Source organism: Aeromonas sp. 602396, from assembly GCF_049173735.1.
In the GTDB taxonomy this organism is placed as follows: domain Bacteria; phylum Pseudomonadota; class Gammaproteobacteria; order Enterobacterales; family Aeromonadaceae; genus Aeromonas; species Aeromonas veronii_A.
Genome location: NZ_JAAKSD010000012.1, coordinates 1 through 115,343, shown reverse-complemented (window position 1 = coordinate 115,343; position 115,343 = coordinate 1). Strand labels below are relative to the sequence as shown.

General features: G+C 59.4%; 99 protein-coding genes and 4 tRNA genes. 63 read left to right on the top strand and 40 right to left on the bottom strand.

Annotated elements, in window-relative coordinates; genetic code table 11:
• Nucleotides 1-109 precede the first annotated feature (109 nt).
• The 18 genes from mraZ to mutT all read left to right on the top strand — a co-directional run bounded on the left by mraZ (nucleotide 110) and on the right by mutT (nucleotide 21,304).
• Nucleotides 110-568 (top strand): division/cell wall cluster transcriptional repressor MraZ, encoded by a 459-nt coding sequence (gene mraZ, locus G5229_RS14840; RefSeq protein WP_013723406.1) that lies wholly within the window; start codon nucleotides 110-112, stop codon nucleotides 566-568.
• Complete coding sequence (gene rsmH / locus G5229_RS14835; protein ID WP_421206666.1) at nucleotides 569-1,507, top strand: 16S rRNA (cytosine(1402)-N(4))-methyltransferase RsmH; 939 nt, start codon at nucleotides 569-571, stop codon at nucleotides 1,505-1,507.
• A gap of 3 nt (nucleotides 1,508-1,510) precedes the next feature.
• Entirely contained in the window at nucleotides 1,511-1,825 is a 315-nt protein-coding gene (ftsL, locus tag G5229_RS14830; RefSeq protein WP_216952213.1) for a cell division protein FtsL, read from the top strand.
• Entirely contained in the window at nucleotides 1,822-3,576 is a 1,755-nt protein-coding gene (locus tag G5229_RS14825) for a penicillin-binding transpeptidase domain-containing protein (protein ID WP_216952212.1), read from the top strand. Before ftsL ends, G5229_RS14825 begins: the two co-directional genes overlap by 4 nt.
• Entirely contained in the window at nucleotides 3,560-5,041 is a 1,482-nt protein-coding gene (gene murE, locus G5229_RS14820) for a UDP-N-acetylmuramoyl-L-alanyl-D-glutamate--2,6-diaminopimelate ligase (RefSeq protein ID WP_216952211.1), read from the top strand. The genes G5229_RS14825 and murE overlap by 17 nt, the downstream gene beginning before the upstream one ends.
• Nucleotides 5,038-6,393, top strand: coding sequence for a UDP-N-acetylmuramoyl-tripeptide--D-alanyl-D-alanine ligase (locus G5229_RS14815; protein WP_421206669.1), 1,356 nt, complete (start codon nucleotides 5,038-5,040; stop codon nucleotides 6,391-6,393). Before murE ends, G5229_RS14815 begins: the two co-directional genes overlap by 4 nt.
• Nucleotides 6,387-7,469 (top strand): phospho-N-acetylmuramoyl-pentapeptide-transferase, encoded by a 1,083-nt coding sequence (gene mraY / locus G5229_RS14810; RefSeq protein WP_421206671.1) that lies wholly within the window; start codon nucleotides 6,387-6,389, stop codon nucleotides 7,467-7,469. The genes G5229_RS14815 and mraY overlap by 7 nt, the downstream gene beginning before the upstream one ends.
• Before the next feature lie 4 nt (nucleotides 7,470-7,473).
• Nucleotides 7,474-8,757, top strand: a complete 1,284-nt coding sequence (gene murD / locus G5229_RS14805; protein WP_216979978.1) for a UDP-N-acetylmuramoyl-L-alanine--D-glutamate ligase — start codon at nucleotides 7,474-7,476, stop codon at nucleotides 8,755-8,757.
• Nucleotides 8,754-9,935, top strand: a complete 1,182-nt coding sequence (gene ftsW / locus G5229_RS14800; RefSeq protein ID WP_005341699.1) for a cell division protein FtsW — start codon at nucleotides 8,754-8,756, stop codon at nucleotides 9,933-9,935. Before murD ends, ftsW begins: the two co-directional genes overlap by 4 nt.
• Nucleotides 9,935-11,017, top strand: a complete 1,083-nt coding sequence (gene murG / locus G5229_RS14795; protein ID WP_216952208.1) for an undecaprenyldiphospho-muramoylpentapeptide beta-N-acetylglucosaminyltransferase — start codon at nucleotides 9,935-9,937, stop codon at nucleotides 11,015-11,017. The genes ftsW and murG overlap by 1 nt, the downstream gene beginning before the upstream one ends.
• Nucleotides 11,018-11,128: 111 nt before the next feature.
• Nucleotides 11,129-12,583, top strand: a complete 1,455-nt coding sequence (gene murC / locus G5229_RS14790; RefSeq protein WP_216952207.1) for a UDP-N-acetylmuramate--L-alanine ligase — start codon at nucleotides 11,129-11,131, stop codon at nucleotides 12,581-12,583.
• Between the two features lie 97 nt (nucleotides 12,584-12,680).
• A complete protein-coding gene (locus G5229_RS14785) occupies nucleotides 12,681-13,433 on the top strand; it encodes a cell division protein FtsQ/DivIB (RefSeq protein WP_216952206.1) in 753 nt (250 codons plus the stop codon).
• Complete coding sequence (gene ftsA, locus G5229_RS14780) at nucleotides 13,414-14,673, top strand: cell division protein FtsA (RefSeq protein ID WP_005336148.1); 1,260 nt, start codon at nucleotides 13,414-13,416, stop codon at nucleotides 14,671-14,673. The genes G5229_RS14785 and ftsA overlap by 20 nt, the downstream gene beginning before the upstream one ends.
• Before the next feature lie 39 nt (nucleotides 14,674-14,712).
• Nucleotides 14,713-15,864: a cell division protein FtsZ gene (gene ftsZ / locus G5229_RS14775; protein ID WP_005336147.1), complete on the top strand. Its 1,152-nt coding sequence runs from the start codon at nucleotides 14,713-14,715 to the stop codon at nucleotides 15,862-15,864.
• Between the two features lie 99 nt (nucleotides 15,865-15,963).
• Nucleotides 15,964-16,887 carry a UDP-3-O-acyl-N-acetylglucosamine deacetylase gene (lpxC, locus tag G5229_RS14770; protein ID WP_005336146.1) on the top strand — a complete coding sequence of 308 codons (924 nt, stop codon included), beginning with the start codon at nucleotides 15,964-15,966 and terminating at the stop codon, nucleotides 16,885-16,887.
• Nucleotides 16,888-17,027: 140 nt separating this feature from the next.
• Nucleotides 17,028-17,933 (top strand): peptidoglycan DD-metalloendopeptidase family protein, encoded by a 906-nt coding sequence (locus tag G5229_RS14765; RefSeq protein ID WP_257124209.1) that lies wholly within the window; start codon nucleotides 17,028-17,030, stop codon nucleotides 17,931-17,933.
• Between the two features lie 60 nt (nucleotides 17,934-17,993).
• Nucleotides 17,994-20,714: a preprotein translocase subunit SecA gene (gene secA, locus G5229_RS14760; protein WP_421209460.1), complete on the top strand. Its 2,721-nt coding sequence runs from the start codon at nucleotides 17,994-17,996 to the stop codon at nucleotides 20,712-20,714.
• 185 nt (nucleotides 20,715-20,899) lie between these two features.
• On the top strand, nucleotides 20,900-21,304 hold the full coding sequence (gene mutT / locus G5229_RS14755; protein ID WP_257124211.1) for an 8-oxo-dGTP diphosphatase MutT: 405 nt from the start codon (nucleotides 20,900-20,902) through the stop codon (nucleotides 21,302-21,304).
• 75 nt (nucleotides 21,305-21,379) lie between these two features.
• Here the strand turns inward: mutT and yacG are convergent, their stop codons facing one another.
• The 9 genes from yacG to G5229_RS14710 form a co-directional block, all read right to left on the bottom strand.
• Nucleotides 21,380-21,574: a DNA gyrase inhibitor YacG gene (gene yacG, locus G5229_RS14750; RefSeq protein ID WP_216952204.1), complete on the bottom strand. Its 195-nt coding sequence runs from the start codon at nucleotides 21,572-21,574 to the stop codon at nucleotides 21,380-21,382.
• 9 nt (nucleotides 21,575-21,583) lie between these two features.
• Nucleotides 21,584-22,306: a cell division protein ZapD gene (gene zapD / locus G5229_RS14745; RefSeq protein ID WP_216952203.1), complete on the bottom strand. Its 723-nt coding sequence runs from the start codon at nucleotides 22,304-22,306 to the stop codon at nucleotides 21,584-21,586.
• 37 nt (nucleotides 22,307-22,343) lie between these two features.
• Entirely contained in the window at nucleotides 22,344-22,958 is a 615-nt protein-coding gene (coaE, locus tag G5229_RS14740; RefSeq protein ID WP_421209458.1) for a dephospho-CoA kinase, read from the bottom strand.
• A 14-nt stretch (nucleotides 22,959-22,972) separates the two neighbouring features.
• On the bottom strand, nucleotides 22,973-23,845 hold the full coding sequence (locus G5229_RS14735; RefSeq protein ID WP_216952201.1) for a prepilin peptidase: 873 nt from the start codon (nucleotides 23,843-23,845) through the stop codon (nucleotides 22,973-22,975).
• 60 nt (nucleotides 23,846-23,905) lie between these two features.
• A complete protein-coding gene (locus tag G5229_RS14730) occupies nucleotides 23,906-25,147 on the bottom strand; it encodes a type II secretion system F family protein (protein WP_227341827.1) in 1,242 nt (413 codons plus the stop codon).
• A 129-nt stretch (nucleotides 25,148-25,276) separates the two neighbouring features.
• Nucleotides 25,277-26,983 carry a PilB family type IVa pilus assembly ATPase TapB gene (tapB, locus tag G5229_RS14725; RefSeq protein WP_416034850.1) on the bottom strand — a complete coding sequence of 569 codons (1,707 nt, stop codon included), beginning with the start codon at nucleotides 26,981-26,983 and terminating at the stop codon, nucleotides 25,277-25,279.
• Nucleotides 26,983-27,432, bottom strand: coding sequence for a pilin (locus G5229_RS14720; protein WP_421209455.1), 450 nt, complete (start codon nucleotides 27,430-27,432; stop codon nucleotides 26,983-26,985). Before G5229_RS14720 ends, tapB begins: the two co-directional genes overlap by 1 nt.
• A gap of 314 nt (nucleotides 27,433-27,746) precedes the next feature.
• Nucleotides 27,747-28,622 carry a carboxylating nicotinate-nucleotide diphosphorylase gene (gene nadC, locus G5229_RS14715; RefSeq protein WP_421209454.1) on the bottom strand — a complete coding sequence of 292 codons (876 nt, stop codon included), beginning with the start codon at nucleotides 28,620-28,622 and terminating at the stop codon, nucleotides 27,747-27,749.
• 3 nt (nucleotides 28,623-28,625) lie between these two features.
• Nucleotides 28,626-29,096: a retropepsin-like aspartic protease family protein gene (locus G5229_RS14710; protein WP_421209452.1), complete on the bottom strand. Its 471-nt coding sequence runs from the start codon at nucleotides 29,094-29,096 to the stop codon at nucleotides 28,626-28,628.
• 130 nt (nucleotides 29,097-29,226) lie between these two features.
• Here G5229_RS14710 and ampD point away from each other — a divergent pair, with 130 nt between their 5' ends.
• The 5 genes from ampD (at nucleotide 29,227) to lpdA (ending at nucleotide 37,170) form a co-directional block, all read left to right on the top strand.
• Nucleotides 29,227-29,802: a 1,6-anhydro-N-acetylmuramyl-L-alanine amidase AmpD gene (ampD, locus tag G5229_RS14705; protein WP_421209450.1), complete on the top strand. Its 576-nt coding sequence runs from the start codon at nucleotides 29,227-29,229 to the stop codon at nucleotides 29,800-29,802.
• Between the two features lie 278 nt (nucleotides 29,803-30,080).
• Nucleotides 30,081-30,845 (top strand): pyruvate dehydrogenase complex transcriptional repressor PdhR, encoded by a 765-nt coding sequence (pdhR, locus tag G5229_RS14700; protein WP_005336127.1) that lies wholly within the window; start codon nucleotides 30,081-30,083, stop codon nucleotides 30,843-30,845.
• 79 nt (nucleotides 30,846-30,924) lie between these two features.
• Nucleotides 30,925-33,585, top strand: coding sequence for a pyruvate dehydrogenase (acetyl-transferring), homodimeric type (aceE, locus tag G5229_RS14695; protein WP_421209448.1), 2,661 nt, complete (start codon nucleotides 30,925-30,927; stop codon nucleotides 33,583-33,585).
• A gap of 119 nt (nucleotides 33,586-33,704) precedes the next feature.
• Nucleotides 33,705-35,594, top strand: coding sequence for a pyruvate dehydrogenase complex dihydrolipoyllysine-residue acetyltransferase (gene aceF, locus G5229_RS14690; RefSeq protein WP_335812138.1), 1,890 nt, complete (start codon nucleotides 33,705-33,707; stop codon nucleotides 35,592-35,594).
• A gap of 148 nt (nucleotides 35,595-35,742) precedes the next feature.
• On the top strand, nucleotides 35,743-37,170 hold the full coding sequence (lpdA, locus tag G5229_RS14685; protein WP_005341659.1) for a dihydrolipoyl dehydrogenase: 1,428 nt from the start codon (nucleotides 35,743-35,745) through the stop codon (nucleotides 37,168-37,170).
• Between the two features lie 69 nt (nucleotides 37,171-37,239).
• On the opposite strand, the gene G5229_RS14680 is transcribed toward lpdA, so the two are convergent.
• Both G5229_RS14680 and G5229_RS14675 read right to left on the bottom strand, forming a co-directional pair.
• Entirely contained in the window at nucleotides 37,240-37,422 is a 183-nt protein-coding gene (locus G5229_RS14680; RefSeq protein ID WP_421209446.1) for a hypothetical protein, read from the bottom strand.
• Between the two features lie 143 nt (nucleotides 37,423-37,565).
• Nucleotides 37,566-39,476 carry a methyl-accepting chemotaxis protein gene (locus tag G5229_RS14675; RefSeq protein ID WP_421209444.1) on the bottom strand — a complete coding sequence of 637 codons (1,911 nt, stop codon included), beginning with the start codon at nucleotides 39,474-39,476 and terminating at the stop codon, nucleotides 37,566-37,568.
• 234 nt (nucleotides 39,477-39,710) lie between these two features.
• On the opposite strand from G5229_RS14675, the gene G5229_RS14670 reads away from it, so the two are divergent.
• The 5 genes from G5229_RS14670 to G5229_RS14650 all read left to right on the top strand — a co-directional run bounded on the left by G5229_RS14670 (nucleotide 39,711) and on the right by G5229_RS14650 (nucleotide 49,354).
• Entirely contained in the window at nucleotides 39,711-41,966 is a 2,256-nt protein-coding gene (locus G5229_RS14670) for a patatin-like phospholipase family protein (protein WP_421209483.1), read from the top strand.
• A 229-nt stretch (nucleotides 41,967-42,195) separates the two neighbouring features.
• Complete coding sequence (gene acnB / locus G5229_RS14665; protein ID WP_139433417.1) at nucleotides 42,196-44,793, top strand: bifunctional aconitate hydratase 2/2-methylisocitrate dehydratase; 2,598 nt, start codon at nucleotides 42,196-42,198, stop codon at nucleotides 44,791-44,793.
• 280 nt (nucleotides 44,794-45,073) lie between these two features.
• Nucleotides 45,074-46,660 carry an EAL domain-containing protein gene (locus G5229_RS14660; RefSeq protein WP_005355079.1) on the top strand — a complete coding sequence of 529 codons (1,587 nt, stop codon included), beginning with the start codon at nucleotides 45,074-45,076 and terminating at the stop codon, nucleotides 46,658-46,660.
• 162 nt (nucleotides 46,661-46,822) lie between these two features.
• The gene (locus G5229_RS14655) at nucleotides 46,823-48,217 is read left to right on the top strand and encodes a D-arabinono-1,4-lactone oxidase (protein WP_421209441.1); all 1,395 of its coding nucleotides are present in this window, start codon (nucleotides 46,823-46,825) and stop codon (nucleotides 48,215-48,217) included.
• Nucleotides 48,218-48,226: 9 nt separating this feature from the next.
• A complete protein-coding gene (locus G5229_RS14650) occupies nucleotides 48,227-49,354 on the top strand; it encodes a CobW family GTP-binding protein (protein ID WP_258721559.1) in 1,128 nt (375 codons plus the stop codon).
• On the opposite strand, the gene G5229_RS14645 is transcribed toward G5229_RS14650, so the two are convergent.
• A complete protein-coding gene (locus tag G5229_RS14645) occupies nucleotides 49,339-52,446 on the bottom strand; it encodes an efflux RND transporter permease subunit (RefSeq protein ID WP_421209439.1) in 3,108 nt (1,035 codons plus the stop codon). The two genes, G5229_RS14650 and G5229_RS14645, sit on opposite strands and share 16 nt — an antisense overlap.
• Complete coding sequence (locus G5229_RS14640) at nucleotides 52,443-53,543, bottom strand: efflux RND transporter periplasmic adaptor subunit (RefSeq protein WP_421209437.1); 1,101 nt, start codon at nucleotides 53,541-53,543, stop codon at nucleotides 52,443-52,445. Before G5229_RS14640 ends, G5229_RS14645 begins: the two co-directional genes overlap by 4 nt.
• 90 nt (nucleotides 53,544-53,633) lie before the next feature.
• On the opposite strand from G5229_RS14640, the gene G5229_RS14635 reads away from it, so the two are divergent.
• Together G5229_RS14635 and mdtD are read left to right on the top strand one after the other, a co-directional pair.
• Complete coding sequence (locus G5229_RS14635) at nucleotides 53,634-54,242, top strand: TetR/AcrR family transcriptional regulator (RefSeq protein ID WP_158113360.1); 609 nt, start codon at nucleotides 53,634-53,636, stop codon at nucleotides 54,240-54,242.
• 11 nt (nucleotides 54,243-54,253) lie between these two features.
• Nucleotides 54,254-55,657, top strand: coding sequence for a multidrug transporter subunit MdtD (mdtD, locus tag G5229_RS14630; RefSeq protein WP_158113361.1), 1,404 nt, complete (start codon nucleotides 54,254-54,256; stop codon nucleotides 55,655-55,657).
• On the opposite strand, the gene G5229_RS14625 is transcribed toward mdtD, so the two are convergent.
• The 3 genes from G5229_RS14625 to folB all read right to left on the bottom strand — a co-directional run bounded on the left by G5229_RS14625 (nucleotide 55,629) and on the right by folB (nucleotide 57,124).
• Nucleotides 55,629-56,117 carry a YbaK/EbsC family protein gene (locus G5229_RS14625; protein ID WP_158113362.1) on the bottom strand — a complete coding sequence of 163 codons (489 nt, stop codon included), beginning with the start codon at nucleotides 56,115-56,117 and terminating at the stop codon, nucleotides 55,629-55,631. The two genes, mdtD and G5229_RS14625, sit on opposite strands and share 29 nt — an antisense overlap.
• Nucleotides 56,118-56,243: 126 nt before the next feature.
• Nucleotides 56,244-56,753 (bottom strand): 2-amino-4-hydroxy-6-hydroxymethyldihydropteridine diphosphokinase, encoded by a 510-nt coding sequence (gene folK, locus G5229_RS14620; protein WP_107684303.1) that lies wholly within the window; start codon nucleotides 56,751-56,753, stop codon nucleotides 56,244-56,246.
• A complete protein-coding gene (folB, locus tag G5229_RS14615) occupies nucleotides 56,753-57,124 on the bottom strand; it encodes a dihydroneopterin aldolase (RefSeq protein ID WP_270905374.1) in 372 nt (123 codons plus the stop codon). Before folB ends, folK begins: the two co-directional genes overlap by 1 nt.
• A gap of 157 nt (nucleotides 57,125-57,281) precedes the next feature.
• Between folB and plsY the strand changes: the two genes are divergently transcribed.
• The 6 genes from plsY (at nucleotide 57,282) to G5229_RS14585 (ending at nucleotide 59,637) form a co-directional block, all read left to right on the top strand.
• Nucleotides 57,282-57,944 (top strand): glycerol-3-phosphate 1-O-acyltransferase PlsY, encoded by a 663-nt coding sequence (plsY, locus tag G5229_RS14610; protein WP_421209435.1) that lies wholly within the window; start codon nucleotides 57,282-57,284, stop codon nucleotides 57,942-57,944.
• A gap of 47 nt (nucleotides 57,945-57,991) precedes the next feature.
• Nucleotides 57,992-58,067: transfer RNA gene (locus G5229_RS14605), tRNA-Phe, on the top strand.
• Between the two features lie 52 nt (nucleotides 58,068-58,119).
• Nucleotides 58,120-58,195, top strand: a tRNA-Thr gene (locus tag G5229_RS14600).
• A 3-nt stretch (nucleotides 58,196-58,198) separates the two neighbouring features.
• A tRNA-Phe gene (locus G5229_RS14595) sits at nucleotides 58,199-58,274 on the top strand.
• A gap of 8 nt (nucleotides 58,275-58,282) precedes the next feature.
• Nucleotides 58,283-58,358: transfer RNA gene (locus G5229_RS14590), tRNA-Asn, on the top strand.
• 106 nt (nucleotides 58,359-58,464) lie between these two features.
• Nucleotides 58,465-59,637: a nucleoside recognition domain-containing protein gene (locus G5229_RS14585; RefSeq protein ID WP_421209433.1), complete on the top strand. Its 1,173-nt coding sequence runs from the start codon at nucleotides 58,465-58,467 to the stop codon at nucleotides 59,635-59,637.
• Nucleotides 59,638-59,713: 76 nt separating this feature from the next.
• Here the strand turns inward: G5229_RS14585 and G5229_RS14580 are convergent, their stop codons facing one another.
• Nucleotides 59,714-60,406, bottom strand: a complete 693-nt coding sequence (locus G5229_RS14580; protein WP_158113363.1) for a B3/4 domain-containing protein — start codon at nucleotides 60,404-60,406, stop codon at nucleotides 59,714-59,716.
• Nucleotides 60,407-60,848: 442 nt separating this feature from the next.
• Between G5229_RS14580 and G5229_RS14575 the strand changes: the two genes are divergently transcribed.
• Entirely contained in the window at nucleotides 60,849-61,304 is a 456-nt protein-coding gene (locus G5229_RS14575) for a hypothetical protein (protein WP_421209431.1), read from the top strand.
• A 112-nt stretch (nucleotides 61,305-61,416) separates the two neighbouring features.
• Here the strand turns inward: G5229_RS14575 and G5229_RS14570 are convergent, their stop codons facing one another.
• From G5229_RS14570 to argC, 8 genes are all read right to left on the bottom strand, one after another.
• Nucleotides 61,417-61,980, bottom strand: coding sequence for a hypothetical protein (locus G5229_RS14570; protein WP_421209429.1), 564 nt, complete (start codon nucleotides 61,978-61,980; stop codon nucleotides 61,417-61,419).
• Between the two features lie 44 nt (nucleotides 61,981-62,024).
• Entirely contained in the window at nucleotides 62,025-63,092 is a 1,068-nt protein-coding gene (locus G5229_RS14565; protein WP_421209427.1) for a hypothetical protein, read from the bottom strand.
• 66 nt (nucleotides 63,093-63,158) lie between these two features.
• Nucleotides 63,159-63,527 (bottom strand): hypothetical protein, encoded by a 369-nt coding sequence (locus G5229_RS14560; protein WP_421209425.1) that lies wholly within the window; start codon nucleotides 63,525-63,527, stop codon nucleotides 63,159-63,161.
• A 231-nt stretch (nucleotides 63,528-63,758) separates the two neighbouring features.
• Nucleotides 63,759-65,144, bottom strand: a complete 1,386-nt coding sequence (gene argH, locus G5229_RS14555; protein WP_103252246.1) for an argininosuccinate lyase — start codon at nucleotides 65,142-65,144, stop codon at nucleotides 63,759-63,761.
• A gap of 210 nt (nucleotides 65,145-65,354) precedes the next feature.
• Nucleotides 65,355-66,590, bottom strand: a complete 1,236-nt coding sequence (locus G5229_RS14550) for an argininosuccinate synthase (protein ID WP_033115910.1) — start codon at nucleotides 66,588-66,590, stop codon at nucleotides 65,355-65,357.
• Between the two features lie 84 nt (nucleotides 66,591-66,674).
• Nucleotides 66,675-67,586 (bottom strand): ornithine carbamoyltransferase, encoded by a 912-nt coding sequence (locus G5229_RS14545; protein WP_421209422.1) that lies wholly within the window; start codon nucleotides 67,584-67,586, stop codon nucleotides 66,675-66,677.
• 25 nt (nucleotides 67,587-67,611) lie between these two features.
• Nucleotides 67,612-68,391, bottom strand: coding sequence for an acetylglutamate kinase (argB, locus tag G5229_RS14540; protein WP_033115912.1), 780 nt, complete (start codon nucleotides 68,389-68,391; stop codon nucleotides 67,612-67,614).
• 22 nt (nucleotides 68,392-68,413) lie between these two features.
• Nucleotides 68,414-69,421: an N-acetyl-gamma-glutamyl-phosphate reductase gene (gene argC, locus G5229_RS14535; protein ID WP_421209420.1), complete on the bottom strand. Its 1,008-nt coding sequence runs from the start codon at nucleotides 69,419-69,421 to the stop codon at nucleotides 68,414-68,416.
• 271 nt (nucleotides 69,422-69,692) lie between these two features.
• Between argC and argE the strand changes: the two genes are divergently transcribed.
• From argE to G5229_RS14505, 6 genes are all read left to right on the top strand, one after another.
• The gene (gene argE / locus G5229_RS14530) at nucleotides 69,693-70,838 is read left to right on the top strand and encodes an acetylornithine deacetylase (protein ID WP_421209418.1); all 1,146 of its coding nucleotides are present in this window, start codon (nucleotides 69,693-69,695) and stop codon (nucleotides 70,836-70,838) included.
• Between the two features lie 231 nt (nucleotides 70,839-71,069).
• Nucleotides 71,070-73,703: a phosphoenolpyruvate carboxylase gene (gene ppc, locus G5229_RS14525; RefSeq protein ID WP_115522987.1), complete on the top strand. Its 2,634-nt coding sequence runs from the start codon at nucleotides 71,070-71,072 to the stop codon at nucleotides 73,701-73,703.
• Nucleotides 73,704-74,054: 351 nt separating this feature from the next.
• Nucleotides 74,055-74,519 (top strand): Cys-tRNA(Pro) deacylase, encoded by a 465-nt coding sequence (gene ybaK, locus G5229_RS14520; protein WP_139463594.1) that lies wholly within the window; start codon nucleotides 74,055-74,057, stop codon nucleotides 74,517-74,519.
• Nucleotides 74,520-74,655: 136 nt separating this feature from the next.
• Nucleotides 74,656-75,549: a hypothetical protein gene (locus tag G5229_RS14515; protein ID WP_421209416.1), complete on the top strand. Its 894-nt coding sequence runs from the start codon at nucleotides 74,656-74,658 to the stop codon at nucleotides 75,547-75,549.
• 67 nt (nucleotides 75,550-75,616) lie between these two features.
• Nucleotides 75,617-76,408: a substrate-binding periplasmic protein gene (locus G5229_RS14510; RefSeq protein WP_421172485.1), complete on the top strand. Its 792-nt coding sequence runs from the start codon at nucleotides 75,617-75,619 to the stop codon at nucleotides 76,406-76,408.
• A 112-nt stretch (nucleotides 76,409-76,520) separates the two neighbouring features.
• Nucleotides 76,521-77,405, top strand: coding sequence for a hypothetical protein (locus tag G5229_RS14505; RefSeq protein ID WP_421209414.1), 885 nt, complete (start codon nucleotides 76,521-76,523; stop codon nucleotides 77,403-77,405).
• Here the strand turns inward: G5229_RS14505 and G5229_RS14500 are convergent.
• Nucleotides 77,399-78,283, bottom strand: coding sequence for a LysR family transcriptional regulator (locus G5229_RS14500; protein ID WP_216952181.1), 885 nt, complete (start codon nucleotides 78,281-78,283; stop codon nucleotides 77,399-77,401). The two genes, G5229_RS14505 and G5229_RS14500, sit on opposite strands and share 7 nt — an antisense overlap.
• 134 nt (nucleotides 78,284-78,417) lie before the next feature.
• Here G5229_RS14500 and G5229_RS14495 point away from each other — a divergent pair, with 134 nt between their 5' ends.
• The 5 genes from G5229_RS14495 to dhaR all read left to right on the top strand — a co-directional run bounded on the left by G5229_RS14495 (nucleotide 78,418) and on the right by dhaR (nucleotide 83,625).
• Nucleotides 78,418-78,819 (top strand): CidA/LrgA family protein, encoded by a 402-nt coding sequence (locus G5229_RS14495; RefSeq protein ID WP_113740422.1) that lies wholly within the window; start codon nucleotides 78,418-78,420, stop codon nucleotides 78,817-78,819.
• A complete protein-coding gene (locus G5229_RS14490; protein WP_042081343.1) occupies nucleotides 78,812-79,501 on the top strand; it encodes an LrgB family protein in 690 nt (229 codons plus the stop codon). Before G5229_RS14495 ends, G5229_RS14490 begins: the two co-directional genes overlap by 8 nt.
• A gap of 74 nt (nucleotides 79,502-79,575) precedes the next feature.
• Complete coding sequence (locus tag G5229_RS14485) at nucleotides 79,576-80,475, top strand: hypothetical protein (RefSeq protein WP_421209412.1); 900 nt, start codon at nucleotides 79,576-79,578, stop codon at nucleotides 80,473-80,475.
• A 277-nt stretch (nucleotides 80,476-80,752) separates the two neighbouring features.
• A complete protein-coding gene (locus tag G5229_RS14480; protein ID WP_421209410.1) occupies nucleotides 80,753-81,613 on the top strand; it encodes a patatin-like phospholipase family protein in 861 nt (286 codons plus the stop codon).
• 110 nt (nucleotides 81,614-81,723) lie between these two features.
• Complete coding sequence (gene dhaR / locus G5229_RS14475; RefSeq protein WP_421209408.1) at nucleotides 81,724-83,625, top strand: dihydroxyacetone kinase operon transcriptional regulator DhaR; 1,902 nt, start codon at nucleotides 81,724-81,726, stop codon at nucleotides 83,623-83,625.
• A 93-nt stretch (nucleotides 83,626-83,718) separates the two neighbouring features.
• Here dhaR and G5229_RS14470 read toward each other — a convergent pair whose 3' ends face one another.
• From G5229_RS14470 to G5229_RS14435, 8 genes are all read right to left on the bottom strand, one after another.
• Nucleotides 83,719-84,801 (bottom strand): glycerol dehydrogenase, encoded by a 1,083-nt coding sequence (locus G5229_RS14470; RefSeq protein ID WP_421209406.1) that lies wholly within the window; start codon nucleotides 84,799-84,801, stop codon nucleotides 83,719-83,721.
• A gap of 131 nt (nucleotides 84,802-84,932) precedes the next feature.
• Entirely contained in the window at nucleotides 84,933-85,649 is a 717-nt protein-coding gene (dhaM, locus tag G5229_RS14465) for a dihydroxyacetone kinase phosphoryl donor subunit DhaM (protein WP_421209404.1), read from the bottom strand.
• A 1-nt stretch (nucleotide 85,650) separates the two neighbouring features.
• Nucleotides 85,651-86,280 carry a dihydroxyacetone kinase subunit DhaL gene (gene dhaL / locus G5229_RS14460; protein ID WP_021231630.1) on the bottom strand — a complete coding sequence of 210 codons (630 nt, stop codon included), beginning with the start codon at nucleotides 86,278-86,280 and terminating at the stop codon, nucleotides 85,651-85,653.
• A 15-nt stretch (nucleotides 86,281-86,295) separates the two neighbouring features.
• Nucleotides 86,296-87,366 carry a dihydroxyacetone kinase subunit DhaK gene (gene dhaK, locus G5229_RS14455; protein WP_043851621.1) on the bottom strand — a complete coding sequence of 357 codons (1,071 nt, stop codon included), beginning with the start codon at nucleotides 87,364-87,366 and terminating at the stop codon, nucleotides 86,296-86,298.
• 238 nt (nucleotides 87,367-87,604) lie between these two features.
• The gene (locus tag G5229_RS14450; RefSeq protein ID WP_421209401.1) at nucleotides 87,605-88,963 is read right to left on the bottom strand and encodes an NCS2 family permease; all 1,359 of its coding nucleotides are present in this window, start codon (nucleotides 88,961-88,963) and stop codon (nucleotides 87,605-87,607) included.
• A 305-nt stretch (nucleotides 88,964-89,268) separates the two neighbouring features.
• Nucleotides 89,269-89,481 (bottom strand): transcription antiterminator/RNA stability regulator CspE, encoded by a 213-nt coding sequence (gene cspE, locus G5229_RS14445; protein ID WP_005316548.1) that lies wholly within the window; start codon nucleotides 89,479-89,481, stop codon nucleotides 89,269-89,271.
• 596 nt (nucleotides 89,482-90,077) lie between these two features.
• Complete coding sequence (gene yjbD, locus G5229_RS14440; RefSeq protein ID WP_421209399.1) at nucleotides 90,078-90,362, bottom strand: DUF3811 domain-containing protein; 285 nt, start codon at nucleotides 90,360-90,362, stop codon at nucleotides 90,078-90,080.
• Nucleotides 90,363-90,508: 146 nt separating this feature from the next.
• The gene (locus G5229_RS14435; protein ID WP_245097308.1) at nucleotides 90,509-91,411 is read right to left on the bottom strand and encodes a cation diffusion facilitator family transporter; all 903 of its coding nucleotides are present in this window, start codon (nucleotides 91,409-91,411) and stop codon (nucleotides 90,509-90,511) included.
• Nucleotides 91,412-91,872: 461 nt separating this feature from the next.
• Here G5229_RS14435 and G5229_RS14430 point away from each other — a divergent pair, with 461 nt between their 5' ends.
• Complete coding sequence (locus G5229_RS14430; RefSeq protein ID WP_019445191.1) at nucleotides 91,873-91,998, top strand: hypothetical protein; 126 nt, start codon at nucleotides 91,873-91,875, stop codon at nucleotides 91,996-91,998.
• Nucleotides 91,999-92,070: 72 nt separating this feature from the next.
• Here the strand turns inward: G5229_RS14430 and G5229_RS14425 are convergent, their stop codons facing one another.
• Together G5229_RS14425 and G5229_RS14420 are read right to left on the bottom strand one after the other, a co-directional pair.
• Entirely contained in the window at nucleotides 92,071-92,814 is a 744-nt protein-coding gene (locus tag G5229_RS14425; RefSeq protein ID WP_064341833.1) for a substrate-binding periplasmic protein, read from the bottom strand.
• Nucleotides 92,815-92,963: 149 nt separating this feature from the next.
• Entirely contained in the window at nucleotides 92,964-93,542 is a 579-nt protein-coding gene (locus tag G5229_RS14420) for a single-stranded DNA-binding protein (RefSeq protein ID WP_204480312.1), read from the bottom strand.
• A 426-nt stretch (nucleotides 93,543-93,968) separates the two neighbouring features.
• Between G5229_RS14420 and G5229_RS14415 the strand changes: the two genes are divergently transcribed.
• From G5229_RS14415 to G5229_RS14360, 12 genes are all read left to right on the top strand, one after another.
• Nucleotides 93,969-94,616 carry a LuxR C-terminal-related transcriptional regulator gene (locus G5229_RS14415; protein ID WP_158113813.1) on the top strand — a complete coding sequence of 216 codons (648 nt, stop codon included), beginning with the start codon at nucleotides 93,969-93,971 and terminating at the stop codon, nucleotides 94,614-94,616.
• A complete protein-coding gene (locus tag G5229_RS14410) occupies nucleotides 94,616-95,059 on the top strand; it encodes a curli production assembly/transport protein CsgE (protein ID WP_421209397.1) in 444 nt (147 codons plus the stop codon). The genes G5229_RS14415 and G5229_RS14410 overlap by 1 nt, the downstream gene beginning before the upstream one ends.
• Nucleotides 95,060-95,070: 11 nt before the next feature.
• Nucleotides 95,071-95,472: a curli assembly protein CsgF gene (locus G5229_RS14405; protein WP_270905357.1), complete on the top strand. Its 402-nt coding sequence runs from the start codon at nucleotides 95,071-95,073 to the stop codon at nucleotides 95,470-95,472.
• 7 nt (nucleotides 95,473-95,479) lie between these two features.
• Nucleotides 95,480-96,319 (top strand): CsgG/HfaB family protein, encoded by an 840-nt coding sequence (locus G5229_RS14400; RefSeq protein WP_005355003.1) that lies wholly within the window; start codon nucleotides 95,480-95,482, stop codon nucleotides 96,317-96,319.
• Nucleotides 96,320-96,505: 186 nt separating this feature from the next.
• Nucleotides 96,506-97,027 (top strand): curlin, encoded by a 522-nt coding sequence (locus tag G5229_RS14395; RefSeq protein WP_201952781.1) that lies wholly within the window; start codon nucleotides 96,506-96,508, stop codon nucleotides 97,025-97,027.
• 34 nt (nucleotides 97,028-97,061) lie between these two features.
• On the top strand, nucleotides 97,062-98,513 hold the full coding sequence (locus G5229_RS14390) for a curlin (RefSeq protein WP_216952160.1): 1,452 nt from the start codon (nucleotides 97,062-97,064) through the stop codon (nucleotides 98,511-98,513).
• A 110-nt stretch (nucleotides 98,514-98,623) separates the two neighbouring features.
• Nucleotides 98,624-98,938: a curli-like amyloid fiber formation chaperone CsgH gene (csgH, locus tag G5229_RS14385; RefSeq protein ID WP_407959568.1), complete on the top strand. Its 315-nt coding sequence runs from the start codon at nucleotides 98,624-98,626 to the stop codon at nucleotides 98,936-98,938.
• A gap of 89 nt (nucleotides 98,939-99,027) precedes the next feature.
• On the top strand, nucleotides 99,028-101,856 hold the full coding sequence (uvrA, locus tag G5229_RS14380; RefSeq protein WP_421209394.1) for an excinuclease ABC subunit UvrA: 2,829 nt from the start codon (nucleotides 99,028-99,030) through the stop codon (nucleotides 101,854-101,856).
• Between the two features lie 121 nt (nucleotides 101,857-101,977).
• Nucleotides 101,978-103,654, top strand: coding sequence for a sensor domain-containing diguanylate cyclase (locus G5229_RS14375; RefSeq protein ID WP_421209392.1), 1,677 nt, complete (start codon nucleotides 101,978-101,980; stop codon nucleotides 103,652-103,654).
• A 458-nt stretch (nucleotides 103,655-104,112) separates the two neighbouring features.
• Nucleotides 104,113-104,709: an OmpW family outer membrane protein gene (locus G5229_RS14370; RefSeq protein WP_227342973.1), complete on the top strand. Its 597-nt coding sequence runs from the start codon at nucleotides 104,113-104,115 to the stop codon at nucleotides 104,707-104,709.
• Nucleotides 104,710-104,931: 222 nt separating this feature from the next.
• Complete coding sequence (locus tag G5229_RS14365; protein WP_164535993.1) at nucleotides 104,932-106,911, top strand: HAMP domain-containing methyl-accepting chemotaxis protein; 1,980 nt, start codon at nucleotides 104,932-104,934, stop codon at nucleotides 106,909-106,911.
• A gap of 8 nt (nucleotides 106,912-106,919) precedes the next feature.
• Nucleotides 106,920-108,398, top strand: coding sequence for an ABC transporter substrate-binding protein (locus G5229_RS14360; protein ID WP_421209390.1), 1,479 nt, complete (start codon nucleotides 106,920-106,922; stop codon nucleotides 108,396-108,398).
• Nucleotides 108,399-108,471: 73 nt separating this feature from the next.
• Here G5229_RS14360 and G5229_RS14355 read toward each other — a convergent pair whose 3' ends face one another.
• Nucleotides 108,472-109,272, bottom strand: coding sequence for a GNAT family N-acetyltransferase (locus G5229_RS14355; RefSeq protein ID WP_421209389.1), 801 nt, complete (start codon nucleotides 109,270-109,272; stop codon nucleotides 108,472-108,474).
• 329 nt (nucleotides 109,273-109,601) lie between these two features.
• Between G5229_RS14355 and metF the strand changes: the two genes are divergently transcribed.
• Complete coding sequence (gene metF / locus G5229_RS14350; RefSeq protein WP_421209387.1) at nucleotides 109,602-110,492, top strand: methylenetetrahydrofolate reductase; 891 nt, start codon at nucleotides 109,602-109,604, stop codon at nucleotides 110,490-110,492.
• A gap of 69 nt (nucleotides 110,493-110,561) precedes the next feature.
• Here metF and G5229_RS14345 read toward each other — a convergent pair whose 3' ends face one another.
• Nucleotides 110,562-111,626: a DUF3103 family protein gene (locus G5229_RS14345; RefSeq protein ID WP_219295629.1), complete on the bottom strand. Its 1,065-nt coding sequence runs from the start codon at nucleotides 111,624-111,626 to the stop codon at nucleotides 110,562-110,564.
• A 122-nt stretch (nucleotides 111,627-111,748) separates the two neighbouring features.
• On the bottom strand, nucleotides 111,749-112,924 hold the full coding sequence (locus G5229_RS14340) for a benzoate/H(+) symporter BenE family transporter (RefSeq protein ID WP_421209385.1): 1,176 nt from the start codon (nucleotides 112,922-112,924) through the stop codon (nucleotides 111,749-111,751).
• Between the two features lie 119 nt (nucleotides 112,925-113,043).
• Here G5229_RS14340 and G5229_RS14335 point away from each other — a divergent pair, with 119 nt between their 5' ends.
• On the top strand, nucleotides 113,044-113,613 hold the full coding sequence (locus G5229_RS14335) for a helix-turn-helix domain-containing protein (RefSeq protein ID WP_043822550.1): 570 nt from the start codon (nucleotides 113,044-113,046) through the stop codon (nucleotides 113,611-113,613).
• Between the two features lie 16 nt (nucleotides 113,614-113,629).
• Here G5229_RS14335 and G5229_RS14330 read toward each other — a convergent pair whose 3' ends face one another.
• A complete protein-coding gene (locus G5229_RS14330; RefSeq protein WP_421209383.1) occupies nucleotides 113,630-114,826 on the bottom strand; it encodes an NnrS family protein in 1,197 nt (398 codons plus the stop codon).
• Nucleotides 114,827-115,343: the final 517 nt, after the last annotated feature.

Sequence of the window (115,343 nt, the reverse complement as noted above, 5' to 3'; positions counted from 1 at the left end):
TGCTTGAAAAGCCCCCTGCACGTCCTTAAACTTCAAGGTGGGGAAAAGTGGATCAAAGTGGTTTTTAGAGGGGCAATCTGCCTGCTCACTCACCTTCAGGGACTGCAATTTGTTGCGTGGCGCTCATGCCATCAGCCTGGACAGTAAAGGGCGGCTGGCAATTCCGACCAAATTTCGTGATTGGCTGCGCGATGAAAGCGACGGCCAGCTGGTCTGCACCATCGATATTGCCCATCCCTGTCTGCTGCTTTATCCCCTGAATGAATGGGAAGAGGTCGAGCGCAAGCTCAAGACTCTCTCCAGCATGAATCCGCAAGAGCGCCGTTTGCAGCGCCTGCTGCTGGGACATGCAACTGAATGCGAGCTGGATGGCAATGGCCGTCTGCTGCTCAGTCAGCCACTGCGCAACCATGCGGGGCTGGACAAGAAAATTATGCTGGTGGGCCAGCTCAACAAGTTTGAGTTGTGGGATGAAGCCCGCTGGCAACAACAGGTCAATGACGACATCTTGGGTCTGCCCGGGGACGATTGGGCAAGCTCACCACGACTACAGGATTTCTCTTTATAAATGACCCAAGCCGCTGAACACATCACAGTGCTGCTGCACGAAGCCGTTGAAGGTCTGGCCATCAAGCCGGACGGTGTCTACGTCGACGGTACTTTTGGCCGTGGTGGTCATTCTCGTCTGATCCTGCAGCACCTTGGCCCGAATGGCCGCCTGATCGCCATCGACCGCGACCCGCAGGCGATCGCCGAAGCGGCCAAGATCCAGGATCCCCGCTTCGAAATCGTGCACGGCCCCTTCTCCGGCATCGCCTCCTATCTGGATGAGCGCGGTTTGCTGGGCAAGGTGGATGGCTTCCTGCTGGATCTGGGGGTCTCTTCACCCCAACTGGATGATGCCGAGCGCGGCTTCAGCTTTATGAAAGATGGTCCGCTCGATATGCGGATGGACCCCACTTCCGGCCAGAGCGCCGCCGAGTGGCTTGCCAAGGCCGATGTGGATGATATCGCCTGGGTGCTGAAGACCTTCGGTGAGGAGCGCTTTGCCAAGAAGATCGCCCGCGCCATCGTCCACGACCGGGTGACCGAGCCTTACGTGCGTACCCGTCAGCTGGCTGAGATGATTGCCCGGGTCAATCCGAGCAAGGAGAAGGGCAAGCATGCGGCAACCCGCAGTTTCCAGGCCATCCGCATCTATATCAACAGCGAGCTGGACGAGATCGAAACCGCGCTCAACGGTGCATTGGACGTGCTGGCACCACATGGCCGTCTGTCTGTGATCAGCTTCCACTCGCTGGAAGACCGGCTGGTGAAACACTTCATTCGCAAGCACGAGAAGGGGCCTGAAGTGCCCTACGGCATTCCCTTGACCGAGGCCCAGCTGGCTGGCGGTCGCAAATTGAAGTCGGTCGGCAAGGCGCTCAAGCCTTCTGATCATGAGGTCTCTGAAAACACCCGTTCGCGCAGCTCGGTGCTGCGGGTCGCCGAGCGGCTGGCGGAGTAAGCGATGAGCGAAGTACGTGTCCACCTAGCCAAGGAGATCGTTGCCGATCTCTGGCGGCACAAGCTGCAGATTTTTCTGTCGGTTGCCGTACTGGTGACCGCGTTTGCCGTGATCCTGGTGACCAACATGACCCGTGGCCTCACCGCCAAACAGAATGACCTAATGGCGGAAGAGGATCGCCTCAATATCGAATGGCGCCACCTCTTGCTGGAGCAGGGCACTCTGGCGGAACACTCCCGGGTCGCCACGCTGGCCATGGACAAGTTGCAAATGGGTCGCCCTCTGGTGACCACCGAGAAGGTAATTACTCTGCCATGAAACGGAAGGCTACAGCCAAAACCGCTAAAGCGAACGTTAAAGCGCCATCTATCTATCCGTGGCGCTTCCGCACGCTGGTCGTATTCATCGGCATCGCCTTTGTCGGGCTGATCCTCCGTCTGGCCTGGATCCAGGTGATCAATCCGGATCGTCTGCGTCAGGAGGGGGACATGCGCTCTCTGCGAACCACCTCCACCCAGGCGGTGCGCGGCATGATCACCGATCGCAATGGTGAACAGCTGGCTGTTTCCGTTCCGGTCGAGGCGGTCTGGGCCGATCCCAAGACTGTGCACGAGTCCGGCGCTATCCACAATGAGCGGGCTTGGATGGCGCTCTCAGCAGTCCTCAAAATCGATATCAATACTCTCAAGCAACGTATAGCCAACCCCAGCAAGCGCTTCGTCTATCTGCAGCGTCAGGTAACGCCCGCTGTCTCTGAATACATCAAGGGGCTCAAGCTGGGTGGTGTCTATCTGCGTCCCGAGTCGCGCCGCTTCTATCCGACTGGCGAAATCAGTGCCCACCTGGTGGGGGTAACCAACATCGATGGCAACGGGATCGAGGGGATCGAGCGCAGCTACAACGAGTGGCTGACGGCGACACCGGGCGAGATGCGGGTGCGCAAGGACCGGCAGGGCAGGGTCATCGAGCGTCTTGGTATCGTCAAAGAGGGCAAGAACGCCAACGATCTGCAGCTCAGCATCGATCAGCGGGTGCAAGCATTGGCCTACCGTGCCCTCAAGCGGGCAACCGACGAGAACAAGGCAACGTCCGGCTCCATGGTGATGCTGGATATCAAGACCGGCGAAGTGCTCGCCATGGTCAATACCCCCTCCTATAACCCGAACAACCGCGGCCAGTATCAGAGTTTCCGGGTACGCAACCGGGTGGTGACCGATACCTACGAGCCGGGCTCCACAGTCAAGCCGCTGATTTTGCTAAGTGCCTTGCAGGCGGGTGTCACCAGCTGGAAGGATTTCATTCCCGGTGGCCCGCTCTTTATTGGTGCCAAGCAGATCAAGGACGTCAGTATTCACAAGGCGACCAACCTTTACGATATCCTGCGCTACTCCTCCAACATCGGCATGTCGCGCATCGCGCTACGGATGCCGGCCCAAGAGATGATCAACACCCTCAGTATGTTCGGTTTCGGCATGGATACCGGCAGCGGACTGATGGGCGAGAGCGGTGGTATGTTGCCTCAGCGTCGGCGCTGGTCCGATATCGAGCGGGCGACCCTTTCATTTGGTTATGGTCTGCGGGTTACCCCGCTGCAACTGGCTTCCGCCTACGCCACCTTGGCCAACAAAGGCAAGCGAGTGCCCATCTCCATCGTCAAGGTGACCACGCCGCCCAAGGGTGAGCAGGTGATCGACCACAACAACGCCTCCGCCATGCTGCAGGCGCTGGAGTACGTGGTCGACAACGCTATTCCCAAAGCCAAGATTCCGGGTTATCGGGTCGGTGGCAAGAGTGGTACCGCCAAGGTCGCCGTTGCCGGAGGCTACGGCAAGGATTACATGGCCTGGTTTGCCGGTTTTGCCCCTGCCAGTAATCCCCGTTTCGTCATGGTGGTGGTGATTAACGAGCCAAAAGGCAGTGCTTACTATGGCGGTGCCGTGGCGACCCCGCCGTTTGCAGAGGCCATGGGCGGGGTACTGCAACTCTTCAACATTCGTCCTGACGCGGTGCCCACAGCGGTGCCCGCCAAACTTGCCCGTACGGAGGCTCCTCTTGTCCCGCGCACTTGATGCATTACTGCGCCCCTTCGGTATCCAGGCGCCGGCGCTCACTCTGACCGATATCCAGCTGGATAGTCGGCGGGTTGGCCCCGGCTCGCTCTTCGTGGCTATTTGCGGTCATCAGGTGGATGGCAGACGTTTCATCGAACAGGCGGTTGCTCAGGGAGCGACCGCTGTTGTGTTTGAGGAGGATGGTGAATTTATCCCACCATCGACTCCGGTTCCCTGTATCGGGATGCGGGATCTGCCCGCTCACCTCTCTGCTCTTGCGGGCTATTTCTACGATCAGCCAGCCCAAAAATTGGATCTGGTCGGGATCACCGGCACCAACGGCAAGAGCACTACCGCTTTGCTGGTCGCCAACTGGCGCACCCTGCTGGGTGGTAAGGCCGGGGTGATGGGCACCATCGGCAACGGCCTGTTTGGCCATCTGATCGAAGCGGAAAATACCACTGGCAGCGCCGTGCAGGTACAAGCCAATCTGGCTGCGCTGCAAGAGCAGGGGGCGGATCTGGTGGCGATGGAGGTCTCCAGCCATGGTCTGGTGCAGCACCGTGTCGCCGCGCTGCCCTTTTCCGCCGCTGTCTTTACCAACCTGAGCCGGGATCACCTCGACTACCACGGCACCATGGAAGCCTATGGCGCGGCCAAGGAGCAGCTGCTGCAGCTGGTCGACGAGTCGAATGCGGTGATTAACCGAGATGACGAATTGGGTGCCAAGTGGCTCGAAAAATACCCGGCAGCGGTGGCTTTCAGTGTGAATGGCCCGATTGAACACCATTTTGGCCGTCAATTAACGGCGCAGCAGCTCGATTTTCACCAGCAAGGTTTTCGCGCGCAGATTAACTCCAGCTGGGGGAATGGTGTATTATCCGCCCCCTTGCTCGGGCGCTTCAACGTCAGCAATGTGCTGGCGGCGATGGGCGTAATGCTGGTGCTCGGTTACGACTTCCATGAGCTACTGGCAACTGCCCCGAAATTGCAGCCAGTGACCGGTCGTATGGAGTGTTTCGGCGGTGGTGATACGCCGCTGGCGGTGGTCGATTACGCCCACACCCCTGATGCGCTGGAAAAGGCATTGCAGGCCCTGCGGGTGCACTGCACCGGCCAGCTTTGGTGTCTGATTGGCTGTGGTGGCGACCGCGATCGCGGCAAGCGTCCCATGATGGCCGCCATGGCCGAGCAGTATGCGGATCGCGTGATCCTGACCGACGACAATCCCCGTACCGAGGAGCCGGCCCGGATCATGGCCGACATGGTGGCGGGTCTTCGCGATCCTGCTGCGGTGCAGGTGGAGCACGACCGGGTCAAGGCGATTGCGCTGGCCATCGGTCAGGCGAGCAAGCAGGACATCATCCTGGTGGCCGGTAAGGGCCATGAGGATTATCAGATCATTGGAACCGACAAGCGGCACTACAGCGACCGGGAAACCGTCGCGGCCGCCTTGCACACATTATTGGAGTCATTCAAATGATGACCCTCAGGCTTGCCGAGCTGGCGCAGGTACTCGATGCCCGTCTGATTGGTGACGATGGCGAGATCACCGTTGTCAGTACCGACACCCGCACTTTGGGCGCGGGTGCCCTGTTCGTTGCCCTGCGCGGCGAGCGTTTCGATGCCCACGATTTTTGCGAGCAGGCTGTTCAGGCAGGGGCCTCTGCTCTGCTGGTCGAGCGTGAGCTGCCGCTGGCCATTCCCCAGCTGGTGGTGGCGGACAGCCTCAAGGGGCTGGGCCGACTCGGCAAGCTGGTGCGCGAGCGCATCAATCCGAAAGTGCTGGCCATTACCGGCAGCTGCGGCAAGACCACGGTGAAGGAGATGGCAACTGCCATCCTGCGCAACGAAGGGGAAGTGCTGGCCACCGCTGGCAACTTCAACAATGAGGTGGGCGTGCCGCTCACCCTGCTGCGCCTCGAGCCGCAACACCAGTTTGCGGTGATGGAGCTGGGAGCAAACCACAAGGGCGAAATCGCTTGGACTACCTCGCTGGCCAAGCCCGATGCCGCCATCATCAACAACGTCGCAGCTGCCCATCTTGAGGGCTTCGGCTCTCTTGAGGGGATCTACCACGCCAAGAGCGAAATTTTTGAGGGCTTGAGCGAAGGCGGCACCGCCATCGTCAACGCCGACAACGAATTCTGGCCGAAGTGGCGCGAGCGTGGCATTCGCTGCGCCTTCTCCATCGAGGATCAGAGCCAGCCGTTCCATGCTCGCGATGTGGTTCTCAACGCTCAGGGTTGTGCCGAGTTCGTCATGGTAACCCCGCAGGGTGAGGTGAGCCTGACTCTGGCGATCCCCGGCCGCCATAACGTAGCCAATGCGCTGGCTGCCGCCGCGGGCTGTCTGGCCCTCGGCGCATCCCTCGACTCCGTCAAGGTGGGGCTGGAGCAGATGGCACCGGTCAAGGGACGCTTCTGCGTCCAGCGCTGGGGCGGTCTGACTCTGGTGGATGATACCTACAATGCCAGCGTGGAGTCCGTGCTGGCGGGCATCGATGCCTTGACCGCCATGAGCGGCTTTAAGGTGCTGGTGTTTGGCGACATGCGGGAACTGGGTGAGGAGTCTGCCGAGCAACATGCCCGGGTTGGCCGTCATGCCCGCGAGTGCGGTCTGGATGCCGTGCTGACAGTAGGGGAACATAGTCGCTATACCGCAGATGCCGCGGCTGGCCGACATTTCGATAACAAGGCGTCGTTGTTTGAAGTGCTTGCGCAAATGATAAATACACATCAGGAAATTTCGATTCTGGTCAAGGGTGCCCGTGGCTCCCGCATGGAAGATATCGTCGAGATGGTCAAAGGCCATCAGGAGTCAGCCACATGCTAGTCTGGCTGGCCGAACTGCTCACCCCGCACTTCACCTTCTTCAACGTCTTCTCCTACCTGACGTTTCGCGCCATCCTGTCGATCATTACCGGTCTGGGAGTTGCGCTCTGGATGGGGCCGCGCCTCATTCGTCGCCTGCAGATCCTGAAGTTCGGTCAGGTGATCCGCAACGATGGTCCCGAGTCCCACCTCAGCAAGCGGGGCACTCCGACCATGGGTGGTCTGATGATCATTGCTGCGATTTTCACGTCTGTGCTGCTCTGGTGCCGCCTCGACAACCCCTATGTCTGGCTGGTGCTGTTTGTGCTGGGTGCCTATGGCGCCATCGGCTTTGCCGACGACTACCTTAAGGTGGTGCGCAAGAATACCGACGGCCTGATCGCCCGCTGGAAGTACTTCTGGCAATCCGCCGTTGCGCTGGGAGTGGCTGTATTCCTCTACGTCACGGCCACCCATGATGGTCAGACCCAGCTGGTGGTGCCCTTCCTCAAGGATGTGATGCCGCAACTTGGCCTGATGTTTATCCTGCTCACCTATTTCGTCATTGTTGGTACCTCCAACGCGGTCAACCTGACCGATGGTCTGGATGGCTTGGCCATCATGCCGACCGTGATGGTGGCGGGCGGCTTTGCGTTTATCGCCTGGGCAACCGGCAACGTCAACTTCGCCAGTTACCTGCATATTCCCTATGTTCCCTATACCTCCGAGCTGGTGATCGTCTGTACTGCCATCGTCGGGGCAGGTCTGGGCTTTCTCTGGTTCAACACCTATCCGGCACAGGTCTTCATGGGGGACGTCGGTTCCCTGGCATTGGGCGGCGCGCTCGGCACCATCGCCGTGCTGGTACGCCAGGAGTTCCTGCTGGTGATCATGGGCGGTGTCTTCGTGATGGAGACTGTCTCGGTGATCCTGCAGGTGGGGTCTTACAAGCTGCGCGGCGTGCGGATCTTCCGCATGGCGCCGATCCATCACCACTACGAGAAGAAGGGCTGGCCGGAGCCGCGCGTTATCGTGCGTTTCTGGATCATCACCCTCGTGCTGGTGCTGCTGGGTCTTGCCACCCTGAAGGTGAGGTAAGGCCATGGTCATCGTTATCGGACTCGGCAAAACCGGACTCTCCTGCGTCGACTACTTCCTCGGCCGTGGTGTCACCCCACTGGTGATGGACACTCGCGCCAACCCGCCCGGCAAGGATCAACTACCTGCCGAGGTGGAACTCATTTACGGGCTGGATGGTGAGCGACTCAAACAGGCGCATATGATCGTCGCGAGCCCGGGCATTGCCCTGGCTACCCCTGAATTGAAAGCGGCTGCCGAATGTGGTGTGCAGATCGTCGGCGATATCGAGTTGTTCGTTCGCGAGACCGAGACACCGGTCATCGCCATCACAGGTTCCAATGGCAAGAGCACTGTCACGACCCTGGTGGGTGAGATGATTGCCGAAGCCGGGCTCAAGGTGGGCGTGGGCGGCAATATCGGTACGCCTGCGCTGGAGCTGCTCAAGCAGCCGATGGATCTCTGCGTACTGGAGCTATCCAGCTTCCAGTTGGAGACCACTCACAGCCTGCGTGCTGCCGCCTCTGTGGTGCTGAACCTCTCTGAAGATCACATGGATCGCTATCAGGGTATGGCCGACTACCGTGCCGCCAAGATGGAGATCCATCAGCACTCCAAACACATTCTGGTCAATCGCGACGATCCCCAGACTTTGCCCGATGTGGGTCAGGTGTGGCAGAGCTTCGGTCTTGACTGCAATGGCTATGGCCGCTGCCTGCTGGATGGCCGCTACTGGTTGACCCTGCACGGCGAGCCGCTGCTGGCGGTGGACGAGATGAAGATCGTCGGTGCCCACAATCAGGCCAACGCGCTGGCCGCCATGGCGCTGTGCGATGCGGTCGGCATTCCCCGCGCTGCCCAGCTCACCGTGCTGCGCCGCTTTGAAGGCTTGCCCCACCGTGCCCGTTTCGTGCGCGAAGTGAACGGGGTGCGCTGGATCAACGACTCCAAAGCCACCAACGTGGGAGCTACGCTAGCTGCCGTTGCCGGTGTGCGCGAGTCGGTCAAGGGGCGCCTGTTGCTGCTGGCCGGTGGTCAGGGCAAGGGGCAGGATTTTGGCCCGATCCAGGCGCTGCTGGGCAACCAGATCGATCACATGTACTGCTTCGGTCAGGATGCCGAGGTGCTGCTGGCGCTGGGTGAGCAGACCGAACGGGTGGCCGACCTGGCCGCTGCGGTTGCCAAGGCGGCTGCCGATGCCAAGCCCGGTGACTGGGTGCTGCTGGCGCCAGCCTGTGCCAGCCTCGATCAGTTCAAGTCGTTCGAGGTGCGTGGCGATCGCTTTACCGAGATGGTGATGGCGCTATGAATGCCCTTCGCGCAGCCGCAGGTCTGTTCCAGCGCTGGCTATTGCCGGCGCGCCCTGCCGGCCTCTATGACCGGCAGTTGGTGTTGCTGGCGCTCTCCCTGATGGCGGTCGGGGTGGTGATCGTGGCATCAGCCTCGATCCCGGAGGGGATCTCCCTGGGGGATGATCCCTTCATGTTTGTGAAGCGTCACGCCATGTTTCTGGTGATGGCGCTCGGTATCTCCTGGTTTGTGTTGCAGGTGCCGATGGCGCGCTGGCAGGAGTACAACGGACCCATGCTGTTGCTGGCCATTCTGCTGCTGGTACTGGTGCTGGTGGTCGGGCGCAATGTCAACGGTGCGGTGCGCTGGCTGCCACTGGGCCCCTTCAACCTGCAGCCGGCCGAGTTTGGCAAGCTGGCCCTATTCGTCTATCTGGCCGGTTATCTGGTGCGGCGTCAGAACGAGGTGCGTGAAGCCTGGCTTGGCTTCCTGAAGCCCTTGGCAGTATTCGGGGTGTTGGCGATCCTGTTGCTGCTGCAACCGGATCTGGGGTCGACCGTGGTGATGTTCGTCACCTCGTTCGGCATGCTGTTTCTGGCTGGCGCCAAACTGTGGCAGTTCATGATCCTTATCGGTGGCGGTCTTGGTGGGGTGATCATGCTGATCATCGTCGAGCCATACCGGATGCGTCGGGTGACCTCTTTTATGGATCCCTGGGCCGATCCGTTTGGCAGTGGCTACCAGTTGACCCAGTCGCTGATGGCGTTTGGCCGTGGCAGCTGGTTTGGCGAAGGGCTCGGCAACTCCATCCAGAAGATGGAGTACCTGCCGGAAGCGCATACCGACTTCGTGTTTGCGATCCTCGGCGAAGAGCTGGGTTACGTTGGGGTACTGGGCGCCCTGTGTCTCATCTTTGCGTTGGCGATCAAGGCGTTGAAGCTGGGGCATCGCGCCCTGCAAGCCGACCGCCTCTATGATGGCTATCTGGCTATCGGTATCGGCATCTGGTTCAGTTTCCAGACTTTCGTCAACGTTGGCGCAGCCAGCGGCATGATGCCGACCAAGGGGTTGACCCTGCCGCTGGTCAGTTACGGCGGCTCGAGTCTCATCATCATGACAGTGGCGGTGAGCATGTTGATTCGAATCGATTTTGAGTTGCGTCAGGCGACTGCCCAGGCGCGGGTGCGGGAGGTTTAGTGAGCAAGACGCTGTTGGTGATGGCAGGTGGTACCGGGGGGCATGTCTTTCCCGGTCTGGCCGTGGCCGATCGACTGAGGGAGCAGGGCTGGACTGTCCACTGGCTGGGGACGGCGGACCGGATGGAGGCGGAGCTGGTGCCCGCCCATGGTTATCCCATCTCCTTCATCGATATTCAGGGGGTGCGTGGCAACGGCATCAAGCGACTGCTGATGGCGCCCTATCGCATCGTCAAATCAATCTTGCAGGCGCGTCAGGTGCTCAAGACTGTTCGCCCGGATGTGGTGCTCGGTATGGGGGGCTTTGCCTCCGGTCCGGGGGGAGTGGCTGCCTGGTTCTCCGGCATCCCGTTGCTGCTCCATGAGCAGAATGCTGCTGCAGGCATGACCAACAAGCTGCTGGCGCGTATTGCCAAGCGGGTGCTGATGGCATTTCCGGGCGCCTTCGCGCCGAGCCGCCGTACCGCCGTGGTAGGCAATCCGGTGCGTCCCGAAGTGGTCGCCCTGCCGGATCCGCAGCTTCGCAGCGAAGCCGAGCCGCTGCATCTGCTGATCGTCGGTGGCAGCCTGGGTGCCCGGGTGCTCAACCAGCAGGTACCCGCTGCGGTGGCGGCGGCTGGTGTGCCTATCGAGGTGCGTCACCAGTGTGGCAAGGGCAATGCCGAGACAGTGTCTGCTGCCTATGCCCAGCACGGCATCAATGCCGAGGTGAGTGAATTTATCAAGGATATGGCCGGCGCCTATGCCTGGGCCGATCTGGTTGTCTGCCGGGCGGGAGCCCTGACGGTATCCGAGGTGGCCGCCGCCGGGGTGGCAGCCATTTTCGTCCCGCTGCCCCATGCAGTGGATGATCACCAGACCCGTAACGCTCTGACTCTGGTCGACGGTGGTGCGGCCGAATTCCTGCCCCAGTCCGAGCTGACCACCACCTCGCTGGCGGCGCGCCTCTCCTGGCTGGCTGGCCGCAGGGAGACCCTGTTTAGCATGGCTCAGGCCGCCCGTCGCGTTGCCATTACCGATGCGGCCGAGCGGGTTGCTGATGAGTGCAAGCGGCTCGCCAGTGGGCAGAGTGGTAAAGATTAATGAGCAAGGTTGCAGTGGTGACTCCGTGCAGCCTTGTACCTGTATGTATTGATGCCGCTGTGCAGCCGAGCTTTGACGGTACATGGCCTGCGGCAGACTAAAGAGATGATTATGACCAAGGTTGAACTGGCAAAACTGCGTACTGTTATCCCCGAAATGCGCCGCGTGCGTCGCATCCATTTTATCGGTATCGGTGGTGCCGGTATGGGCGGGATCGCCGAAGTACTTGCCAACGAAGGGTATCAGGTAACGGGTTCTGATCTGGCTCGCAATGCGGTGACCGAGCGGCTTGAGGCTCTGGGCGCCCATATCTTTACTGGCCACAACGCCGAGCACGTCAACGGCGCCAGCGTGGTGGTGGTTTCTACTGCCATCAAGCAGGACAACCCGGAGTTGCTGGCTGCCCGCGAACTGCGGATCCCGGTAGTACGGCGTGCTGAGATGCTGGCCGAGCTGATGCGTTTCCGGCACGGTATCGCCATTGCCGGTACCCACGGCAAGACCACCACCACCAGTCTGGTGGCGAGCATCTATGCCGAAGCCGATCGCGACCCGACCTTCGTCATCGGTGGCCTGCTCAACAGTGCCGGCACCAATGCCCGCTTGGGAAGCAGCCGCTACCTGATTGCCGAAGCGGACGAGAGCGACGCCTCTTTCCTGCATCTGCAACCGATGGTCTCTATCGTGACCAACATCGAAGCGGATCACATGGACACCTACGGCGGTGACTTCTCCAGGCTGAAGGCCACCTTCATCGAGTTTCTGCACAATCTGCCCTTCTACGGACTGGCGGTGGTCTGCATCGATGATCCGGTGATCCGTGGCATGTTGCCGGAGATTGCCCGCCCGACCCTGACCTACGGTCTCTCTGAAGACGCTGACGTGCAGGTACTGGATTTTGTCCAGACCAACAACCACAGCCGCTTCCGGGTGCGCCGCAAAGAGGCGGGTGAACTGCAGGTCACCCTTAATTTGCCGGGCATTCACAACGCCTTGAACGCCGCCGCGGCGATTGCTGTCGCGACGGAAGACGGTGTCAGCGACGAGGCCATCATCTCTGCGCTGGCCAAGTTTGAAGGTGTCGGCCGTCGCTTCCAGCAGTATGGCGAGTTCGAAACTGGTCGTGGCAAGGCGATGCTGGTGGACGATTACGGCCACCACCCGAGCGAAGTGAAGGTCACTATCAATGCCGCCCGTGCCGGTTGGCCCGAGAAGCGTCTGGTGATGGTGTTCCAGCCGCACCGTTATACCCGCACCCGCGACCTCTACGAGGACTTCGCCGATGTGCTCTCCAAGGTAGACGTGCTGGTGATGCTGGAGGTTTATGCTGCCGGTGAGGAGCCGATCCCGGGCGCTGATGGACGGGCACTGTGCCGCTCCATTCGCTCGCGCGGCAACCTGGAACCCATCTTCGTCGCTACACCGGATGACGTGCCAGCCGTGCTGGCCGACCTGATTGGCGAGGGGGATTTGGTGCTGACTCAAGGCGCCGGGAACGTCGGGGCACTGGCCCGTCGTCTTGGCGAGATGAAATTGAGCATAGATAGCATGAAATCTGGTGCCTGAGGGCCCAATGAGTATTTTGACCGCCAAGCCGGGGCCTATATAATGGCGAACCGGTCTGTCAAAGGCCGGTTTAGCGCGTTACACGGGGATCGAACGGGTGGAGGCAAGGGCACAGGGGCGCACCAAGGGTGGCTTCATCGCAGGGGTGATGTTTTTCCTGCTGGTGATATGGGGCTGCTACCGGACGGCGCTGGATGTTAAAGATTGGCTGACGGATGCCAATCGGTTGCCCATGAGCGAATTGTTGCTGCAAGGGCAACATCAGTATCTGGAGACGGAGGAGCTGCGGTTAGCGGTACTGGATGGTGCCGAATTACGCAACTTCTTCGAGTTGGATGTCAATGAATTGCAGGCAAGGCTCAATGCCTTGCCATGGGTGGCCTCGGTATCGGTACGCAAGAAGTGGCCGAACAAGATCAAGGTCTACCTGACGGAACAGGACGTAGCGGCGCGCTGGAACGGCAACCGCTTCGTCAACACCAAGGGCAAGGTGTTCAGCGCCCCGGATCGGGTCAAGACGCCGCTGATGCAGTTGTCGGGGCCGGATGACCAGGCCGCCATGGTGTTGAAAGAGAGTCGGCAGTACGAGTCGCAACTGGCTGCCAAGGGATACAAGTTGCTGGGAGTGAATCTGACTCCCCGCCATGCCTGGGAGCTGACCCTGGATGGCAATATCAAGCTGTTTCTGGGTCGCAACGACATAGCGCTCAGGTTGCAGCGATTTATCGATGCCTTCCCGGTTATCGAACCCCGTTCGCAGGTTGCGTATGTGGATCTTCGATACGATACCGGTGTGGCAGTTGGCTGGAAGAAGAGCGAAGAGAAAGTGCATGACCAACACCGCAGATAGGAATTTGATTGTCGGACTGGATATCGGCACAACCAAGGTGGCGGTTCTGGTCGGGGAAGTATTGCCGGACGGTGAGCTGAACGTCATCGGTATGGGCAGTCACGCCTCCCGCGGGATGGAGAAGGGTGGGGTCAACGATCTCGACTCCGTGGTCAAGTCATTGCGCCGTGCGGTGGAAGAGGCCGAGATGATGGCCGACTGCCAGATCAGCTCGGTTTATCTGGGTTTGTCCGGCAAGCATATCGACTGCCGCAACGAGACCGGCATGGTGCCCATCTCCGATGAGGAGGTGACCCAGGAGGATGTGGACAACGTGATCCACACCGCCAAGTCGGTTCGCCTCTCCGACGAGCTGCGTGTGCTGCACGTGCTGCCCCAGGAGTTTGCGATCGACTATCAGGAAGGGATCAAGAATCCGGTCGGCCTCTCCGGCGTGCGGATGGCGGCCAAGGTTCACCTGATCACCTGCCACAACGACATGGCTCGCAACATCGAGAAGTGTGTGGAGAAGGTCGGTTTGCGCGTGGATCAACTGATCTTCTCCGCGCTGGCCTCCAGCTATGCCGTATTGACCGAAGACGAGAAAGAGCTGGGTGTCTGCGTGGTGGATATCGGTGGCGGTACCATGGATATGTCGCTGTTTACCGGCGGTGCCCTGCGCCACACCAAGGTGATCCCGTATGCTGGCAGCACTGTGACCAGCGACATCGCCTACGCCTTCGGCACGCCGCCGCTCGACGCGGAAGCGATCAAGGTGCGTTACGGTTGCGCCCTCGGTCGTCTGGTCAGCAAGGAAGACAATATTGAAGTACCCAGTGTCGGTGGTCGCCCGGCGCGCAGCCTGCAACGGCAGACACTGGCTGAAGTGATTGAGCCCCGTTACACCGAGTTGCTCTCCATGGTGAATGATGAGCTGGTGCGGGTACAAAGCGAGTTGAAAGCGCAGGGGGTCAAGCATCAGCTGGCAGCCGGTGTGGTCTTGACCGGCGGCGCTGCCCAGATTGAAGGTATTGTGGAGTGTGCAGAGCAGATCTTCCAGAGCCAGGTCCGGGTGGGAGAGCCCATGAACATACGTGGTTTGAGTGATTACGTGCAGGCACCGGTGTACTCGACTGCGGTCGGGTTGCTGCAATATGGCCGCACCCATCAAGCCACAGGTAGCAACAAAGAATATGCCGCCAAGGCAAGCGTCGGTGGCCTGGTCAAACGGGTTAGCAACTGGCTGCGTGGCGAGTTCTAAGAATTTTGCTGAGTCAGGCAAATAAAGCGGAGAGACAACATGTTTGAATTTATGGATAGCCACACTGACGAAGCCGTCATTAAAGTGATCGGTGTAGGTGGCGGCGGCGGTAACGCTGTCGAGCACATGGTTCGTCAAAATATTGAGGGTGTTGAGTTCATTACCGTCAACACCGATGCCCAGGCACTGCGTAACTCCAGCGCCAACACTACCCTGCAGATCGGCGGTGGCATCACCAAGGGTCTGGGTGCCGGCGCCAATCCGGAAGTTGGTCGTGATGCGGCCATGGAAGATCGCGAAGCACTGCGTGAGCTGCTGACCGGTTCCGACATGGTGTTCATCGCCGCCGGTATGGGTGGTGGTACCGGTACCGGTGCTGCGCCGATCGTGGCCGAAGTGGCCCGCGAGATGGGCATCCTGACCGTTGCTGTGGTGACCAAGCCGTTCTCCTTTGAAGGGAAGAAGCGGATGGGCTTCGCTGCGCACGGTATCGAAGAGCTCTCCAAAAATGTTGACTCCCTGATCACCATCCCCAACGACAAGTTGCTGAAGGTGCTGGGTCGCGGTATCTCCCTGCTGGATGCCTTCAAGGCGGCCAACGATGTACTGCTTGGCGCGGTACAGGGCATTGCCGAGCTGATCACCCGTCCGGGTTTGATCAACGTCGACTTCGCGGACGTGCGTACCGTGATGCGTGAAATGGGTACCGCCATGATGGGTACCGGTTCCGCCTCTGGTGATGACCGTGCCGAAGAAGCGGCCGAGAAAGCCATCTCCAGCCCGCTGCTGGAAGATGTGGATCTGGCCGGTGCCCGTGGCATCCTGGTCAACATCACCGCCGGTATGGACATGACCATCGAAGAGTTCGAAACCGTGGGTAACGCGGTCAAGGCCTTCGCTTCCGAGAACGCCACTGTAGTTGTGGGTACCGTAATCGATCCGGAAATGCACGACGAACTGCGTGTGACCGTGGTTGCTACCGGTATCGGTGCCGAGCGCAAGCCGGACATCACTTTGGTCAAGAGCAGCCAGGTGCAAGAGCGCCCGGTGCGTCAGCCGCTGGTTAGCGACATGATGCAAGGCCGCGTGATGGATGAAGCCCCGGCCAAGGTGGTCAACGCCGAGCCGCAAGCTCGTCGTGAACCGGATTACCTGGATATTCCGGCGTTCCTGCGCAAGCAAGCTGACTAAGCCTCTTATGGCTCTCGTTTGTTTGTTGTTCAAGGAATGTGCTAAGATGGCCTGCCAACGACCATCTGGTCCGGATTTTAAGCTGTTTAGGGTACACCCATGATTAGACAAAGAACCTTGAAAACGAGTGTACAGGCGACTGGTGTCGGCCTGCATTCGGGCCGGAAAGTCACCATGACGTTCCGTCCGGCACCTGTGAACACAGGGATCGTTTACTTGCGTACCGACCTGAATCCTGTGGTGGAGCTGCCAGCCAATGCCGATCAGGTGCGCGATACCGTGCTCTGTACCGCTCTGGTCAACGAAGCCGGTGTCCGTGTCTCTACCATTGAGCACCTCTCCGCTGCGCTGGCCGGGATGGGGATCGACAACCTCTACGTTGAGGTTGACGCGCCCGAGATCCCGGTGATGGATGGCAGTGCGCATCCCTTTATCTACCTGTTGCAGGAAGTCGGGATCCGTGAGCAGAATGCTGCCAAGCAGTTTGTGCGGATCAAGAAGAGCATCCGGGTTGAAGACGGCGACAAGTGGGCGGAATTCCACCCCTATCGCAACGGCTTCAAGATGGATCTCGAGATCGATTTCCAGCATCCGGTCTTTGAAGGGCGCAATCAGCGTTGCGTACTGGACTTCTCCGGTGCCTCCTTCGTGAAAGAGATCAGCCGTGCCCGTACCTTCGGGTTCATGCGTGATATCGAGTACCTGCGTTCCCAGAACCTGGCGCTGGGCGGAAGCCTGGAAAACGCCGTGGTACTGGACGACTATCGGGTGCTGAACGAAGACGGTTTGCGTTATGAGGACGAGTTCGTCAAGCACAAGATGCTGGACGCGATCGGTGACCTCTATATGTGTAACCGCAGCATCATCGGTGAGTTCCGTGCCTACAAGACCGGACATGCCCTGAACAACAAGCTGCTGCGTGCCTTGCTGGCCGAGCAGGAGGCTTGGGAACTGGTGACCTTCGAGGGTGAGGGCGACAAAGCGCCTATCGCTTACTACGATAACGGTCTGGTTCTGGCCTGATAGCTGTGCAACGGAACGTCGGTCCTCTCTCCGCACCGACGTTCCGTCATTTGTTTACTCCATCCTTTAATACCGATTATCTCCCGGTTTTATTTCCCGTGCAGGCTCCTGGCCGCACCTGACCGAGCAGACTGATTTCTATGAGCATTACCCTGATCCTCCACGGCAAGCAGCGACGCAAGTTGCACCTGCCCAAACAACGTCTGGCATGGGTCGGCGGTATTGTTTTCTCCCTGTTGGCCCTTGGTGGTGGCTGGCTCTGGCAGAGTTGGCACCAGAAAATGGAGGCGCTGGAAGTAGCGCTGGCCATGGCCGAACAGCGCTCCGCCGAGCAGAGCGGTGACGAAGCGCGCGAACAGCTGGCCATGTTGGCTGCTCAGGTGGGCACCATGCAGGGGCAGCTGGGTCGTATCAATGCCCTTGGCGAGCGACTGACCGAACAGGCCGACCTCGATCCCGACGAGTTCAATTTCAAAGAGCTGCCCCCCATGGGCGGTCCCTCTTACGATGAAGATCTGGAAGTGAGCCTCAACGAGCTGCAGGCTTCGATGAAACACCTCAGCCAGCAGCTCAGCAGCCGCGAAGAGCAGCTGTCGGTACTTGAATCTTTCATCATGAATCACCATATCACCGATGCCGGTTTTATTTCCGGCACGCCAGTCAAACAAGAGCGAGTTTGGGTCTCATCCGGCTTTGGCGGACGGGTCGATCCGTTCAATGGGCGTGCCAAGATGCATAAAGGGGTCGATTTCCGTGGCAAACCCGGAACCCCGATTCTGGCCACCGGGCCCGGCATTGTCAGCTGGGCCGGCCGTCATCCGGAATTTGGCAATATGGTGGAGATTAATCACGGCAATGGTCTGGTCACCCGCTATGCCCACAACTCCAGGTTGCTGGTCGAGGTGGGCACCCTGGTTGATCAGGGGCAGAAAATTGCCTTGATGGGGCGCACCGGTCGCGCGACCGGGGTCCATTTGCATTACGAAGTGTTGAAAGATGGTCGTCAGGTCAACCCCGCACGCTTTCTCAGTGCCAGCCGGGGTTAGGTTTTTTTCTTCAGGTTCCAGTGACGGAACGCTTTATATAACCAGAAATAGTTGGTACCCATGATTAGCACACTGCTTACCAAGATTATCGGCAGCCGGAACGACAGAACGCTCAAGGCTTTGCGCAAAATTGTAAAACAGATCAATGCCATGGAGCCGCAGTTCGAGGCTCTCTCCGATGCCGAGTTGCAGGCCAAAACGGCTGAATATCGTCAGCGTATCGAGCAGGGTGAGACTCTGGAGCAGTTGCTGCCGGAAGCGTTCGCGACCGTGCGTGAAGCCTCCAAGCGGGTGTTTGGCATGCGTCACTTCGATGTGCAGCTGATCGGCGGCATGGTGCTGAACTCCAACCGCATCGCGGAAATGAAAACCGGTGAAGGTAAGACCCTGACCGCAACCCTGCCAGCTTACCTGAATGCCCTGAGCGGTCGTGGCGTCCACGTGGTGACGGTAAACGACTACCTGGCCAAACGTGATGCGGAGGCGAACCGCCCGCTGTTCGCCTTCCTCGGCATGACCGTTGCGTGCAATGTGCCCGGCATGGATGCGTCCCAGAAGCGTGACGCCTACGCCGCCGACATCACCTACGGTACCAATAACGAATTCGGTTTCGACTACCTGCGCGACAACATGGCGTTCTCGCCGGAGCAACGGGTACAGCGTCCGCTCAACTACGCGCTGGTGGATGAGGTTGACTCGGTGCTTATCGATGAAGCTCGTACCCCGCTGATTATCTCAGGCCCGGCCGAAGACAGCTCCGAGCTCTATATTCGTGTCAACAAGCTGATCCCCTTGCTGGTCAAGCAGGACAAGGAAGATACCGAAGAGTACACCGGTGACGGTCACTACACGGTAGACGAGAAGAACCGTCAGGCGCTGCTGACCGAAAACGGCCAGATCTTCGTGGAAGAGCTGCTCAAGAAAGAGGGGCTGCTGGATGAGAACGATTCCCTGTTCTCCGCCTCCAACATCAGTCTGTTGCACCACGTGAACGCCGGTCTGCGTGCTCATACCCTGTTCGAGCGCAACGTGGACTACATCGTCCAGAAAGACGAGATCGTCATCGTCGATGAGCACACCGGTCGTACCATGCCGGGTCGTCGCTGGTCTGATGGTCTGCATCAGGCCGTTGAAGCGAAGGAAGGGGTGAAGATCCAGAACGAGAACCAGACGCTGGCCTCCATCACCTTCCAGAACTACTTCCGTCTCTACAACAAGCTGGCGGGGATGACAGGTACTGCGGATACAGAAGCCTTTGAATTCCAGCAGATTTATGGCCTGGATACCGTGGTTATCCCGACCAACAAGCCGATGGTGCGCAAGGACATGGGCGATCTGGTCTACTTGACCGCCAACGAGAAGTATGCCGCCATCATCGAAGATATCCGTCAGTGCGTGGCCAAGGGCCAGCCTGTACTGGTTGGTACTGTCTCTATCGAGAACTCCGAGCTGCTCTCCGGCATCCTGACCAAGGAGAAGATCCCGCACAAGGTGCTGAACGCCAAGTTCCACGCCATGGAAGCGGAGATCGTTGCCCAGGCCGGTCAGACTGGCGCGGTCACTATCGCCACCAACATGGCCGGTCGTGGTACCGACATCGTGTTGGGCGGCAACTGGCAGGCTGAGATTGCCAAGCTGGAGAACCCGACCAGCGAGCAGATTGCCGAGCTGAAAGCCGCCTGGCAGGTGCGTCACGATGCGGTGCTGGCCGCCGGTGGTCTGCACATTATCGGTACCGAGCGTCACGAGTCCCGCCGTATCGATAACCAGCTGCGCGGCCGTTCCGGTCGTCAGGGTGACCCGGGCTCCTCCCGTTTCTACCTCTCCATGGAAGATACTCTGATGCGGATCTTCGCCTCCGATCGCGTCACCGGCATGATGAAGAAGCTGGGCATGGAAGAGGGCGAAGCCATCGAACACCCCTGGGTCACCAAGGCGATCGAAAATGCCCAGCGCAAGGTGGAAGGTCGCAACTTCGACATCCGCAAGAGCTTGCTGGAGTTTGACGACGTGGCCAACGACCAGCGCAAGGTAGTGTACGAGCAGCGTAACGAGTTGCTGGATACCAACGATATCTCCGAGACCATCCACGTTATCCGTGATGATGTCTACGGCAGCGTGATTGACGAGTACATCCCGCCCCAGTCTCTGGAAGAGATGTGGGATGTGCCGGGTCTGGAAGCGCGCCTGAAGGCAGACTTTGCGCTGGATCTGCCGCTGCAGCAGTGGCTGGCGGAAGATGACAAGCTGTATGAAGAGAAGCTGCGCGAGCGCATTCTGGACGAAGCCACCAAGCTCTATGCCCACAAGGAGGAGCTGGTTGGCAAAGAGGTGCTACGCAACTTCGAGAAGGCAGTGATGCTGCAAACTCTGGATGGTCTGTGGAAAGAGCATCTGGCGGCCATGGATCACCTGCGTCAGGGCATCCATCTGCGCGGCTACGCCCAGAAGAACCCCAAGCAGGAGTACAAGCGCGAATCCTTCGATCTGTTCACCCAGATGCTGGAAACCCTCAAGCGCGACGTGGTCAGCATCCTGAGCCGTGTTCAGGTGCAGGAGCGCGATGTGGAAGCGATGGAAGAGCAGCAGCGCCAGCAGGCGGAAGCCGCTCCCCGTACCTACACCCATGCCGCGGCTGAGAGCCAGCTGGCCGATGAACAGGCCGCAGGTGAAGAGGGCCACACCACCTTCGTGCGCGATGAGCAGAAGGTTGGTCGCAACGATCCCTGCCCGTGCGGTTCAGGCAAGAAATACAAGCATTGCCACGGTCAGTTGACCTGATCGATGCAGTGCTATGACAAGGCGGGCCCGGTGCCCGCCTTGTTTTTGTCAGAGGGTGGCGACGTCACTGTGGTGGCGCCATCTGACCAAGGGTTATCGGATATCAGGCATCATCGGCCGTTCATCCAGCCGGAGGTTGGGCACATTGAACGGCCTGGTCAGCCATAGCGTACAAAGGTAACAAGATGGAACAGAAAAAGCGGATCTGGGTAGCGGTTGGCGTCATCGAGAATGAACAGGGCGATATCTTTATCGCCAGACGCTCCTCCGATCGCCATCAGGGGGATCGCTGGGAGTTTCCAGGTGGCAAGGTCGAGTCGGGCGAGGATCTTCTCACCGCACTGGATCGGGAGCTGTGGGAAGAGATCGGCATCCGGGTGCAGGATTGTGCCCCTTTCATGGAGCTGCAGCACGACTACCCCGAGAAGCAGGTGTTGCTGGATATCTGGAAGGTGACCCGTTTCAGCGGCGAGCCGTTCGGCAAAGAGGGGCAGGAGTGTCTATGGGTGCCGGTGTCCGAGCTGCACAACTACCACTTTCCCGATGCCAACGGTCCGATTGTCGCGCGGCTTCAAGGCCTGCTGGCTTGAACCGGTTGCAACAACAAGCATCAAAAAAGGGCCCATCGGCCCTTTTTTATTTTATAGCGGAGAGTGACCAGGGGCTTATAGCCACTGATCGCCCTCTTCCTGCTCTGGCAGCAGATCCGGGTTGATCTCCCCGGGTATCCGTTTCTCTTCATCAGCCCACTCGCCGAGATCGATCAACTGGCAGCGTTTGCTGCAGAAAGGTCGGAACGGACTCTGCGAGCCCCACTCCACTTCGCTCTGGCAGGTCGGACACTTTACCTTGGTGACCATAAGTACTCCTTAGCAGCAGGCGAGCTGGAATGGCACATCGCCAATCTGCTGCTCGCCCGTAGGCAGGAAGCGCAGGGCAAAACGATTCTTGTGGCCGCTCAGGGTCGGGTAGCAGAACAGATTGCCCGGCAGCTTGATGCGGATCAGCTCGGCGCTTTCGGCGGTGTCCTGGAAGAAGCCGTTGGTCGCCACCTGCTCGCTGAAGCTGCCCGATTCACGCCACAGACGCAGCAACAGGGTGATGGCGTTCATCAGCAGGGTGATGTCGCTAAGCCAGCCCTGCATCTGCTGGTGACGGGTGATGGCCGGGGTTCCGAGCCAGTGGTGCAGCTGGGGCACGTCGAAGGCACACAGACCACCCGGGATGGAGAAGCGCTGGCGAATGGAACCGAGCAGACGATCCTCTTTCAGGCGGGCTCCCGGGCGTGGCGAGTTGAGCAGGTTGCGGGAGAGCTGGCTGCTCTCTTGCTGCATCTGTTTGATCTGCTCCAGATCGACGTCGGGCAGGCTGGCCCAGTGGCTCAGACGTTGGCCGAGACGCTCCAGATCCTTGATAAGGTCAGCGCGCAAGTCACCACGCTCCAGCAGCTCCTGCAGATCGAACAGCCCTTTGAAGAAGGCGATATGGGCCCAGGATTGCTCGCTCTCCAGATTGTCGCGAATTTGGGAAAACAGGGACTCCAGACGCAGGTAGGTCCGGCTTTTTTCATTGAGGGGAAAATCGTAAATCATGCCTAATCCTGGCCAGCCATAAACCGGCCTAGTGTACTCACTGTTGACGGGGTTGTTGAGAGGCAAATGCCAGATATGTCTCGTGTAGTGCCAAAATCCGCGTTTTTATCGCCATTTCGCTGCCATTGGCGTTCTCGATGACATCATCCGCCGCAGCTAGCCGTTCTGTCCGGCTGGCCTGTGCTGCGATGATGGCTCTGGCCTGCTCGGTGCTGACGCCATCACGGCGGCAGGTGCGCTCAATCTGGGTCGCTTCGTCCACATCGATCACCAGCACCCGGTCGGCGAGGCCGGTGAGTTTGTTCTCCACCAGCAGCGGCACCACCAGCAGGCAGTAAGGAGAACTGGCTGCGGCACACTGGCGCAGCATTTCACTGCGAATCAGCGGATGGAGCAGTGCATTGAGCCACTCCTTGGCCTGCGGGTCGCTGAAGACCCGCTCGCGCAGGGTGCGACGGTCGAGTTGACCGCTCGGCTCAATCACATCCGGGCCAAAATGGTCGGCGATGGTGGCAAGGGCCGGGGTGCCCGGCTCTACGACCTCGCGGGCGATCACATCGGCATCCACCACCTCGATACCCAGTTCGGCAAACTGATTGGCGATGGTGGTCTTGCCACTGCCGATACCACCGGTAATAGCAACTACATACATGGGGGGCCTCTTGCTCAAAGCAGGGTAGAGAGATACCAGTTGGTGATGGTATCGCCCCACAGCAGGGCAATCCAGCCCGCGATGGCGAGGTAGGGGCCGAAGGGGATGGGCTTGCCCTGATGGTGTTTGTGCAAGGCGATCAGGCTGATGCCGATCACGGCGCCGACCAGGGATGAGAGCAGCAATATGATCGGCAGCGCCTGCCAGCCGAGCCAGGCACCCAGCGCCGCCAGCAGCTTGAAGTCGCCATAGCCCATCCCCTCCTTGCCGGTGAGCAGCTTGAAGGCCCAGTAGAGGCTCCAGAGCACCAGATAGCCGACCATGGCGCCAATCACGGCATCCGCCAGCGGTACGAAGCCACCTGCCAGATTGAACAGCAGACCGCCCCACAGCAGGGGCAGGGTGAGCTGATCTGGCAGCAACATCTTGTCGAGATCGATAAAGGTGAGGGCCACCAATACCCAAGTCAGCAGCAGGGCGGCCAGTGTGCCCCAGCCCGGCGTTATGACCATGGCAACGGCCACCGAGAGCAGGGCTGTTATCAGCTCTACCAGCGGATAGCGGGCCGAGATGGGCGCCTGACAGTCGCGGCAACGCCCCTTGAGCCAGAGCCAGCTCAGCAGCGGAATGTTCTCGATGGCGGTAATGGGGTGACCACAGTGAGGGCATGCGGAGCGCGGTACCATCAGGTTGTAGCGCTCTGGTGCGATGGCCTCTTCGTCGGGGGAGAAGTAGCTGCGATACTCGGCCTGCCACTCTCGCTCCAGCATGATGGGCAGGCGGTGGATCACCACGTTGAGGAAACTGCCGATCATCAGGGAAAAGATAAAAACCAGCGAAAAAAAGAGCCATGGCAAGCCGTGAGCCAGCTCGAGAAGAAGTGTCATAACCAACCGTCAGTTTTTGAATGAGGTAAGGGCATGGCTTTGGCGCCCTGCCCTGATGAATCAACCCACCACGTCGCCAAGTTTGAAGATGGGCAGGTACATGGCGATAACCATGCCGCCGACCAGCACCCCGAGCACCACCATGATGAGGGGTTCCAGCAGGCTGGTAAGGCCATCGACCAGGTCGTCCACCTCTTGCTCGAAGATGGTGGCAACCTTGGAGAGCATATCATCGATGGCACCGGACTCCTCGCCGATCATCACCATCTGGATCACCATGTCCGGGAAGAGATCGACGGTGCGCATTGCCACGTTGATCTGCATACCGGCCACCACCTCGTTGCGAATGGCCATAACGGCGGTGCGATAGACATAGTTGCCGGAGGCACCGGCCGCCGAGATGAGTGCATCCACCAGCGGGATACCGGCCGAGAAAGTGGTTGAGAGTGTGCGGGCAAAGCGGGCCATCGCCGCTTTGTGCAGGATCATACCGACTACCGGGATGGTGAGCACAAACTTGTCGGTATTGTCCCTTACCTTCTGGGAGGCGCGCCAGGCGCGCACATAGAGGAAGATGGCGAGCGCAGCTCCGCCGAAGAAGACATACCACCAGTTCTGCATAAAGCGTGAGATGCCGATGACAAACTGGGTGAACACCGGCAGCTCGGCGCCAAAGCTCTTGAAGATATCCTCGAACTGGGGGATGACGAACAGCAGCAGGATGGAAGTCACCACTATGGCCACCAGAATAACCATGGTGGGATAGAACATGGCCTTCTTGATCTTCGACTTGAGCGCTTCCGACTTTTCTCGATAGGTGGCGATACGGTCGTAGATGGTCTCCAGTGCACCGGATTGCTCCCCCGCCTCAACCAGATCGCAGTAGAGATCGTCAAAATGGCGGGGATGGCGGCGCAACGCCTCCGACATGGGGGTTCCGGTCTCAACATCGGAGGCGATCTCACCCATCAGCTCGCGCATGGCGGCTTTCTCGTGGCTGCGGGCGATGATCTGCAGGCTTTGCACCAGCGGTACGCCGGCGGAGAGCATGGTGGTGATCTGGCGGGAGATAATCGCGATATCCATCGGCTTGATCTTGGCGCCGCCTTTGGAGAAGAGCCCCTGAGATTTTTTGGCCACCTTGGTGACGTTTACTCCCTGCTTGCGCAGCTCCGCCTTGACGGTATTGATGCTGTCAGCCTGCAGCTCGCCGGAGACCTTCTGCCCCTTGCGATTGACCCCGTGCCAGCGGAAGGCAAAGACTTTTTTCGGGGTGTTGTTCTTTTTCGTTAGGGTTGCCATCTTTGCATCCTGCAATTGGGCGGATGGTCAGGGAGCCCCTGAACCATCTGACCTGATAAATATCCTCAAACGGCTTGGCACCATCTGGTCGCTTGCTGGTAGATCATCTTGCTCGCATCTTGGCGAGGTTTAATTGGTGGTGACCCGGTTGACCTCGGCAAGGCTGGTGACACCAAGCCGTGCCTTCTCCAGTCCCGAAGTGCGCAGGGTGCGCATGCCCTCTTTCTGGGCAATCGCCGCAATTTGCAGGGAGTTGGCCCCCTGCATGATCAATTTTGCGATATTTTCCGACATTAGCATGATTTCGTAGATGCCGACTCGCCCCTTGTAGCCGCCGGAACACTCCTTGCAACCAACCGGTTTGAACAGTCGCAAGCCGGCTGCCAGCTGCTGCGGGGTAAAACCCAGCTCCAGCAGCTCGGCTTCCGGCACCACCTCCGGCGCCTTGCAGTGGTCACACAGCTTGCGGGCCAGCCGTTGGGCCATTATCAGGGTGACCGAAGAGGCAATATTGAAGGCGGGCACCCCCATATTCATCATCCGGGTCAGGGTTTCGGCAGCCGAGTTGGTATGCAGGGTTGAGAGCACCAGGTGGCCGGTTTGTGCCGCCTTGATGGCGATCTCGGCGGTTTCGAGATCCCGTATCTCCCCCACCATCACCACATCCGGATCTTGCCGCAAGAAGGAGCGCAGGGCGCTGGCAAAGGTGAGCCCCGCCTTGGGGTTGACCTGTACCTGGTTGACGCCCGGCAGATTGATCTCCACCGGATCTTCGGCGGTGGAGATGTTTACCTCGGTGGTGTTGAGAATATTGAGGCCGGTATAGAGCGAGACCGTCTTGCCCGAGCCGGTGGGGCCGGTGACCAGTATCATCCCCTGCGGTTTCGAGAGGGCTCGCAGGTACTGTGCCTTCTGGCGGTCGTCAAAGCCAAGCTGCTCGATATTGAGGCGGGCCGCCGAGGAGTCGAGCAGACGGATAACGATCTTCTCCCCCCACATGGTGGGCAGGGTGTTGACCCGCATATCCATCGACTTGTTGCGCGACAGCTTCAATTTGATGCGGCCATCCTGCGGCAGCCGCCGCTCGGCGATATCGAGCCGCGCCATCACCTTGAGGCGGGCAGAGAAGCGGTTGGCCAGATTGACCGGCGGGGTTGCGATTTCGTGCAAAATGCCATCGATGCGAAAGCGCACTCGATATTTGAACTCATAGGGCTCGAAGTGCAGGTCGGAGGCACCGCGCTTGATGGCATCCATCAGGATCTTGTTGATGTACTTGACGATGGGGGCATCGTCATCGGCGGTATTGACGCTCTCGTCCAGCCGGCTGTTCTCGTCGCTTACCTCGAGGTCGGAGATCTCGGCCTCGTCGATATCCTCCATGCCGAGGGCGTCGTTTTCGCTCTCCAGCAGCTTGCCGATCGCGGCGGTGAGCTTGTTCTCCTCCACCAGCAGCGCCTCGGTATGGAGCCCGAAGCTGAAGCCGAAGTCCTCCAGGGCCGACACATTGGTCGGATCCGACATGGCGATATAGAGAGTGTGGCCCTGGGTATAGATGGGCAGGACGTGGTGCTTCTCAATCAGTTTCTGATTGAGGTACTTCTGCGGGATCTCGGCCAAATCGAAGGCGGCAAGATCCAGCAGAGGTACCCCATACTCCAGCTCGCAAAAATCGGCGAGCGCCTTGCTGTCGAGGATGTCGTTTTCTATCAGAAAGGTCACAAAGGGTTTGCGCTGGGCCTTGGCCTGGCTCAGATAGCGCTGGGAATCCTCTTCACTGATCAGTGAAGAGGCGGCCAGGCTTAACGCCAGGCCGCTATTAGGGCTAGAGGTCATTATTTAGCTGGGCAATAATCTGCTGCCGTTGCTGCACAAGTAAGAGTCCATGTTAATGGGTCTGTATTGGAAGGGGTTGAGCTTGTCAAAATTGCAGTGTCTCCAACGACAAGAGGTGCAAGTGAGCCTGCTGCGGCGCTCGCTGTTGGTGCTGAAGTTACAACCCAAGCAGAGGTTCCTCCTCCAGTCACGGTTGTTGTGACATTTCCTTGCGCAACAGCACCACTTTGAATGTCGGCTAAGACGCAAGCAGTGCCTTTAGTTTGCACACAGACTTCAATAGAGGTTTTGTATTTACCGGTAGCAGAAGCAACCTCAGTCATTTTGGCTTTTTTGGTGTAGTTCTGATATGCCGGCAGCGCGACGGCGGCCAAGATGGCCACGATCGCAACCACGATCATCAATTCAATAAGGGTAAAGCCTGATTGTTTCTTCATTTTGCTGTTCATGGAAAATATCCTTTTATCCTTGGTTCCTGGGAAGTGCCGGTGGAAAATCATCTGCACGTCAGTATCTTATCCGAGCTGTCAGGGGTGGCAACAGAGATTGTCCATTTTGTTAATCACACTTCTTTCATTTAGCAAAAACTTGATGCGTGTCATAAAAGAAGTGGCTTCCTATGACTCTTTCTGTGGCCGAATTAGGGTCCGTCTGTACACTCCTTTGCCGAGGGATCCTGCATAAAGAAAAGGCGCCTCTGGCGCCTTTTGCAAGTTGTTTGTCCGGTTATATCGAGTGTTTGCTCAAGCCTGTGGGGGGCGTCTCACGGTTGGATAAAGCGCATGGAGAGATCGAGTGCCCGCACATGCTTGGTCAGTGCCCCGACCGAGATAAAATCGACGCCGGTGGCGGCAAACTCGGCCAGAGTGTCGAGGGTCACATTGCCGGAGACCTCCAGCTTGGCGCGGCCCTGATTGATGGCGACCGCTTCTCGCATCATGGTCACGTCGAAGTTGTCCAGCATCACGATATCGGCGTTGGCCGCCAGCGCCTGTTCCAGCTCGGCCAGCGATTCCACTTCCACCTCTACTGGTTTGCCCGGATTGAGATGGCGAGCCTCATTAATCGCCTCGACAATGCCGCCACAGGCGAGGATATGGTTCTCCTTGATGAGATAGGCGTCATAGAGGCCGATGCGGTGATTCTTGCCGCCGCCACAGGCGACCGCGTACTTCTGGGCGGTGCGCAGCCCCGGTATGGTCTTGCGGGTGTCGAGCAGGCGGCAGTCAGTGCCCTCCAGCTCCGCCACATAGCGAGCGGTGAGGGTGGCGACGCCGGAGAGGGTCTGGACAAAGTTCAGCGCATTGCGCTCGCCGGTCAGCAGCAGGCGGGCAGGGCCGTGGAGGCGGAACAGCTCCTGATTGGGGGAGAGCACTTCCCCATCCTGCACCTTCCACTCCACCTTCACTTCGCCACCGAGCTGGGCCTTCAGTTGCAGGAAGACTTCATCCACCCATGGCTGGCCGCAGAACACTCCGGCCTCGCGGGTGATGACCCGGGCGCTGGCCATCCGGTTGGCCGGGATCAGCTGGGCGGTGATATCGGCGCTGGCGTCCGGTTGGTCCAGCGTGGTGAGGGCATCGCCCAGATCTTCGAGTAGTGCGGCGCGCACGGCGCGGCTGACATCCTGTTGAAACATGCCTTATTCCTGCAAGGGTCTGAGCAGCAGTTGCCGCTCCTTTTGAACCAGCTCCAGCCGACCGAGGGCGTTCATGCCAACCAGCACTTCGTCACCGTCTGCCGCCGGATTGATAAAGATGGCCAGATCGTACAAGGTCAATGGCCCCATCGCCAGCGTTTCGATGGTGCCGTTGCCGACCCGGACCTGCCCCGCGGCGGTATTGACCTGGCTGCTGCCATGAGCGGTCAGGCCGAGGCGCTCGGCAACCTGCTGCGGAATGGTGATGCGAGTGGCGCCGGTATCGAGCAGCAGTTGCACCGGCTGGCCGTTAATGGCACCCTCCAGACGATAGTGGCCGCTCTGGTCGGCCCGCAGCAACAGCTCGCCGCTGGCGGTGACGCTTGGTTGGTTGCGGGAGTGAAAATAGAGGGTCAGCAGGCCCATCAAAGAGAGCCAGGCCAGTAACCACATCCAGCGTGCCGTGTGCTGCATACCCCATCCATATCGAGCGGAAGATGACTCAGCCTAACATACCACTTCCCATTGATTCAGTGAGTTGGTGTCGGGTTGCCTATCAGGTATCTTCGTTTTCTCGCCATTTATCAGTCAACTCGAGTAGCCGATGACTCAACTCGCTTCGCAACCTTGTTTCTCTATCGATGCCGCTGGCTGGTGCCAGCAGGCGCGCCGGGTGCCTTCTCCCCATCACAACGAACGGGCCGTGCCGGACGATATCTCCCTGCTGGTGGTACATGGCATCAGCCTGCCGCCGGGGGAGTTTGGCGGTCCCTTTATCGACGATCTCTTTATGGGACGACTCGACCCTGAGGCTCACCCCTATTTTGCCGGTATCCATCAGCTGCGAGTCTCGGCTCATTGTCTGATCCGCCGTGATGGCGAGCTGGTGCAGTATGTGCCGTTTGGCGCGCGCGCCTGGCATGCAGGTGTCTCGAGCTGGCAGGGGAGGGAGGCGTGCAATGACTTCTCCATTGGCATCGAGCTGGAAGGGACCGACGAAACCCCCTATACCGAGGCTCAATACCGGGCGCTGGCGGGGCTCACTCGAGCCATCTCGGAGCGCTATCCGGCGATTACCCACGAAAAAATTGTCGGCCATTGCGATATCGCGCCAGGGCGCAAGACGGATCCCGGGGCCAGTTTCCAGTGGGATTACTACCGTCAGTTACTAAACAGATAAAGTAAATATTCAAATTTAGTTTGGATTTTAAAATCAATGGCTTGCCGATCTGGCAGGCCATTTTTGCTTCTGGTTGCACATATGTTATTTGTGAGCGCAGTCAAGAATATTGGTCAGACCATTTTCTATGAGATAAATCATGTTTCCCCTGCTTTACCCCTTAAGTGGTGGGGTTGATTCTTGACTCAGATCATCTTTTGAGTGGACTTTTCAAAAGGCCTCTGCTAATTTTCGCCCCATCCATAAAATTGGTAATACCAATTTAACAAAGTAGCCTCATGCCCTATCGCAAGATTACGCAACCCAAGTTGGCCGACTCCATTGTCGCCGAGCTGGAACAGATGATTCTGGAAGGCAGCCTGCAGCCGGGGCAGAAATTGCCTCCCGAGCGGGAACTTGCCATCCAGTTTCAGGTATCGCGCCCCTCCTTGCGCGAAGCCATCCAGCGACTGGAAGCGCGCGGATTGCTTTATCGCCGTCAGGGCGGCGGCACTTATGTGCAGAATGCCCTGAGCAAGGGGATCGCCGATCCTCTGTTCGAACTGCTCAGTACCCACCCGGAAGCCCAGTATGACTTGCTGGAGTTTCGCCACGCGCTGGAAGGCATCTGTGCCTACTACGCGGCCTTGCGGGGAACCGGGTCTGATTTCGAGCGTATTCGTCAGGTGCAAACCACCATCGAAGAGGCGGGGCAGCTGGGCTCGCTGGTGGCCGAATCGGCAGCCGTGACCCAGTTTTATCTTGCGGTGGCCGAGGCGTCCCACAACGTGGTGCTGCTGCACCTGCTGCGGGCCATGAGCCCGATGCTCGAACAGAACATTCTGCAGAATAACGAGATTTTGAATCGCCGCCCGGGAGTGGTAGCCAAGATACGTCGCCATCGCGCGAATCTGATCGAGGCTATTCTTTCGGGGGCTCCGGAGCGGGCCAGAACAGCTTGTCATGAGCATCTGGCCTTTATCGAGGACACCTTGTTGGATATGCAGAGGGAAGACAGCCGGATCCAGCGATCCATGCGTCGGATCCGTCAGCAGGAAAACTAATCCCACAAGGCTTTATTGTCGAATGCTTGCGCCCTTCGCCGTGCAATGCCGTGCAATCACAACAACATAGGAACCAGCCATGTCTGATATCCTGAAGAACGATGTGGACCCGATAGAAACGCTGGAGTGGCTTGCCTCTCTGGAATCCCTGCTGCGTGAAGAGGGTCCGCAACGCGCTCAGTTCATCCTTGAACAGTTGGCCGAGAAAGCCCGCGCAAGCGGTGTGGACGTGGCTGCCAAGGCAAATCGCGATTACATCAACACCATCCCGTCCAGCGATGAGCCGGACTACCCGGGTGACCTGGAGATGGAACGCCGCATTCGCGCCATCATCCGCTGGAACGCCATGATGATCGTGCTGCGCGCCTCCAAGAAAGACCTGGACCTGGGTGGTCACATGTCTTCCTTCGCTTCTTCTGCGACCATCTATGATGTCTGCTTCAACCACTTCTTCCGTGCTCGCAACGAGAAGGATGGTGGCGATCTGGTTTACTTCCAGGGTCACATTTCCCCGGGCATCTATGCTCGCGCCTTTGCTGAGGGTCGTCTGACCGAAGAGCAGCTGGACAACTTCCGTCAGGAAGTGGACGGCAAGGGTCTGCCTTCCTATCCGCACCCGAAACTGATGCCGGACTTCTGGCAGTTCCCGACCGTCTCCATGGGTCTGGGCCCCATCGCCGCCATCTATCAGGCTCGCTTCCTGAAGTACCTGACCGACCGTGGCATCAAGGATTGCTCCGAGCAGACCGTTTACGCCTTCCTGGGTGACGGCGAGATGGACGAGCCGGAAGCCAAAGGTGCCCTGACTGTTGCCGTGCGTGAAAAGCTCGACAACCTGGTGTTCGTGGTTAACTGCAACCTGCAGCGTCTGGATGGTCCGGTTGTCGGTAACGGCAAGGTCATCAACGAGCTGGAAGGCCTGTTCGCTGGCGCCGGTTGGGACGTGACCAAGGTTATCTGGGGTCGCAAGTGGGATGAGCTGCTGAAGAAAGACACTTCCGGCAAGCTGATCCAGCTGATGAACGAGACTGTGGACGGTGACTACCAGACCATGAAGTCCCGCGACGGTGGCTACATCCGCGAGCACTTCTTCAACCGTTATCCGGAAACTGCCGCGCTGGTCAAAGACATGACCGACGAGGAGATCTTCGCTCTGAACCGCGGTGGTCACGATCCTCGCAAACTGTTCGCTGCATTCAACAAGGCGACCCAGACCAAGGGCAAGCCGACCGTTATTCTGGCCAAGACCATCAAGGGTTACGGTATGGGTGAAGCGGCCGAAGGCAAGAACATCGCTCACCAGGTCAAGAAGATGGAGCTGGACTCCGTGCGTCACCTGCGTGACCGCTTCAACCTGCCGGTGGCCGACGAGCAGCTGGCCGATCTGCCGTACCTGAAGATCGAAGAGGGCAGTGAAGAGCACAAGTACCTGCATGCTCGTCGTGCAGCCCTGAAAGGCTATCTGCCGACCCGTCTGCGCGAAAGCACCACCAAGCTGGAAATCCCGGCGCTGGATGCCTTCGGCCCGCTGTTGGGCGAGCAAGCGCGCGAAATCTCCACCACCATGGCGTTCGTGCGTTCCCTGAACGTGATGCTGAAAGACAAGTCCATCGGCAAGCGCATCGTTCCGATCCTCGCTGACGAAGCCCGTACCTTCGGTATGGAAGGTCTGTTCCGCCAGATCGGTATCTACAGCCCGCACGGTCAGCAGTACACCCCGCAAGACCGCGACATCGTCTCCTACTACAAGGAAGACAAGCAGGGTCAGGTTCTGCAAGACGGTATCAACGAGCTGGGCGCCATGTCCTCCTGGCTGGCTGCTGCGACCTCTTACAGCACCAACGATTGCCCGATGATCCCGTTCTACATCTACTACTCCATGTTCGGCTTCCAGCGGATCGGCGACATGGCGTGGGCAGCCGGTGACCAGCAAGCCCGTGGCTTCCTGCTGGGTGCAACCTCCGGTCGTACTACCCTGAACGGCGAAGGTCTGCAGCACGAAGATGGTCACAGCCACATCCTGGCGAACACCATCCCGAACTGCATCTCTTACGACCCGTCCTATGCCTATGAAGTGGCGGTGATCGTACAGGACGGCCTGCGCCGCATGTACGGTGAGAACCCGGAGAACGTGTTCTACTACATCACCACCCTGAACGAGAACTACGCCATGCCGGCCATGCCGGAAGGCGCCGAGGAAGGCATCCGCAAGGGTATCTACAAGCTGGAATCCGTCGCCGGTGCCAAGGCGAAAGTTCAGCTGCTGGGTTGTGGTTCCATCCTGGGGCACGTGCGCAAGGCTGCCCAGATCCTGGCCAGCGAGTACGGCATCGGTTCCGATGTGTTCAGCGTCACCTCCTTCAACGAGCTGGCCCGTGACGGTCAGGACGCGGATCGCTGGAACATGCTGCACCCGACCTCTGAAGCGCGTGTTCCCTACATCGCTCAGGTACTGGGTTCCGAAGCCACCATCGCTGCGACCGACTACATGAAGTCCTTCGCCGATCAGGTTCGCGCCTTCGTTCCGACCGAGAACTACCGCGTGCTGGGTACCGACGGCTACGGCCGTTCCGACAGCCGTGCCAACCTGCGTCGTCACTTCGAAGTGAACGAGTTCTACGTGGTGGTTGCTGCTCTGACCGAACTGGCCAAGCGCGGCGAGGTAGACAAGCAGGTTGTGGCCGACGCCATCGCCAAGTACGGCATCGATGCCGACAAGGTCAACCCGCTGTACGCGTAAGTGGATCAAGGGTCGCGCCGTCATGCGGCGTGACCCTGCCAGGATTTAAAACGGTTAACGCGAGATGTGCGTGGCGGCATCAACCAGTCACGCGGATCGACGCAAGAGGATAAAGCACAATGTCCAAACAGATTATGGTGCCGGATATCGGCGCCGATGAAGTTGAAGTCACCGAGATTATGGTGGCCGTGGGTGACAAGGTCGAGCTGGACCAGTCCATCATCGCGGTAGAAGGCGACAAGGCCTCCATGGAAGTACCGGCCCCGTCTGCCGGTATCGTTAAAGAGATCCTGATCAAGGTAGGCGACAAGGTTGCCACCGGTTCCCAGATCATGATCTTCGAAGCCGAAGGCGCTGCCGCCCCTGCTGAAGTTGCTGCACCGGCTGCCGCTGCTCCGGCCGCCGCACCTGCCGCTGCCGTGCGCAAAGATGTGCACGTACCGGACATCGGTGACGACGAAGTGGACGTGACTGAAATCATGGTTGCCGTGGGCGACATGGTTGAAGCTGACCAGTCCATCATTGCCGTGGAAGGTGACAAGGCCTCCATGGAAGTGCCAGCGCCGTTTGCCGGTCGCGTGGTCGAGATCAAGGTTGCCGCTGGTGCCAAGGTCTCTACCGGTTCTCTGGTGATGGTATTTGAAGTGGCTGGCGCTGCGCCTGCTGCCGTTGCTGCTCCGGCTCAAGCTGCCGCGCCCGTGGCTGCTGCCCCGGTTGCCGCTGCTGCCAAAGAGGTCAACGTACCGGATATCGGTGGCGACGAAGTGGAAGTCACCGAGATCATGGTTGCCGTGGGTGACAAGGTTGAAGCTGACCAGTCCCTGATCGCCGTGGAAGGTGACAAGGCCTCCATGGAAGTGCCTGCGCCGTTCGCCGGTGTGGTCAAAGAGATCAAGGTGAAGGCGGGTGACAAGGTCTCCACCGGTTCCCTGATCATGGTATTCGAAGTGGCTGGCGCAGCTCCTGCTGCCGCGCCGGTTGCTCAAGCTGCCGCTCCGGTCGCCGCTGCCCCTGTTACTGCTGCTCCGGCTCCGGTTGCTCAGGCTGCTGCCGCTGCGACCGATTTCGTTGCCAACGACGCTTATGTACACGCCTCTCCGGCGGTACGCCGTCTGGCGCGCGAGTTCGGCGTCAACCTGGCCAAGGTGAAAGCCTCCGGTCGCAAGGGTCGCATCGTCAAAGAAGACGTGCAAGCCTACGTGAAGGATGCCATCAAGCGTGCCGAGTCCGCTCCTGCCTCTGCTGGCGTAGCCGGTGGCAACGGTCTGGGCGTCCTGCCGTGGCCGAAAGTAGACTTCAGCAAGTTCGGTGATGTGGAAGAGGTCGAGCTGACCCGCATCCAGAAGATCTCCGGTCCGAACCTGCACCGCAACTGGGTCATGATCCCTCATGTCACCCAGTTCGACGAAGCCGATACCACCGAGCTGGAAGCGTTCCGCAAAGAGCAGAATGCGATGCTCGAGAAGCAGAAGGCAGACGTGAAGATCACCCCGCTGGTGTTCATCCTGAAAGCCGCCGCCAAGGCGCTGGAAGCCCACCCGCGCTTCTGCAGCTCCCTGTCCGAAGATGGCAGCAAGCTGATCATGAAGAAGTACATCCACATCGGTGTGGCGGTAGATACCCCCAACGGTCTGGTTGTGCCCGTGGTGCGCGATGTTAACAAGAAGGGCATCATGGAGCTGTCTCGCGATCTGGCCGAGATCTCCAAGAAGGCCCGTGCCGGCAAGCTGACCGCTGCCGACATGCAGGGCGGTTGCTTCACCATCTCCAGCCTGGGTGGCATCGGCGGTACCAGCTTTACCCCGATCGTCAACGCGCCGGAAGTGGCCATCCTCGGTGTTTCCAAGTCCGAGATGAAGCCGAAGTGGAACGGCAAAGAGTTCGCGCCGCGCCTGATGCTGCCGCTGGCTCTGAGCTACGACCACCGGGTGATCGATGGTGCCGATGGGGCTCGCTTCATCACCACCATGAACGGTGTGCTGTCCGACATTCGTCGACTGGTCCTGTAAGTGAGAGGGCGGGCCCAGAGCCTGCCCTTTTTACTTCTCATTTCATTAACATGATCGTAAACTTGCCCCGTTTTTTTCACGGCTGCAGCCACCCGTTTCGGTATAAGACTGCGCTGTCCGGGGATATAAGAACGACAAAGAGGTCATGATGAGTAAAGAAATCAAAACCCAGGTCGTAGTACTGGGTGCTGGCCCTGCCGGTTATTCCGCTGCTTTCCGTGCAGCCGATCTGGGTCTGGATACTATTATCGTCGAGCGTTACTCCACCCTGGGTGGCGTCTGCCTGAACGTGGGCTGCATCCCCTCCAAGGCGCTGCTGCACGTTGCTAAAGTGATTGAAGAAGCCAAAGCGCTGGCCGAGCACGGCATCGTCTTCGGTGCACCGCAGACCGACATCGACAAGATCCGTCTGTGGAAAGAGAAGGTTATCAACCAGCTGACCGGCGGTCTGGCTGGCATGGCCAAGATGCGTAAAGTTCAGGTTGTTAACGGCTTGGGTAAATTTACCGGCCCGAACACGCTCGAAGTGACCGGGGAAGACGGCAAGACTACCGTGACCTTCGACAACGCCATCATCGCGGCCGGTTCCCGTCCGGTGAAGCTGCCGTTCATTCCCCACGATGACCCGCGCGTATGGGACTCTACCGATGCGCTGGAGCTGAAAACCGTTCCTGGCAAACTGCTGGTTATCGGTGGCGGCATCATCGGTCTGGAGATGGGTACCGTTTACTCCTCTCTGGGTTCCGAGATCGACGTGGTGGAATTTGCCGACCAGCTGGTTCCGGCTGCCGACAAAGACATCGTCAAGATCTATACCAAGCGTGTGGCCAAGAAATTCAACATCATGCTGGAGACCAAGGTCACCGCAGTTGAAGCGCGCGAAGACGGCCTGTACGTCTCCTATGAAGGCAAGCACGCCCCGGCCGAGCCGGTTCGTTACGACAACGTGTTGGTTGCCGTAGGCCGTGTGCCGAACGGCAAGATGCTGGATGCCGAGAAGGCAGGCGTTGCCGTGACCGAGCGCGGTTTCATCGAGGTGGACAAGCAGCTGCGTACCAACGTGGCGCACATCCACGCCATCGGTGACATCGTGGGTCAGCCGATGCTGGCACACAAAGGTGTTCACGAAGGTCACGTTGCCGCCGAAGTTATCGCCGGCAAGAAGCACTACTTCGACCCGAAAGTGATCCCGTCCATCGCCTACACCGAGCCAGAGATGGCATGGGTTGGTCTGACCGAGAAGGAAGCCAAGCAACAGGGCCTGAACTTCGAAGTCGCTACCTTCCCGTGGGCTGCTTCCGGTCGCGCCATCGCGTCCGACTGTTCCGACGGTATGACCAAGCTGATCTTCGACAAGGAGAGCGGCCGCGTCATCGGTGGTGCCATCGTGGGTACCAACGGCGGTGAACTGCTGGGTGAAATCGGCCTGGCCATCGAGATGGGTGCTGACGCCGAAGATATCGCGCTGACCATCCACGCTCACCCGACTCTGCACGAGTCCGTGGGTCTGGCTGCCGAAGTGTTCGAAGGCTCCATCACCGACCTGCCGAACGCCAAGGCCAAGAAGAAAAAGTAATCTTCTGCCATCTTCATGAAAAAGCCGCTCATTTGAGCGGCTTTTTGTTTTCGGGGTTTGGCTAAGAGGTTAGCAGCGCCCCTTCTTGGCCTGACCGGGCGGGCAGAAGGTGCCATAACCGCCACCACTGCCGTCACTGACCCGGATCCGGGTATCGTCTACGCTCACGTCGGCGCCGTGTACCCGCACCGGCCCGTTGCTGCAGGCGCTGAGCATTCCTCCCAGCAACACCATCACTATCAGTTTGCCCATAACTCCTCCTCATATTTCCCTGATTATGAGGCATTTCGAGAGCCGCATAACGGCGGTTGAATGGCCGTGCGTCACCGTTTGCCGTGGCTATGACAGAGGGTGCCGCAGCGCCCTCTGGTGAGTCTTCATAAGTGGGATGCAGACTACAGCCGGAAGTTGCCAACCAGCTTGTCCAGCTGACCGGAGAGCTGCTGCAGGCTGCGGCTCGATTCGGTCAGCTGGTGGGCGATATCGGCGGTCTCCATGGTGAGCTGGTTGATATCTTCCACGTTGCGGTTGATCTCGCCGACCACGCTGGACTGCTCCTCGGTGGCGGTGGCGACCTGGATATTCATGTCGTTGATCTGGGTGATGTGCGCGGTGATCTGTCCGAGGGCTGCGTTGGCTTCATCGGCCTGGCTCACTACCTCCAGACTCTGGTTGCGCCCCTGCGCCATGGCGCTGACCGCGCGGGCACTCTGCTCCTGCAAGCGGTTGATCATCCCCTGGATCTCGGCGGTCGAGGCGGCGGAGCGGTTGGCCAGATTGCGCACCTCATCTGCCACCACGGCGAAACCGCGACCCTGTTCACCGGCGCGAGCGGCCTCGATGGCGGCGTTCAATGCCAGCAGGTTGGTCTGCTCCGAGATGCTGCGGATGGTTTCGAGGATACTGCCGATGGAGTCGGTCTGGCTCGCCAGCGACTCGATAACCCCTGCCACCTGCTCAATCTCGCCGGAGAGGTCGACGATGCCGTGGCGCGCCTGCGCCACCACTACCGCACCCGCATCGGCCTGATCGTTGGCCTGTCTGGCTACTTCGGCTGCCAGCGAAGCGTTACCGGCGATCTCGCTCACCGTGGCCCCCATTTCGTGGATAGCGGTGGCCACCTGCACGGTGCGGTCACGCTGGGCAGTACAGTTGTGCTGGGTCAGCTGCGCCTTGTTGGCCACCTCGTTGGCGGTGGCCGCGAGCTGGCGGGAGTTCTCCGCTACCTGCTCGATGGAGCCGTGGATCTTGGCGACGAAGTTGTTGAAGCCGGTGGCGACCTGACTCAGCTCGTCACGTCCTTCCACCTTGAGGCGCTGGGTAAGATCCCCATCGCCGCTGCCCAGCTCCTTGAACAGGCGGGCCAGTTCGTTGAGCGGGCGGCTGACCGAGCCTGCCAGCAGCATCCCCATCAGCCCCATGGCAATGGCAATCACCAGCGAGATCATCAGGATCTCGTTGCGGGTCTGATCCAGCTCGGCATAGATCTCGGCTTCTGGCACCTGGGCCACCAGATACCAGTCGAGCAGCGGGATATAGCTGCTGGCCAGTACCATGGGCTCGCCATTGACTTCGGCGTTGATGACGGCAAAGGGACGTTTGGCCAGCAGGCTGCCGGTATCACCGCTGGCGATGCCGCCCAAGGTATCGCGTTCGATACGGTTGGCCTCGGGGTGCAGCTTCACCTTGCCGCTGCCATCGATCATAAAGACGATGCCGCTCTCTTCCAGCCGGAAGTTGGAAACCATGGTCACCATGGTATCGAGGGATTTGGCAAAGCCGGCCAGCCCGCGCCCGTTGAGCTGCTGGAAGTTGACGAACAGCTTCACCTCGCCGTTGCTCTCGCGGAAGATGCTGAGGGTCATCTCCTTCTGGCTCTTGGTGTAGTCATAGAACCAGGCGTCCTGCGCTGGGGTCAGGTTGCGCAGAAAGCCATCCTGGTTGTAGTAGGCTGCGGTCTGGCGATCGGCGAAGGAGGCGGTCACCAGACCATACTGGTTGGCCACATCCTTGAGCTGGTTGATGAGGATCGGCTCCTGCTCTTTGGGCATGCCCCGATCCACCCAGTCGAGAATGAAGCGGTCGGTGGCCAGTTGGCGGGCGGCCTGGGCGATGCCGTGGAGATCCTGTTCAATCTCCTTGCTGATCCGCTGGGTCAGGTTGGGGAGCTCCTGCTCGAACATCCGGTTTTCGATCAGTTGCTGGGCCGAGCGTTGACTGAAGTAGCCTACCAGCAGGCAGGAGACGACCACGGCCAGGGTGACCGTGGCCAGTATTTTCTGTTTAAGAGTGAGGGTTGCCAGCATAAAGGTGCTCAAAAGGTTGAGATTGACGACGCTCATATTAGCGGCAGCGCGGCGCTACCCATGAGGCTTGCAGCCCTTTATTTGCGGATTACGTTTGCGCTCACAGGGGCGGCGACTCGCCCCTTCGCCATGCAGCACAGGCGGGAGGCGGATTGACGGTTGCGCTAACTGCCGGGCCCCTTATAGTAGAGGCCATCCTTGGTGACTGACCCTCTGAATAATATGGAAAATATGATGCGCAGCTTAGGTGCGGGATGGACCCGTCTGCTTTTGGTGATGCTGGCGGCCTGCCCGCTGCTGGCTGTGGCGGCACAGGGGGAGCGCCCGAAAATTGCGGTGGTGCTCAGCGGCGGCGGTGCCAAGGGATCGGCCCATATCGGCATCCTCAAAGTGCTGGAGCAGAAACGGATTCCGGTCGACATCATAGTCGGCACCAGCATGGGCTCTTATGTGGCGGGGATGTACGCCATGGGGCTCAGTGCCGAGGAGGTGAAGCGCACTACCCTGGCCATCGACTGGAACAAGGGCTATCAGGACAAGGTGGGCCGCGACGAGCTGTCGTTGCGTAAAAAGCAGCAGAACGAGCAGTATCAGCTGCGCACCGATATCGGGGTGAATGGCGACACCACCCAGCTGCCGGACGGTTTTTTCCAGGGCCAATCCATGGCCAGCCTGCTGCGGGGGGCCACCTCCAACCTGCCGGTACAGGAGAGCTTCGACGATCTCCCCATTCCCTACCGCGCCATGGCGACCGACATGGAGACGGTCACCCCCTTTGTGCTGGATCACGGCAGCCTGGCCAAGGCAATGCAGGCCTCCATGTCCATTCCCGGTGCCCTCAAGCCGGTGGAGTGGGAGGGGCACATCCTGGCGGACGGCGGTAGCGTCAACAACATGCCGGTGGATGTCGCCAAGGCAATGGGGGCCGACGTGGTGATCGCGGTGGATATCGGTGCCAAGCTGCGTACCCGTGAATCACTCAAGTCAGGGTTGGCGATGATCGACCAGCTCACCACCTACATGACCCAGGTGGGTACCGACAAGCAGAAGGCGCTGATGGGGCCGAAAGACATACTGATCGCTCCCGAGTTTGGCGATATGGGGATCGCCGACTTTGCCCGCATGCCGGAGGGGATCAAAATGGGTGAGGCGGCGGCGTACAAGGCGTCGCTGCAACTCGATAAGCTGTCGCTCACCAAGGCGCAGTACAACGCCTATCGCAACCAGAAGCTGAGCCGCCGTGCCGAGCGAAGTGGTCAACCCGCCTACTTCATCGACAAGGTGGAGATCATCAACAAGTCGCGCCTCTCCGACGAGACGGTGCACGCCATGCTGAAGGTTCGGCCGGACAAGATCCAGACCAACGAGAGTCTGGAGGCTGGCATTCGCCGCCTCTATGCGCTGGAGTCGTTTGACCGCATCACCTATGAAGTGGAGGAGCGCGATGGGGAGAACGTGCTGGTAGTGGATGCCAGCGAGAAGAACTGGGGGCCTGGTTACCTCAACTTCCAGTTCGGTTTCACCGATGACTTCGAGAATACCTCCAACTACAACGTCGGCATGTCCTACACCCTCACCAACGTCAACGAGTGGGGGGCCGAGTGGTTGACCGAGGCATCACTGGGCACGGCCAAACATATCAAGACCGACTTCTATACACCGCTGGAGCCCTCCCAGACCTTCTATGGCGAGGCGAGCCTGGCCTATGACCAGACCCAGAGAAGCCTCTTTAATCCGGATCCGGACGAACCGATATTTACCTATCTCGATACCGAGTACTCCTTCTTCAGCGCCGATCTGGCGGTCGGCTGGAATCGTCAGCCCTGGAGCCGCCTGTCTATGGGGCTGGAAGGGCAGACGGGCAGTATCGAGATCAAAAACTTCAAAGAGCTGCAAGGGGATGCCACGGCGTGGGGCCCCTATGTCCGCTTTGAACACGACAATCTGGATAGCCGCTATTTCCCCTATCAGGGGGTGAAGTGGGATATGAAACTGGGCCACTCCCACGTCAGTGTGGATGGACTCGAGTCGGCAGATGGCCGCAGTGAAGGCTGGAATTATCAACTCTCCATGATCAAGCCCTGGTCATGGGACAGGCACAGCCTCAACCTGATCCTCGAAGGGGGTGGCTCGGGCAGTGAAGAGGTGGTGCCACTGCATATTCAGGATCTGGGCGGGCTGTTCCGCCTCTCAGGTTTCCAGCGCTACCAGCTGAGCGGTCGCTACAGCCTGTTTGGTGGCCTGCGTTACATCTATCGGGTGGCAGACAATGACTTCGGTGCCCTCAAGATGCCGCTCTATCTGGGCGGATCTCTGGAGCAGGGCGGGGTCTGGAACAAGGGGGAGGATATCAGTCTGGAGAGCTCGTTTACCGCCGGGTCGCTTTATGTCGGGGTGGAGAGCTTCCTCGGCCCTGTGTTCCTCGGCTACGGCATGGCGGAGGGGGGCAATGACGTCTTCTATCTGCAATTGGGTAGTACGTTCGAATAATGCCGAAATGATGCCAATTTGTTAACTCTGATTGATGACGTTCAATTAATTATCAAAAAATACCAGCATGTTTAATTGGTTATGATTTTGTGGTGAATAAGTAAACAGGGTTTGGATTTTAATTAGTCGTTAAAACTTATATAGTGGGGAGCACCCTACGGGGTGTCCCGCAAGGACGATCGCCGCGAGCTTGGGCGAACCCCAAAAAAAGACCAAAGAGGAATTAGTCGTGCTTGAAACATACCGTAAACACGTCGCAGAACGTGCTGCCGAGGGCGTGGTCGCCAAACCTCTGGATGCAGAGCAGGTCGCCGCCCTGGTTGAACTGCTCAAGAACCCGCCCGCTGGCGAAGAAGACTTTCTGAAAGAGCTGTTGTCCTCCCGTATTCCCCCCGGTGTTGATGAAGCGGCCTATGTCAAAGCCGGCTTCCTCACCGCCGTCGCCAAGGGCGAAGCCCACTCTCCCATCCTGACTGCCGCCGAAGCTGTCGAGCTGCTGGGCACCATGCAGGGTGGTTACAACATTCAGCCGCTGATCGACCTGCTGGATCACGCCACCCTGGCGCCGCTGGCCGCCAAGGGGCTCTCCCACACCCTGCTGATGTTTGACTCTTTCCACGACGTGGAAGAGAAGGCCAAGGCGGGCAATGCCCACGCCAAACAGGTGATGCAATCCTGGGCTGATGCCGAGTGGTTCCTCTCCCGCCCGGAGTTGGCCGAGAAGATCACCGTCACCGTGTTCAAGGTGACTGGCGAAACCAACACCGACGACCTCTCGCCGGCACCGGACGCCTGGTCCCGCCCGGACATTCCGCTGCACGCGTTGGCGATGCTGAAAAACGCCCGTCCCGGCATTACTCCGGACAAGGATGGCGCCGTCGGCCCCATCAAGACCATCGATGCCCTGAAAGAGAAAGGCTTCCCGCTGGCTTATGTGGGTGACGTGGTCGGTACCGGTTCTTCCCGTAAATCCGCCACCAACTCGGTGCTCTGGTTCATGGGTGACGACATTCCGTTCGTGCCGAACAAGCGCGCTGGCGGTGTCTGTCTGGGTGGCAAGATTGCCCCGATCTTCTTCAACACCATGGAAGATGCCGGCGCACTGCCTATCGAAGTGGACGTCTCCAAGCTGGAAATGGGCGATGTGATCGACATCTACCCCTATGCCGGCAAGATCTGCAAACACGGCACCGAACAGGTGCTGGCGCAGTTTGAACTGAAAACCGACGTGCTGATCGACGAAGTGCGCGCCGGTGGCCGTATTCCGCTGATCATCGGTCGCGGCCTCACTGACAAGGCCCGCGAAGCGCTGGGTCTGCCGTTCTCCACCGTATTCCGTCGCCCGCAGCCGGTGGCCGATACCGGTAAAGGCTTCACCCTGGCCCAGAAGATGGTGGGCAAGGCGTGCGGCGTGAAGGGCATTCGCCCGGGCACTTACTGCGAGCCCAAGATGACCACGGTCGGCTCTCAGGACACCACGGGCCCGATGACCCGCGACGAGCTGAAAGACCTGGCCTGCCTCGGCTTCTCCGCCGATCTGACCATGCAGTCCTTCTGCCACACCGCAGCTTATCCCAAGCCCATCGACGTACAGACCCACCACACCCTGCCGGACTTCATCATGAACCGCGGCGGTGTGAGCTTGCGTCCGGGGGATGGCGTCATCCACTCCTGGCTGAACCGCATGCTGCTGCCGGATACCGTGGGTACCGGTGGTGACTCCCACACCCGTTTCCCCATCGGTATCTCCTTCCCGGCGGGCTCCGGTCTGGTGGCCTTCGCCGCCGCCACCGGCGTGATGCCGCTGGATATGCCGGAGTCCGTGCTGGTGCGCTTCAAGGGCGAATTGCAACCGGGCATCACCCTGCGTGATCTGGTTCATGCTATTCCCTACGCCGCCATCCAGAAAGGGCTGCTGACCGTCGAGAAAGCGGGCAAGAAGAACATCTTCTCCGGCCGCATCCTCGAGATCGAAGGTCTGCCGACCTTGAAGGTGGAGCAAGCCTTCGAGCTGGCAGATGCCAGCGCCGAGCGCTCCGCTGCCGGTTGCACCATCAAGCTGGATAAAGAGCCGATCATCGAGTATCTGAAGTCCAACATCGTGATGCTGAAATGGATGCTCTCCGAAGGCTACGGCGACGTGCGCACCATCACCCGTCGCATCAAGGGGATGGAAGAGTGGCTGGCCAACCCGACCCTGATGGAAGCGGACAAGGATGCCGAGTACGCCGAAATCATCGAGATCGATCTGGCCACCATCAAGGAGCCGATCCTGTGTGCGCCGAACGATCCGGACGATGCCCGTCTGCTGAGCGACGTGGCTGGCGACAAGATCGACGAGGTGTTCATCGGTTCCTGCATGACCAACATCGGTCACTTCCGCGCCGCCGGCAAACTGCTCGAGAAGTATCAGGGCGAGCTACCGACCCGCATGTGGATCGCGCCGCCCACCAAGATGGACAAGGATCAGCTGACCGAAGAGGGCTACTACGGCATCTTTGGTCGCGTCGGTGCCCGCATCGAGATCCCGGGCTGTTCCCTGTGCATGGGCAACCAGGCGCGGGTAGCGGAAGGAGCCTCTGTGGTTTCCACCTCCACCCGTAACTTCCCGAACCGTCTGGGTAAAGGTGCCAACGTCTACCTGGCCTCTGCGGAGCTGGCCGCCGTTGCCGCCATCCTCGGCAAGATCCCGACCGTGGCGGAGTACCTGCAGTACGCCAAGGCGCTTGATGCCACTGCGGCAGATACTTACCGCTACCTCAACTTCAACGAGATCGCCTCCTACACCAAGAAGGCCGATGCGGTGATCCTGCAGCAAGCCGTTTAACGGAGTTCTTGCGCGATTTGCGCGATAAGAAGCCAATAATGCCGCTTATTTACGCGGCATTATTTATTTGTGTGTTATTCACCGTCTTTTTTGAAGATTGTTTGCACGATCCTTGCTAGAGAGATCCAACCACCTGTTTGGTGGTTCGTTTTATAAACGCTTTGGGTTATGTTGTTCGGTTATGTGCGGTAATGATGAGGCATCGTTATCGAGGGAAAGTGGATATCTGTTCACTGGGTGCTTGCGTTGGCAGGCCTGACGAATTGCGGCGTGGTTCTTTATGTTTCTGTTCAGGATCGATCTCTCCCGAACCGGGTTACGCTTCGGCGGTGCCTTGCTGGTCTTTACCCTGCCGCTGCTGGTGGGAGCTTGGCTCATCCACAGCAATTATGTGCAGGAGCTGAAAGCGGAATCCAGCGCCTCGGCCCACAAGGCCAGAACCCTGATGGAGTCGATGCTGGATCATGCGGAGCAGGCCAACCGCTCCGTGCTGCCTCTGGTGAATGCTCCCTGTCGCGACAACCTGCTGGTGCTGCGCAAGAAGGTCGCCATCGAGCCCTTCCTGCGTTCGGTCAATCTGGTGCGAAACGGCATCATCAATTGCACCTCGCTGTTTGGTGAGGCCAATGATGCCGATGACGGCTCCATTTACACCGGCCGCAAGCTGCTGCTGATGAGTGGCAACCGGGTGCGGCAAAATCACCCGCTGCTGGTAGTGCGCACCGAGCAGGGCAAGGATGCCGCCTTGAGCGCCATCGACAGTACCCAGCTCAGCTTCATGCTCTCCATGAGCGGAAAATCCAGTGCGCTCTATCTGCAGGTGGGGTCTGCCTGGCTCAATGAGTCGGGCCGCTATCTGAGCGAGGCGCCCACCCTCCATCGCGGGATCAGCCAGGCCCTCACCTCATCCCATTATCCTTTCACCATCCATGCCGGTTATGCCATGCCGGTCTACTGGAAGTCGCTGTGGGCCGCGCGGCATGTGGCGCTGTCGTGGCTGGCGGTTTCCTCGCTTTTGCTGGCCTGGCTGGTGTGGTGGGTGCTGGGGCGGCCCGGCTCGCCAACAGATGAGTTGCGACGAGCCCTGCGGGCCAGGGAGTTTGTTCCCTATCTGCAGCCGCTGATTGCCAGCCACGACGGCAAGATGATGGGCGCCGAGGTGCTGATGCGCTGGGAACATGTCAATGAAGGAGTGATCCGGCCCGATCTCTTTATTCCGCAAGCAGAGGAGTCGGGACTGATCGTCCCCATGACCACCCATATCATGAAGCAGGTGGCGACACGGTTGAACCGCTCTCAGGAGCAGTTGCCCGATGGGTTTCATATCAGCTTCAACATCAGCGCCGCCCATTGCCACGATTTTGCCCTGTTGGCCGAGTGCCGCGCCTTTCTCGGTCACTTCCTCCCCGGCAAGGTGGTACTGGTGCTGGAGCTGACCGAGCGGGAGCTGCTGATGTCAGATCCCCAGACCCTCTCCCTGTTCCGCCAGCTGGACGAGATGGGGGTCAAACTCGCCATCGACGACTTTGGTACCGGCCACTCCAGCCTGGCTTACCTGCAGCAGTTTCATGTGGATTACCTCAAGATCGACAAATCCTTTATCGCCCGCATCGGTACCGAGTCGCTCTCGGAGCATATCGTGGACAATGTGATCGATCTGGCGACCCGGCTCGGTCTGGCGCTGGTGGCGGAAGGGGTGGAGAGCGAGCGTCAGGCTGACTACCTCAGGGCCAAAGGGGTCGACTATCTACAGGGATACCTGTTTGCCCGCCCCATGCCGCTGCGCCAGTTCTGCGAGGAGCTGCTGCCGGAAGAAGCACAAACCCGCCAGCCAGATGGGGTGCGAGGCATCCCGAACGCCACCTGATCTATCGGTGACAGACGGGCGGCCACGCTCCCGTCTGGCAGGGTAGGGGAGTGCTCTCCCCCTATCCCCCCTCTAGTGCAGGGGCTTGTTTTCCATGCCTTGTGGCTCACTTTTCGGTAGAATCGGCGCTCATTTTGACGTCAGTAAAAGATGAGGCGCGGTATGACGGTTCAGTTCCAGGCATTTCACAGCATCAAGGCGATCGGTAATCGGGAGGTGCTGTTCAACTGGTCGAGAACCAATCCCCTCGGGGCGCTGGATCAGGTGTGGCGCCCGAAAAACCGCGACGAGCTGCAGGCGCTGCTGCGGGAACACCCCGAGCGCAAGCTGCGTCTTATCGGCTCCGGCCTCTCTTTTGAGCCCATTCACAGCGTCTATACCGAGGGCAGTCAGGCACTGCTGGTGGACTTGCACCACCTGCGCGGCCAGTTGGCGAAAACCGCCGATACCGTGACCTATCAGGCGGGGACGCCGCTCGATACCGTTTATGCCGAGCTGATCGCCATGGAGCGGATGCTGCCCGCATCCCCGGGCGTTATCGGCATCCAGACCCTGGGCGGCGCCCTCAGCACAGGTACCCACGGTCAGGGGCTGCACCAGTCTGCCCTCTGCGATGTGGTGGAGGCGATGACGGTGATGCTGGCCAATGGCGACATCATCCGGGTGGATCGCACCGATCCGCGCTTCGGCGCCTTCGTGATGGGGATGGGGATGCTCGGCATCCTGCTCGACGTCACCCTGCGCACCGTGCCAAATCGCATCATGCGCTGCACCAAGTTCACCACCGACTACCCCTTCCTGCTGGAGCACAACGAACGGCTCAACCGCGAGCACGGCTTTGTGAAGAGCTGGTGGTTTGCCTGGACCGGCGAGAGCCACATCTGGCTGGTGGATCCCGCCTCCGATGACGAGGTGGCCCGCTACCGCGCTGGCGGCAGCGAGCCGCTGCTGCTGGATGGCGATATCGACGCCCGCATGAACGCCACCATTGATGCCACCTTGCAGAAGATGGCGAAAGATACCAAGGATGAGGCGCTGGCCGGTGAGCACTTCGAGACGGTGCGCCGCTTCAAGGATGCCTCCGATCTGGTGGGCAACGTCTACCAGATCCTCTGCAAGGGGATCCCGGCACCTCAGATCAACTGTGAGGTGGCGGTGCCGCTTCATCGGATGAACGAGGCACTGGAGACCCTGCAGGCCTGGCAGCAGGCCAACCCCGGCGTGCTGCACTACCCCTTTATCCTGCGCTGTACCGGCCCCTCTGAGGCCTGGCTCAGCGCCGCTTATGGCCAGCCGGTCTGCTGGATCGGTTTTCTGGTCTATCTGGCGGCGGACGGCACCTTCGTCAACGGCTCCATGGAGCAGATGCGCGAGCTGCAACAACTGCTGGTGCCGCTCGGCGGCATTCCCCACTTCGGCAAACATCTGGCGATGGATCTCTACGACTTCCCGGCCCTGCTGCCGCGCTGGAACGACTTCGTGGCGTTGAAAGCCGAGCTCGACCCCTATGGCCGCTTTGAAAACCGCTGGCTCAGCGACCTGTTTGCCAACCGGTAAGGATCTGACATGACCGATATGCAAGATACCCGTATCCCAGTGACCCTGCTGACCGGCTTTCTCGGTAGCGGCAAGACCACCTTGCTCAATCACTGGGTCAAGCAGCCGGAGCTTGGTGAGTGCGCCGTGCTGATCAACGAGTTCGGCTCGGTGGGGCTGGATCACCATCTGGTGCAACAGGTGGATGAGCAGGTGATGCTGCTCGACTCCGGCTGCATCTGTTGTTCGGTGCAGGGCTCTTTGGTGGAGGCGTTGCAGGGGCTCTTTATGAAGGCCATCCAGCGCAAGATCAAACCGTTCAAGCGGCTGATTATCGAGACCACTGGCCTCGCCGATCCGGCCCCCGTGCTGTTCACGTTGAGGGAAGAGGGCTTTATTGCCCAGCGCTACCGCTTCGATGGCACTGTCACCGTCGTGGATGCCGGCCATATCGAGCAACAGCTGGCGGCTCAATATGAAGCGGTGAAACAGGTGGCGCTGGCGGATCTGCTGGTGGTGAGCAAAGGCGATCTGGTGGATGACGAGCAGCTGGCACGGGTCGAAGCCCAGTTGGCGGCACTCAATCCGGCGGCCCCGATCCAGCAGGTGACCAATGGTGAACTGTCGCCAGCAGTGCTGGAGAAGCTCGGCGTCTACAACGAAGCGGCAGGGCGCGATGTGCGCCAGCTGCTGGCCTGGCTGCGCACCGAATCTCCCAAGCAGGGGCTGGCGTCACCGATGCAGCCGAAGATGCAACCGTTCGCCGCCAAGGTAGGCACTGCTGCACCCACCCACTTCGAGCACGGCAACATCGAGAGTTTCTCCCTGCGTATCGGCGAGCCGCTCAAACCCTCTCGCTTGCTGGCCGCCATCGATGCGGTGCAGGCCCAATATGGCGATGCCCTGCTGCGCCTCAAGGGGATTTTGCAGCTGGAAGGGGAGAGCCAGCCGGTGGTGATCCACGGCGTCCACGGCCAGCTCTATCCGCTGCAGGCGCTGGGCGACTGGCCGGAGGGCAAGGCCCAGTCCCGACTGGTGTTTATCGTGAAAAGTCAGGACAAGGCCGGTATCGAGCAGCTCTTTATGGCGACCCTCAAGGCCCCCGAGCCCACTCTGGAAGAGCGGCTCAAAGCCATGCTGGGTCAGCCCGACAACTGATCTTGCGCGTTGCAGCTCTCCTGCATCAGGTCAGGACGGCGACGGTTGAACAGCACAAACGCCACCGGCACGAAGTAGAACGAGAGCAGGGTCGCCAGCGCTGTGCCACCGGCGATGGCGATGGCAAAGGGGGGCCAGAAGCCGCCGCCCCCCAGCAATAGCGGGATGAAGCCGCCCACCGTGGTGATGGTGGTCGAGACGATGTGGCGGCTGCAACCGGCCACCAGATCGCGGATCTGCGGCAGATTGCCCTGTTGTGCCAGCGGGTCTGCCCTCAGCTCGGCCAGAATGACGATGGCGGCGTTGATGGCCAGCCCCATCAGTCCCAGCAGGGCGATGATCACCGTAAACCCGAAGGGGTACCCCAGTAGCCAGACCCACAGCAGCCCGAGCCCAGCCGACTGGATCGCCACCAGGGTGACGATGCCTGCCAGCCGGAACGAGTTGAAGCTGAGCACCAGCACGGCCACCAGCAGCACGGCGACCAGGCTGACGTGCGCCATCAGATTGCCCACCGATTCATCCCGCTTGGCGGCTTCCCCGCCAAACTCCAGTCGATAGCCCGGCGGCAATGCCAGCGCCTTGGCGGCCAGCCTCTCTTTGACCTGCTCCAGCACGGTTTGCGGCAGTACGCCGACCGCCAGATAGGCCTCCAGCACATTGACCCGCTCACCATCCCGGCGGCTGATCTCCCCCCAGCTTGGCAGCAGCTCGGGAGTGGCCAGCGCCCGCAAGGTGAGATTGGCTGCCCCTTGCTGGCCGGTGCCGGTGAGCGACAGCGGCACATTGAGCAGCGCATCCGGATCCTGACGCAAGGGCTCGGCCAGCCGCACCCGAACCGGGATTGACTCGGTGCCTTCCAGCACAGTGCCGCCCAACCTGCCATCCAGTGCGCCCGCCAGCCGGGAGGCAACATCGGTCAGGCTCATGCCTGCCAGTCGGGCTGCCTCCTCATCGACCTGCAACCAGAGTTTGGGTGCCCCTGCCTGCAAGGTGGCGCGGGTCTGCACCACGGCCGGGGTATTGGCGAGCAGACTGCGCAGCTCCTCTCCCAGACGGTGTAGTTGTTCAAGGTCGGGGCCAAACAGCCGCAGCTCGACCGGGGCATTGAAAGGTGGCCCCTGTTCCAGCTTGCGCACCAGGATCTGCGCTTCGGGAAATGTTGCATCGAGCCGCTGCTGCAGTTGTGGAATGAGCCGCTCGGCAGCATCGGCATCCTGCAGAGTGATCATCCCCTGGGCGTAATCGGCCCGCCCCTGTTTTCTGGGCACCAGGTTGTAGTAGAAGCTGGGGGCGTTGTCGCCCACCACCCAATCCTGACGAATCAGCTCGGGGAGACTGGCCAGCTCGGCGGAGATCCCCAGAGCCAGCTCGCGGGTGCGCGCCAGGCTCGCCTGTGGGGAGAGGCCGGCCTCGATGTGGATCATGTCCCGGTCGGCAGGGGGAAAGAACTGTTCGGTGAGGCGGCCCGCCACCCAGAAACCGAGCAGGGGCAGCAGACTGACCAGCAGCAGGGTACGCCAGGGGTGAGCCAGCGCCATGGCGATGCTCTGCTGGAAACGGGCGCTCACCCGGGGCAGGTGCAAGCCATCCTGATACCAGCGCCCCCCCTGGTCACTGCCAATCCAGCGGGCTGCGAGGCCAGCCACTAGGGTGTGGGCGATGAGGTAGGATCCCAGCAGCGAACAGATCACCGCCCAGGCGATGCCGCCGACAAACTCGCCCGCCGGGCCCGGCATCAGAATGATCGGCATAAAGGCGAGCATGGTGGTGAGGGTGGAGCCCAGCAGTGGCAGCCAGAGGTGGCCGATGGCTTCCAGTGCGGCGGCACTCATGGCCATGCCGTGGCGGCGCTGATACTGCACCCGATCCGCCATGACGATGGCGTTGTCCACCATGATCCCGAGCGCCACCACCAGACCGGTGACCGACATCTGGTGAATGGGCAGATTGATCAGGTTCATGCAGGCGAAAGAGAACGCCACGGTAAGCGGCAGCGACAGGGCCACGATAATGGCGGCCTTGACTCCCAAGGTCACCAGCAGCACTGCCACTATGATGAGGAAGCCCTGCACAATGTTGAGCAGCAGGGTATCGAGCCGCTGATCGGTATAACGCTGCTGATCGAAGCTGGTGACGAGGCCGATATTATCCGGCAAGTCCTGTTGCAGCTTGGCCAGCATTGTATCGACCCGTGCCGACCAGAGGTCGATGCGGTGATCCTGTGCCATCCGCAGGCCGACCACCACGGCCCGTTCACCATTGGCAAAGGCCAGCTGACTCTCCGGCTGGTGCAGGGTACGTCTTACCTCGGCCAGATCGCCAAGGCGCAGGGTCTGGCCCTGCTCGCCGGTACGCAGCGGGATCTGGCGGATCCGCTCCAGGGTATCGAGGGCGCCGCGGATCTCCACCTGAAAGCGATTGTGGCTGCCCTGCAACTCTCCGGCGGTTACTTTGGCATCGGCACCGCTCAGCGCCTGGGCAAGCTGTTCGCCACTCATGCCGCTGGCACTGAGGGCGAGGGGATCGAACCGCACCTCGATCTCCTCCTGTGGTGTCCCGACCCGCTCGACGTATTCGGTGCCCGGCAGCTGGCGAGCCCGGCGTTCCAGCTCGGCGCTGTAGCGGGCGAGGCGATCCAGCTGCGGCTGGCCCGGCCCGCGCCAGACCACATTGACCAGCCGGGTGAAGGGGTAGCCCTTCTCGTCATCCAGCTTGGGGGCAGTGGCGCCTGCTGGCAGTCCGGCGGCCAGATCTGCCAGCCGGTCACGAACTCTGGACCAGACAGGCTCGACATCGCTGACCTCATCCTTGAGCTCCAGATTGATGATGGAGAGACCGGGGCGAGAGCTCGACTCGATCAGCTTGATCTCGCTCTGGGCCCGCAGCCGGTTCTCGATGGGCTCGCTCACCAGCGCTTCCACCCGTTCGGCGCTGGCCCCGGGGAAGTGGGTAACCACGCTGGCAAAACGGCTGGTGAGCTGGGGATCTTCGGTTCTGGGCAGGGTCTGCAATGCCGCAAGGGCGGCCGTCAGCAGCAGTGCGACCGTCAACAGCAGCAGGCGGCCATTCTCGATAAACGGGCGGATCATGACTGTGGCTCCGGATGCGCCACCTGATGATCCACGCTGGTGGTCAGGGTGACCTGCTGGCCCGGCACCAGTTTATGCAGGCCATCGGTCACCAGCTGTTCCTGTCCGTTCAGGGCACCACTGATCCAGGCTCGTTCGCCATCTTGCTGCAGCAGGGTGACGTCCCGACTGACTACTCGGGGTGGCGTTTCGTCGTTGAGCAGATAGAGGGTCCAGCTGCCGCGCAATCCCTGGGTCAGCGCGGTGAGCGGCACCTCGTAAGCACGGGTGGGCTCGCGGGTCTGATGCAACAGGGTGATCAGTTGCCCCTCTGCCAGTTGTTCGCCGCCCCGGGTCAGCTGGAAGCGGGCGGTGCGGGTGTGGGTCTGCCCGTCCACTTGTACCCCCAGATTAAGCAGGCGCCCCTCCAGTGATTGCACACCGCTTTGCAGGGGGTAGCGTTGGCCGACGATCAGGGTCTCGGCCTGTTTCACCGGCACGCCGATATCGGCCTCCCACTGGCCGCTGCGGGTCAGGGAGAAGAGAGGCTGGCCTGCGGCCACCACGGCCCCCAATGCCTGCTCGCGGCTGACCACAATCCCGTTGAAGGGGGCGCGCAGCTGTGATTTCTCCTGTTTGACCCGGTTGGCTTCGAGGGCGGCGGCCAGCTGGTTGGCGCTTGCCTCCAGCATGCGGACTTTGCCTTGCTGTTCATCCAGCGCCTGACGGGAGCTGAACTGCTGCTGGCGCAGGGCGGTGAGTCGATCGAGCGTCTGCCGGGCAAGGGTCAGCTCGGCCTCGTTCTGGGCGGCCCGGGCGGCCAGCTCTTTGGCTTCCACTGCCAGCAGCCGGGTGTCCAGTGTGGCGAGCAGTTCGCCGGCCTCGACCGGCTCTCCGCGTCCCTTGTGCAGAGTGGCGATCCGCCCTGCCAGCTCGAAGCCTATCTGGCTGTGCTCGGGGGCGATCACCCGGCCATTGAAGCGGTGCAGCACCGGGTAGTGATCGCTGGCTTGCAGCGGCTGGGCGATCACCCGGGTCAGGGCGGGTGTTTCTTCTGACTCAGTGACCGGGCTGCAGCCACTCAGTAACAGCGCCAGCAGGATTAAGCAAAGTGTCATGACATCATCCTCTGGTTGACATAACATCAAATCACACCGGTGAGTCTAGTTTTTCGAAACTAGACTGTCCAGTTTGATTGTGGAGGAAAAATGAACATTTCACCCCGTAGTCAGCAGAAGCGGGCTGCGATCCTCGATGCTGCCGGGCGGCTCTTCTGTCAGCACGGTCTGCATCTGGTCAGCATGGACATGGTGGCCAGTGAAGCGGGCGTCTCCAAGCAGACGGTCTACAGCCATTTTGCCAACAAGGAGTCGCTGTTTGCCGAAGCGGTGGGCAGCAAGTGCGTCAGCAGCGAGCTGATGCCGGAGGTGTTGCTGCGTGGCAACAATGTGCGGGAGAGCCTGATTGCCTTTGGTCGCAGCTTTCGCAAGTTGATCCTGAGCGATGATGCCATCAATATCTTTCGCACCTGCATCAGCTGCAACGATGCCCAGCTGGCCACCCTTTTTTTCGAAGCGGGCCCGCTCTATGTGACCGAGATGCTGTCCAACTGGCTGGAGCAGCAGAAGCAGCAAGGCCTGCTTTGCCATCAAGACAGTGAACAGGCCGCCATGCAGCTGTTGCTGATGTGGCAGGGCAAGGAGCGAATGCTCCGTGAGCTGGGTCTGCCGTTGACCCAGAGCGCTGCCGAGCAGGATGCCTGGACCCTGAGTTGTGTCGATCTCTTCCTGACCGCCGCCGCTCCCCCGCAAAAATAATGGAGGTGGCAATGAGCCACACAGTGACAGATGCCCAGCGCAAGTGGCTGCCCCTGCTGGCGGCGGTCGGTTTCTTTATGCAGGCGCTGGATGGCACCATTCTCAACACCGCCCTGCCCAGCATGGCCGAGACCTTGGGAGAGAGCCCGCTGCAGATGCAGTCGGTGATCATTGCCTACATGTTGACGGTGGCGTTGCTGATCCCGGCTTCCGGCTGGCTGGCTGACAGGTTCGGCACCCGCCGCATCTATCTGGCTGCCATCTCGCTCTTTACCCTCGGCTCGCTCGCCTGCGCCGCCTCCAATTCCCTCTCCATGCTGGTGGCCGCCCGTGTGCTTCAGGGGATTGGCGGTGCGCTGCTGATGCCGGTGGGACGGTTGGCGGTGCTGCGGGTCTATGACAAGCACGAGCTGCTGCGGGTGATGTCGTTTGTCACCATCCCGGGGCTGCTCGGCCCGTTGATGGGGCCGGCGCTCGGTGGCTGGCTGGTGGAAGTGGCGAGCTGGCACTGGGTGTTTCTCATCAACCTGCCGGTGGGGCTGCTCGGCTTTATCGCCAGCTGGCACTTTATGCCGGAGCTGCGGCAGCAGACCGCCCGGTTCGACTGGCAGGGCTTTGTGATGTTCAGCGTCGGCATGGTGCTGGTGTCGGTCGGCTTGCAGGGGCTGGGGGAGCACAGCATCTCCACCGGTTGGGCGCTGTTTGCACTGATCTTCGGCTTGGCGGCGATGGCGAGCTACTGGCTCTATGCCGCTAATGCACCGCAGCCGCTCTTTAGCCTGAACCTGTTCAAGACCGCCACCTTTGCCATCGGCATCTGGGGCAACCTGTTTGCCCGCCTCGGCAGCGGCGCCATGCCCTTCCTCACTCCGCTGTTTCTGCAACTGGGGCTCGGTTTCTCGCCGAGCAAGGCGGGGATGACCATGATCCCTACGGTTATTGGCGCCATGCTGACCAAGACGCTGGTGAACAAGCTTATTCCGAAGGTGGGCTATCGCCGCATTCTGATCGGCAACACCCTGTTGCTGGGGGCGATGATCGCCAGCTTCTACTTTATCGACAACCAGCTCCCTTACGGGGTCTTGCTGGGCTGGCTGGCGATCTTCGGCGCCATCAACTCGCTGCAGTTCTCCGCCATGAACACTCTCACGCTGCAAGATCTCAGCCCGACCCTGGCCAGCAGTGGCAACGGTCTGCTCTCGGTGGTGATGCAGCTCTCCATGAGTTTGGGTGTGGCGATTGCCGCCAGCCTGCTCGGGCTCTTCTCGGCGGGTACCTCAGCGGCCAACGGCCAGTGGCTGGCCGGGTTCCATCTTACCTACCTCTGTGTCGGCCTGCTCTCCATGCTGGCGGCGCTGATCTTCGCCCAGCTGGCGCGCGATGGGGCTACGCCATCGGGGCGGGCAGATAGCTGACTTGGCAGGGGAGCTGCGCCAGCACTTCGGCCAGATGCTCGGTCGCCAGCAGAAAGGTCTGCTCCGGGTGGCCCGGAGTCCAGGTGAAGGCGGTGTGGTTGAGCAGTTGCGGATCCACCAGTAGCGGAATATCGGCACGGGGCAGGAAGGGGCAAACCGCCCCCGGCAGGCAGCCGATCTCCGCCTGCATCTCTTCGGCGGTGCAGATGGAGGGCTTGGCACCGAGTGCGGCCTTGACCGCCTTGTTGTCGAGCCGTCCGTCCCTGTGGGTCAGCAGCAGGGCGAAGCGGCCATCCTTGAACTTGAGAAACAGGGTCTTGCTGAACTCCGCCTGCCAGCCGAGGCGGGCCTTGACCTTTTCATCGGTGGCGTAGTCGAGGATGGGTTCATGCTCATAGCGCTGGTGGGGCAGTTCTGCCAGCAGTTGGCAGTTGAAATGGTGAATGGTATCGAGTGGCATGGGGTTCTCCTGTAGTGGGCGCTATCCTGCCAGCCTCGCAGGGTCAGGCCCAATGACACTTTCTTATCCGTGATAAGCAACCCTGTCTGTGCAAACAACAAGGGCGCCGTGAGGCGCCCTTGCGGATCAGTGATGCTGCAATTCGCACGCTTCCCAGTGAAAGGGAATGGGGCACAGCTGCTGGGAGGCCTTGTCATAGGCTTGCCACAGCTCGCCCATGGTGCGGCCATCGACGGGGTGGCGCAGTTTGGGGGCCAGCTCGGCCAGTGGCCAGAGCACGAAGGCGTTGGTGAGCACTTCACCGCGCGGCAGCACCAGCGGGGTGTCGCAGACCAGATCGCCATAGAGCAGTAGGTCGAGATCCAGGGTGCGCGGGGCGAACTTCTTGGCATCCGGCTCACGGCCGTGGGCGAACTCCATGGCCCGCAGTCGCTGGCAGACGGTGGTCAGCGGCAGATCGGTCTCGGCAGCCGCCACCAGGTTGTAGAAGGGGCGGCCGTTGAAGCCGACCGCCTCACTCTCGAATACCCGGGAGACCCGCAGCTCACCAAATTCGGCGTGCAGGGCATCGAGCCCGGCACGGATATGGCGCTCCCGCTCGATGTTGGAGCCCAGGCTGATATAGATGGTGGTCATCAGTTGCTGCTCGCGGCCGGCGTGCGATGGCGCAGGATCTCGACGCCGACCCCGGCGGCATTGGGCACGGCGCCCGGCTTGGTGAGGGTCACCTTGACCCACTGCACCCGCGCGTCGGTCAGAACCAGCATGGCGACCTGCTCGGCCATGGTCTCGACCAGCTCGACCACCTTGCCGCTGACATGTTCGCAAATCTTGTTGGAGAGGTCGGCATAATCCAGTGCCAGATTAATGTCGTCGGTTGCTGCCGCGGGGCGGTTGTCGAACCCCATCTCGAGGTCAAAACGGAGCTTTTGGCGAATGCCCTTCTCCCACTCATATACACCTATGGTGGTCAAAACTTCGAGTCCGCGAATAAACACCTTGTCCATGACTGTACTTCTTCTTTACTCTTGATGGGCTGTGATGACAGCGCAGGGATGCTGGCCGGGCAACAGGCTTGCCGAGGCGCTCTGGGTGGGCATGGGCCCATGCCAGCGTATGTGGCCCGCATCATACCCCATTCATATCGTGGTAAAAACGACCAAGATGACGGCCCTGACGATTTTGATGATTATTCTGGCCTACCTGGGTGGTTCACTATCCAGTGCTGTGCTGGTCTCTCGCTGCACCGGTCTGCCCGACCCGCGGGATCATGGCTCCCACAATCCGGGGGCAACCAATGTGCTGCGCCTCGGTGGCCGGATGGCGGCGCTGGTGGTGCTGCTGCTCGATGTGCTCAAGGGCACTGTGCCCGTCTATCTCGCCTGGTATCTGCAGATCAAACCCGTCTACCTCGGCTTTATCGGGGTCGCCGCCTGTCTCGGCCATATGTACCCCCTCTTCTTTCATTTTCGTGGTGGCAAGGGGGTAGCGACGGCGCTCGGTACCATGCTGCCCATCGGCTTCACCATGGGGGGCGCCGTGATTGGCACCTGGCTGCTGGTGCTGCTGGTGAGCGGCTACTCCTCGCTGGCCTCCATCATTACCGTGCTGCTGACGCCGCTCTTTACCTACCTGCTCAAACCCGAATATACCCTGCCAGTCTCGCTGCTCTCCTGCCTTATCCTGCTCCGCCATCACGAGAACATCTCCCGCCTGCTCAAGGGGGAAGAACCCAGAGTCTGGGGGCGAAAAGGCGCGGCCTGTGCCGAGGAAGTGGCAGAAATGGACGATGTTGCGCAAAAAAGAGACGAACGAGACAAAAAGTGAAATTTCCCGTTGACCATCCGCCTTAAAATCCGTTTAATAGCGCCCACGCCCAGATAGCTCAGTCGGTAGAGCAGGGGATTGAAAATCCCCGTGTCGGCGGTTCGATTCCGTCTCTGGGCACCAAAATTTGGTGCCATGAAATAAAAATTTGTTCATGCACAATGGTTTAAAGTGTGCCGGCTTAGCTCAGTAGGTAGAGCAACTGACTTGTAATCAGTAGGTCACCAGTTCGATTCCGGTAGCCGGCACCATTTGCCCAGATAGCTCAGTCGGTAGAGCAGGGGATTGAAAATCCCCGTGTCGGCGGTTCGATTCCGTCTCTGGGCACCACGAATAATTCCTCCTTAGCTCAGTCGGTAGAGCGACGGACTGTTAATCCGCAGGTCGCTGGTTCGAGCCCAGCAGGAGGAGCCAAACCGAAAAGCCCTTGTCGCAAGACAAGGGCTTTTTTTCATTGGTTCAACACCGCTCTTTTACCATAACAACAATCACACACGCACAGAATGACGGCAGGATAGATATGGAAAATCAAGTAGTTATAGACTCAAAGGGGCGACTGGCCACCATCCGCGAGTGGCTTGAGCCCGTGCTGGTGCTGCTGATCCTGGGCAGCCTGTTTGGCTACCTCGGCAGCCAGATGGGCCTCTCCGCCATGGTCAACACCCTGTTCAATACCGCCCACCAGCTGCTGCTCAATACCGTGCTCTTTATCATGGGGATCACCGTACTTTCCGGCGCCCTCAGCCAGCTGCTGAGCGAATTCGGGGTGATCCGACTGCTGGAGGTGCTGCTGGCACCCCTGATGAAACCGGTGTTTCGTCTGCCCGGTCGCACCGCATTGGCGGCGCTGATGACCTTCTTCTCCGACAACCCGGCGGTGATCAGCCTCGCCAAGGACAGCCGCTTTCGCAAGGGCTTCACCCCCTGGCAGCTAGTGTCGCTCACCAACTTCGGCACAGCCTTTGGCATGGGGCTGATCGTGGTGACCTTTATGGCCACCTTGCAGCTGCCGGGCGGTGAATCCACTGCAAGCGCGGCGCTCATCGGGCTGCTCGGCGCTCTGGTAGGCTCGGTGGTCTCTACCCGATTGATGCAACGGATGATCCGCCCGCTGGTGGGCGAGGTGCTGGACGATGAGCCGACTGTTGCCAAGGGGCACAAGGTCGGGGTGACCAAAGAGGCGGCTCCCGGCTGGCTGCGGATCCTCAACTCTCTGCTCGATGGCGGCAAATCCGGTGTGGAGCTGGGGATGGCGGTGATCCCGGGTGTGCTCATCATCAGTACCTTCGTCATGCTGCTCACCTTCGGTCCGGGGGAGAAGGGCTATACCGGCGAAGCCTTCCAGGGGGTAGCCCTGCTGCCGGTGCTGGCTGCCAAGGCTGGCTGGCTGTTTGACCTGCTGTTTGGCTTCCAGCAGCCGGAGCTGGTCGCTTTCCCCGCCACCTCGCTCGGTGCGGTCGGTGCCGCCATGTCGCTGGTGCCCCCCTTTATCGCCAAAGGGTGGATCACCGGTAACGAGGTCGCGGTGTTTACCGCCATGGGGATGTGCTGGAGTGGCTTCCTGAGCACCCACACCGCCATGCTGGATGCTCTCGGTTATCGCCACCTCACCTCCCGCGCCATCGTCGCCCACACCATCGGCGGCCTGTGCGCCGGGGTAGCCGCTCACCAGCTTTATATGCTGCTGGGCTGAGCAGGGTGAAAAGAGAGAGGGGCGCTGTGGCGCCCCTCTCTGTATCTATCGGTGACGAGTTGGCTCGTCCTTCGGTTTACTCAACATAGCCGAGCAGGCTCTGTGCGATCACCGCTTCCGGCATCATCTCCCGCAGCCCGGCGATCAGTTTTTCCCCCGCCTCATGCAGCGCAGCCAGCGGCATCTCGGTCAGGCTCTCCAGAATGAACCACATCTGGCCCGAATCGACACTGAGTCGAGTACGCACACCCTGCCGCCAGTTCCAGCGCCGACAGGTGACCCCCTTGTCATCCCGCCAGACCACCTCGCCGGGTTCCGGAGATTCGTGTGCGGGTTCGCCCCCCTTCATGGTATCGAACTGCTCGCTGCCATCGGCTACCACCAGTCGCGGTAGTCCCTCATAGGTGAGCAGGTTTTCGCCCCCCACCGGAATGGCGTAGCGGATACTGATGGCGTTGTAGAGATCGACTACGGGATCGATGGCGGGCAGGTTGCCATCGCGGGCGACCCGCTTTCTCAGAGCCTCGGCGGAACAGGGAGTCCGCTGCGGCTTGGCGCCAAATTTTCTGAACAGCTCGCCCCAGGCGGCGAGATGCGCCTCTGCCCAGGGCACATCGGCGGTCAGCATGGCGGTGCAGGCTTCATCAAGGGCGCGCGCCCCCACGTTCGGGTCGACCACGGCGGCGGCCTGCACCGTGATGCTCAAAGCGCGAAAGCCGGGAGCCAGCTGGTTGACTTCGGGGGAGATATAGGGGGTGATCAGGGACATAGCGACTCCATAAACGAAAGAGGCTGGGAGAAGGCGGCTGCCGGCCAGCATAGCGGCAACGGCAAATCCGGTTTGAGAGCCATCATGCGCGAACATGTTAGATAAGAAAATTTACATGATCTTAATGCCCATAAGTTTAATGAATGAAAAATGACGTGATCAAGGGGATGGCGGGCATGTAGCGGTATATAGCGAAGAGGAGCCCTGCCGTCTCCGGTTTGCTGCGGTAATGCCCCTTTGCCGCCTGGAACTGCAGCGGCAGCCGCTGGCCGCCCGGCTCTCTTGTGATGACCTCAGTTGCAATGCCCAAGCACGAGGCGGTCACCCAAATTGCTAGGTTGTTCAATGAGTTGGCTATGGTTGGCGTTTTTTCATCGTTCTGGCCCCGCTTATGCATTCCTCTTGGCAACACCATCAAGGGTCGTTGTCGCGGAGAGATATCATGATCAGCAACCAGCTTCCCCTTGCCTCTATCGCCCTCAAGCTGGGCAGTCAGCTGCTCGGCAGCAGTGCCAAACCCGAGTCTGTGCAGCAAACAGTGCAGGAAGATCGCCTCGCCCCTACCGTCCAGAGCTTGTTCCAGCGGCTGGGAATCAAGGATGCCAATAGCGAGCAGAACCGCGCTGCCATCAACCACTTTATGGGGGAGCTGATGCAGACTCTGGGGCAGGAGAATGGCGGCCAATCCCTCCCTGCCGCCATCGATAGCGCCCGTAGCCAGTTGGCCAATGGTACCCAGAGCACCCGCCTCGATGCGCTGCAAAGCGAGCTCGATACCCTCAAGGATTCCCTCGGTGCCAGCATTCTCAACCTCGACCAGCTGCTCGGCGCCTTTAAACAGACCCTGCCCAATGGCAAGGGGGAGGGGGTGGGCAAACTGCTCAATGCCAGCGCGTGAACGGCGGTGAGCAATAAAGAACGGCAACCCAGGGTTGCCATTTTTTCAGATGACATCAGATGTGTATGGCAAATAAAATTAATCATTTTGCAGAGCTGGGGTGTTGATAAAATTAGTCTAGGTCGTGGGTCGGCTTTCCCTTCCTCCACTCATCCCACCATTTAAAGAGGGGGCGTTCATAGCGTTCAGATAAAACGTAACTGGGTCGGCCATCATATACCGCTGGCCCCTTAACAATATAATGTGATTGTTCGAGAATTGTCGTTATTCCCTTCTCGTTCATTCCCATGCTGTCGATTTTTTGCTCACTTATCCCTCTTCGTTTTAATGACTCTCTAATTCCCTTGGCCGTGCGCACATCATATTTCGGCCTGGCAAGTTCAGCATAGATTTGACGCTGAGCTTCTGTCAGTTTTTCTGCATTACACCAACCAGTCAACTGGTCACGACGAACTAGCTCTGATAGCAGGGTGAAACGCATATAATCTTTCACGTCATCTTTTTTCCACCGCCAGAAAACGCCCGCCGTCATGGCGGTAAAACGGCTCTGACTCCTTAGCAACTCTGTCTTAATCGACGTTAATCTTGCCATCGCCAGATCAATGCACTTTTCTACATCTTTGATTTCTAGCCTTGGCCATGCGGGAATATCTATCTCCTTTTCTAAGTCCCCCACTAGTGGAATTAATGGTAGTTTACCCGCTGTATTCTGGGTTGGCGTTATCTTGCTATAACCAGTATTGACAATTGCATAGTGGGGGGGAGTGATAAATGTTGGCGTAAAAACTGTTGGCAGTTGCGTCGTCCTAGTTGATAGTCATGGTGGCGAAAATTTTGTGACAGAAAACCACCAAAACCACCCAACAAGCCACAGGCAATTGCATACTCGTGCGCCTCGTGATTAACGCATCTAATCGGAGCAATAAGATGACGACTGTAGATACTGTCATCCATGGCTGCAAAAGCCTCTTCCATCTTGCAGCGAGCCTGTGCCTTCATCATGGGAAACAACTTGGAGATCACGTTCGTCAGGAGACGATCCTTGGGTGACCAATCGGACCAAATATCTGGTTCAGGAAAGGGGTCTATCATGATAACCGCACGATCGACGATTTCTCCGTTTTTTATCCGTGCCTCAAGGGGAGTGTTAATATCTTCGTTACGGGTATTGGGTTTGCCGGGTGTACGCATTAGGCTCCAGCGAGCCAGTTGAAATGGTTCATTGTCCAGTACTCCGCCATCCACACCGGTATATTTGACATCGGGAATAATGCCATCAGGAATTGCTGGTTTTATCTGTTCATATTGTTTATTCGCTTCTTCCCAACTATTACAAGGGTGGCTTAACATTGGCCACGCTCTCGTTTGTACGCTGGTAGAGTCTTGATAGTTGTAATCGACAGCGGCTAAACCAATCGGAAAGGCGCCAGATAGAATTGCTGCATTAATATAACCAGGCCAATGCCCAGAAAAACTGGCTGCATCAGATATTTTTAATGGAAAAGCATATTCACAATCTGCCCAGCCTTGCTGTATCGGATGATTACCTGTATCTTTTAGAGCAAAATGCGTTCTGTCAGCATGCAGCATCATATTGTACCCATCATTTGTTTCATCTTTGTTGTGTTTATTTTCTAAGTTATACTGCACGGTATTGAAAAGAATTTTGTAAGGAATGCCACGTAAATTGCTATGAGTGAAAAATAAATGTAGTTCATCGGCCAGATATGGTTTGGCTGGTGTAATGGTGTGAGCGTTCTTAAGTGCCTCATTGGCAATAAGTTGCAAACTGCTGCTATCAAGTAAGGAGTAAACTTTGCCATCCCCTTTAAGGTCATTTTGTGCAAGTAAGCCTTATCCTTTGAGTGGATCAAAACGGAGCTGTTCTACCCAAGGGCGATAGAGGTTTTTTAGGGTATAATCTTTCTCCTGCACAAATCCAGCAGATAATGCTGGGATGGTAAGTGCCGCTGTGACGGCACCTGCGGAAGAGCCTGTCATCACTGAAATAACTACTTGATGATTCGGAACAGTTTTTTCCCCGTTTTCAAGGTCTATTCGTTTCTGTTTTTCCCACTCTTCCAATGCGGACAGTAGAAAATCCATCACTCCTGCCGAATAGGCACCTGCGGAGATGGCACCAGCCATAGTAAGACCGATATAAAAAGTGGGAGGTACTGTATCTTCACCTATCTTGATGTTGTTATCCTTTATAACTGCCATAGCTGTGCTCCTGAACAGACAGAGTTAAGAGACACGCCTCAGATATACAAAACTACATATAATGTAATCGGGGGACCGCGGTGCCGATGATGAGATATGAAGCCTAGATAGTGTGAAATCGTTTCACAACATGGAAAATGTGCGCTGAGCGACAGAACTGATAGATGCTAAAAAGTAACGGCAACCTCGGGTTGCCGTTTGCATTTCATTACGAGGCGAGCGTCGCGCGGATCAACCCGCCCGTTTGGCCAGCCACAGCTCTGCGGCAGTGAGGGCTGCCTCAACCTGCTCGCGGGCGACGCCGCCTTTGGCGACCCGCTTGGCCAGGGTCGCTTCCAGTTCCAGATTGGGGTAGACGTCGAACTCGATCACCGGGCTGAAACGCTGGAATTCACCGATGGAGAGCTCCTCCAGCGGTTTGCCCACGCTGATGGCAAAGACCACGGTTTCGCCGACGATATGGTGCGCTTCACGGAACGGAATCCCCTTGGCAACCAGATAGTCCGCCAGCTCGGTGGCGTTGGCGTAGCCGCCTTGCGCCGCCGCCATGGTGCGTTCGCCGTTGACCTTCAGATCGATCAGCACCAGCGCCGCCATATCGAGGCAGTCGTGCCAGGTGTCGAGGGCATCGAACAGCCCCTCCTTGTCTTCCTGCATGTCCTTGTTGTAGGCCAGCGGCAGCGCCTTGAGGCTCATCAGCATGCCCATCTGGGCGCCGACCACCCGGCCGGTCTTGCCACGGATCAGCTCCAGCGCATCCGGGTTCTTCTTCTGCGGCATCAGCGACGAGCCGGAAGTGACCGCATCGGAGAGCTCGACAAAGCCCGCCTCGCCGGTGTTGTAGAAGATAAGGTCTTCGGCAAAGCGCGACAGGTGGGTCATGGAGAGGGACGCCACGTGCATCAGCTCCACTACGTGATCCCGATCGGAGACCGAATCCAGACTGTTGCGGGTGGCGCCACCAAAGCCCATGTCGAGCGCCAGCGCTTCGCGGTCGATGGCATAGGCAGTGCCCGCCAGCGCGCCGCAGCCGAGCGGGCTGGTGTCGAGCCGCTTGAGGGCATCCTGTAGCCGGGAGTAGTCCCGCTCCAGCATCTCCACATAGGCCAGCGCCCAGTGAGCGAAGGTGACCGGTTGGGCCCGCTGCAGGTGGGTGTAACCGGGCAGCACCGCGGCCTGATTGGCACGGGCGGAGGCGACCAGTCCCTGCTGCAGGGCGGTGATGGAGCCGAGCAGCAGCTCACCCTGCGCCTTGCACCAGAGTTTCAGGTCGGTGGCGACCTGATCGTTGCGCGAGCGGCCGGTGTGCAGCTTCTTGCCAAGATCGCCGACGGCGGCAATCAGCTGGCTCTCGACCCAGGAGTGGATATCTTCGGCATCCGAATTGAGGATCTGCTGGGGATCCTGCTGCACCGAGGCGAGCAGTACCTCCATCGCCTGCTGCAGTTTGCCCTGCTCGTCACTGGTCAATACGCCCACCTTGACCAGCGCTTTGGCCCAGGCCATGGAGCCCTGAATATCCTGCTCCGCCAGCCGGTAATCGAACCGCAGCGAATCGTTGAACTGCTTGAACCGGCTATCGGCTCCCTGACTGAAGCGTCCACCCCAAAGTGCCATACTGCTCTCCTTGAATGCGTTGTCGACGGCGCCCTGGCCGCCGAGCTTGAAATCGTGCCCTGTTTTTCTGCGAGCCTGTTATCTCACAGAAGCGGCCGGGGCGCTGCCGCTCTTGTCACACCCGCCGATGATGGGTCAGGGGTTATGCCCTCTGCCTATAGAAGAGGGGGCCATGCCCCCTCAACGGAATCAACGGGTTATCGCGCTTGCTTAGCCGTGGGTGTGATCGCCACCGATAGCCTGATGTTGCTCCTTCATGGCGCGGATCCGGCTGGCCAGGGTGTAGAGACGGATAAAGCCTTCGGCATGGCTCTGGTCATACACTTCATCGGCGCCGAAGGTGGCGAAATCTTCGGAGTAGAGGCTGTTCGGCGACTTCTTCTGCACAGCGGTGACCTGACCCTTGTACATCTTCAGCACCACTTCACCATCCAGATCTTCGGCGATGGCGTTGGCAGAGGCGAGGATCGCTTTGCACAGCGGGGTGAACCAGCGGCCGTCATAGACCAGATGGGAGAACTCGGCACCCAGCTTCTCCCGCCAGGCGCGGGTCGGGCGATCCAGTACCAGCTCTTCCACGGCGCGCAGCGCGGCGACCATCACGGTACCGCCCGGGGTTTCGTAGCAGCCGCGGGACTTCATCCCCACCATCCGGTTTTCGGTGATGTCGATGCGGCCCACGCCGTGCTTGCCGGCACGCTCGTTCAGGGTCATCAGGATCTGGTGCGGGCTGAGCGGCTGGTCATCCACGGCCACCACTTCACCCTGCGCCACGGTCAGCTTGACGTACTCCGGCTGATCCGGAGCCTGCTCGGCCGGTACGGTCCACTGCCAGACCGCTTCGGACGGCTCGTTCCAGGTGCTCTCCAGCTCGCCACCCTCGGTGGAGATGTGCCAGGCGTTGGCGTCGCGGCTGTAGATCTTCTTCAGGGTCGCCTTGCAGGGGATGTTGCGGGTCTCCAGATAGGAGAGCAGATCTTCCCGGGAGCGCATGTCCCAGATCCGCCACGGGGCGATCACTTTCAGTTGGGGCGCCAGCGCGGCGACCGCACCTTCGAAACGCACCTGATCGTTACCCTTGCCGGTGCAACCGTGGGAGATGGCATCGGCCCCTTCCGCCAGCGCCGCTTCGACCATCGCCTTGGCGATCACCGGACGGGCCATGGAGGTGCCCAGCAGATAGGTGCCCTCATAGACGGCGCCGGTCTTCAGGGTCGGGTAGACGTACTCTTTGACGAACTCTTCCCGCAGATCCTTGATGATGCACTTGGTGGCACCGGAGGCGATGGCTTTCTGCTCGATCCCTTCCAGATCGTCGCGCTCCTGACCCACATCGGCCACGAAGGCGATGATTTCGGCGTCATAGTGCTCTTTGAGCCAGGGAATGATGGCCGAGGTATCCAGTCCACCCGAGTAAGCCAGTACGATCTTGTTGATTCCGCTCATTTTACTTCTCTCCGTGATGATTCGATGATGATTCAATAAAAGGGTCGTGATTCAGGTTGATTGCCGCGTTACTTGTTGCCCTGACTATTTATGCCCAAACAGGGTCAGCAACACGGCGTTCTGGATATGCATCCGGTTTTCGGCCTCGTCCATGATGAGGGAGGCGGGGCCATCCATCACCTGCGAGGTGATCTCCAGCTCCCGGTGCGCCGGTTGGCAGTGCAGCACATGTGCAATGCCGGTGCGGTCGAGCAGGGCCTGATTGATCTGGTAAGGCATAAAGAGGTCTTTGACCTGCTCCATCGGGGTGTTGTCGCCCATGGAGACCCAGGTATCTGTGTAGGCAACGTCGAACCCTTCGATATCCGCCACGTCATCGCTGATGTGGATGGTCGCCCCCGACTTGGCCGCCAGTGCCTGCGCCTGCAGGAAGATCTGGGTATCCGGGCCGTGGCCTTTCGGGCAGATCAGGGTCACGTCGGTGCCCAGGGTCGCCCCCAGCAGCAGCAGAGAGTGGCTGACGTTGTTGCCATCACCGAGGTAGGCAAGTTTCACCTTCGACAGGTCGTCGTAGTGCTCGGCAATGGTCATAAAGTCGGCCAGCCCCTGACAGGGGTGGTAGAGGTTGCACAGGCTGTTCACCACCGGCACTGTGCCGTGCTCTGCCAGCTCGATCAGGGTCTGGTGATCGAACACCCGGGCGACGATGGCATCACACCAGCGCGACAGGTTGGCGGCGAAATCCTTCACCGACTCCCGCTTGCCCAGCGCGCCGTTCTGCTGATCCAGATAGACGCTGTGGCCGCCCAGCTTGGCGATGCCGATGTCGAAGGTGACCCGGGTGCGCAGGGAGGGTTTCTCGAACAGGGTGACCACGCTCTTGCCCGCCAGCGCCTGGCTGTACTTCTTCGGGTCGGCCTTCACTGCCTTGCCCAGCGCAATCAGCGCTTCAATCTGGGCTTTGTTCAGATCACTGTCTTTCAGAAGATGTTGCATCGGATGTTCCTTGTTCCGGTGGAGATCAAATAGCGACCTGGGTGCCGACCGCGCCGCCAGCCAGCAGCTTGAGCAGCTGATCCGGGTAGCGCCAGCTGGCGACACAGACCGGCTTGCCGAGGGTCTGGGCGGCGTGCAGGGCGGCTTCTACCTTGACCGCCATGCCATCGCGGATCACCCCTTTCTCCATCAGATCCAGCGCGGTCAGCTTGTCGAGCTGGGGCACCAGCTTGCCCTTGCCATCGAGGATGCCGCTCACGTCGGAGAGCATCACCAGATCGGCACCGAGCGCCTCGGCAATGGCGGTGGCCGCCTGATCCGCGTTGACGTTCATCAGCTGCCCCTCGGCTGTGATGCCGATGGAGCTCACCACCGGCAGGAAGCCCTGACCGAGGATCCCCGCCACCAGTGCCGGATTACCCGGCTTGCACTCGCCGACCGCGCCGAGATCCGGGTCGAGCTGGGTCACCTGACACAGGCCGCCATCTGCCAGACAGAGCCCCACCGCCGGAATGCCGGTGGCGATCGCCTTGGCCATCATCTGCTTGTTGGCGGTCCCAGCCAGCGCCCCGGCAATAAAGGGGATCTGCTCGAAAGGGGTCACCCGCAGGCCATTCTTCTTGGTGGAGGTGAGACCCAGCCCCTTGAGCAGGTCATCCACCAGACAGCCACCGCCGTGTACCAGCACCAGCGGACGGTGCTGATCGTCGAGAAAGGTTTTGAGGGTGGCGAACAGGGCGGTCAGCGCCTCGTCGTTCTCGATAAGGGCGCCGCCCAGCTTGATTACCAACGTCTGTTTGTCCATGTTCGAGATCCTTCCTAAGTCCTTAAATCAGGCCGGTGGCCGGTTCAAATCCGAATTTGATATTTATGCACTGCATGGCTTGCGAGGCTGCGCCCTTGAGCAGGTTGTCGATGGCAGAGACCACCACCAGCATGTTGCCCTGCTGTTGCCAGGCGATATCGCAGTAAGGGGTGTTTGCCACACCGCGAATAGAGGGCATCAGGCCAGTGAGGCGCACCAGCGGCTTGCCTTCATAAGCCTTGAGGAAGGCCTGATCCACCTGGGTGGGGGTGACGCCGTCCGCCAGCTGCACATAGATGGTGGCCAGAATGCCGCGCACATAGTTGCCAAGGTGGGGCTGGAACAGCACCTCCTTGCCGAGGTGATGGCTGATCTCCGGCTGGTGTCTGTGATTGAAGGTGCCGTAGGGATTGAGGCTCACTTCGCAGAAGCTGGTGTTGATGGCCGCCTTGCGCCCGGCGCCGGAGACCCCGGAGACGGCGTTGATGATGGGCTGCCACCCCTTGGCAATCAGGCCATCCTGTTGCAGCGGCTTGAGGGCGCACAGCGATGCGGTCGGGTAGCAACCCGGCACCGCAATCAGCTGGGCGGTAGCGATGGCATCGGCATTCCACTCCGCCAGGCCATAGACGGCCTGATCCAGCCACTGCTCGCTGTCGTGGGTGAAGCCGTAGAAGCTGTCGTAAAAGCCCTGATCCTTGACCCGGAAGGCGCCGGAGAGATCGAACACCGGCAGCCCCTTGGCGAGAAACTTGGGTGCGAGCTCGGCGCTCACCTCGTGGGCGGTGGCCAACAGCACCAGATCGGCCTGGGTCAGGATCCGGGTCATGCCGTCGTCGTCCAGCGGCAGCAGCGGCTGATCGAGGGCACCGACCCACTGGGGATGCAGGGAAGAGAAGCGCTTGTGGGCATCCTGACTGCCGGCGGAGACATAGAGGCCGAACAGTTTGAGTTGTGGATGGTTCTGTACCAGTGCGGCCAGTTCGGCTCCCGCGTAGCCACTGGCACCGACGATAACGGTGTTAAGCATGTTGAATATTCCAAGTCAGAGTTCGAGATTCACAGCATGACGCTGCAGTGCACAAGGGTGTTCGATCGCCCCTTTGCACAAGTGCGGAGGGGCAATTCAGGCGGGTGTGTGTCGTCGGTTATAGATCAGGTGACAGAACATTAACTTTCCCTTACAACTAGAAGCCTTTGTTGATGAGCCAGATATTCAGGTAAAATTACAGAATATTCATGCACTCACTTTGCATTTGTATTTTCTAACAGAAACATTCCGGGGACGCAAGGAGGAGCTGATGGCCAATCTGGATTTTTTTTCACTTTATAAGAATATTATTGCGATTCCCTCTATCAGCAGCACGGATCCCAAGTGGGATCAGAGCAATGAGGCGGTGATCCGGCTGCTGGCCGACTGGTTCGGTCAGCTCGGTTTTCAGTGCGAGGTAACGGCGCTCCCCGACCTGCCGGGCAAGTTCAATCTGGTGGCGACGATCGGTCAGGGGGAGGGCGGTCTGCTGCTGGCGGGTCACACAGATACGGTGCCGTTCGATGAGGGGGGGTGGAGCAAGGATCCCTTCAAGGTGACGGAAGAGGGCAACCGCCTCTATGGTCTCGGTACCATCGATATGAAGGGCTTCTTCGCCTTTATCGTCGAGGCGCTCAAAGAGATCGACCTCACCAAGCTGACCAAGCCGCTGCGCATTCTCGCTACCGCAGATGAAGAGACCACCATGGCGGGGGCCCGCGCCATCGCCGCGGCGGCCGAATTGAAACCCGACTACGCCGTGATTGGCGAGCCGACCGGACTGGTGCCGGTGGTGGCCCACAAGGGTCATATGTCGGAGGCGATCCGCATTACCGGCAAGAGCGGTCACAGCTCGGATCCCGCCAACGGTGTCAACGCCATGGAGATCATGCACAAGGCGATGGGGCAGGTGCTGCGCTTGCAGCAGGATCTGAAAGATCGCTACGCCGACCACCGCTTTGCCGTGCCGCAGCCAACCCTGAACCTGGGTTACATTCAGGGGGGTGACAGCCCGAACCGCATCTGCGGCTGCTGCGAGCTGCATATCGACCTGCGACCCACCCCGCAGGTGGGGCCGGATGAGCTGATGGGGATGCTCAAAGAGGCACTGTCGCCCATCGAGATCCACCAGCCGGGCTGCCTGCATCTGCAACATCTGCATGAACCCATTCCCGCCTACGCCTGCGCCGACGACGCTGTGCTGGTGCGCGAAGCGGAGAAGGCGAGCGGTCGCGCCGCCGAGTCAGTCAATTACTGCACCGAGGCGCCGTTTATCCAGCAGCTTGGCTGCCAGACCATAGTGATGGGCCCCGGCCATATCACCCAGGCGCACCAGCCGGATGAGTATCTCGACCTCTCCTTCGTCAAGCCGACCACCGCAGTGTTGCAACACCTGATCAGACGTTTTTGCCTGTAGCGGCGGCGGTGAAAGGGGCGTAAAAACTGTAAGTAAGTTACATAACAAGCCGGTTGTGGAGTGGTGATGGAAATACATGTTCTGAATCGGCCTGTTATTTGACCTTGCGCAGACAATCTGGGTAGATTGTCACCCTAAGATGACGGAGCATATGTTGTAATCGCACAACAATAAGTGAGGTCGTCTAGCACCCCGGATGGGTGTCAGGCACCAACAAGATAAGGATGTGGAATGAACGAAAAGTACGCCGCACTACGCGCCAACGTAGGTATGCTGGGTCAGCTGCTGGGTAAATCCATCAAGGATCATCAGGGTCAGGCCTTTCTCGACAAGATCGAAACCATTCGCCAATTGGCCAAGTCCTCCCGCAAGGGCAATGAATCAGACCGGGAACGTCTGCTCGATACCCTGCGCACCCTGAGCGATGACGAACTGCTGCCGGTGGCTCGCGCCTTCAGCCAGTTCCTCAATCTGGCCAACGTGGCGGAACAGTTCCACACCATCTCCCGTCGCTGCGAAGAGCAGGTCTGCACCCCGGATCCGCTGGAGCAGATGTTCGACAAGCTGAAAGCATCCAACCTGTCGCAGGAAGCCATCATCCAGGCCGTGCGCGAGCTGGATATCGATCTGGTGCTGACCGCTCACCCCACCGAGGTGACCCGTCGCACCCTGATCCACAAGCACGTACAGCTCAACGACTGCCTCGAGGCGCTGGAGCTCTCCGACCTGCTGCCCCGCGAGCGGGACAAGATCCTCAATCGCATCGAGCAGCTCATCAATCAGGCGTGGCACACCAACGAGATCCGCGAACAGCGCCCGACACCGGTCGACGAGGCCAAGTGGGGCTTCGCCGTGGTGGAGAACAGCCTGTGGCCCGCCATTCCCGAATTCATGCGCAATCTGGACGAGCGTCTGCAACACCATCTGGGTGTGCGGCTGCCGCTGGATGCCGCGCCGGTCAAGTTCACCTCCTGGATGGGCGGTGACCGTGACGGCAACCCCTTCGTCACCGCCAAGGTGACTGCCGAAGTGCTGGAGCTGGGCCGCTGGATGGCGGTGAGCCTGTTCTACAAAGACATCAAGGAGCTCACCTCCGAGCTCTCCATGTCTGACTGTACCGACGCCGTGCGCGCTCGCGTTGGCGATCACCCCGAGCCCTACCGTGCGCTGGTGCGCGAGCTGCGTGAAGCGCTGCGCGAGACCAAGGAGCACCTCACCGCCAAGGTGCAGGGCCAGGCGAGCGAGAGCCAGGATCTGGTCAAGACCACCGCCCAGCTGCGCGAGCCGCTGGAGCTCTGCTACCACTCATTGCACGCCTGCGGCATGGGCAACATCGCCGATGGCATGCTGCTGGATGTGCTGCGCAAGGTCGCCTGTTTCGGCATCCATCTGGTCAAGCTCGATATCCGTCAGGATGGCGAGCGTCACGGGCTGGTCTTCTCCGAGCTGACCCGCTATCTGGGTCTGGGTGACTACGCCGAGTGGAGCGAAGATGACAAGCAGGCCTTCCTGCTCAACGAACTGAACTCCCGCCGCCCGCTCATTCCCCACGACTGGGAACCGAGCGCCGAGGTGCGCGAGACGCTGGATACCTGTCAGGTTATCGCCGAGCACGACCCCGATGCGTTCGGTATCTACATCATCTCCATGGCCGGTGCGCCGTCCGACGTGCTGTCGGTGCAACTGCTGCTCAAAGAGGCGGGCTGCAAGTTCCGCATGCCGGTCGCCCCGCTGTTTGAAACCCAGGATGACCTGATGGCAGGCACCGCCGTGATGGAGCGTCTGCTCTCGGTGGACTGGTATCGCGGCTACATTCAGGGCCGTCAGTACGTGATGATCGGCTACTCCGACTCTGCCAAGGATGCGGGCATGATGGCCGCCGGCTGGGCCCAGTACGCCGCCATGGAATCCCTTGTGGGTCTGGCCGAAGCCAACAATATCCGCCTCACCCTGTTCCATGGCCGTGGCGGTACCGTCGGTCGTGGTGGTGCCCCTGCCCATCAGGCCATCCTCTCCCAGCCGCCGGGATCCCTGCGCGGCGGTCTGCGTACCACCGAACAGGGGGAGATGATCCGCTTCAAGTTCGGTCTGCCGAAAGTGGCGATCAAGAGTCTGGAGCTCTACACCAGCGCCGTGCTGGAAGGGAACCTGCTGCCGCCGCCCAAGCCGAAAGAGTGCTGGCGCGAGGTGATGGAACAGCTGGCCGCCGACTCCTGCGATCACTACCGAAGCATTGTGCGCGGTCATCCGGACTTCGTCCCTTACTTCCGTGCCGCCACCCCGGAGATGGAGCTCGGCAAGCTGCCGCTCGGCTCCCGTCCCTCCAAGCGCAAGCCTAACGGCGGCGTCGAGAGCCTGCGCGCCATTCCGTGGATCTTCGCCTGGACCCAGAACCGCCTGATGCTGCCGGCCTGGCTCGGTGCCCACAAGGCGCTGCAGCAGGCCATCGACGGCGGCAAGCTGGCGGTGTTGGAAGAGATGAGCGCCCAGTGGCCCTTCTTCCGCACTCGCCTCGAGATGCTGGAGATGGTGTTCCTCAAGGCGGACGTCTGGCTTGCCGAATACTACGACACCCGTCTGGTGCCGCAGGAGCTGTGGGGCCTTGGCAAACAGCTGCGTCAGGAGCTCGCCGAATCCATCGAGGTGGTGCTGAAACTGAGCCCGCGCGGGGATCTGCTGGAGGATCAGCCCTGGATCAAGGAGTCCATCAAGCTGCGCAACCCCTACACAGACCCGCTCAACGTGCTGCAAGCCGAGCTGCTCAACCGCTCCCGCAACCACCCGGAGACCCTGCACCCCGAGCTGGACAAGGCGCTGATGGTCACCATCGCCGGTATTGCCGCAGGTATGCGCAACACCGGTTGATCGCCAGCCCAAGCCAGCAGGCTTCAGCAATATCCATCAAGCCAAAGGGCGCCGACACGGCGCCCTTTGTTTTTTGTTGCCCAGCAGAATTCGGCTCGATGGGAACCCCACCCATGTTTTGGACTGTATTTTGTAGGGTGCAGCAAGCGCAGCGCATTGTACGGCTCGGAAATGATTTTATCCCTGACTCGTCCTGTGTTTAATTCGGCAAGCAGCACAATTCACCTTGTTCATTGCTCTCTACTCATTACCGGTGATGGGTACAGATTTCCCCTCCGGCTTGCATCCCTCGCCATGCAGGCGCAGACTGTTTGGCCTTGTTTTTATGCGATTCGATTCAAGGCAACCATCATGACTCCTGCCATCAACCTGCTGAAGAAGCTCAAGATTCCCCACAAGCTCTACCCCTACGAGTGCGACGCCCACGACGATTTCGGCAAGCATGCCGCGACCCAGCTCGGGTTGCCGGAGGCGCAGGTGTTCAAGACTCTGGTTGCCCATCACGACAAGCAGGCGGTGGTGGCCATCGTTCCCTCATCCGGCATGTGCAGTCTGAAACAGCTGGCCAAGGCGACCGGTCTCAAGAAGGTGGAGATGATGAAACCGGCGGAAGCGGAGAAGCTGACCGGCTACAAGGTGGGTGGCATCAGCCCGCTGGCCCAGAAGAAATTGTTGCCCACTGTGCTCGACGAGTCGGCGCTGCAGTTTGACGAGATCCTGGTGAGCGGCGGCAAGCGCGGCCTCTCGGTCGGCGTGGCGCCGCAGGATATGCTGACGCTGATGAAGTGGATCGCCGCACCTATCGGCGAAGAGTAGTGCCGGGCAAGGTGTGAACCCGCTATCCGGGCCTGTGGTGGCCCGGATTGCCCCACCTGTGAGCGGGCGCGAGCCCTGTGCTCAACGGGGTGCGTGCCAGTCTATACTGGGTGAACCCCGTTGTATGAGTTCAGCCATGATGTACCGACTTCTGTTGCTTTGTCTCTGTTTATCCTTCCCCTCTGCCTTGCTGGCTGCCACCCGTTTTACCCTGCTCAGTCCTGAAAACAGTCAGGACATGCGGATGCGTTATTACCGTGAGGTGATGCAGCTGGCGCTAGAGAAAACTCGCTCCGAATATGGTGACTACGAGTTGCTGGACTCCCTGCCGATGAACAAGGCGCGGATGCGGATCGAGGTGCAGGAGCAGGGCAAAAACGCCCTCTTTATTCTCGACAGCTGGCCTTATCAGGGGGAGGCGGTGGCGGATCAGGTGGCATTGATCCCGTTCCCGATCGATATGGGGATCCTCGGCTATCGGGTCTGTTTTGTCGGCTCGGATCGTGCTGCCGAGCTGGCGCGGGTGAACACCCTGGATCAGTTGCGCCACTTCACTCAAGGGGTGGGCACCGGCTGGCAGGATGCGGTGATCCTGCGCAACGGCGGGCTGACGGTACATGAGGTGGATAACTACGAGTCGCTGTTTCGTATGGTGGCACGAGGGCGCATCGATCTCTTCTGTCGTGGGGCCAACGAGATCCTGCCGGAGTGGCAATCTCATCAGGGCAAGGTGGCCGGTTTGACGGTCGATCGCCATCTGGCCCTTTTCTATCCGCTGATCCACGTGTTCTACAGCAATGCCCGCTACGTTCAGGAGCGCGAGCGCCTTGAGCGCGGTCTGCAACTGGCCTGGCAGGATGGTTCGCTCAAACGGCTCTGGCGCCATCACTTCCAACCCTCGCTGGTGTTTGCCAATCTGGGGGCTCGCCAGATTGTCCGGCTCGGCAATCCGCAGTTACCCAAGGACGGTTTTGACTATCGCCCCTACCTTTACAACCCGCTGACGGATGATTTCGGTTCACAACCCTGAGCCGGGTTATCAGGTGCGCAGCTCTGATTGAGTAAGGGAGAGATCATTGCCGCAAAGGAGATGGCCCATGCACGCATCTGCCCTCTCCTTGCTCTTCATCGCGTTGCTGCTGCCTGCCACCGGCGGTGCAGCCCCGGTCTTTACGCTGCGTACCTGCCTCGAAAACAGTGACTCCTACCCCTGGCTGCTGCAATCGGGGGAGGGGATTGTCCAGTATCACCTAAAGGCGGTTGCTACCGCCCTCAATGCCGAGATCGTGCTGACGCCGCTGCCGTGGAAGCGCTGCCTCTCTCGGGTGAGCAGTGGCCAGATGGATGCGGTCATCAAGATGAGCTATAGCGTCGAGCGGGCGACCAGGGTGGGGGTCTATCCCATGCGTGAGGGTAAACCTGACCCCGCCAAGCGGCTGCTGACCGAGAGTTACAGTCTCTACCAGCTCAAGGGTGGCAAAAGCCAGTGGGATGGCTCCACCCTCAGGGTCAAGGGCGTAGTGGCGGCCCAGTCCGGATTTTCCATCGTCGACTTGTTGCAGGCTGCGGGAGCCGAGGTGGATGACTCCAGCCGTGACCCGCTGATCATGTTGAAAAAGCTGGTGATGGATCGGGCGCAGGCGACCGCCATCCAGACCGAGGTGGCCGACAGTATTCTGGTGGCTCATCCCGAGTTGCAGGCCCGCATCGAGCGGCTGTCGCCGGTGCTGGTGGAGAAGCCCTACTATCTGGTCTTCTCTAACCGCTTCTATCAGGCCCATCCCCGACAAAGCCGGCAGGTGTGGGATGCTATCGAGCAGGTGCGCGACTCTGCTGCCTATCAGCGTTATGCAACATCGCTCAGAAGCACACCTCCGGTGGGGGAGTAGGCTGATGGATGCGACTGGCCGAAAAGGGGAGGAGAGCGCGGGGTGGTGGCAGGGCCGAGCAGCCACGCTCAGGGGCTACACTGAAAGTACCCCTTCAGCCAAGGCGCGGTTTATGTCACCCCTGCATCTGCTGGCTGCCGCTCTGCTCTGCGTGTTGTCGCTGACCGGACAGGCGGCCACCCGGTTTACCCATATCAGCCCAGAGAGCGAGCGGGATCCGCGTACCACTTATGATCGGGAGCTGCTGCGGCTCGCCCTCGACAAGACCCGCGACCAGTTTGGCGACTATTTGCTGGAGCCTGCGCCGCCCATGACCAAGGCGCGCGAGCGGCTCAGCATGCAGCTCGACAACTATCCCAACCTCTTTGTAATGGACAGCTACAGCAGCACCCGCGAGGATCTGGGGCTCGCCTATGTCCGTTTTCCCATCCATCTGGGCATCGTCAGCTACCGCATCTGTTTTGTCAGCCCGCAGCAAAAGGCGGCGGTGAGCAAAGTGACCGACCTCAAGGGGCTGCGCCAGTTCACCTTCGGTCAGGGCAAGGGGTGGCTGGATGTGGATATCCTGCGCTACGCCGGGATGGAGGTGGTGGAGGTGGAGGGGTACGAAAAGCTGTTCAAAATGGTGGCGCGGGGCCGCTTCGATCTCTTCTGCCGCGGGGTGAGCGAGCTGCGCAGCGAGCAGCTGACCCACAAGGAGATGACGGATCTGTTGGTGGACGATGCGCTGTTGATCTACTACCCGCTGCCTCGGGTCTTCTACACCAATCCCAACAATCGCGAGGCGCTGCAGCGGGTCGAACGGGGGTTGCAGCTGGCGTGGCAGGATGGCTCGCTACAGGCGCTGTGGCGCAAGAGCTTTGGCCCGGCCATCGCCTTTGCCAAGTTCTCCCAGCGCCGAATGTTGCGACTGGATAATCCCTTCCTCGACGGGATCAGCTTCGATTACCGCCCCTACTTCTACAATCCGCAGACCGATCGCTTCGGCGATTACTGAGGTGCCTGCCGCTGGCGGCAGAGGGCCAACCAAGCCTCGGCGGTGCGCGACAGATAGCGCTCGCTCGGCCAGATCACCCCGAGTCGCCAGCTCAATTCGGGCTCCAGCGGCCGCAGCACCAGACCATCCGGGGTCAGCCGGTGGCAGACCGGCTCCGGCAAGAAGGCGACCCCCATGCCGCTGCGTACCATGGCGGTGAGAAAATCCCACTGGCTGCTGCGCGCCGCCACCTGCGGCACAAAGCCCGCCTCCTGACATGCCTGCTCCAACCGCTCGCTCAGGGTAAACGCCTGGGTATAGAGCAGGAAGGGCTCCTCCTGCAGGGACTCCAGCCGCAGCGGCGTCTCGCCATGCCAGCGGGGTTGATCAGGCAGCACTACCCGGATCGGGTATTGATCCAGCTCCAGCGCGCTGAGGGCGCCCCCCTCTTTGGTCGGCAGCATGGTGATGGCGAGATCCAGCTCCCCCTCCAGCACCGCCTGTTCGATGCGACGGCCGCCGTACTCCACCAGGGTCAGCTCCACCTTGGGATAGCGGGTGCGGTAGGCGCGGATCAGATCCGCATAGACGTGACCCACCATGGGGGGAATGCCGAGGGTGAGGCGACCATGTTGCAGGCTCTGCAGATCCGCCAGTTCGGCCTCCAGCTGCTGCATCTCAGCCAAGATGGTCTGGGCACGGTTGAACAGCACCTGGCCGCTGTCGGTCAGGGTGAAGCGGCGCCCTTCCCGATTGAGCAGGGGTTGGCCCAGCTCCTCCTCGATATTGCGGATCATCTTGCTGATGGTGGGCTGGGTGACGAACAGCTTTTCAGAGGCGCGGGTGAAGCTTTTTTCCCGTACCAGTTCGACAAAATAGCGCAGGGCGCGAATATCCATGGACTCTCTCGACTCGTGTTGGCGGTTACGGGATTAAGTATGCCTATGTGGCATGAATTCGATAATTTTAATTCATTTCTGGCAGGTTTTGCTCAACTCTATACTGTGAGCCGGTTCACAGAAAGACGATGATCATGAAAGCCCTCTGCTTGCGCTGGTTACAGACTCCCTTCCAGATTGTGTTGCTGGCAGCCATCTGGCTGCTGGCCGATACCGCGGTGCGTACCCTCCATCTGCCGCTGCCTGCCAACCTCACCGGCATGCTGTTGCTGCTGGTCTGCATCCTGCTCGGGGTGGTCAAGGCCGAGTGGTTCAGCGCGGGGGCTCGCTGGCTGCTGGCCGAGATGCTGCTCTTCTTCGTGCCCGCCGTGGTGGCGGTGGTCAACTATCAGGATCTGCTGCTGCAAGAGGGGTGGCGCATCATGGTGGTGCTGCTGGTGAGCACCACGCTAGTGCTCGGCACCACGGCGCTGGTGGTGGACCGGGTCTACCGCCTCGAACTGAAACTGGCCCGCCGGAGTCGCCGTCATGTCTGATACCCTGCTCGGGCTGATCTGCTTCGCTCTTACCCTGCTCTTCTACTACGCCAGCAAATGGCTCTACGGCAAAAAGCGCATCCTGCCGCTGATGCCGCTGCTGCTGGCGCCGACCCTGCTGGTGGCCGTGGTGCTGCTGTTCCACATCCCCTATCAGGATTACATGGCGGAATCCCACTGGCTGCTCTGGCTGCTGGGCCCAGCCACCGTTGCCTTCGCCGTGCCGGTCTACGAGAACCGCCAGCTCATTCGCCGCCACTGGCTATCGCTGTCGGTGGGGGTGGTCGCCTCGGTCATCATGGCGGTGGGGAGTACCGTGCTGCTGGCCCGCTGGCTGGATCTCTCTGACATGTTGCAACGCAGTCTGGCGATGCGTTCCATCACCACGCCATTTGCGGTGGAGGCGACCCGCGCCATCGGCGGTCAGAGCGATCTCACCGCGCTGTTTGTGGTGCTGACCGGGGTGATTGGTATGGCGGTGGGGGAGAGCGTGCTGACCGTGCTGGCCATTCGCAGTCGCCTCGGCAAGGGGGCGGGTTTTGGCGCCTCGGCCCACGGTGCCGGTACTGCCAGGGCTTATCAGATGGGTAATGAGGAGGGAGTGGTCTCCAGTATGGTGATGATGATCGCCGGCATGGTGACCGTGCTGCTGGCGCCCCTGCTGGGCCAGCTGTTCTGGTAGGCCGGACTTCCCTTTAGAAGGCGGCTCGTCCCGGCGCTACACTCTAGTGAGCCTGTATTTCCGGGATGAGCAGTATGACCTTTCATCGCCTCGCTTCCTGCTTGCTGCTGTGCAGTCTTTCCCTCCTTGCCAGTCCCCTAAGGGCGAGCGACGTCATCACTCATATCAGCCCCGAGAGCGATCGGGACTTGCGTACCCTCTATTTTCGCGATCTGTTGCAGCTGGCGCTGGAGAAGACCCGCGACAGCTTCGGTGGCTACGAGCTGCGGACCGCGCCGCCGATGAACCGTATCCGGATGCGACAGATTGTGCAGACTCAGCAATACCCCAATCTGTTTGTGGCCGACAGTCTGCGCCCGGCCGCAGAGAGCGGAGCGCTGGATTACGTTCGTTTTCCGGTGGAGCTGGGCATCCTCGGTTATCGCATCTGCTTTGTCAGTCCGCAGCAGGCCGATGCGGTGGCAAGGGTCAATACCCTGGCCGAGCTGCAGCAATTTCTACACGGGCAGGGGCGTGGCTGGCAGGATGCGGAGATCCTGCGTCAGGCCGGTTTCAAGGTACAGGAGATCGATGGTTACGAGCGGCTGTTCAAGCTGGTGGCTCGCGGTCGCATCGACCTCTTCTGCCGCGGTGCCAACGAGCTCTTTATCGAGCAGGAGCAGCACAGTGATCTGCCCGGTCTCACCGTGGATCGGCGAGTGGCGCTGCACTATCCCTTCCTCCACCTCTTCTACACCCACAAGGATAATCAGGCCGCCATCCGCCGCCTCTCGGTCGGGCTCAAGCTGGCGTGGCGGGATGGCTCGTTGCAACAGCTCTGGCTGCGCCACTTCAAACCTTCCCTCGATCAGGCGCAGCTCCCCAGACGCCTGTTGTTCGAGTTGGCCAATCCGCGCCTTGATAAGGTGGACTTTGATTATCGGGCCTACCACTACAACCCCGTCGACGGGACGTTCGGGCCCGGGCTGCCTTGATCCTGATGGTGCTGTTACCGGATAAAGGGCCGTCTCTGCTGATGTGTTAAATCATGCCAAAAAGGCATGTTTTTTATTATTTAAATTCATTTTTTGAAGGTTGGTGCGCTGCATATACTGGGGGTCGCTTCACGGTTCAGGTTTGCTCCTGCCCGCTTCTGGTTTGTGCGAGTGAGTCTGAATCGTCCTGCTGCGGCGTCTTGATGTTCTGCATGAAGGCGTCCATCACTGGGCCGGGATCGATCCCGGCAGGTATTACAGCTGACGGAGCCTTGTTATGTTTAATCCCCACCCTTGCGCCCTGATTGTCGAAGGGGGCGCGATGCGCGGCATCTTTGCCAGCGGCGTGCTCGATGCGTTTGTCGAAAGTCACCACTATCCGTTCGATTTCGTCATGGGCGTCTCGGCCGGTGCCACCAATCTGGTCTCCTACCTGAGCGAGCAGCCGCGCCGCAGTCACCACATCATCACCGAGCTGGCTTGCAGCTCCCGGTTTCTCGATCCCCTGCGTTTCGTCAAAGGGGGCGATCTGGTGGATATCGGCTGGCTGTGGCAGGCCAGTCGCCATCGCTTCCCGCTGGATCTCGACACCTTCTGTGCCCGCGACATTCCCTTCTATGCGGTGGCGACCGATGTGGCGAGCGGCAAGGCCATCTATCTGCCGGTGCGTCCCGACAATATGGATGAGGTGCTGACCGCCACCTGCGCCCTGCCGGTGGTGCAGCACGATACCCCCTGTGTCGATGGTCGCCCGATGGCCGATGGCGGCATCAGCGACTCCATTCCGGTGATCGAGGCCTATCGGCGCGGTGCACGTCGGATGACGGTGGTGCTGTCGGAACCCTGGGGCTATCGCAAGAAGCCGGCCCGTTTCTGCTGGATGGTCAAAGCCTTGCTGAAAACCCAGCCTGCACTGGCGCAAGCCATGCTGGAGCGGGATCGCGCCTACAACCGGGCGCTCGATTTCATCGCCAATCCCCCTGCCGATTGCGACATCGAGGTGATCGCGCCACCGACCGATTTCATGGTCTCCCGTTTTACCCAGGATCCGGTCAAGCTGGAGTCTGGCTATCTGCAGGGTTACTGGCAGGGGCGCCAGAGCCTGCTGCGGGCAGTCAGGACTGTACGTGCCGCTTAGCGGCAACCTGGTGTCTTTAAACGTTGCCACCCTCTGAGGCAGGTCACTGAATCGGGGGCGCTGGCGTGGTTAAATGGTCGGCTCACATCTTGCCGGATATTGCTGTGACCATGCCATCTGACCTTCAGCCATTGCAGCCCTGGCCTGACTATCTGCAGGCATCCTGGCTGCGCTGCGCCCACCAGACCAGTGCCACCCTCTGGCATCCACCCCACAGCGCCAAGGGGCAGACCTTGCAGAGCCTGCGCCAGCGCAAGCGCGACTTGCTCACCACCGGCGAGATGGCCCTCGAAGATCTCTACGAATTTATGGAGGGGCGCCCCTGCGCCCTGCTGCTCACCGACGAGAGCGGCTGCCTGCTGGCCCAGACCGGCCACCCCGACACCCTGCGCGAGCTGGCGGCGCTGGGGTTTGGCCCCGGCGCCTTCTTCAGCGAGGGGCGCATCGGCACCAATGCCATCAATCTGGCGGCGCTGGAGGGGGTGCCGCTCTGCGTCAGCGGTGCCCAGCACTTCAATCAGACCCTCCACCCGTGGCACAGCTGCGCCAGCCCGGTCTACAACAACAATGGCCGTCAGGTCGCCATCATCGCTCTGATCTGCAAGGTGGAGGAGGCGAGTGCCGGCGATCTGGCGCTCACCGTCAGTGCCGGACGCGAGCTGGCCCATCTGCTGCAGATGGAGACCCTGATGCAGGAGTCCCAGCACCACCTGAGCGAACTTTACGCCCTGCTCGACGGCATGGATGACGGCGTGCTGGCCTGGGATCCGCAGGGGCGGCTGCGCTACCTCAACGCGCTGGCAGCCCACCGGCTGCGGCTCGATCCCGCACTCTGTCTCGGCCAGCCGCTGGAGCAGCACCTGTTGTTGCCCCAGCGGTTGCAGCTGGCCATCAGGGGGCAAACGCCACTGAGTCATGTGGAGGTGACGCTGGAGCGGCTCGGCGCGCAGGAGGGGGAGTTTATCAATGCGCTGGTGAGCCTCAAGCCGCTACCGGGGCCGGAAGGGGTCAGCTTTATCGCCCTGCTGCACCCGGTCGATCGGCTGCGGGCCATCCATCAGCTGCGCCAGACGGTGCCCGAGCTGTCGGCGCTGGTGGGGGAGTCGAGCGCCATGCGCAAGCTGCTGCGCTACGCCCGGCAGGCGGCCCAGAGTCAGGGGCCGATCCTGCTGCGCGGCGAGGAGGAGGTGGGCAAGGCCCAGCTGGCGGAGGCGATCCACTTTGGCAGCGAACGGGCCGCCGGGCCGCTCATTACCCTCAACTGTAAGGCGCTGCCGAGCGAGCGGATGGCGCTGGAGCTGATGGGCTCCGACGAGGCGGGGCAGGAGCGGGCGGGCAAGTTCGAGCTGGCCCACGGCGGCACGTTGGTACTGGAGCAGGTGGAGTGTCTCTCTGCCCCCATGCAGGCGGCGCTGCTGCAACTGCTCAAGACCGGCCGCATCCAGCGCTTCGATTCGGCCCGAATCCTGCCGCTTAAGGTGCGGATCATCGCTACCAGCAGCGCCCCGCTGGAGCAGCTGGTACAGGAGGGGCTGTTTGGCCGCCAGCTGCTCTATGCCTTGCAGGCGTGCGAGCTGTGGCTGCCGGGGCTGCGGGAGCGCGCGGCAGATCTGCCGGGCCTTATCAGCCAGCAGCTAGGGGCGCAGGGTCGCGAGCCGGTACGGCAGTTCAGTCCGGCGGCCCTCGACTGTCTGCTCGCCTATCCCTGGCCCGGCAATCTGGGGGAGCTGCGCAGCGCCGTCGAGCATGCGCTGCTTCATGCCGGTCAGGGGCCGATCCCGCCCGAGGCGCTGCCCGCCGCCATTCGGCACGGCTATCAACGGGTAGCCGACGAGGTTGTGGGGCAACCGCTGCTCACGCTGGCGGAGCTGGAGCGGCAGGCCATCCTGCGCTGCACCCATGCCTGCAAGGGGCAGGTGAGCCAGATGGCCCAGCATCTTGGCATCAGCCGCACCACCCTCTGGCGGCGGCTCAAGCTGCTCGAGATCGATCCCGCCGACTATCACGGCTGATGGTTATTCAAGTCGTTGCGAACCGGCCCGCAGAAAACGAAACGGCCCCGCAGATGCGGGGCCTTGTTATATGGCAGGTCAGTGGTAGCGTGGTTACAGCCCCAGCTGGTGGGCGGTGACGATGGCCGCGAGCACATCCTCGGCGGTGACCTTGAACGGCATGTTGTGGATGGTTTCGCCCTCGGCAGTGGAGGCTTTGGCTACCTCCATCAGGCGCGCCATATCCAGCGCCTTGACCCCCATCATATGCAGGTTGGTCGGCAGGCCCACCGAGCGGCAGAAGGCCAGCACGGTTTCGATCTCCGCCATCGGCGCGTTCTCCAGCACCAGCTGCACCAGGGTACCGAACGCCACTTTTTCACCGTGGTAGAGGTGGTGACACTCAGCCAGCTGGGTCAGACCGTTGTGGATGGCGTGGGCGGCGGCCAGCCCGCTGCTCTCGAAGCCGATACCGCTCAGATAGGTGTTGGCCTCGATGATGTTCTCCACCGCCTTGGTGCAGAGCCCCTGCTCCACCGCCAGCTTGGCCTTGTAGCCATCGGCCAGCAGGGTCTTGTAGCAGAGCTCGGCAATGGCCTGCGCCGCCAGCGTAGAAGCTCCACCGGCCATGGTCTGGCAACCGGAGACCTTGTTGGCGCGGGCCTCGAAGTAGGTGGAGAGCGCATCCCCCATGCCGGAGACCAAGAGCCGCACCGGGGCGCGGGAGACCACGCCGGTATCCATGATGACCATGTTGGGGTTGGTCGGGATCATCAGGTATTCGCTGAACTGCCCTTCCGGGGTGTAGATGACCGCCAGCGCGCTGGTGGGGGCATCGGTGGAGGCGATGGTGGGTACTATGACCACCGGCACCTTCTGGTAGAAGGCGACCGACTTGGCAGTATCCAGCGTCTTGCCGCCGCCGATGCCGATGATGACGTCAAACGGGGTCTGCTGGCAGCGGGCCAGCAGGCGGTCGATCTCGGGGCGGGAGCACTCGCCGTTGAAGCAGTCGAACTCCGGCTTGATACCGGCGCCGTGGAAGCTGGTAGCTACGGTATCGCCCACCAGCTTGGTGACGAAGGCGTCGGCCAGGATCAGCGGCTTGCTACCGAGCGCTTTGACGTAGTTGCCGATATTGGCTAGGGCCCCGTTGCCTTGTACGTATTTGCTGGGGCTGATGATGATGCGGTCCATATTTTATCCCTCTCTCTTTATGAATTAAGAATCGGGGCGAAGGGGCGGCTGTGCCGGGGACTCCTTCGTCTTGAATGAAGCTGCACAAGCTCAGCGAGCGAGTGCAGCCCTTGAAACAGTGGTGTGCGGCGTCAGTCGCCGAAGCGCTCGGCTGCCAGTTGCCGGAAGCTGGCCAGGGCGGCGCTGGCATCCTCGCCGCGCGCCAGCAGGATGAGCTGGTCGCCCTGCCGCACGTTGAGCATGGCGAGCCGGGTCAGGCTGCGGGGATTGGCCTCTTTATCCCCCTTTTGCAGCTTGAGTTCGGCGGCAAAGGGCTTGAGGGCGGCCACCAGTCGGGCGGCGGGGCGCACATGCAGGCCGTGGGGGTTATCCACCACCACCTCGCAGCGCAGCCAGCCGTCGTCAGCAACGGGGGCCGTCTCGGTGGCGGCCTGCGCCGGGCTGGCAGGCAGCATCGCCTGTTTTGGGCCCAGCGCGCCGAGCGCCTCGGCGGCCACCTCATCCAGCGTCAGGCCGGAACCGGCCGCCACCACGGCGGCCAGGGTACCCTCGACCAGCGGGGCGGGGCAGAGCCGCACCCTCGCGCTCAGCTCCGGGGGCAGCAGTTCGAGGGCGGTCTCGGCACTCAAGAGGGCGCTGCCCAAGTCCATCAGCACCAGCACGCCGCTGCCGTCATCCGCCTCTTCAATCGCACTCATCACCGCGATGGCATCGGTGCCGATGGGGTGGTCGGGGTCATCGACCCCGGCCGCCAGCAGCAATCGGGCCGGGCTGCCGAGCTGGTCGGCCAGCGCTTTCAAACCGGCCGCCAGCATGGCGCTGTGAGAGACCACTACGATTCCGATCATGTCACAACCTCGCTCTGTCACGTAGGGCAGTCAGCAGCAGCAGGGTCGAGGTGGCCCCGGCATCCTGATGGCCGATGCTGCGCTCGCCAAGATAGCTGGCGCGCCCCTTGCGAGCCTGCATCTGGATGGTCGCCTCGGTACCGGCTGCGGCGGCTGCCACCGCCTTGTCCAGCGCCTCGTTGAGCGGCAACTCTTGCTGCTGCGCCTGTTGCAGGGCGGCCAGTGCCGGCCACCAGGCGTCACACATGGTCTTGTCGCCCGGCTCGGCACGGCCGCGAGAAACAATGCCCTCGACCCCGTCACTCAGCATCTTGCACAGCTGACTGAGGCTCAGGCTCTGGCAGGCGTCGCTGCTGGCCGCGGCTCGAATAAAGAAGGTGCCGTAGAGCGGGCCGCTGGCACCGCCGACCGAGGAGAGCAATGTCATGCCGGTGGTTTTCAGCACCTGACCGATATCCTTGTCTGCTACCGCGGGCAGCTTCTCGGCCACCTTGGCGAAGCCGCGCTGCATGTTGAGGCCGTGATCGCCGTCGCCGATATCGGTATCCAGCGCGGTGAGGTAGTCACGCTGCTCGGTAAAGATGTGTTCGCAGTCGAGCAGCCAGTTGACGATGTGGTGTTTGCTTAGCATGGCTATCGGCACTCCTTAGCAGCCGCGACGTAGGGCGGGGGTGTGAACGGGGGCATCCCACAGGGTCATCAGCTCATCATCCACCTTGAGCAGGGTGATGGAGATGCCGGTCATGTCGAGGGAGGTGCAGTAGGGGCCGATCAGGTTGCGCACCAGATGGATGCCCGCCTCCTCGCACAGGGTCGCGAGGCGACCATAGACACCGTAGAGCTCTGAAATCGGGGTGCCGCCGAGGCTGTTGACCAGCGCGATGACCCGATCACCCTTGTTGAGCGGTTCGATAAAGGTGTGCTCCTCCTGCCAGCTGCCGCTGGTGCGATCCCAGTGGCGCAGGGTGCGGCCATAGGGGGTGTTGTCAGTAAGCTCGCTGAACATATCGTCCACCAGGGTATTGAGGTCGGTGAAGGGGCGACGCTCGATGCCCGGCTCGCCGTGAATACCGACGCCGAACTCCAGCTCGTTGTCCGCCAGAGTGAAGGAGGGCTTGCCAGCAGCAGGCACAGTGCAGGCATGCATGGCCACGCCTATGGTGCGGCTCTGGTTGTTGATACGACGGGCCAGCGCCTCGCAGCGCGCCAGATCGTAGCCCGCCTCGGCGGCGGCACCGACCAGCTTCTCGCACAGCACTGTAGTGGCGACGCCACGGCGACCTGCGGTGTAGAGGCTGTCTTTGACCGCGACATCGTCATCGATCAGGGCGAAGCCCACCTTGACCCCATCGCCGTGCAGCAGCTCGACCGCAGTCTCGAAGTTGAGTACGTCGCCGGTGTAGTTCTTCACCAGAAACAGCACGCCCGCGCCGCCATCAACGGCCTGACCGCACTCGTACATCTGATCCGGGGTCGGGGAGGTAAAAATCTCGCCGGGGCAGGCGCCATCCAGCATCCCTTTGCCCACCAGACCGCCGTGCATCGGCTCGTGGCCGCTGCCACCGCCGGAGACCAGCGCCACCTTGCCCATCACGGGGGAGTCGGCGCGAGTGATGTAGTGGGGTTCGATACGTACCTTGAGCTCGGGGTGGGCGGCTGCCATCCCCATCAGTTGTTCACGGACCACGGCATCGACGGCATTGATCAGTTTCTTCATGGCTCACTCCTTGGCTTGCCACCGCACGGGTGGGCAAATGGTTGATGGAGCCAGTCTAACGACAGAAAAAGGGATAAAAATGACGGGCGATTTGGTTCGGATTTGAAACAGCTGAAGGGAGGTTGGCGTTTCAATTTGAAACGACGTGGGGCAAACGGGCGGGAAACTGTTAGCTGACTCACAGCCATGAAAAAGGGCCCCGCAGGGCCCTTGGCTATAACCGGAATATGCGGACGGGTTAGATGGCCCAGCCACCGGCGTAGAAGATCACCAGCGCCAGGGCGATGATGACGGTGCCGACGTTCAGCTTCTTCCACTCGGCAGCGAAGATGCGGCCAACGACCAGCGCCACGAAGCCCAGCATGATGCCGGTCACGATGTTGCAGGTCAGCACGATAAAGACGGCGCACAGCATGCCGGAGAGCGCATCGACCGAGTCGCTGAAGTCCAGCTTGGTGACGTTGCCCAGCATCAGCAGACCGACGTACATCAGAGCCGGTGCGGTGGCGTAAGCCGGTACCAGATAGCTGAGCGGGGAGAGGAAGATCATCAGCAGGAACAGTACGCCGACCAGCGTGGCGGTCAGACCGGTCTTGCCGCCTGCTGCGGTGCCTGCGGCAGATTCGATGTAGACGGCAGCCGGAGCGCCACCAACGGCACCGGCCACCATGCTGCTGACGGAGTCGGCAGTCAGGGCCTTGCCGCCGCTGATGATGTGGCCACGCTCGTTGATGAGGCCAGCCTGACCGGCCACGGCACGGATGGTACCGGTAGCGTCAAACACGGCTGTCATCACCAGCGCCAACACGGTCGGAATGACCACCGGATTGAGGGCGCCCAGCAGATCCATGCTGCCCACCAGAGAGCCCTTCTCTCCAGTCAGGCTCGGCATGGCGAAGAAGCCCTGCCAGGTCACTTTCGGATCGAAGATAAGGCCGAGGATGGAGATGGCGATAATCACCATCAGGATTCCGCCCGGCACCTTGCGACGCTCCAGACCGAAGATGGCGGCCAGACCCAGCACCGTCATGATGACCGGGAAAGCGGCCACTTCACCCAGCTGCACCGGCAGACCGGCCCCTTCGTTCTTGATCACCATGCCGACGCCGTTGGTGGCGATCAGCAGCAGGAACAGACCGATACCGATGCCGGTGCCGTGAGCGATGCCGGAGGGGAGGTTATCCAGGATCCACTGGCGCACGCCGGTGACGCTGATCAGGGTGAACAGCACCCCCATCAGGAAGATGGCACCCAGCGCGACCGGAATGCTCAGTCCCTGACCCAGTACCAGACTGAATGCGGTAAAGGCGGTGAGGGAGATGGCGCAACCGATAGCCATCGGCAGCTTGGCCCACAGGCCCATCAGCAGGGAGCCGAAGGCGGCGATCAAACAGGTGGCCACAAACACCGGGCCCTGCTCAAAGCCGGCAGCACCCAGCATGTTCGGCACCACTATGATGCTGTAGACCATCGCCAGGAAGGTGGTCAGCCCCGCGACCAGCTCCTGACGCACGCTGCTGCCGCGCGCAGAAATGGAAAAATAAGAGTCCAGAAAGCCGCCAGTCCCTGTTTGGGCGGCCATATCTTGCTTTGCCATAACTAATCCTGAAAGTGTGAAGGAAATCGTTTGCGTTGGTGGCGCGCAAAATAGCAAGAATTCGCGGCAAATACAGCGGATAACCTGACTTTTTCGTCACTATTTTACATTTTGAGTCCATTCGGAGCTCATTCTAAGACTCAAGCGGTGAGAGCGTGTAAGGGAGGGATCAAGCGGTCGGGGGAGGGGAGATCTGTGAGGAAAAAGCGGGGAAAAACAAAAAACCCGCCTAAGCGGGTTTTTTTAAATTCTTGCAGAGCTGTCAGCAGTTGGCATGAGCCATCAGCAGCATGCTCCGGCTTGAATTACAGACCAACTACGTTGGCAGCAGCCGGGCCTTTCTGGCCTTGCTCGATGGTGAACTCAACGCGCTGACCTTCGTCCAGGGTTTTGAAGCTGGTGGACTGGATAGCGGAGAAGTGTACGAACACGTCTTTGCTGCCGTCAGCCGGGGAGATGAAACCAAAACCTTTCTCAGCGTTGAAGAACTTAACGGTACCAGTCATTTTGTTAGACATAATAATTTCCTTAATATAGTGTTGAATGCCACCTAAATGGCAATTTTTGATTTTTCGTCAGCAATACGTATGGGGAGCACTAAAGAAGGAGAATTATTTGATAAGGATTATCCGAGGATAACGCTTATGCTAATCACTGCTTTACTAAAATGACTGCCTAACATAATCAGGTCTGAACTGCCGAACCATCGAGAAAGATTAAAACACGCTCTCATTTTTAAAGCAAACTTTATCTCGATATTAATGTTTTGTAACAGCCAAAAATATCATTTTTTATAGTAAACATGATGCATTTCAACGGCATAGAAAAATCAGTGCAGACTCATATCACCCTGTGGCAAGTCAGATTCGGCTTTTTTGTCCTGACTATGTAGCCAGTTCTGACAAAAAATATGAGAAAAAATGAAAAGGTGGCGAGAGACGTGGATTCTCAGTTGGCGTTTTCTCTAACTCACAATGTAAATCACTTCTTTGCTGCTGCGATTAGCTTCTGAGCGGCAAATCAATGGCAGCACCAAATCTGGCGCATCGAGCATCGTCCAGACATGCAAACGCCCGCTGGCACCAAGTGCCAGCGGGCGTTTTGCAAGAAGGGATCAGCGCTTGCTGCGAAACTTGTTGCTGACCGAATCAATCCAGCTGAAGGTTTCCGGCAGTACCTGGTTCTTGGCACGCTCTTTGGCTTTCTCGCGAGCCAGCTTGGAGGCTGCCTTGGCCGCTTCGGCGCGGTCGGCCACAATTTTCAGGCGACCCTCTTCGCGGATCTTGTTCCGCTCTCCGTTGGTCAGCTGGTGGTCTACATTGGCTTGTGCCTTTTGCAATAACAAGGCTATCTCGGCTTTTTCGGCCTCGGTCAGATCTTTCATTTCCAGCTTTTTCACGGCGCGCTCCTGCGGCAGGGTGGTTAGACACCCTAACACAGTTGTGCCGATCACTTCTTATGCAATCGGCTTTCCGGCAGTAAAAATGCGGGTTTGTGCCAACTTTCTGTTATTTCGCTGCCACTTTCCCGCCTGTTTGCCACATTTCAATTTATGGCGAGCGGTGAGGGCAGCTCTTGCTCCTCCGGCTCGACGTGGATCAGCACGATGGCGTGGGGCAACTGCGCCATGATGGCGTGTTCGATGCGATCACAGATATCGTGGGCTTCGCCGATGCTCATCTCCGTGGGCAGGGTGAGATGGAAGTCGATATGGCGACGACGACCGGCACGACGGCTGCGCAGATCGTGAAAACCGCTGGCGGCAGGGCAGCATTCGGTGATGATGCGGCTGGTCATCGCCAGCTCTTCCGGGCTCATGCTCTGGTCGATCAGCGGCTGGAAGGCCTCGTTGAGCATGCTGATCGCCTCTCTGACAATAAAGATGGCGACCGCAATGGCGACCAGCGGGTCGAGGATGGCGAGTGAATGGCCAAACAGACCGGCCAGCCAGATCCCGCCAAGACCGACGGCGACACCGGCTGAAGTGAGCACATCCGCCTTGAGATGGAGCGCATCGGCCGCCAATGCAACTGACTCTTCTTCCCGGGCCACCTTGTAGAGGTAGGCCGAGACGCCGCTGTTGACCAGCGCCGAGATCACCATCACCAGCACGCCCCAGCCAATGCTTTCAATCGGGCTGGGGGTGATCAGCTTGTCGACGGCTTCGAAGATGATCCAGCCCGCGGCCAGCAAGATAAGCAGTGCTTCGATGACGCCGGAGACATTTTCAATCTTGTCGTGACCATAGGGGTGGCGTTCATCGGGCGGGAGATCGGACTTTTTCACCGCGAACAGGGCGATCAGGGCCGCCACCAGATCCATGGCGGAGTGGATCGCCTCCGAGATGATACTGACCGAGCCGCTGGCGAACCCGGCCACCATTTTCATGATGATCAGACTGATATTGGAGCAGACCGACACCATGGCGGCTCTGGTTTTTCTGTTCATGTCACAGCTTCCTGAATAAAAACGGATATTTCGGTGCGGCGCGCATTATATCCGGCTGACCGGAAATAACCTATTCGGTGTTGTAACCTGATGTTTCCGGTGATATTGCGAATGCTTATTAAAATGGTGGCCTCTTGCGCGGTAATAAATAATGAGAGGGATTTATATTTATCCGTGAAAATATCCAGGTAACGATGGCTTAATATAAGCGTGACAACATTTAATAATGCGAATTACTCTTTTTTGGTCTTTCCTGTCGAGGTCGTTTGGCCTCCCAGCTCAAGGGGCTGCGCGCGACATCTTTTGGACGAGAATGAGGCTGGATCCGGATGCCGCTGGAGGGTATGCTGGGTCTGGTGATGGTCTTGCACCATCCCACCAAGCGTACTGAAGTTGATGATTCGGATGGCATGCTGGCTCCCATGAGGAACCAGCTGTCTGGGTAACATTTTTGGAGTTTGATGATGAGTAACAAAGAACATCACAACGGCAAAGATGCCAAGAAAAAACCGCAGATGTCACTGAAAGAGAAACGCGAAGCCAAACGTCAGAAAGCAGAACTGAAAAACGGCAGCGCAATGAAGTAACGCTCCCCTACTGCTGTTCCTTCGGAGCCAGTACAAAGCCAGCCCTTACCGGCTGGCTTTTATGTTTGTGGCTCACGGCGTGGCGCCGTAAGCCGCGAAAATCTGGTGATAACGACCATCCTGACGCATCGCCTCAAGGCGCTTATCAAACAGATTGCGGGCATCGGCCGTTCGGAAGGCAAAGTGATAGACGGTGGGCGGGAAGAGGTCTGCTTGCCTGACCTGATTGCGCTCGTAGTGCTCGCCTGCCTGGGCGGTGGCAATCAGCTGGTCGAGGTAGTAATAGAACACCCGCTCCTCCAGTACGACTGCATCCACCCTGCCGCGCATTAGCTGATGTACCTGCACCTGCTGCTTGGCTACCTCCTCATAGTGGGGATTCTGGTTGGCCATGGTGGCGAACGCGCCCCCCAGAATGATCCTTGCCCGTTGAAAGGCGGTGACCCGTTTTGAATGCAGATCATCCAGGGTACTGATGTGGGTGCTGCGCAGGGTGAAGATCCGGTTATGGAAGGTGATAACGGGCTGGGTCAGAACGTGAGGATCAACCATACCGGGTCTGACGTTGATGATGGCATCCAGCTTTCCTGACTCGAACAGGCGGAAGGTGCGCTCCAGCGGCAGAAATTCAAAGCTGGGCTCATAGCCGCTGCCAGCGAACGCCTCTTTCAGCAGATCCAGCTCGATGCCACGCTGATTACTTTCGATGACATAAGGGGGGATGGCAAAGCTGACCCCGACCTTGAGTGGCGTTGCCTGCAACTGGCCGGAGAGCATGCTGGTCAGCATCAGCAATAAAGGGGTGAGCAGTTTCATTGCACTTTTCACAAAGCGTTCCTGTGGAGAATATCCATCACTGTAGGGGAGGCAACCAAAAAGCGTTATATCCCTTTCGGGCTGAGAGGTTCAGCCTGAGTGCATAAAAAAAGACCCTGAGTTATCAGGGCCTTTTCAATATTCTGTTCTTAGAACGGGATATCGTCGTCGAAATCCATCGGTGGCTCGTTATATACCGGCGGCGCAGATTGCGGCTGCTGGGCAGGACGGCCATAACCGCCTTGCGGCTGCATGTTCTGCTGCGGAGCCGGCGCCGGGCGCTGCTGATTCATCGGCTGCTGCATGGCTTGCTGCGGTTGACCCCAGCCACCTTGTTGGCCACCCATGTTCTGGCCCATGCCCTGACCACCTTGCGGACGGCCACCCAGCATCTGCATGACGCCGGTGAAGCTGTCGACCAGCACTTCAGTGGTGTAGCGCTCCTGGCCACTCTGATCCTGCCACTTGCGGGTCTGTAGTTTGCCTTCCACATAGACCTGGGAGCCTTTCTTCAGGTACTCGCCAGCCACTTCGGCCAGCTTGCCCATGAAGACGACACGGTGCCACTCGGTGCGCTCTTTCTGCTCACCGGTCTGCTTGTCGCGCCAGGTTTCAGAGGTGGCCAGAGTAATGTTGGTCACAGCACCGCCACTCGGCATGTAGCGTACTTCCGGGTCTTGCCCGAGGTTACCGATCAGAATGACTTTATTGATGCCTCGACTGGCCATAATCTCTCTTCCACCTTATTTACCGGCCAGGTCGAAACCTGGTCCAACACGACTAGATACCTGATTAGTTGCTGTGTGCGGGGCGCAATGTCCCGCAGACGCATGTGACGGTCATAGTAACAGTTGCGAAGCGGATTGGCAGCATCCTTAACCGGCTTGATGTGCCAAAGGCAACGGTTGGCTCCTGCTGTGGTGATGGTCGGGTTGCATCTTTTTTCGGCGCATCCTGCATCACATTTCTGCCATATATTCCTGTTATGCTGGCAGATTGGCGAATTGGGAACAGTTTTTAAATCGACTAAAAACATATGGTTACGATATTTATGAGATCCATTCTCATACTTTTTTAATATTGTGCTCCCATACCTCCTTGGTAGACTCAGTCGGCCAGATTAGGTGGTTTACAGGTTCAAGGAAGAGCACACAATGAAAGCCGCATGCCCGATCGCACTGGTCACTGAAAATAATGTGCAGGCCAGCACATTTGCTGCCTATCTCATCTCTCATTTGAGCCGTCCCGTCCAGCTAATCCACGAGATTAATCAGCTAGATAACCAGTGTGACGGCACGCTGTTTCTCATCGATCTCGACTATATCCGCTCCGGCCAGTCACTGGGCTGGAACCGGGCGATCTCCGAACGCTTTGGCATGGCGGCCACCGTGCTGCTCAATGCTCCCACTGCGACGGATCGCGACCTGCTGCTGATGTGGCCGCAGATCTGCGGTCTGTTTTTCCGTCAGGATCCGCTCGACCGACTGGTTGCCGGGTTGCAGAAAATCCTGTTGGGCGAGTACTGGATGCCGCGCCACCTGCTGTGCGAGCTGGTCGAATACTATCGCCAGGGCAATAGCTACCTGCTGCGTAACGACACCCTGCTGACAGCCAGAGAGCAGGAGATCATCCGTTATCTGATGACGGGCGCCTCCAATGTCGAGATCGCCGACAGCCTGTTTGTCAGCGAGCACACCGTCAAATCCCACCTCTATAACGTTTTTAAAAAGCTGAACGTGAAGAACCGGATCCAGGCGGTGAGCTGGGCCAAAGAGTATCTCGATGCTCCGGACTCCCACTGATGAAAGCGTTCTCTCTGGCATGTTGCCTTGTGCTGCTCTGGGGCTGCACGACCGTTGTGGCGGCCGAGGCCGATGCTCCGCTGGAGTCGGTACAGCCGGAGCAGGAGAGTGATCGGCTGGATGTGGATGGTTTGGTGCTGGACCGCACTTTTACCCGCTTCGGTCAGGGCTTTTATAACGAATTTACCCGGTTGCGCAGTGATGAAGACCCGAATGCCAGAGAAAATCTGACGATTCATGAGCGCCCGACTGCTCGCTGGGGCAGCCTGATCTGGATCACCCATAACCGGAAGGTGATTTTTAAAACCGCGCTCTCTCCCGGCCGCAATCAGCAGGAGCAGAGCGCCAAACTGGCTTGGTCACAGGTCAGGCAGACCCTCGAACAGCAGAAGATCGCGACCCTGTTCATGGATACCTTCGATTTGGAACATGATGAACTATAAGGATATTTCTCATGCGTGCCCGGTTATTGCTAGTTGCAGCACTGATAGCGCCAGCGCTCCATGCGTCGGAGCTTGTCTATCGCCCCGTCAACCCCAGCTTTGGGGGTAACCCTCTCAACAGCAGTCATCTGCTTGGCACCGCCAATGCGCAGAATGATTACAAGGATCCCGCCAGTGGCAGTGGTAGCAGCGGCACCTCGGCGCTGGATCGCCTGACCTCCAACCTGCAATCCCGCCTGATCAGCCAGCTGTTGGCCGATATCGGCAAGGATGGCAGCCAGAGCGGCAGTCTGGTGACCGATGATTTTGCCATCAATGTGGTGGATGAAGATGGCACCCTGGTGGTTTCGATCACCGACCGGGTGACCAACCAGACCACCATGATCGAAGTGAATGGCCTGATTGCTGATTGAGGGCGCGATGAAACGACAACTGTTATTGATAGTGCCCCTGCTTGCGCTGGCTGGCTGTGCGACCCATATTGGCTCGCCCGTTGCCGATGAGAAGGCAACCCTGATGCCGCGATCCGTCTCTTACAAGGAGCTGATCAGTCTGCCCAAGCCAAAAGGGAAAATTGTCGCGGCCGTCTACGATTTTCGCGATCAGACCGGTCAGTACCTGCCCGCACCGGCATCCAACTTCTCCACGGCGGTCACCCAGGGCGGGGTAGCCATGCTGAGCACGGCTTTGTGGGATTCCCAATGGTTTGTGCCTCTGGAGCGGGAGGGGCTGCAGAACCTGCTGACCGAACGCAAGATTGTGCGGGCGGCCCAGAACAAGCCCAACGTTCCCGGCAACAATGCCAATCAACTGCCCTCGCTGGTCGCCGCCAACATCCTGATCGAGGGGGGGATCGTCGCCTATGACAGCAATGTACGAACCGGTGGGGCGGGAGCCAAGTATTTTGGCATTGGCGCCAGCGGGGAGTACCGGGTCGATCAGGTGACGGTCAATCTGCGTGCCGTCGATATCCGTTCAGGCCGGATCCTGAACAGTGTCACCACCTCCAAGACAGTATTGTCGCAACAGGTGCAGGCCGGGGTATTCCGCTTCGTCGAGTACAAGCGCCTGCTGGAGGCCGAGGCCGGTTTCAGCACCAACGAACCGGTACAGATGTGTGTCATGTCGGCTATCGAGTCCGGAGTGATCCGGCTGATAGCCAATGGTGTACGGGACAATCTGTGGCAACTGGCCGACCAGCGGGATATCGACAATCCGATCCTGCAGGAGTACCTGCAAGACAACGCCCCGCTGCTTTGAGTTTTCCCTCTCTCGCAATGCCCTCCCTAGTGGAGGGCATTTTTTTGGCCTCTATCGAATACGACTTAAGACTTTCTGCTCAGCGACAGGGCGGTGTTTTTCATCCTCGAATCAGCGGAGTGCCTGATAGGCCGCCTCTTGTCTGACAGGGATACTGTGGGCGTTTTCCAACAAGGCGATGGCGCGATGAAACATCTGTTGAGTGCTCTCTTTTTTCTGCTGATATCGGGCGCCCCGCAACTCGCCGCAGAGCCTGCCGTCTTTGATGAGCTGGCGATGGCAAGCGAGCTGGATTCCGGTCTGCAGAACGACGGGAATCAGGCGCTGTTGTGGCAACTCGGTAGCGAGCAGCAACTGCACCTCACCCAGCAAGGGGAGCTGAATCAGGCGCGCCTGCTGCAACAGGGTTGGGCCAATGAGTTGGCGCTCTCCCAGGTAGGAGATGAGAACTGGGTCAATGGTGCGCAACTGGGTGAGGGCAATAGCGCCGAACTCTATCAGGCGGGCATCAATAACCGGATTTGGCTGCTGCAACAAGGCAGCGGCAATGAAGCCTGGATCAGTCAGCAAGGGGCAGACAATCAGGCCCGGGCGATCCAGCTGGGTGATGGCAATCAGGCCAGCATCGAGCAGAACGGAATCGGATTAACGGCCACCGTCATCCAGATGGGGGCCAATCAGCAAGTAAATGTCGTTCAAACCAACTGAGCCTAGGCTCAACCATTAGCACGAGAGGGAAATCATGTTTAAACGTACCATCATTGCCTCGGCAGTTCTTCTGGCGACCAGCACCGCTTGGGCGGCATCTACTGGCAACCAGGCTACGGTGAACCAGGCCCAGAGCGGCAATATCGCCACCATTAACCAGGTGGTGGGAAGCGTCGATAACAAGGCTAACATCGATCAAGCTGGTAACAACAACACAGCTGTTACCACTCAAAAGAATACCGGCCAGTCAGATGCCGATACTCGGCAGGTAGGTGACAGTAACGAGGGTTACATCTTGCAACAAGGTGACACTAACCTCTCCAAAGCCTCCATCGATACAAAGGGGAACGACAACTTTGCTGATGTGATTCAGCAATTTGAGAATGGCGGTGCGGTTGCCGGGGTTGTGCAGGATGGGGATCGCAACGACGCCAAGATCAAGCAAGATAATGGTGACTTAGCTGACTCCAGGATCACTCAAATCTCGGATGGTAATCGGGCTGTCATTAATAACCAGATATCCGATTTCGCTCGGGCGAGTGTACAGCAGCTAGAAGGGGGGGCTCACCAGGCTGACGTGACCCAGACAGCGGCTGATGGAGCCAACGCCGAAGTGGTACAACGTGGAGAGAGCAATATCACCAAGGTGCTGCAGGCAACCGGTAACTATGACTATGCACCGGCGGAAGGAACATCTGCAGTGGTGACTCAGAGTGGTTCTTTGAACAATGCAGACGTCACTCAATACGATAGTGCCAACGTAGCGACTGTTGAGCAAAGTGGAACCCGTGGTGAAGTGGTGACTCTGCAGCAAGGGTCTGATGCCGGGAATGGCAACGGCCTGTTGGCCAAACAGTCTGGAACCGGGGAGTTTGCTGACCTGACACAGGATGGTAATCGCAACCGGATTGAGACCGACCAGCAAGGTACTGGCAATGATGCCTTGGTCAACCAGACAGGTGATGACAACAAGGCCGTGGTCAACCAGTTAGCCAGCAGTACCGATGGTGCGGTCACCATTGATCAGGTAGGTAATGACAACTATGCCAATGCAGTGCAACAAGCAGGCAGCGGCAATACCATCGATATCGACCAGAACGGAACTGGCAACCAGGTTGCCTCTGCTCGTGATGGTGAAGGCAAAGGCGCCTGGACCTGGGGCTCGGACAACGAGCTGGTCGTTGCTCAGAAAGGCACTGACAACTGGGCCTATGCCGATGCGTCTCACTCTGAGTCTGTGGTCAAAGTGACCCAGGATGGTGAGTTGAACAATGCCAAGGTTGAGTCCTACTTGGGTAGCGAGAACAAGCTCACAGTGACCCAGAACGGCGCTGAGCACGAGGCCAATGTCTACGTCAATGCTGGGGTTGGTGGGGGGCGCAACACCGTTGATGTGGTGCAAAACGAAAGCTTTAATACTGCCAATGTGACCGTATTGGGCAGCGATAACCATGCCTATGTCTATCAAGGGGCTGGTAGCAACTGATGGTCATCTCCGGATTCAGGGGCCTGCGGGCCCCTCTTTTATTGGTGCTGCTCTGTGGGTTGATGCTGGTTCATCGCGTCGCTTCCCCAGCAAGCGCCAGGGGAAACGAGATGGAGCCCGATCCGTCGATCCGCTTGTCCCTCAATATGGCGCAGAACGAGCAGGGGCTGTCACTTGCGCCAACGCTGCTCAGCAAGCGCGACTTGATGGTGAGTGTCAGGTTGCTGGTGCGCAGCGAAGGGGCGGCCGGGAGCACGACTCAGCGCCAGAGCCGTAATCTGTCGCTGCAGGCAGGAGTGGTCATGGCGGTTGGCAAAATAGGGCTGGGTTTGCGTTGTCCCTATCGGGTCGAGGTCACCGCTCTGATATGGCAAAACGAGCGGCTGCTGGTGGAGAAAAAAGAGCAGATGGCGTGCGCCGGATGATGCGCATTTCATCTCATGACTGTCTATTCATCCAGTAGTCTCTATGCCATACTGACTCGCTCAGGTTTCTGTATCGAGCGTGCAACAAGATGGAAAAGATCGTGGTCCGGGGTGCTCGCACCCACAACCTCAAGAACATCAATCTGACCCTGCCCCGCGACAAGCTGATCGTGGTCACCGGCCTCTCCGGCTCGGGCAAATCCTCTCTGGCGTTCGATACCCTCTATGCCGAGGGGCAGCGCCGCTATGTGGAGTCCCTCTCCGCCTATGCTCGCCAGTTCCTCTCCCTGATGGAGAAGCCGGACGTCGACCATATCGAGGGGCTTTCGCCCGCCATTTCCATCGAGCAGAAGTCCACTTCCCATAACCCGCGCTCGACCGTCGGCACCATCACCGAGATCTACGACTACCTGCGTCTGCTGTTCGCCCGGGTTGGTGAGCCGCGCTGCCCGACTCACGCCATTCCGCTCGCCGCCCAGACCATCAGCCAGATGGTGGATCAGGTGCTGGCCCAACCGGAGGGGAGCAAGCTGATGCTGCTGGCTCCGGTGGTGCGCGATCGCAAGGGGGAGCACACCAAGCTGCTGGAGAATCTGGCGGCCCAGGGCTACATCCGTGCCCGTATCGACGGCGAGGTGTGCGACCTCTCCGATCCTCCGACTCTGGAGCTGCACAAGAAGCACACCATCGAGGTGGTGGTGGATCGCTTCAAGGTGCGCGAGGACCTTGCCTTGCGTCTGGCCGAGTCGTTCGAGACGGCGCTGACCCTCTCCGGTGGTATCGTGTTGGTAGTGCCGATGGACGGGGAGGAGGGCGTCACCCCCATGACCTTCTCCGCCAACTTCGCCTGCCCGGAGTGCGGCTACTCCATGTCGGAGCTGGAACCGCGCATCTTCTCTTTCAACAACCCGGCCGGAGCCTGCCCGACTTGTGACGGTCTTGGGGTGCAGCAATATTTCGATCCGGCCAAGGTGATCGGCGATCCGGCCATCAGCCTGGCTAACGGCGCCATCCGTGGCTGGGACAAGCGCAGCTTCTACTACTTCCAGATGCTGAAATCCCTCTCCGAGCACTACAAGTTCGATCTGGAGACGCCGTGGGAGGATCTGCCGGTCAAGACCCAGGAGGTGATCCTGCGCGGCTCCGGTCGCACCGAGATCGAGTTCCGCTACATGAACGACCGCGGCGACGTGGTGGTGCGCAAGCACCCGTTCGAGGGGATCCTGCACAACATGGAGCGGCGCTACCGGGAAACCGAGTCCAACTCGGTACGCGAAGAGCTCTCCAAGTACATAGCCAACAAATCCTGTACCAGCTGCGGTGGTAGCCGACTGCGGGAGGAGGCGCGCCACGTCTTCGTCGATAACCGCAACCTGCCGGCCATCGCCGAGCAGTCCATTGGCGATGCACTGGCCTTCTTCGAAGGGTTGAACCTCACCGGCCAGCGCGCCCAGATTGCCGAGAAGATCTTGAAAGAGATCGTCGAGCGGCTTGGCTTCCTGGTGAATGTGGGTCTCAACTACCTGAGCCTGTCGCGCAGCGCCGAGACCCTCTCCGGTGGTGAAGCGCAGCGCATTCGACTGGCGAGCCAGATTGGTGCCGGTTTGGTGGGGGTGATGTACGTGCTGGATGAGCCTTCCATCGGTCTGCATCAGCGCGACAACGAGCGGTTGCTCAAGACCCTCACCCATCTGCGCGATCTGGGCAATACCGTGATCGTGGTGGAGCACGACGAGGATGCCATTCGCCTCGCCGACCATGTGCTGGATATCGGCCCGGGGGCGGGTGTGCATGGCGGCGAAATTGTTGCGCAGGGCACCCCCCAGCAGATCATCGACAATCCGGAGTCGCTGACCGGTGACTACCTCTCCGGCCGCAAGCAGATCGCCATTCCGGCCGAGCGCACGCCGCTTACCGGCAAGTGGCTGAAACTCAAGGGGGCGAGCGGCAACAACCTGCGCAACGTTAACCTGGATCTGCCGATCGGAGTGATGACCTGTGTTACCGGCGTCTCCGGCTCCGGCAAGTCGACCCTGATCAACGACACCCTGTTCCGTATCGCTCATCGCGAGCTCAACAAGGCGACCGAGTCCACCCCGGCACCCTATCGCAGCGTCGAGGGGCTGGAGCATCTGGACAAGGTGGTGGATATCGACCAGAGCCCCATCGGCCGTACCCCACGCTCCAACCCGGCCACCTACACCGGCCTGTTTACCCCGATCCGCGAGCTGCTCTCCGGCACCCAGGAGGCGCGTTCACGCGGCTACCAGCCGGGCCGTTTCTCTTTCAACGTGAAGGGGGGCCGCTGCGAGGCGTGCCAGGGGGATGGCGTCATCAAGGTGGAGATGCACTTCCTGCCGGACGTCTACGTGCCGTGCGATGTCTGCAAGGGCAAGCGATATAACCGCGAGACCCTGGAGGTGAAATACAAGGGCAAGAACATCCACGAAATCCTCGAGATGACGGTGGAAGATGCCCGCGAGTTCTTCGATCCGGTGCCGGCGGTGGCGCGCAAGCTGCAGACCCTGATGGACGTGGGCCTCTCCTATATCCGTCTCGGCCAGTCTGCTACTACCTTGTCGGGCGGTGAGGCGCAGCGGGTCAAGCTGGCGCGGGAGCTCTCCAAGCGGGATACCGGCCAGACCCTCTATATTCTGGACGAGCCGACCACCGGCCTGCACTTCCACGACATCCAGCAACTACTCAAGGTACTGCACCAGTTGCGGGATCGCGGCAACACCATCGTCATCATCGAGCACAATCTGGATGTCATCAAAACTGCTGACTGGATCGTCGATCTGGGACCGGAGGGAGGCGCCGGTGGTGGCCGCATTCTGGTGACGGGGACGCCGGAAGAGATTTGCACCAATAAAGAGTCTCATACAGCTCGTTTTTTGCGGCCACTATTGGCGCGATAAGCCGTTATAATCGAGGGGCCTTTGGCCCCTTTTTGTTATATAAATCGGGAGCATAGGGGGAAGCTCGTCAAGTGTGGGCAGGCTTGGCATCTCAGCATCATGGTAATGGATATATCGGGTTATGGCTCAGGCTCCGCGCACGATTGATCATCAGTTGGCTTACTCCATGTTCCCCATCTGGCTGGGGGCGATCCTGCTATTGCTGGTCCTGCTGGCGTGGGCCCAGATCCCGTCTGCCAGCCGGATTGAAGAGCAGCGAATGAAGGAGCATCTGCTGCGCGTGACCAAGGCGGTGCAGGCGGATGTGGCCGCTCTGGATGCATTCAGTCGGGATTGGGGCATCTGGGATGACAGTCACCGTTTTATGAACAACAAAAGCAGGGCGTACATCGAATCCAACCTGTTCAGTGATATGCCGATGCGGGATTTTAGTCTCAACCTGATGAGCTTCATGGATCTCACCGGCTACGAAATCTGGACGCGCACCCTGCTACCCGATGCGCCGGGGATCAATCCGGACCAGTTTCCCTACTTCCTTGATGAGCTGAAAAAGCAGTTAAGGGCGCGCTCGGTGGCACAAGGGGGCATCAATCTGCACGGGATCCGTGCTTCCCAGTGGGGGCCGCTGATGTACTCGTGGCAGCCGATCAGAAACAGTGACGAGTCGGCACCGTTCAACGGTTTCTTGCTGGTTGTACGTTGGCTCGACAAGGCCTATCTCGAGCAGGTATCGGAGCGTACCGCGCTGCCTCTGGCGATCTCCCACGCCAATCTGGATGTCACCGCTACCTTCAAAAAACTGAAACCGCAAATAACGTATCGCCTGATCGACCTTGGGCTCACCCGGCTTAGGGGGGAGGTGCGACTGCTCAACAGCGATAACCAGCCGGTGCTGACTCTGGTGATTGAGGAGGAGAGAAAGATCTTGAGTGGCGTCATGGAGGGGGCGCTCTGGACCTTTATTGGTATGCTTTTTATCAGTTTTATCTGCGTCATGATCGCCATGTACCGGCTCAACAGCATTGTGCTTACCCCGTTGCAGCAGCTGGTGTCGGCGCTGCAACGCTTTGGCGATCGGCCAGATGCCACCTTGATCCCCTATATCGACAGCAGCGCCGAGATGGCGACCTTGAGCGGCAAGTTCAAGGAGATGGCCAGCAAGGTCAGTCAGCAACACGATGATTTGTTGGAAAAATCCAGCCAGATGGAGATGGCTGCATTCACCGACCCCTTGACCCGTTGTTTCAATCGTCGCTATCTGGATAGCTGGTTGCAAGACAATTGGGCCCGCCCTTGTCAGCTGTTGCTGCTCGATCTCGATCATTTCAAACGGATCAACGACCGATTTGGTCATGATATGGGTGATCTGGTGTTGCAGCAGCTGGCAGAACTGCTGCACAAGCTGGTGGTGAGTGACGCCGAGCCCGTTATCCGGTTGGGAGGGGAGGAGTTTTTACTCCTGTTGCAGGTGGATAATGAGCAAGAGTTGGTACAGCGTGCCGATTATCTGAGGCTTCGTGTTGTTCAGCACCGTTTCGGTTCGGAGGAGAGGCCGCTATGGTTAACGGTTTCATCGGGATATTGTCGGTATCCTCTGCATCCGGCGTGCCCCGATACCTTCTGGAGCCACAGTTTCAAGCTGGCCGACCTGGCGCTCTATCAGGCAAAACTGAGGGGCCGTAATCGATGCTGTGGCTATTCGGGCACTCTGTCTGTTCGGGAGGTGATGGAACAGACCCCGGAGCAACTTGTCGAAGGGAATAGTCTTGCGTTGCAACATACTGTCAGCCCGGATTAGCCCTGCCGGACCAATACCAGATAGGCTAGGGCGACAATAAAACCGAGCAGGATAAAGAGAAAGGATCCGATCCCCCAAACGGCCGCGAGAAAGGCCCCCACCTTTTGCCATTTCGACTCATTTTTCATAAATAAACCATTACTTCCCAGTAACTTGCATGGCGCAAAAAATACGCTGGTTTGCCCATATTAACAACAATTAATAGCCACTCTGCCGAGCGATAAGGTGTGGTTTGCTTGCTTGTTTTGGCGCTGAATGGGGTTAGTTACAACCTGTCGCAACAGGTATTCCGGCTTGTTGTCTGGGGGCTCAAGGAGATTGGGATGGCGCGCAAAGATGTCACACCAATCGATTTATTTCCGCGCAACCTTTGCTTCAAGTCAATAACTTTGCATTTACAAGGGCATATAGTCAGCGGGCTTACAGCATCAAATGAAAACAAAAAAAGGGATTACGTGATGAAAAAATTACTTCCTCTGATGATTGCCGCTGCAGTGGCCTCTCCTTTCGCCATGGCCCATCAGGCTGGCGACATTCTGGTTCGTGGTGGTTTGGCATTTGTATCGCCGCAGGAAAGCAGCACGCCTGTAGAGCTGGAAATTAATGACAACATGCAATTGGGATTGACTCTCTCTTACATGATTACTGATAACTGGGGTGTCGAATTGCTGGCTGCAACCCCCTTCTCTCATTCAGTCAAACTGGGTGGCGCTGAAGTTGCCAAGATCAAGCATTTGCCGCCGACTCTGATGGGTCAGTACTATTTTGGCGATGCTCAAAGCAAGGTTCGCCCGTATGTCGGTATTGGCGTGAACTACACCACCTTCTTTGATGAAGAGGGTCGTGGTGCACTGTCAGGAACCGATGTCAAAGTCGATGACTCCTGGGGGGTTGCCGGACAAGTTGGTATCGATATGGCGATCACTGACCGCTGGTTTGTCAACGGTTCAGCCTGGATCATGGATATCGATACCGATGTGCATACTGCGATTGGCACCATTAATACCAAGGTCGACCCGATGGCCTTTATGGTGGGTGTTGGCTACCGCTTCTAATGATTCTGACTGCGGTTCTGAACGGATCGCGGAAGATAGCAAAGTACGTCTCTTTCAGCCCGGCTTTTGCCGGGCTTTTTTCGTATTGCTGATTTTGTCTGGACTGTGATCCAACCCGATACAAATCAATTAAATCCCTGTCGCTTTATTTCAGTTATTCGCCACCCTTGCCGATAGTGACTATGTTCACTTTACCTTCCCCCAATGAGTGAGGATGTCTCCATGGGCTTATCTATTGTGCAGCGGATCATCGCCGGATTCGTGTTGATGCTGCTGTTGCTGATCCTGCTTGGTGTGATCAGTACCTTTAAAATCAAGGGTATAAATGACGGCCTCTCTGCCGTATCTGACCGGGCAACCCCGCTGGTAGTGGCTGTCGCAGGTCTAAAGGGGGCACTGCAGGATAGTAACCGCTGGGTGCTGGTCTACCGCACCAGTGAAGATGCCGCCCAGTTGCCGCAGCTGGCCAATCAGTTCAAGGAGCAGCAGAACCGCTTCGCCCAGCTGAGTCAGGAGATGGGTAAATTTACCGACGTAGCGGATGCTCGTGTCCGCTTCCAGCAGGTTGAGAGTGCTACCACCCAATTTTATGGCTTGGCGGATCAGGTGTTGGCCCAGCATCGGCAGTGGGTCAGTGCGCTGGATCAGCGCCACAAGCTGGAGATGGAATTTATCCGCCTTGAGGATACCTACCAGTGGGCGGCGGATCTGCTGCTGCAACAGACCGCCAGCAAGCGCTCCATGCGCAACAAGGCGGAGCTTATTACCTCGGGTATCGCCCGCGATCTGAAGAATATCCGCCGTGCCGATGCCAAAACCGACCTAAATGAGCTGGAAAAGGTACTCAGCAAGGATATCGAGATGGCCCGCAAGCGGTTGGAGCGGGTAGTGGTGCCCGATGATGTGAAAGCGCGCTTTGTCTCCAATCTGGATCGGATGCAGGAGTTGGCGCTCGGCGCTCAGGGCTTGCTGGCAACCATGCGTCAGGCTCAGCAACTGGCGCTGTCGCTGGCCACGCAAAATCAGCAGCTGGATGCCAGTCTGGTCAACAGCCTCAATTTGCTCGATGAGATGGGCAAGTCCGCCGGTGCCATCGCCAGCGACAGCCGGATCAACGCCGATGCGGCGGTCAGCAGTGCCAGCTTCTGGATCCTGGTGGTTGCCGCGATGTCGGCCGCTGCGGCGCTGGTGATCGGCTATACCACTGCGCGCAGCATTCAGCGCCCGTTGCAGATGATCAACAAGGAGCTCGATTACATGGCGGCCGGTGACATGACCCGCCGCATCAACTACCGCAGCAGTTGTGAATTTGGCAGCCTTTCCCGCTCTATCGATACGCTGGCGGGCAAGACCGGTGAACTACTCTCTCAAATCAATGCGGGCTCCCGCCATCTGGTGGATGAGGCGAGCCGGGCCGCCGAGATCAGCGAACGGGCCATGTCCCGGGTACAAGAGCAGAAGAGCCAGACCGATCAGGTGGCCGCCGCCATTACCGAGCTGGAAGTGAGCGCCACCGAGGTGGCCCGCTCTACCGATGGCACCAAGCGGGAAGTGGATCTGGCCGATGAAGAGGCGCGTAATGGTCGCCAGAAAGTGGCCACCACTCGCCGGATCACCGAGCAGCTGGCTGGCGCCATGGAAGAGGCGGTCGGGATCACCTACAAACTTGGGGAATTCAGCAACAACATCGGCAGCATTCTCGATGTGATCCGCAGCATTGCCGAGCAGACCAACCTGCTGGCGTTGAACGCTGCCATCGAAGCGGCTCGTGCTGGCGATGCCGGTCGCGGTTTTGCGGTGGTGGCCGATGAGGTACGGGCGCTGGCCAATCGCACCCAGACCTCGACCGAAGAGATCCAGGGGATGATTGAGAACCTGCAGAGCTCCAGCAAGCATGTGGTTGAAGTGATGGGGCGTAGCCAGGAGCAGACCCAGAGCTGTGTCGAGCAGACTCGCGAGATGGATGTGGCGCTGCAATCCATTGCCGATCGGATGGGGGCCATCAAGTCGATGGCGGATCAGGTGGCCCATGCCGCTCAGGAGCAGATCTCCGTCAGTCAGGGGGTCGCTCGTCATATCGCCGGTATTGCCGATGTGGCATACGAGACTGAGCGCGAGGCGCGCGAATCCGCCAGTAGCAGCGAAGTGCTGGCCGACCTGGTCGCCAAACAGCAGCAATTGATCGCACATTTCAAGGTCTAGGAGGGCTTATGTCTAAAAAGTGGATTGGAGCCCTGAGTCTCCTGTTGTGTGGCCAGCTGATGGCCAGCGAGCTGGTGATTGAAAGCTGGCGAACCGATGACAAGGCGTTGTGGGAGCAGAAGATTATCCCGGCGTTTGAAGCGGCGCATCCCGGCATCAAGGTGAGTTTTCATCCGGTGCAGAACGTCAACTACATGCCCACCCTGTGGGAGAGCCTGAAAGGCGGTAAGGCGGGGGATCTCATTACCTGTCGTCCGTTTGATGACTCGCTCGCCCTGTTCAAGGCGGGCCATCTGGCCGAGCTTACCGAAATGGCAGGGATGGAGAACTTCCCGAGTTTTGCCCAGTCACCCTGGCAGACTGACTCCGGTGCCCAGACCTTCTGCGTACCCATGGCCTCGGTGATTCATGGCTTCTTCTATAACAAGAAGATCTTCAGTGAGTTGGGGCTCACCTTGCCGCAAACCCGCGATCAGTTCTTTGCCGTGCTGGACAAGATCAAGGCCGACGGTCGCTATGTGCCGCTGGCCATGAGCGGTTCCGAGAGTTGGGTTGCCTCCGAGCTGGGGTTCCAGAACATTGGTCCCAACTACTGGAAGGGAGAGGACGGCCGTCTGGCACTGATCGGCGGGCAGGAGCGGTTGGACAACCCGCAATATGTGAAGGTGTTCGATGAGCTGGCGCGCTGGCGCTCCTACCTCGGTGAAGGTGGCGAGAGCCGCGATTATGCGACCAGTAACGAGCTGTTCACCTCGGGCAAGGCCGGCTTCTACGTGGCGGGCTCCTGGGAGATTGCCCCCTTCACCGGCAAGGTCGATTTTGGCGTCATGCGTCCGCCGGTGGCCAAACAGGGTGATGGCTGTTTCTTTACCGACCACACCGATATCGGTATGGGGATGAACCCGGCCAGCAAGAACAAAGAGGGGGCAATGGCCTTCCTGCAGTGGCTGACGACGCCGCAATTTGCCGAGCTCTATACCAACTCGCTGCCGGGATTCTTCTCCCTCTCCAACCACTTCTTCGATGTCACCAATCCGGCGGCCAAAGAGATGATGGAGTGGCGCGATCAGTGTGACTCCACCATTCGGGTGGCGACCCAGATCCTCTCCCGTGGTACGCCCAAGTTGGGGGATGAACTGGCAGAGGTGAGTCAGGCTGTGCTGCTTGGCAAGATGGAGCCCAAAGCTGCCGCGGATCGACTGGAAAGTGGTTTGAAGGGGTGGTATGCCCCTCATCAGGGCAATAAGGCCAAGAGCGCGGATTGTCAGTGTGATACGGTTGCCCCTGCCTCGGTTTCAACACCGACAGCTGAGGTGTCAGCAGCCCCCGCGACCAGTGAAACACCGGCCGTGGTGGCACCAGCTGTGACTCCCGCAGAACCCGCATCAGCGGCCGCTGCCCCATTACCGGCGCCGTCGGATGAGGTGGAGCAGGCGCTCTCCAACGAGCTGGAGGCGCCACAGCAGCCACAGCAGCCACAGCAATAGGTCATCTGCATCAATAAAAACGGGAGGCATCAGCCTCCCGTTTTTTTATGGCTCGCGGCCAGCATGTATCGCTTTATTGTGCTTCGTGGGGCCAGCGGCAGAGGCTGCCGATGCGGGCAACCGGGGCAAACCCCAGAGAGCGGTAAATGCGCTGGGCATGGTAATGCTCGTCAGCCACTATGATCAGCTGTTTGGCACGGGATAATCCTGCGCGAGCCACTTGACTCAGCAGCTGGCGGCATAACCCCTGATTGCGCCACGCATGGTGCGTGCGTACCAACTGGAAGCGCCCAAGTGTGCCGCAAAAGAAGAGGCCACAGCTGGCGACCAGTTGTTCCTCTTTCCAGATCCCCCACCAGTCCCCGAGACCATCGGCAATCATGGCCTGATAGAGCGCCTGGCGGGATCGCAGATAGGGGAGATAGCTCTGTTCCGAGTGTCCCTCATCCCGTTCATTGAGTTCGAAGTCGAGCCACTCAGGCCAATCAGCAGTAGTGAAGGTGCGTGCCTCAACCTTGTTCATGTCGTCGTGAGGAGGTGGGCAGCTCTGTTCATCCAGCGCCAGTACCACGCACTCCATATATTGGTATCCCGTTGCGACAAAACCGGCGATCCGGCTGTTTTGCCCGGCGGCCAGCGGCCATTGGAAGGTGCGGTGGCGCACTCGAGGATCCTGGCCGATCAGCTGATCAAATGTGGCTTCCAGCCAGCCTTTGTCACGGTCGCTGGGTGGGTTGGGGAGTAGCAGGTAGTTGTCGAAGTAGTAGTCGGGAGCATCCGGCGTGCGAACCGCCCAGAACTGATCGTGCTGAACAACCTCGCCCTGATAGCGATCGAACAGCAAGTCGGTGGCAAAGCCGGGGTGGGTATCCATGATGGTGCTCCTGCAAAGACTCATTCTGTTATCGGCAGGAGTGGGAAATAGATGAAAAGGGGCCGGAGAAACCTCCGGCCAAACAATCACACGCAGATTCAGAACGTCCAGGACGATCTGACCCCATCATAACTCGACTGGGGCAATTTTGGGATGGGCACTTTTCGGTTACGTACCGTTAATTTTGTAATTATGAAGTTCGTCAGATCGGATGTGAGGTAAATCCCTGTTGACTTTGTGTCGTTTTACTCATAAATATAAAGACGTTTAGACGTCCAAACATCCGTTTTGACGTAGGCAGATGGATTGCAGGACAGGGAGAAGAACATATGGGATTTCACAGTGCACGTCAGGTTGAGGCGCTCAACCAGAGCTTGGCAGATTTGAATGGCGATATATCGGTCAGTTTCGAGTTTTTTCCGCCCAATAGTGAAGGGATGGAGAATACCCTCTGGCAGTCCATCGAACGGCTGAAAGTGCTGGAACCCAAGTTCGTCTCCGTCACCTATGGTGCCAACTCCGGCACCCGTGATCGCACCCACAAGGTGATCAAGGACATCAAGGAGCGGACCGGCCTGATTGCCGCGCCGCACCTGACCTGTATCGATGCCAGTCGCGACGAGCTGCGCACCATCGCCCGCGACTACTGGAACAGCGGTATTCGTCACATCGTGGCTTTGCGCGGTGATTTGCCGCAGGGGCTGGAGAAGCCGGATATGTATGCCACCGATCTGGTTGCTCTGCTCAAGTCAGAGGCGGACTTCGATATCTCGGTTGCCGCCTATCCGGAAGGGCACCCGGAGGCCAAGAGTGCGCAATCCGACCTGCTCAACCTCAAGCGCAAGATTGATGCCGGTGCCAACCGCGCCATCACTCAGTTCTTCTTCGATGTGGAAACGTATTTGCGCTTTCGGGATCGCTGCGCCGCCATCGGTATTGATGCTGAAATCGTGCCGGGGATCCTGCCGGTCTCCAACTATCAGACCCTGGCCAAGTTTGCCGGTTTTACCAACGTGAAGATCCCGCGCTGGATACATCAGCGTTTCGAGGGGTTGGATAACGATCAGATGACTCGCAATCTGGTGGGGGCTAGCATCGCCATCGATCAGGTGCGCGTGCTGAGTCAGGAAGGGGTGAAGGATTTCCACTTCTATACCCTGAACCGCTCCGAGCTGACTTATGCCATCTGCCATACTCTGGGGGTTCGTCCCAAGGGTTGACCGGTGGTCACCGCGATAAAAGCAAAAAGCCAATGAGTTGCTCATTGGCTTTTTCGTTATGGCCGATTATCAAGGTCTGGTCGGGGCGATCTCTTTTGGCTCAAGATCGATAACCGCATTACCGGCAGCCCCCGGATACTGGCGATAGACCTGATCCTGCTCCAGTGTGTAGAAGGTATCCAGATAGTCGTCGTTGTTGGTCATCCAGGAGTCGGGCAGTGCCTTGACGATGCGACCGCCGAGATCGAGGAAGGGCAGGGCTTCCGGCACGCCACCCGCAGTAAAGCCGAGTTTGAGAGCTTCAATCAGCAGGGCGCTCAGCTCCTTATAGTTGACGTTGTCATCCTGCTCCATCATCACCACATCGACGGCACCCCAGCGATAGCGATCCCAGTAAACCAGGATCTGGTTGGGGGTGTAGTCTGTGTTGTCATAGTCGAGGTAGGGCATGTCGACAATATCGACCACTGGTTCATCCCGGCTGGGATTAACCCCTGCGACCACAGCATACACTTCGGCTGCGCCGAGCAGCCAGGGCTCCTGATCATCCTTCAGCCTGATCTTTTTCAGGATACTGGTCTTGAGTGGCACTGTGCTGGCCGTTACTCGCGGGGCGCTTTGCAGGTCCGCATCGGCCAGCGCCTTGCGCATCACCTTCAAGCCTGCGTTTTTGGCTTTGACGGGATCGGCTTCGACTACCAGAACCGGCCGGGCCGGAGCCTTGTCCACATCCAGATAGACGGGATTGCCAGCACTATCGAACGCTTCAATGGCGCTCCAGCTCTTCTCATCCCCACTTGGAACATAGGCGACCAGCGGTTCGACGCCCTGCTGCAGTGCTGTGGCCTGATCGGTGTTGGCCAGCCTCAACTGCATCAGTTGCTTGACCTCGCCATCCAGTCCTTGCCGGCTGATGGCTGCCTGGTTGGCATCGCTCGCCTGCCGTTTAAGGCGCGGGCTGGCCTTCTGCAGCAGGTTGGGAAGCGGGCTCTGGTATTGCTGATTGCTCAGCAGGGGCAGCAGGTTTTTCTGCTGAAGTGCGAGCTGGCGAGCCAGCTCTCGATCCGTATCGGCAGCCTGGACGCTCGTAGCACCCAGTATGGCCAGTAGTAACAAGACAGCCTGATTTTTCATTTTTATACTCCGTTGCATGGAACCTGACAGGGCACCATGTCCGGGAAGATTGGTGCCCTGACGCCACTAGAAGGAAATTAGTTTCACTTGTGAATCATTTTATCTGGATAGTGTGCAGAGGTTCACGGTTTGAGGTTCAATTGATTCCTTTGTCGATATAATTGGAACTGATAGATAGCCAGACCAATCAGCAGACCCCAGCAGGCTGCCGCGATGCCGAGCAGGCTGATCCCGGACGCGGTAATGATAAAGGTGAGCAGCGCAGCTTCTCGCGCTTCATCCTCTTGCAAGGCCGAGTGCAGGCTGCTGCCGATGGTGCCGAGCAGGGCTAGCCCTGCGACACAGGTCACCAGTATCGCCGGGAAGGCCGTGAACAGCGCCGCCACCGTGGCCCCGAAACAGCCGGTCAGCAGATAGAAGCAGCCAGCCCACACTGCCGCGGGCCAGCGCCGGTTGGCATCCGGATCCACCTCTTTCCCCATGCAGATGGCCGCAGTGATGGCGGCCAGATTGAAGGCATAGCCGCCAAAAGGGGCGAGCAGCAGGCCAGTCAGGCCAGTCCAGCTGATCAGCGAGGAGGTGGAAGGCTGATAGCCGTGGGCCCGCAAGATGGCAATTCCCGGCATGTTTTGCGATGTCATGGTGACAATGAACAGCGGCAGCGCGATACCAAACAGAGCATCAAGGGAGAAGGCTGGCCATGTCCAGACCGGGCTGGCGAGTTGCCAGTGAAGGGTGCCCATTTGCAAATCCCCCCGCACGCTGCAGATCAGCATCCCCACTCCCAGTACCAGCACCATGGTATAGCGGGGCCAGAGATGACGACCCAGCAGGAAGGCCAGCAGCAGGGTGCCAAGCAGCAAGGGATCTTGCGGGGCGACCTTGAACAGATCCAGCCCGAATTTGAGCAGCACGCCAGCCAGCATGGCGGCGGCCAGTGGAGCCGGGATATGTTTCATCAAACGGTCGAACCAGCCGCTGATGCCACACAGAGTGATCAGCAGGGACGAGATCACAAAGGCGCCGATGGCTTCCGCCAGAGTGAAGTTGCCCAGCGTGGTGATCAGCAGTGCCGCACCCGGTGTGGACCAGGCGGTTAGTATGGGTATGCGGTAATAGAGAGAGAGGCCGATGCAGCTCACCCCCATGCCGATCCCCAGCGTCCAGAGCCAGGAGGCGACTTGAGCTGTATCTGCACCCGCCGCTGTGGCGGCCTGGATGATCAGGATGACGGAGCTGGTGTAGCCGACCATCACGGCGATAAATCCTGCGACCAGATGGGGGATGGCGAAGGGCATGACTCTTCCTCTTGGCGTTGTGACGCGCTGTGCGTTATTACGTACAATACAGCTTTGACTATATCGCCGTGCGCTATAGCGTACAAGGCGCATCGTGCAAGAGTAATAAAGAGGCAGTTATGCAAGAGATGAGTCAGCATCTGGCTGCTCGACTGAAGGGGCTGCGCAGCGAGCGCGGCTGGAGCCTGGATGCCGCCGCGCGCGAAACGGGTGTCAGCAAGGCGATGCTGGGGCAGATTGAGCGGGGAGAGTCCAGCCCGACAGTGGCGACGCTGTGGAAGATCGCCACCGGTTTTCGAGTCTCATTTTCCAGTTTCATCGAGCCCACACCCGCCACGCCGGAAGAGGTGCTCTATCGCACCGCCGATGCTATTCGCCAGCAGCCTGCGGGTGAGGGCATGCAAGTGGCACCGCTCTTCCCTTATGAAAACCGGTTTGGTTTCGAGTTGCTTGAGCTGACCCTGTTACCGGGTTACCAGCGTGAATCCGAGCCCCATGAGCCGGGAGTGACCGAGCATGTCATCGTCATCAGCGGCATGATGGAGGTGCTGGTGGAAGGGGAGTGGCGCTCATTTGAGCAAGGGGAGGCGGTGCGTTTTGCTGCCGACCGTCCCCACGGTTATCGCAATCTCGGCATAGCCCCGGCTATTTTTCACAACTTGATCCACTATCCGGTGGCAACACCCTGAACATGTTACGCAGTCATCAACCCGGACGACCATCTGCTCTGGGGCGGATCAGTATCGGGGTATAGACCCAGACAAACAGACCATAGGCAGCGATCCAGGCAAGCGCGCTGAGGTTCCAGCCATGCAGGGTAAAAGTGGGCCAGAACAGGGGAATCGCCACCCGCATTGTGGCGGCAGCGATAACCAGGGCGAATGCGCCAGTGATCCTGCGTCCTACCTGCAAGGCTCGACCGCTATGGCCGAGGGAGACTCGCGCAATCATGCCCAGGATCATGGTCCCCATGCAGCCTGCGCTGAGCAGGTGGCTGGCCATCGACAACGTGATGGGCAGATCCGCGCTATGTGCCGCAAGGGCGAACAGGCCAAGAGGGATAAACAGATAAGCGAGATGGAGTGACCACAGCAGGGGATGCGTAAGGGTCGATGGCAGATGCCAACGCAGTTGTCGCCACAGATGCAAACTCGCCGCCACTATATAGAGAGGCACTATATATATGCTGGTGACCCATTGGGTGGGGAGCAGCAGCCAGCAGAGCAAGATAAGCCACTGTGTCGCGAGCGCAGTCCGTTCCAGCCAGAGTAGAGGTGCAGCTTTCTCCTGACCGGTTGCTCGGGCGGTGAAGAACGGAATCACCCTTCCACCCATCACGGCGATCAGGGTGGTAAACAACAGCACAGTGGTGATCAATAGGTGCTCAACGGTGGTCCAATCGGCCTGCCATAACCAGCTGGCGCCATTGAGCAGGGTCAGTATCAGCAACAGGGGCACGAAGAAGAGGTTGCGCCATTGCCGGGTTATCAAGATAGGCTTGGCAAGGAACCAGGCGCACAGCGGCAGCCAGAGCAGGTCTGCTACCATCAGGAGCGTATTCTCTTCACCCAGCCAGGGTAACAAGGTCCTTGGCAACATCCACAACCCCACCACCATTGCCAATGGCCAGCTCCGAACCCCGGGATGGGCCGTCCAGTTCTGCACCGCGGTGAGCAGAAAACCCGCGACGATGGCAGCCCCGAAACCAAACAGCATCTCATGACCATGCCACCAGGTCGGGTTGGCAATCCCTGGCAAGGTAAGCCAACCGTTGAGCTGCCCCAACCAGAGCAACATGCCGACGGCAGCAAACAGAGCACCGAACAAGAAGAAGGGTCGGAACCCCAGGCGGAACAGCGGGACGATTTGCTCTTCCTTATGGCTATCGAGGATTTGATGCATGAGGGTATTCCAATTAAACATTTGAGATGGCAATTATAAATTGGCTTTTCAAATGTTCAATTTAAATCCGGCAATAGCCAGGATTGATGTCATTTTGAGCAAAAAAAGAGGTGGTTGCTTGATATCTGAGCGAACTAACTTTTTTGCTGAAAAAGCCCTTGCCATCCAGGCGCGGCTCCCTATAATGCGCCCCTACCAGCACGGCGGAACACGCCGAACTGATGAGCCAGCTTCCTAGCGAAGTGGGCGCCGAAAGAAAAGCGAAAACAATCGCTTGACTTTCGAAGTGAGAAGCGTAATATGCGCCTCCTCAACGCGACAAGCGTGACGCTCTTTAACAATTTGAATCAAGCAATCTGTGTGGGCACTCACAGCATCGAACATCAAAAACAATTTTTGATTTTCAATGTCTGGTGAAGTGACCAAGACGATTTCTTACCAATAAGAAGTCGAACAGTTTATTTCAGCAATTCATTGAGCCGCTTTTCGAAGCAACCAAACTTAAATTGAAGAGTTT

Excerpts from the sequence above, each read along its gene's own strand:
- G5229_RS14470 (WP_421209406.1), bottom strand. The coding sequence starts at position 84,801 with ATGGACCGCATCATCATCAGCCCCAGCAAATACGTACAAGGCAACGGG.
- csgH (WP_407959568.1), top strand. The coding sequence starts at position 98,624 with ATGGAGCCCGATCCGTCGATCCGCTTGTCCCTCAATATGGCGCAGAAC.
- G5229_RS14390 (WP_216952160.1), top strand. The coding sequence starts at position 97,062 with ATGTTTAAACGTACCATCATTGCCTCGGCAGTTCTTCTGGCGACCAGC.
- argE (WP_421209418.1), top strand. The coding sequence starts at position 69,693 with ATGGCCAATCTGGATTTTTTTTCACTTTATAAGAATATTATTGCGATT.
- G5229_RS14640 (WP_421209437.1), bottom strand. The coding sequence starts at position 53,543 with ATGACACTTTGCTTAATCCTGCTGGCGCTGTTACTGAGTGGCTGCAGC.
- dhaR (WP_421209408.1), top strand. The coding sequence starts at position 81,724 with ATGCCATCTGACCTTCAGCCATTGCAGCCCTGGCCTGACTATCTGCAG.
- G5229_RS14335 (WP_043822550.1), top strand. The coding sequence starts at position 113,044 with ATGCAAGAGATGAGTCAGCATCTGGCTGCTCGACTGAAGGGGCTGCGC.
- G5229_RS14495 (WP_113740422.1), top strand. The coding sequence starts at position 78,418 with ATGAAAGCCCTCTGCTTGCGCTGGTTACAGACTCCCTTCCAGATTGTG.
- ppc (WP_115522987.1), top strand. The coding sequence starts at position 71,070 with ATGAACGAAAAGTACGCCGCACTACGCGCCAACGTAGGTATGCTGGGT.
- aceE (WP_421209448.1), top strand. The coding sequence starts at position 30,925 with ATGTCTGATATCCTGAAGAACGATGTGGACCCGATAGAAACGCTGGAG.
- G5229_RS14710 (WP_421209452.1), bottom strand. The coding sequence starts at position 29,096 with ATGCAGCACACGGCACGCTGGATGTGGTTACTGGCCTGGCTCTCTTTG.
- G5229_RS14730 (WP_227341827.1), bottom strand. The coding sequence starts at position 25,147 with ATGGCAACCCTAACGAAAAAGAACAACACCCCGAAAAAAGTCTTTGCC.
- G5229_RS14415 (WP_158113813.1), top strand. The coding sequence starts at position 93,969 with ATGAAAGCCGCATGCCCGATCGCACTGGTCACTGAAAATAATGTGCAG.
- G5229_RS14430 (WP_019445191.1), top strand. The coding sequence starts at position 91,873 with ATGATGAGTAACAAAGAACATCACAACGGCAAAGATGCCAAGAAAAAA.
- folB (WP_270905374.1), bottom strand. The coding sequence starts at position 57,124 with ATGGACAAGGTGTTTATTCGCGGACTCGAAGTTTTGACCACCATAGGT.
- pdhR (WP_005336127.1), top strand. The coding sequence starts at position 30,081 with ATGCCCTATCGCAAGATTACGCAACCCAAGTTGGCCGACTCCATTGTC.
- secA (WP_421209460.1), top strand. The coding sequence starts at position 17,994 with ATGATTAGCACACTGCTTACCAAGATTATCGGCAGCCGGAACGACAGA.
- G5229_RS14480 (WP_421209410.1), top strand. The coding sequence starts at position 80,753 with ATGTTTAATCCCCACCCTTGCGCCCTGATTGTCGAAGGGGGCGCGATG.
- G5229_RS14340 (WP_421209385.1), bottom strand. The coding sequence starts at position 112,924 with ATGCCCTTCGCCATCCCCCATCTGGTCGCAGGATTTATCGCCGTGATG.
- lpdA (WP_005341659.1), top strand. The coding sequence starts at position 35,743 with ATGAGTAAAGAAATCAAAACCCAGGTCGTAGTACTGGGTGCTGGCCCT.
- dhaL (WP_021231630.1), bottom strand. The coding sequence starts at position 86,280 with ATGCTAAGCAAACACCACATCGTCAACTGGCTGCTCGACTGCGAACAC.
- G5229_RS14360 (WP_421209390.1), top strand. The coding sequence starts at position 106,920 with ATGTCTAAAAAGTGGATTGGAGCCCTGAGTCTCCTGTTGTGTGGCCAG.
- G5229_RS14765 (WP_257124209.1), top strand. The coding sequence starts at position 17,028 with ATGAGCATTACCCTGATCCTCCACGGCAAGCAGCGACGCAAGTTGCAC.
- aceF (WP_335812138.1), top strand. The coding sequence starts at position 33,705 with ATGTCCAAACAGATTATGGTGCCGGATATCGGCGCCGATGAAGTTGAA.
- G5229_RS14720 (WP_421209455.1), bottom strand. The coding sequence starts at position 27,432 with ATGAACAGCAAAATGAAGAAACAATCAGGCTTTACCCTTATTGAATTG.
- lpxC (WP_005336146.1), top strand. The coding sequence starts at position 15,964 with ATGATTAGACAAAGAACCTTGAAAACGAGTGTACAGGCGACTGGTGTC.
- rsmH (WP_421206666.1), top strand. The coding sequence starts at position 569 with ATGACCCAAGCCGCTGAACACATCACAGTGCTGCTGCACGAAGCCGTT.
- G5229_RS14560 (WP_421209425.1), bottom strand. The coding sequence starts at position 63,527 with ATGGCAGTTATAAAGGATAACAACATCAAGATAGGTGAAGATACAGTA.
- G5229_RS14585 (WP_421209433.1), top strand. The coding sequence starts at position 58,465 with ATGGAAAATCAAGTAGTTATAGACTCAAAGGGGCGACTGGCCACCATC.
- argC (WP_421209420.1), bottom strand. The coding sequence starts at position 69,421 with ATGCTTAACACCGTTATCGTCGGTGCCAGTGGCTACGCGGGAGCCGAA.
- G5229_RS14485 (WP_421209412.1), top strand. The coding sequence starts at position 79,576 with ATGACCTTTCATCGCCTCGCTTCCTGCTTGCTGCTGTGCAGTCTTTCC.
- murC (WP_216952207.1), top strand. The coding sequence starts at position 11,129 with ATGACCAAGGTTGAACTGGCAAAACTGCGTACTGTTATCCCCGAAATG.
- ftsA (WP_005336148.1), top strand. The coding sequence starts at position 13,414 with ATGACCAACACCGCAGATAGGAATTTGATTGTCGGACTGGATATCGGC.
- ftsW (WP_005341699.1), top strand. The coding sequence starts at position 8,754 with ATGAATGCCCTTCGCGCAGCCGCAGGTCTGTTCCAGCGCTGGCTATTG.
- G5229_RS14420 (WP_204480312.1), bottom strand. The coding sequence starts at position 93,542 with ATGGCCAGTCGAGGCATCAATAAAGTCATTCTGATCGGTAACCTCGGG.
- G5229_RS14505 (WP_421209414.1), top strand. The coding sequence starts at position 76,521 with ATGTCACCCCTGCATCTGCTGGCTGCCGCTCTGCTCTGCGTGTTGTCG.
- G5229_RS14400 (WP_005355003.1), top strand. The coding sequence starts at position 95,480 with ATGAAACGACAACTGTTATTGATAGTGCCCCTGCTTGCGCTGGCTGGC.
- G5229_RS14825 (WP_216952212.1), top strand. The coding sequence starts at position 1,822 with ATGAAACGGAAGGCTACAGCCAAAACCGCTAAAGCGAACGTTAAAGCG.
- coaE (WP_421209458.1), bottom strand. The coding sequence starts at position 22,958 with ATGTATGTAGTTGCTATTACCGGTGGTATCGGCAGTGGCAAGACCACC.
- G5229_RS14580 (WP_158113363.1), bottom strand. The coding sequence starts at position 60,406 with ATGTCCCTGATCACCCCCTATATCTCCCCCGAAGTCAACCAGCTGGCT.
- G5229_RS14500 (WP_216952181.1), bottom strand. The coding sequence starts at position 78,283 with ATGGATATTCGCGCCCTGCGCTATTTTGTCGAACTGGTACGGGAAAAA.
- G5229_RS14450 (WP_421209401.1), bottom strand. The coding sequence starts at position 88,963 with ATGGCAAAGCAAGATATGGCCGCCCAAACAGGGACTGGCGGCTTTCTG.
- dhaM (WP_421209404.1), bottom strand. The coding sequence starts at position 85,649 with ATGATCGGAATCGTAGTGGTCTCTCACAGCGCCATGCTGGCGGCCGGT.
- metF (WP_421209387.1), top strand. The coding sequence starts at position 109,602 with ATGGGATTTCACAGTGCACGTCAGGTTGAGGCGCTCAACCAGAGCTTG.
- ftsZ (WP_005336147.1), top strand. The coding sequence starts at position 14,713 with ATGTTTGAATTTATGGATAGCCACACTGACGAAGCCGTCATTAAAGTG.
- mraY (WP_421206671.1), top strand. The coding sequence starts at position 6,387 with ATGCTAGTCTGGCTGGCCGAACTGCTCACCCCGCACTTCACCTTCTTC.
- zapD (WP_216952203.1), bottom strand. The coding sequence starts at position 22,306 with ATGATTTACGATTTTCCCCTCAATGAAAAAAGCCGGACCTACCTGCGT.
- G5229_RS14545 (WP_421209422.1), bottom strand. The coding sequence starts at position 67,586 with ATGCAACATCTTCTGAAAGACAGTGATCTGAACAAAGCCCAGATTGAA.
- G5229_RS14375 (WP_421209392.1), top strand. The coding sequence starts at position 101,978 with ATGGCTCAGGCTCCGCGCACGATTGATCATCAGTTGGCTTACTCCATG.
- G5229_RS14370 (WP_227342973.1), top strand. The coding sequence starts at position 104,113 with ATGAAAAAATTACTTCCTCTGATGATTGCCGCTGCAGTGGCCTCTCCT.
- murD (WP_216979978.1), top strand. The coding sequence starts at position 7,474 with ATGGTCATCGTTATCGGACTCGGCAAAACCGGACTCTCCTGCGTCGAC.
- ybaK (WP_139463594.1), top strand. The coding sequence starts at position 74,055 with ATGACTCCTGCCATCAACCTGCTGAAGAAGCTCAAGATTCCCCACAAG.
- cspE (WP_005316548.1), bottom strand. The coding sequence starts at position 89,481 with ATGTCTAACAAAATGACTGGTACCGTTAAGTTCTTCAACGCTGAGAAA.
- G5229_RS14645 (WP_421209439.1), bottom strand. The coding sequence starts at position 52,446 with ATGATCCGCCCGTTTATCGAGAATGGCCGCCTGCTGCTGTTGACGGTC.
- G5229_RS14655 (WP_421209441.1), top strand. The coding sequence starts at position 46,823 with ATGACGGTTCAGTTCCAGGCATTTCACAGCATCAAGGCGATCGGTAAT.
- mdtD (WP_158113361.1), top strand. The coding sequence starts at position 54,254 with ATGAGCCACACAGTGACAGATGCCCAGCGCAAGTGGCTGCCCCTGCTG.
- ampD (WP_421209450.1), top strand. The coding sequence starts at position 29,227 with ATGACTCAACTCGCTTCGCAACCTTGTTTCTCTATCGATGCCGCTGGC.
- G5229_RS14670 (WP_421209483.1), top strand. The coding sequence starts at position 39,711 with ATGCGCAGCTTAGGTGCGGGATGGACCCGTCTGCTTTTGGTGATGCTG.
- uvrA (WP_421209394.1), top strand. The coding sequence starts at position 99,028 with ATGGAAAAGATCGTGGTCCGGGGTGCTCGCACCCACAACCTCAAGAAC.
- mutT (WP_257124211.1), top strand. The coding sequence starts at position 20,900 with ATGGAACAGAAAAAGCGGATCTGGGTAGCGGTTGGCGTCATCGAGAAT.
- G5229_RS14660 (WP_005355079.1), top strand. The coding sequence starts at position 45,074 with ATGTTTCTGTTCAGGATCGATCTCTCCCGAACCGGGTTACGCTTCGGC.
- ftsL (WP_216952213.1), top strand. The coding sequence starts at position 1,511 with ATGAGCGAAGTACGTGTCCACCTAGCCAAGGAGATCGTTGCCGATCTC.
- G5229_RS14410 (WP_421209397.1), top strand. The coding sequence starts at position 94,616 with ATGAAAGCGTTCTCTCTGGCATGTTGCCTTGTGCTGCTCTGGGGCTGC.
- G5229_RS14815 (WP_421206669.1), top strand. The coding sequence starts at position 5,038 with ATGATGACCCTCAGGCTTGCCGAGCTGGCGCAGGTACTCGATGCCCGT.
- G5229_RS14510 (WP_421172485.1), top strand. The coding sequence starts at position 75,617 with ATGCACGCATCTGCCCTCTCCTTGCTCTTCATCGCGTTGCTGCTGCCT.
- folK (WP_107684303.1), bottom strand. The coding sequence starts at position 56,753 with ATGACCACCATCTATATCAGCCTGGGCTCCAACATCGAGCGGGAGCGC.
- argH (WP_103252246.1), bottom strand. The coding sequence starts at position 65,144 with ATGGCACTTTGGGGTGGACGCTTCAGTCAGGGAGCCGATAGCCGGTTC.
- G5229_RS14425 (WP_064341833.1), bottom strand. The coding sequence starts at position 92,814 with ATGAAACTGCTCACCCCTTTATTGCTGATGCTGACCAGCATGCTCTCC.
- G5229_RS14345 (WP_219295629.1), bottom strand. The coding sequence starts at position 111,626 with ATGAAAAATCAGGCTGTCTTGTTACTACTGGCCATACTGGGTGCTACG.
- G5229_RS14575 (WP_421209431.1), top strand. The coding sequence starts at position 60,849 with ATGATCAGCAACCAGCTTCCCCTTGCCTCTATCGCCCTCAAGCTGGGC.
- G5229_RS14625 (WP_158113362.1), bottom strand. The coding sequence starts at position 56,117 with ATGCCACTCGATACCATTCACCATTTCAACTGCCAACTGCTGGCAGAA.
- G5229_RS14735 (WP_216952201.1), bottom strand. The coding sequence starts at position 23,845 with ATGACACTTCTTCTCGAGCTGGCTCACGGCTTGCCATGGCTCTTTTTT.
- G5229_RS14365 (WP_164535993.1), top strand. The coding sequence starts at position 104,932 with ATGGGCTTATCTATTGTGCAGCGGATCATCGCCGGATTCGTGTTGATG.
- G5229_RS14515 (WP_421209416.1), top strand. The coding sequence starts at position 74,656 with ATGATGTACCGACTTCTGTTGCTTTGTCTCTGTTTATCCTTCCCCTCT.
- nadC (WP_421209454.1), bottom strand. The coding sequence starts at position 28,622 with ATGTTTCAACAGGATGTCAGCCGCGCCGTGCGCGCCGCACTACTCGAA.
- G5229_RS14650 (WP_258721559.1), top strand. The coding sequence starts at position 48,227 with ATGACCGATATGCAAGATACCCGTATCCCAGTGACCCTGCTGACCGGC.
- G5229_RS14550 (WP_033115910.1), bottom strand. The coding sequence starts at position 66,590 with ATGAGCGGAATCAACAAGATCGTACTGGCTTACTCGGGTGGACTGGAT.
- G5229_RS14680 (WP_421209446.1), bottom strand. The coding sequence starts at position 37,422 with ATGGGCAAACTGATAGTGATGGTGTTGCTGGGAGGAATGCTCAGCGCC.
- G5229_RS14405 (WP_270905357.1), top strand. The coding sequence starts at position 95,071 with ATGCGTGCCCGGTTATTGCTAGTTGCAGCACTGATAGCGCCAGCGCTC.
- G5229_RS14635 (WP_158113360.1), top strand. The coding sequence starts at position 53,634 with ATGAACATTTCACCCCGTAGTCAGCAGAAGCGGGCTGCGATCCTCGAT.
- yacG (WP_216952204.1), bottom strand. The coding sequence starts at position 21,574 with ATGGTCACCAAGGTAAAGTGTCCGACCTGCCAGAGCGAAGTGGAGTGG.
- argB (WP_033115912.1), bottom strand. The coding sequence starts at position 68,391 with ATGGACAAACAGACGTTGGTAATCAAGCTGGGCGGCGCCCTTATCGAG.
- G5229_RS14435 (WP_245097308.1), bottom strand. The coding sequence starts at position 91,411 with ATGAACAGAAAAACCAGAGCCGCCATGGTGTCGGTCTGCTCCAATATC.
- G5229_RS14355 (WP_421209389.1), bottom strand. The coding sequence starts at position 109,272 with ATGGATACCCACCCCGGCTTTGCCACCGACTTGCTGTTCGATCGCTAT.
- G5229_RS14330 (WP_421209383.1), bottom strand. The coding sequence starts at position 114,826 with ATGCATCAAATCCTCGATAGCCATAAGGAAGAGCAAATCGTCCCGCTG.
- tapB (WP_416034850.1), bottom strand. The coding sequence starts at position 26,983 with ATGACCTCTAGCCCTAATAGCGGCCTGGCGTTAAGCCTGGCCGCCTCT.
- G5229_RS14490 (WP_042081343.1), top strand. The coding sequence starts at position 78,812 with ATGTCTGATACCCTGCTCGGGCTGATCTGCTTCGCTCTTACCCTGCTC.
- dhaK (WP_043851621.1), bottom strand. The coding sequence starts at position 87,366 with ATGAAGAAACTGATCAATGCCGTCGATGCCGTGGTCCGTGAACAACTG.
- plsY (WP_421209435.1), top strand. The coding sequence starts at position 57,282 with ATGACGGCCCTGACGATTTTGATGATTATTCTGGCCTACCTGGGTGGT.
- G5229_RS14395 (WP_201952781.1), top strand. The coding sequence starts at position 96,506 with ATGAAACATCTGTTGAGTGCTCTCTTTTTTCTGCTGATATCGGGCGCC.
- G5229_RS14675 (WP_421209444.1), bottom strand. The coding sequence starts at position 39,476 with ATGCTGGCAACCCTCACTCTTAAACAGAAAATACTGGCCACGGTCACC.